This window comes from Sutcliffiella horikoshii (genome assembly GCF_019931755.1).
GTDB lineage: Bacteria > Bacillota > Bacilli > Bacillales > Bacillaceae_I > Sutcliffiella_A > Sutcliffiella_A horikoshii_E.
The window spans coordinates 1,780,716-1,896,058 of sequence record NZ_CP082918.1; the positions used below are offsets into that span (position 1 = coordinate 1,780,716).

Sequence of the window (115,343 nt, forward strand, 5' to 3'; positions counted from 1 at the left end):
TCTGTCTTCATGAATAAGTGGATGAATTCATTCGGGATGGATTTTCCACTTGAAGTGTGCTCAGACTATTATGGAATGATGATTGAAAAATTGCTTGTCAATGCCATCATTAATCCTTTGACGTCTATATTTGATGTTCGCAATGGGGAGCTGTTAACAAACCCTTATTATCAAAACTGCATGAAGCAGTTATATAATGAAATGAATTTTTTGGTCCATGTGGAGAAGAGGAAGCAAATGTGGGAACATATCTGCTCCATTTGCGAGAAAACAGCAAAAAACACCTCTTCTATGAGGCGTGATTTAAATGAAGGTAGAGAAACCGAAGTCGATGCCATATTGGGTTATCTAATGAACTTGGCTGAAAAACAAGGAAAATCAGTACCGTTAACAGAATTTATTTATAAAGCAGTCAAAGGGCTTCAAAACGACGCAAGCTGTTAATACCTCTTATGCAATTTCACCCTGCTTGTAAAATACAAAAAATAATCGAGTAAGTGAAATGAGGTATGTTGAAAATGTCGGGATTTTTAGCAGGAACTTTCGCTACAATCGTTACGCTTCCTATTTTTGCGCTGATTGTGTTTTATAATATTGCTAAGGCAGTAACAAGAAATAATAAAAAGTCCTTTCATTTGGCGATTGATGCATCTACGCTTTTCTTTATCCTGGCCGTACACTATATCATTATCATCATCTGGGAAACATCGCTTTTTTCGGTCATTTTAACTGTATTACTGATAATTGCGACAGTGATGGTTTTGACACATTATAAGATTAAAGAGGAAATTCAATTCAAAAGAGTGTTCAAAGGGTTTTGGCGCTTAAATTTCCTGCTGTTTTTTCTAGCCTATTTTTGTCTTGTGACATTTGGGATTATTAAACGGGTTTTTGATACATTTGCTTAAGCAATATTTTTTGAAACATTGGAAATCAATGCTATACTCATGGAGACATCAACATATATGAACGATTCAGAAAGGACGTACTTTATGAATGTAGTAGAATTAACGCTCCCTACTATTAATAAGTTTTCCTCCGCTTATTTATCACAAAAGGAGAGCATCCTTCCCTTTTTTACATACAATCCATTTTCTGTAGACACATATACACAGAGAAACGATCATTTAAAAAATAGAAGCTTCAGGAGAAGAGAGCTTGCTGCACATCTTCTTGAATTTAATCAAAGGTATCATGCAGATGCCCAAACCTTACATAGCATTGAAAAATTAAATGATAGCCAGTCGGTTGTTGTTATCAGTGGACAACAAGCAGGATTAATGACTGGCCCAATTTATACTATCTCTAAAATAGTCAGTACAATTAAACTTGCCCAAGAACAGGAACAAAAGCTTGGTATACCGGTGGTTCCTATTTTTTGGATAGCAGGAGAAGATCATGATTATCAAGAAATCAATCATGTGAATCTACCGAAAGATAACGAAATTGAAAAACATGCTTTTCATATGAAAGAAGCCGGCAAAAAAATGGTATCAGAGCTTCAATATGATAAAGAAAAGTTACACGCATGGTTACTTGAGATAATTAATTCCTATGGAGAAAGTCCTTATACAAAGAATTTAAAGGAAGAATTAGAGCATGCAATTGAGGTATCTACTACATTTGTGGATATGTTTGCAAGTTTGATTTCAAAACTCTTTAAAGGTACTGGACTTGTATTAGTTAATGCAGCAGACCCTTCCTTGCGTAAACTTGAAACCCCTTATATGCAACAAATATTAATGAAGCAAGGTCAAATTCGCAATGGAATGCTTCATTCACAAAAAGAACTCGAGGAGCAAGGGTTTGCTCCGATGCTGGAAATTGACTCAGAATCCATGAATATATTCTTTCACCAAAACGGTGAACGCGAGCTGTTATGTTGGGATAAAGCAAAACAGATTGCTTATATAAAGGATTCAAACCGTCAGTTTACATTAGAACAGTTAAATAAGTTGATGGAGGAACAACCTGAAAACTTCTCCAATAATGTTGTCACTAGACCGCTGATGCAGGAGTTTCTGTTCCCTACCCTTGCTTTTATAGGAGGTCCTGGAGAAATCAGTTACTGGGCTGAGCTCGGTCGATGTTTCCATTCAGTGGACCTTGAAATGCCGCCTGTTGTACCAAGAATATCTTTGACATTATTGGAACGGCACATTGATCGAACGTTACTTGAACTGGGTGAAAACATTGAAGAAGTGGTGGAAAAGGGACTAGAGGAAAAACGGAAAGCTTGGTTGTATAAGGAAGAACTTGAAACAATAGAAGCTACCTTAACGTCTTATCGTGAACAATATGCAAATGTTCATGATCAATTCCGACAAGTGGGTAATACTACCTTGCCGCATCATCGAAAGACATTCGAGAAGAATTGGAATCTGATTGATAAACAATTCACCTATATCCATCGCTTAATAGAGCGTTCAGCATATGAAAAACATGAAAATATGATGAACAAATATGAACGAGCCGAACTCGCGGTCTTGCCTAAAGGAATGCCGCAAGAGAGAGTATGGAACATCTACTATTTCCTTAATAAGTATGGTCTCGATTTCGTCCAAAGGCTATGTGAATTGCCATTGGAGCATAACGGAAAGCATAAAATAATAAAACTTTAAGAAAACAGCGGGAAAAATCCTGCTGTTTTTTTATATTCTTTTTCTGACAATCACAAATATAGAAGGGAGTCGTAAACGAACATATACTGAAGAATGGTAGCTTATTGTGTTTGTACGGAGTCAAAAAAAGCCAAGTTTGACCTAAATTCGTCCTTTTGTCAAAAAATGTTGTAAAAAGATGAAAAACGAAAAAAAAGTAGGCTTAAAGGATTTTCTTTTAGGGAAGAGAATAGTACAATAAAGTAAGTGGAGAGAAGTGGGGGATTGTGGGGGAAAGTAGAAGAAAGGTGGGAGAGCCAAATGTTCATGGGGGAATATAATCATACAATTGATGCAAAAGGGCGTATGATTGTGCCTGCGAAATTCCGTGATCATTTAGGTGAAACCTTTGTTCTTACCAGAGGCCTCGATAAATGCCTATTTGGCTATCCGCTCTCTGAATGGAAAACAGTTGAAGATAAACTGAAACAATTGCCACTTACTAAAAAGGATGCCCGTGCATTTACACGTTTCTTCTTTTCTGGTGCTTCTGAGTGTGAATTGGACAAGCAAGGTCGAGTGAACATTGCCACCCCACTTGTTCAGTATGCACAGCTGGAAAAGGAATGCGTTGTGATCGGAGTGTCTAATCGAATAGAAATCTGGAGCAAGGACAACTGGAACTCATTTGTGGAAGACTCGGAAGACTCCTTCGCAGAGATTGCAGAAAACCTCGTGGATTTTGACTTATAAAAGGGATTTCATTACATCGAATACTAAGAACAGCCTGGATAAAACAAGATGGTCGGTGAGAAAATACCGATAGAAAAGAAATTGCAGCACCTAAGAGGAAAACAGCTTAGAGCTAGAAAGGCGGTGGAAAATGTTTCACCACGTAACAGTACTACTCAACGAAGCAGTAGAAGGTCTTAACATTAAAGAGGATGGAACGTATGTTGATTGCACATTAGGAGGTGCAGGACACAGTTCCGAAATTGTAAAAAGGTTATCAGACAAAGGAAGACTGATCGCATTTGACCAAGATGACCATGCTCTAGAACATGCGAAAAATGTGTTACATAACTATCTGGACAGGGTCATTTTCATCAAAAGCAATTTCAAGCACTTAAAAGAAAAACTATTTGAGCAGGGAATCACCAAAGTGGATGGAGTGTTGTTCGACCTTGGCGTTTCATCTCCTCAATTGGACACTCCTGAAAGAGGTTTTAGTTACCATCACGAAGCACCTTTGGATATGCGAATGGACATGAACAGTCCGCTTAGTGCCTATGATGTGGTCAATGAGTGGCCATATGAGAAGCTTGTAAGGATATTCTTTCAATATGGAGAAGAGAAGTTTTCCAAACAAATAGCTAGAAAAATTGAGGAATACCGAAAGTCAAAGCCGATTGAAACGACACTGGAATTGGTGGAAATTATTAAAGATGGCATACCAGCTCCTGCTAGGAGAACTGGCGGGCATCCGGCTAAAAGGGTGTTCCAAGCAATAAGAATTGCAGTAAATGACGAGTTGGGTGTTTTTGAAGATGCTATTCATCAAGCAATTGATGTCTTGAAAGTCGGGGGTAGAGTTTCTGTTATTACCTTCCATTCACTTGAAGACAGAATGTGTAAAGTAGCATTTAAAGAAAAAAGTCAGCTGCCACAACTGCCGCCTGGACTTCCAATTATTCCAGAAGAATTTCAGCCGGTACTTAAACTCATCACAAGAAAGCCGATACTACCTAGTGAAGAGGAACTAGAAGCGAATAATCGTGCAAGATCGGCAAAACTAAGAATTGCAGAAAAAGCTAAAGACTAAATATAAAAAAATTGTAGACTAGGGGGAAAGAGAATGAGTAACTTAGCTCACAAAATCCAGAGGCAGCATGAAGAACGTATACAACAGTCGCCAAAAAGGCAATTGGTCGTAAAGAAACGTTCAAAAATCACTCTTGGGGAAAAAATACTTGCCTATATGTTTATCGGTATGCTGGCATTCGGTGCAGTTCACGTTATTACAAACCATGTGAATATCTATCATGTGAATAGCGAAATTCAAACGCTTGAAGGGTCCATTGAATCACAATTAAAGGAAAACCGTGAACTTGAACTTCGCGTAGCGGAAGAAAGCAGCTATGAAGTCATTCTTGAGAAAGCCAAAAACCTTGGTCTGACATTAAACGAAAACAATGTGAAGAACGTAGGGAACTAAATGAGTACCCATAACATCGTTCATAAAAAAAGAATTCACTTAGGAGCAGCAATTCTACTCGGATTATTTGCGTTGCTCTTTTTTCTATTGATTGGGCGATTTTTTTACCTTCAAGCAACCGGAGAAGCACATGGGCATAATTTATCAGCAGAGGCTAGCGAAAGGTATAACGTAAACAAGACAATAGATGCAACAAGGGGGTCCATTTTTGATAGAAGTGGCGACCCGATTGCAGAAGACACTCCTTCCTTCAACCTCGTTGCGGTGTTAGACGATTCATTGACAACAGATGAAAAGAAACCTCGTCATGTTGTTGATCCAGAAGAAACAGCTGCAAAATTGGCATCTGTCTTGGAAGTAGATCAGAGTGACATATTAGAAAAATTACAACTGGATCGTAAACAAGTTGAATTTGGAGCATTGGGGAGAGATCTTCCTTTATCAGTCAAACAAGAAATTGAAAAAATGAAACTGCCAGGGATTGGATTTGTAGAAGGGTCTAAACGCTACTATTTCAACGGCAAATTCTCCAGTCACGTGGTAGGTTTTGCAAGAGCAAATGATAAAGGTGTTGTTACTGGTGTAACAGGTCTTGAAAAAATGTTGGAAGATGAACTTAAAGAGCAAAATGGTTCATTGGCGGTAAAAACAGACAATAAAGGGATCAAGCTCTCTATGGACTCAGATGTATCCTATGTTCCTGCAATCAACGGGAAAAATGTGCATCTGACATTAGATAAGACAATACAGACATTTTTAGAAGAAGCAATGAACAATGTAGTGGAGGAATACGAACCAGAACGTATTATTGCAATTGTAGCGGATCCGAAGACAGGGGAAATACTTGCAATGGGATCCCGACCTACCTTCGATTTAAACACGAGAGAAGGCTTGACGGATAATTGGAATAACGATGCGATTTCTTATCGTTACGAGCCAGGTTCCACTATGAAAATCTTCTCTTTGGCCGCAGCCATTGAAGAAGGGGTTTACAATGGATCTGAACTCTATCAATCTGGTTCTTATAGTCTTCCAAAAGATCCTGTTCCTGTATACGACCATAACAGATCAGGGTGGGGAACTATATCCTTTGATGAAGGAGTACAGCGTTCATCCAACGTAGCTTTTGCATTGCTTGCAGATAAAATGGGTACGGATACGCTGTTGGAATACATCCATGCATTTGGGATGAATGAACCAACAGGCATAGACCTCCCAGATGAGACGACAAGTAACATCAACTATGATTATTACAGAGACCGTATCTCTACGGCATTTGGTCAAGGTTCGGCATTTACCCCAATTCAACAGATCCAAGCTGCAACCGCCATTGCAAATGGCGGGAAAATGATGCAGCCATATGTGGTGGACAAGATTGTTGATCCTAACACAAATGAGGTTGTGTTAGAAAATAAGCCGAAACAAAAAGGCACGCCTATTTCTGAAAAAACCGCTGACAAAGTACTAGAAGTACTAGAATCAGTGGTAAGCTCTGAAAACGGCACAGGACGTCCATACAGTATAGAAGGGTATAAAGTGGCGGCAAAAACAGGAACCGCACAAATCCCTGGACCAGGGGGCTACTTATCTGGTCATGGCGAATACATCTATTCCATTACAGGAATGGCTCCTGCCGATGATCCTGAGTTATTGATGTATGTTGCAGTAGAAAAGCCAAAGATTGCTCAACATGAAAACGGAGCAGGCCCAGTATCGGGAGTATTTAATTCAGTGATGCGTCGCAGTTTGCAATATTTGAGCATCCAACCTGATGAAAATCAACAAAACACTCCGAAGAAGAAAAGTGTCGGGATGAAAGTTCCAAATCTTGTCGGTGAAAATATTAAGGATGTATCTGCTGGCTCTAACGGCCCTGAATATGTGATTGTGGGTGAGGGATCAAAGGTATTGAAACAAACCCCTCAACCAGGCCGTGAAGTCATTGAAGGCGAAAGAGTTATTCTGTTAACGGAAAAATCCCCGGCACTCCCGGATATGACTGGATGGAGCCTGCGTGATGTTCGAAAGATATCCAATATACTCAAGCTTGAAACCGAGATTATTGGAAATGGATATGTACAAAAACAAAATATCATTCCTGGAACCCCGGTGGAACAGGGGAACAATCTAGTTGTGGAATTGGGTTCAAACAGACCTTTACCGCAAACGGATGAGCAGGAAGAAGAAGAAACGGAAGAATCAGGTTCTGAGGAAGATTCTGAGGATAGTTAATTTAAGAGCACTGTTAAAGGCAAAGACCTTTGTCAGTGCTTTTTTATGTAAAAATAATAAAGTACTGTTGATTTCCGTTCCAGGCGCTTCGCTTGCCTGCGGGCGGTCCGTGAGCCTCCTCGGCTTGCGCCTCCGGGGTCTCACCTGTCCCTTCCTCCCGCGGGCGTCTGCGCGCCTTCCACTCCAATCAACAAGATAACTTCATTCATCGAAGGTATATAAAAAGTCATCTAACCGAGTTAACTGAATAAGCATTAACGTTTCGTCTTCTATATTTCTAGCTGTGGATTGGAGCAAATGGCGAAGACTCCTGAGGGAGATAGCGTTAGCTTGAGACCCCTCAAGCGTTGCGAGGAGGCTCAAGCACCGCCCCTAGGAAAGCGAAGCCATTTGCGGAAAGGAACAGCGGCGATTAACGAAATAACTAAAATTAAAGAAATATTCTCGGTTTTATAACAATCTCAGGGTCATTTATTAAGAGCTTCTCTTGGGATTCCGTCCATTAGCATGTTCTATCCTCGTTCGTACAAGCATATATTACTACGAATATTAAAGGGGGTTCATAGGATATGCGGGTATCTCATGTGACGGTTCGGAGAAGGTTGACCATTGTGCTTCTTGTAGGAATTCTACTTTTCAGTATTATTGATTTACGCCTAGGATATGTTCAATTCGCATTGGGGAATATGCTGACAGACCGTGCAAAAGATTCTTGGAGCAGGAATATTCCCTTTGAACCAGAACGAGGAGAGATCCTTGATCGAAACGGGGTTCCATTGGCAACGAATATGAGTGCACCGACAGTTTTGGTTGTACCGAGGCAAATTAAAGATCCAAATGATACGGCTGAAAAACTTGCAGCTGTCTTAAATATGTCCAAAGAAAAGGTGTACAAGCTGGTAACGAAAAGCTCATCTATGGAAAGGATCAATCCAGAAGGAAGAAAAATCTCTCATGAGAAAGCGAAAGAGATAAGAGCGCTAGGGTTAAAAGGGGTATACATTGCAGAGGACTCAAAACGTCATTATCCTTTCGGTAGTTATCTTTCCCATGTATTAGGTTTTGCAGGAATTGATAACCAGGGCTTGATGGGGTTGGAACTATACTACGATGAACAATTAAAAGGAGAAAAAGGATACGTACAATTTTATTCGGATGCAAAGGGACGAAGAATGCCAGATATACCAGATGACTATGAAGCTCCCCAGGACGGATTAGATTTGAGGTTGACGATTGATTCAAAGGTTCAGACAATCATGGAAAGAGAGTTGGATCTTGCACAGGAATTGTATAACCCTGATGGAATCATTGCAATAGCAATGGACCCGAATACAGGAGAAATCTTAGCAATGTCAAGCAGGCCGGATTTTGATCCTGCTGAATTTCAAAATGTTGCGCCTGAGATTTATAACCGGAACCTGCCTGTATGGAGCACGTATGAGCCGGGATCAACGTTTAAAATTATCACACTGGCAGCCGCCTTGGAAGAAAATAAAGTCAACTTAAAAAATGATACGTTTAATGACAGCGGGGCAGCTATGGTAGATGGAGCACGGCTTCGTTGTTGGAAAAAAGGAGGACATGGCCACCAGACATTCCTTGAAGTGGTTCAAAATTCATGTAACCCAGGTTTTGTTGAGCTAGGCCAACGTTTAGGAACCGAAACATTATTTAATTATATAAAGTCTTTTGGCTTTGGTGAGAAGACAGGAATCGACTTGGCTGGAGAAGGAAAGGGGATTCTATTTAAACCTGAAAGGGTAGGTCCGGTAGAGCTTGCCACTACTGCCTTCGGACAAGGAGTATCGGTTACGCCTATTCAGCAGGTTGCGGCCGTTTCAGCAGCAGTGAACGGCGGGATACTGTACACTCCATTTATTGCGAAAGAGTTTGTAGACCCTATATCCGGAGAGATAGTTTCGAGAAAGACACCGGTGGAGAAGAGAAGGGTCATTTCTGAGGAAACATCTTCCCAGGTCCGTTACGCACTAGAAAGTGTAGTTGCCCAAGGGACTGGTCGTAATGCTTTTGTAGAGGGCTATCGAGTTGGCGGGAAAACGGGAACAGCCCAAAAAGTTAAAGATGGTCGTTACATGGAAAATAATCATATTGTATCTTTTATAGGTGTTGCACCTGCGGATGATCCTCAACTTGTTGTGTATCTTGCAGTCGATAATCCGAAAGGTACCGTACAGTTTGGTGGTGTAGTAGCAGCCCCGATAGTTGGGAATATAATGGAGGATAGCCTAAATGCTTTGGGAGTGGAAAAGAGAAAAGGACAAATCGAAAAAGAATTGCAATGGCCGGATGTGCCTCTTGTGGAAGTTCCTGATCTAAAAGGCATGACAAGAAAAGAGCTTCTCCAACAACTAGTTACTCTCAAACTTGATATTAGCGGGGATGGGGATACAGTAGTTCAGCAGGCGCCGGCTCCTGGTACAAAAGTGGAAGAAGGGTCGACCGTTAGGGTCTTCATGTCCGGGAAAAGCAAATCTGATGAAGAATAAAATGTAGCGGATTGGTTTAATTTCCCTAAATAGGATAGAATGGTGAATATGATAATTTAGAAGCAAATTGACGTTATCTTTCACCATCTATCCTTATAGTCTTTCATTCGGCATTTAGGTCTTTAAGTAAGCCAAAGGGGTTTGATTCGTATGAAACTTCAACAATTAATTCAATATCTTCACAGATATGAAGTATCCTCAAAGTATAACCCTGAGATATCTTCCATTGTCATGGATTCCCGTAAAGTCAATGAAGGGAGTTTATTTTTTTGTATCAAAGGGTACACGGTAGATGGGCATCAATTTGCTCAAGAGGCAGTGAATAAAGGGGCTGTCGCTATCATCTCAGAAAAGCCATTGGATGTTCCTGTCCCGGTCATCGTTGTTCCTGACACGATGAGGGCAATGGCTATCTTAGCGGATGTATTCTTCCAACAACCTACACATAAACTTCACTTGATAGGTGTTACCGGTACAAATGGAAAAACGACTACCACTCATATTATCGAATCCATTTTCCAACATCATCAGCGTAAGACTGGAATGATCGGCACCATTTATATGAAAATAGGAAACAAAACTTATCCTGTAAAAAACACCACTCCAGATGCATTAACATTACAAGAGTCATTTCACCAAATGGTTGAAAAGAAAGTAGACACTGTGGTGATGGAGGTTTCCTCCCATGCACTCCATATGGGAAGGGTGTATGGATGTGACTTTGATGTGGCGGTGTTTACCAATCTAACACAAGATCATCTCGATTATCATAAAACGATGGAAGAATATCGATATGCCAAGTCATTGTTATTCTCTTCTTTAGGAAATTCCTATAATCTTGCAAAGCCGAAATATGCTGTCTTGAATGCCGATGACCCTGCAAGTGATATTTATAAAAGAGCAACAGCTGCTCAAGTTATCACTTATGGAATAAACGAAACCAGCGACATCAGAGCGAAAAATGTGAAGACATCCGCTAAAGGCACCACTTTCGACCTCGTGTATGATAATAAAACCGTTCCTATCAATTTGAAATTGGTCGGACAATTCAGTGTGTACAATGTTCTTGCTGCAATAAGCGCAAGTTATGTGTCCAATATCCCCATGGAAACCATCATTCCAGTGGTTGAAAATATGAGCGGGGTGCCTGGACGTTTTGAAGCGATCGAAGCAGGGCAGGACTTTACAGTGATTGTCGATTACGCACATACTCCTGACAGCTTGGAAAATGTGTTAAAAACGACCAAACAACTTTCTCAAAACAACATCTATTGTATTGTAGGATGCGGAGGGGATAGAGATCGTTCAAAGCGTCCCTTGATGGCTGCAGTCGCAGTGAATTATGCGAGCAAAGCGATTTTTACATCCGATAATCCCCGCTCGGAGAATCCGCTTCAAATCTTTAAAGATATGGAAACGGGTGTAAAGGAGCGGCAATATGAAATTGTGGAAGATAGGCGAGCAGCCATTTTTAAAGCAATAGATCAAGCCAAATCCGGTGATGTGGTCCTTATTGCAGGCAAAGGTCATGAAACCTATCAGGTCATAGGTGATAAAGTGCTTGAATTTGATGATAGAAAAATTGCATTGGAAGCCATACAGTCAAAGCAAAGCTCATAGACTGTTAAGGTGTGTATGATTTTATGCAACAATTAGACCATTGCCTAAGGCTTACAATATCCCAGAAATTGAACAGAGGATAATCAAAAAGTGTTGTTTTAACAAGAAATATTAAAAAGATGAAAAAAAGTATTTTCATATCAACCAAAAACCGATAAAATTTACTTTTGGTATAAGATTCATCTTTTTAGAAATTTAAACTAAAAAACGGGTATTATCTGCCGGTTATCATAGGTGGATGATACCTCTAATCATGAGATTCAAGAGAGGAGGGAATAACGATGGAACAACAGGTTATTTTATTTGCTATCGTTATGTCTTTTTTAATTACTGTATTAGTATCACCAATATTTATTCCCTTCCTGCGTAGACTGAAATTCGGTCAAAGTATAAGAGAAGAAGGGCCGCAATCCCACCAAAAGAAAACAGGTACCCCGACAATGGGAGGAATTATGATACTCCTGTCCGTTGCGGTAACAACTCTAGTCATCACAGGCCAATTTGCAGAAACTTCCGTTGAAACATATTTGTTGCTTTTTGTGATGGTAGGGTATGGACTGTTAGGTTTCCTGGATGACTTTATCAAAGTAGTTCTCAAAAGAAACCTAGGGTTGACTTCCTTACAGAAGTTAATTGGACAGATTTTAATTGCAGTTATCTTCTATTTTGTTTTTGTACAATTTGAATTTTCCACTGCGGTCAGCATACCGGGAACAAGTATTTCTATTGAATTAGGATTCTTTTATGTTCTCTTTCTGATTTTTTGGCTAGTTGGATTTTCCAACGCTGTCAATCTGACTGATGGGCTGGATGGTCTTGTATCAGGAACTGCAGCTGTCGCATTTGGAGCATTTGCTATTCTTGCTTGGTATCAGTCACAATTTGAAGTGTCCATTTTCGCTGTTGCGGTTGTAGGTGCGTTACTAGGCTTTCTGGTATTTAACGCTCATCCTGCCAAAGTGTTCATGGGAGATACAGGTTCTTTAGCGCTTGGTGGTGCTATTGCCACTGTAGCGGTATTATTGAAATTAGAAATTCTGCTTATTATCATCGGTGGAGTTTTCGTTATGGAAACACTCTCCGTTATTATCCAAGTCATCTCTTTCAAAGCGACAGGAAGAAGGGTCTTTAAAATGAGTCCTCTTCATCATCACTATGAGCTTGTCGGTTGGTCAGAATGGCGCGTAGTTGTCACGTTCTGGACAGTCGGGCTGTTGTGTGCGCTGCTTGGAATTTATTTAGAGGTGTGGATCTAATATGAAGAAAATCAACCAATATGAAGGAAAAAGGGTTCTTGTACTAGGTTTAGCCAAGAGTGGTACTGCAACTGCAGATTTGTTACATAAGTTAGGGGCAAAGGTGATTGTCAATGACAGAAGTCCTTTAGAGGGGAACGAACAAGCTGAATATCTGCTTTCTAAAGGAATGGAAGTTGTTTGTGGTGGACATCCCACAAGTATCTTTGATCAAAAAATTGATGTTGTTTTCAAAAACCCGGGCATTCCCTATCATAACCCTTTGGTACAACTTGCGACTGAAAAAGGAATTCCCGTTCTTACCGAAGTAGAACTTGCTTATCAAATCAGTGAAGCACCGATTATCGGTATTACAGGATCTAATGGGAAAACCACTACCACTACGCTAATTGACGAAATGCTGGCTGCGGATGATAAATCCCCCCTAATAGCTGGTAACATCGGAAATGTATCGGTAGAAGTGGCTCAGCAAGCGACTGAGAAAGATATCATGGTTACGGAATTGTCATCGTTTCAATTGATGGGTACTGAGTTATTCAGACCGAAAATCTCAGTATTTCTGAATCTTTTTGAAGCCCATCTGGATTATCACGGAACCTTGGATGAGTATGGGAAAGCAAAAGCGAAAATCTTCTCCAACCAAACAAAAGAAGATTATGCAGTAGTCAATGCTGATGATGCCCAAGTGATGAAACTTGCTGAAGGAATTCAGTCGATCATTGTTCCATTCTCCACAAACGAAACAGTTGATGGTGCTTACTTAAAAGATAATTATGTATGCTTTAAAGAAGAGAAGATTATCTCTATAGACCAAATTGTGTTGCCTGGAAAACACAATTTGGAGAACATACTGGCAGCTGTGGCAGCTGTAAAACTTTCTGGAGTCAGTAATGAAGCGATTATAAAGGTGCTTACAAGCTTTTCAGGTGTAAAACATCGTTTGCAGTTCATTGGTGAGCTCGATGGCAGAAGGTTTTATAATGATTCAAAAGCAACCAATATTTTAGCTACTCAAAAAGCCCTTTCCGCATTTGAAAACAATGTAGTTTTGCTCGCAGGAGGGCTTGATCGCGGAAACGAGTTTGATGATCTCCTCCCGTACATGAGTAATGTCAAAGTGTTAGTAACTTTTGGTGAGACAGCGGAAAAATTAATGCGAACAGCTTCTGAAGCTGGAATAAAACAAATAAAACATGTCGATAATGTGGAAAAAGCCGTACCGGTGGCATATGAAATGTCTGAGAGCGGAGATGTCATTTTATTGTCCCCTGCTTGTGCAAGCTGGGATCAATATAAAACATTTGAGCAACGAGGAGACATTTTTATAGACGCCGTGCATAAGCTTAAATAAGGGCTTGGCCACATGTTCAAGAGGCTTTGTTCTGATAGCTTCCCCCTTAGTTGTTGGGAAGCATATGGACAGAGCCTTTTTCTGGCTATTGGCATGAACGTTTCGTTAACGTTAAGCCTCCATCTGCCCTAATTTTTGTAGTAGAGGTGTTTTCACGTTGGCAAATAAGCGATCAACTCCGGACATAATATTAATCTTAACCACACTGACACTGCTTGCAGTAGGTCTCATCATGGTTTACAGTGCAAGTGCGGTATGGGCTGATTACAAATTTCAAGATACATTCTTCTTCGCCAAAAGGCAGCTGCTATTTGCCGGACTGGGTGTAGTTGCGATGTTTTTTATCATGAATGTCGACTATTGGACATGGAGAACTTGGGCGAAATTAATTATTCTGGTGTGTTTTTTCTTACTTGTCATCGTTTTGATTCCTGGAATAGGGATGGAACGGAACGGATCTAGAAGCTGGATTGGAGTTGGAGCGTTCTCGGTTCAACCATCAGAGTTTATGAAAATAGCCATGATTGCATTTCTAGCAAAATACTTAAGTGAAAATCAAAAAAAGATTACCTCCTTCAAAAAAGGTCTGATTCCGAGTCTTTCTCTCGTATTCTTGGCCTTTGGAATGATTATGTTACAGCCTGATCTTGGAACAGGAACTGTAATGGTTGGTACGTGTATTGTCATGATCTACGTTGCAGGTGCCAGAATCAGTCACTTTGTTGGTTTAGGCCTTGTGGGTGTAGCAGGGTTTGTTGTACTGATTCTTTCAGCACCTTATCGGATAAAACGAATCACTTCCTTTTTAAATCCATGGGAAGATCCGTTAGGAAGCGGCTTCCAGATCATTCAGTCCTTATACGCAATTGGGCCAGGAGGATTGCTTGGACTCGGACTTGGTCAAAGCAGGCAGAAGTTTTTTTATCTGCCTGAACCACAGACAGATTTCATTTTTGCTATTTTGGCGGAGGAACTCGGGTTTATCGGAGGTACATTTGTCGTTCTACTTTTTGCATTGCTATTATGGAGGGGAATTAGGATTGCGCTAGGTGCCCCTGATTTGTACGGCAGCTTCTTGGCAGTAGGGATTATTGCTATGATTGCTATCCAGGTCATCATAAACGTAGGAGTAGTAACAGGACTAATGCCTGTAACCGGGATCACCCTCCCGTTCCTAAGTTATGGAGGCTCCTCACTGACCTTGATGTTGCTCGCCGTCGGTATCCTTCTGAACATAAGCAGATACGCGAAATACTAAAAAAAGCCGAAGCCAGCATTCCACTGGTTTCGGCTTTTGTGTTACATATCAGGACATAATATGACAAAAAATAAAAATTTGATTACAATAACTAATATTCGTTGCACATCTTTAACAAGGGATATACTATTAAAGTATTGTGCAACAATGTTTGCACAACTACATTTCATAACAAATACTTTCACCAAAGAAAAATATGTAGATGACAAATAATAACAGGTTTATAATCTAATAACATTAGGGTATGTAAACATAGTCCATTTTTAAATGAATTACATAATTGTCATGAACCAAACTTTAAACCTTCGATGTGATGGGCCGGTGTACCGATATAAACCGAAATGCATAGTATATTAATAATTAACTTTGGGCCTACATCACGATTTTAACGAAGGATTATCTTTCTACTTTAAAAGGTTATGAAAAATGTTATATGAACGTGGATTTAGGAGGATTTTATATGGATGCGTTAGTAAAGGAACTACAAGACAAAGAAGTGGGCAAGGTACTCCCTAATGAACCACTTGCAAATCATACGACCATGAAGATTGGCGGTCCAGCAGATGTACTGGTGGAGCCGAAAAGTTTAGAAAAACTTCAAGAAACAATGGTGACCATCAATAAATACAAGGTAAAATGGACGGCAATCGGCCGCGGTTCCAATCTATTGGTATCAGACCTTGGTATTGAAGGGGTCGTGATAAAACTTGGGAACGGAATGGATCACCTTGAATTGGAAGGTGATGAAGTGCATGTTGGAGGAGGGTACTCCTTAATCAAGCTAGTTACCATCATCAGTAAAAAAGGTTTGACAGGTCTTGAGTTTGCTGGAGGCATACCTGGTTCAGTAGGCGGCGCAGTTTATATGAATGCAGGCGCTCATGGTTCTGACATGTCTAAAGTATTAAAAAAGGCCCATATCTTGTTTGAAGATGGAAAGATGGAGTGGTTGACTGCAGATGAACTGAACTTCTCCTATCGAACATCGATTCTTCAAAAAGAGCGCCCGGGAATTTGCTTAGAGGCAGTTTTAAATGTAGAACAGGGTAATCGCGAAGAAGTAGTCGCACAGCTTCAAAAAAATAAAGATTATCGTCGTGATACTCAGCCGTTTTCTTACCCATGTGCCGGTAGTATCTTCCGGAATCCACTTCCGGATTATGCTGGACAGCTGATTGAAAAAGCCGGGCTAAAAGGACATAAAATTGGCGGCGCGAAAGTTTCTGATATGCATGCAAACTTTATCGTAAACGACGATGGCGCAAAAGCTCAGGATGTATTGGATCTAATTGAATACATCAAGAAAACGATCCTTGAGAAATACAATGTCCAATTAGAAACTGAAGTTGAAATTATAGGAAGAAAATAGTAGTTTTTTTCCGTTTTTTCACCCCACATATGATATAATTATGCTAGAAAATCATTGTAAATTACATGCGTAGCTTCATGGCGCGCGGTGGGGTGAAATTGTTTTTAATGGAAAAAGGGAAAGTAGTGACGCTAGAAGACCGTGTACCTAAAATCAAACAACAGAGAAAGCAAAAGGCTAACAGAAGATTAATCATATATCTTTCATTATTCTTCATTTTGTTGTTTTTGATCATTTACTCGCAATCTCCACTTAGTAAGGTTTCTGGCTTAACTGTAAGCGGTAATTTACATGTAACAGATGAGGAAGTCATAACATTAAGTGGTGTGACCAAAGAGACAAGTATCTGGCGTGTGAATGAAGAAAAAGCAGCTGAACTAATTCAGCAACACAAAGAAATTGCATCAGTGGAAGTTCAGAGGATCTTTCCAAACAGTGTGGAGATCACTATTGATGAATTTAAGCGGATAGCATATATATATGAAACTGGAAACTATTACCCTGTCATGGAAAATGGCAAAATGCTCTCTGTTTTGGATGATGAGGATTCTTTGCCTGATGATGCACCACTCATGCTGAATTGGAAGAATGGTGAAATGGTGGAGAATTTTATAGTCGAGTTAATAAAATTACCTGAATCCATTATCTATTCCATCTCAGAAATACATCATACACCAACCGATATCGATCCTTACCATATAACCATGTTTATGAATGACGGTTATGAAGTAAGTGCAACGATCAGAGATTTCTCGGACAAGATGGCCGCCTATCCTTCCATTGTGGAACAGTTGGATCCAGAAGTTAAAGGTGTCATTAACTTGGAAGTAGGTACATTCTTCAAGCCGTACGAAACAGGTGGAGAGGAAGAGGAAGAAACAGATGAAAGTGACAGGTAAACATGTTGTCTTGTCCTTTGTTTGTCTAGTCCTTGGTTTTATCGTCTCTTACTCGTTTCAACTTACAAACGAGGAAGAGGTCGTAGGTACAGACAGACAATGGCAACGTGATAGGGCAATTAGGGAAACCTTAATCAGGACAGAAGAAAGAAACCTGGAATTGCAAAATGAATTACAAGAAAAACAAGAAGCGATTCAATTCATAGAAGAAGAGCTTGCAGAAGGAGAACAGCTTTTATTCAACTTGGTGGAAGATGTGGAAAAGCTCCGCATGTTCAATGGAAATGTTAAAGTCCAGGGAGAAGGGGTGGAAGTGACGTTAGCAGATGCCTCTTATGTTCCTTCCGAGGAGAATATCAATAATTATATTGTTCATGAAAGTCATGTGTTTAAGGTAATGAATGAGCTGTTTATATCAGGTGCTGCAGCGATAGCAATAAACGGACAAAGAATTACTAAAGACTCCTATATCATTTGCAATGGTCCTGTTATAACCATTGATGGAAATCAATATCCTGCGCCGTTCGTCATAACTGCCATTGGAGACTCAGATGTGCTCATACCTGCACTCAGTATCCTTGGCGGGGTGAAAGATCAACTGGTTGCTGATAATATTACAGTGAAGATGCAAAAAAAAGATCAAGTAGTTCTTGACCCTGTTATTCAATAAGGCTGAATGCATGCTTTGTGGTGAGGTAAGGTGTTCAAGATGGACAAACGTAAATTTAGTTTTACCATTATTACAATTATCGTAGGATTGATGATTGCCATTCAATTTCAAACCGTACAGCAGCCCATTATTCGTGATACGCGTGATACATGGCAACTTAGAAGCGATTTGAATCGGGAGCAAGAAATACAATCACAAATTATCCAAGAAATAAGAAAGTATGACAAAATTCTTCAAGACTATTCCAAAGAACGTGATGAATCTAAAGAGGCTATCGTTCGGGAAACGTTGGAAGAGCTAAAAGTCGAAGCAGGGCTGACAGAAATGAAGGGACCGGGCATAAAGATGACAGTCAAACCATTGTTTGACGAGGATGTCCTAGGTAATATACAGGAAAACATATCTGCAGATCTCCTCAGGAGGTTTGTTAATGAATTGAATTCCTATGGAGTGGAAGAAATAAGTATTGCCAATCAGCGTATTGTTAGCAATACGATAATAAGAGAAATAAATGGCAGGACGAAGGTAAACAATGCGTGGATACCTAATGCAAACTTTGAAATCATCGTTATCACAAGTGACCCGACTAAGCTTTATAATCGCCTGCAAATATCCCGGGCAATGGATGAATTTGCGATAGAAAACCTATTGCTAGAAGTTTCCACACCCATTAATGAAGTAACCGTTCCGGCTTATGACGAGCAGATACGCGTTAAGCATATGGAACCGGTGAAAACCGGGAAGGAGGGGAACTGATCATGTGGCTTCCTCTTCTGGGCTTGATTGTGGGAATCGTATTGGGCCTCTATTCTGAGATACGGGTTCCTGATGAATATTCCAATTACTTATCAATTGCAGTTCTTGCTGCACTTGATACATTGTTCGGTGGAATTCGTGCCCATCTACAAAACAATTATGATGATAAAGTATTTGTATCCGGTTTTTTCTTTAATATCCTGCTTGCTGCAAGTTTAGCTTTTCTAGGCGTACATCTTGGTGTAGACTTATATTTAGCTGCAGTTTTTGCTTTTGGAGTAAGGCTATTTCAGAACATAGCAGTGATAAGAAGAATATTATTGTCAAAATGGTCGCTTTCTAAAGAAAAAAACGAAAAAAAATGATTTTAAAAAAGGGAAAACATCATATTTGTGGAATACTTTCTAATATAATATGTTTTTCAGGTGTTGTTCTTAACTAATTGGTTTTTTTAGGAGTAGAAGGAGGTGCCATAGAATGAACAGCAATGAAATATACGTCAGTTTGGACATCGGTACATCCAGTGTTAAAGTAATCATTGGAGAAATGGTGAATGATACTTTAAATATTATTGGAGTCGGTAATGTAAAATCAACAGGTTTAAGAAAAGGATCTATAGTAGACATAGATGAAACTGTTCATTCCATCAATAAGGCGGTTGAGCAGGCTGAGAGAATGGTAGGTATGCCAATTAATAGAGTGGTCGTTGGTGTCACCGGAAACCATGTACAGCTTCAGGACTGCCATGGAGTGGTAGCAGTTTCAAGTGAAAACAGGGAAATAGGGGACGAAGACATCGCCAGGGTTATAGATGCCGCTCAAGTCTTTTCCATCCCTCCAGAGAGAGAAATCATTGATTGTATTCCAAAACAATTCATCGTTGATGGATTGGATGAAATTAATGATCCACGTGGAATGCTTGGTGTTCGCTTAGAGATGGAAGGTACCCTTATTACCGGGTCAAAAACAGTCTTACATAACTTACTGCGTTGTGTAGAGAAAGCTGGATTGGAAATAACGGATATCTGCTTGCAGCCACTTGCTTCTGGTTCGATTGCATTGTCTAAGGATGAACGCAATCTTGGTGTGGCACTTGTAGACATTGGTGGAGGTTCAACTACCATTGCCGTATTTGAAGATGGATTCCTAAAGGCAACAAGTGTCCTACCTGTTGGCGGAGAGTACATCACTAAAGACATTTCCATAGGTTTACGTACTTCCACAGAAGACGCAGAAAAAATCAAACAAAAACATGGACATGCCTTTTACGACCATGCATCCGATGAAGAAGTATTCAGTGTACCGATTATCGGAAGTGATCAGCATCAACAATTCAGTCAACTTGAAATCTCTGATATTATTGAAGCAAGAATGGAAGAGATATTTGAGCTAGTACAACACGAGATTAAAAGATTAGGTGTCCGGGAGATTCCTGGGGGCTACGTATTAACTGGCGGTGTAGTAGCCATGCCAGGTGTCCTGGAATTGGCACAGTTGATACTGAACAATAATGTTAGGAAAGCTGTTCCGGACTATATAGGCGTAAGAGAGCCTCAATATACTACAGGAGTAGGTCTTATCCAATTTGCATACAAAAATGCAAAACTGCAAGGCAGAAAAATTGAAACTACATCAGCACCTAGCGAATACCCGGAAAAACGTAGTGGAAAACAAACTCAACAAAAAGTAAAGCAGGCAAAGCAACCAGTAAACGAAGAAGAAAAAGTAGGCAACAAAGTAAAAAAATTCTTCGGACTATTCTTTGAATAAGGTTTAAAGTCAAAGAAATGTAGTTATGGATAACATAGCTGTTGATTGGAGCACAGGGCGAAGACTCCTGAGGGAGATAGCGCTAGGTGGAGACCCCGCAGGCGAAGCCGAGGAGGCTCCAGCAGCGCCCCTAGGAAAGCGAAGCCCAGTGCGGAAATCAACAGCGGTGTTTAAGACAAAAAAGCTTTAGCTTGCAAGTACTTTCGAGAAATAGGAGGAACAGTCATGTTAGATTTTGATAACAGTATCGATCAATTAGCTACCATAAAAGTAATCGGAGTTGGTGGAGGCGGAAACAACGCTGTAAACCGTATGATAGAGCATGGTGTTCAAGGAGTAGAGTTCATCGCCGTTAACACGGATGCTCAAGCTCTTAACCTATCAAAAGCAGAAGTAAAAATGCAAATCGGAGGCAAACTTACTCGTGGACTTGGAGCAGGTGCAAATCCTGAAGTAGGGAAAAAAGCTGCCGAAGAGAGCAAAGAGCAATTAGAAGAAGTCCTTAAAGGCGCAGACATGGTATTCGTCACAGCTGGTATGGGCGGAGGTACCGGTACTGGTGCAGCTCCTGTAATCGCACAAATTGCGCGTGATCTTGGCGCATTGACTGTCGGTGTTGTAACAAGACCGTTTACTTTCGAAGGTCGTAAGCGTGCTACTCAAGCAGCTGGCGGTATCGCTTCCATGAAAGAAGGAGTAGATACGTTAATCGTCATCCCAAATGATCGTCTTCTTGAGATCGTTGACAAAAACACACCAATGTTAGAAGCGTTCCGTGAAGCAGATAACGTACTTCGCCAAGGTGTACAAGGTATCTCTGATTTGATTGCTACTCCAGGATTAATCAACCTTGACTTTGCTGACGTGAAAACAATCATGTCCAACAAAGGTTCTGCATTGATGGGGATTGGTGTTGCTACAGGTGAAAACCGTGCAGCAGAAGCAGCGAAAAAAGCTGTATCTTCTCCTCTACTTGAAACGTCTATCGACGGAGCTCAAGGTGTATTAATGAACATTACAGGTGGCACTAACCTAAGCTTGTATGAAGTACAAGAAGCTGCAGACATCGTAGCATCTGCTTCTGATCAAGAAGTGAACATGATTTTTGGTTCTGTAATCAATGAAAACCTTAAAGACGAAATCGTTGTAACGGTTATCGCGACAGGTTTCAGCGAAGCAGAAATTAACCATACAAAACAAGGTGCACGTCCAGTGTTCGGCGCTCAAAAAGCTCCAGCACAAAAGCCGCAACAACCGCAACGCGAAGCAAGACGTGAAGAGCCAGTTCATCAGCAACAAGAACAACAAGAGCCACGTCGTCAGCAACAACCACAGCAACAAGAAGAAACGTTGGATATCCCAACATTCTTACGTAACAGAAATCGCCGCCGCTAATCTAATTAGCTCCCGGCTTAAACCAAAAGCACCAAACCATTGCAAGTGAAAATGGTTTGGTGCTTTTTTTCTATCTAAGATATCCCCTCCGACAAATAAGCAAAAAAACCTTCAAAAAATGGTTTGGTGCATTTTTGTTGTTTAGGAAAATGTTGGCATAGTCGTCAAAGTATTTCTTAAATGTCTGGATGAAGACGTGAGGGACGAGGGAAATGGAGAAGGAAGGTCCTCATGGTCGTCATGAAGACATCAGTAACGAGGAAAAAGGAGAAGGGAGGTCTTCATCAACGCTATGAAGCCCTCAGTGACGAGTGAAAAGGAGAAGAGAGGTCCTCATCGCCGCTATGAAGACCTCAGTAATGAGGAAAAAGGAGAAGAGAAGTCCTCATCGCCGTCATGAAGCCCTCAGTGACGATAAAGCAGGGGAAGAGAGGTCCTCATTTGCGGAAAGGAACAGCGTTGGATTTACCAAACAACTAAACTCTTTACCATCTTTCCTACCTCTAAGTATCCCCTCCGACAAATAAGCAAAAAAACCTTCAAAAATTGTATTCTACCATCGGCAGGAACTGACAGACTTTCTAATAGTAGTGATTTATACTAGTTTCAAACATAAAAAGGTATAAATGAGGGACTAAACTTGACCGTATATTTAGATGCGATCTGGCTATTGAATTTCGGGTTTGATTTCCTGCTTTTAAAGATTACCGGTATCATCCTGAAACGGAAAATGGTGTCTTGGAGACTATTGCTTGGGGCATTTTTGGGTTCTTTAATTGTAGTACTCATGTTTACCCCACTACAGTCAATTGTTGCAAATCCATTCGTCAAAATGCTTTTCTCCCTCACGATTATACTCGCTGCATTCGGGTTCCAAAGACTCAGGGTTTTTATAGAAAACCTAATTGTCTTCTATGTTACTACCTTTTCAGTAGGTGGTGGGATGCTGGCCGTTCATTACGCGTTGCAAGTTGATCAGCGGTTTGCCAATGAGACTGTACAAAGCTTGACCACAGGACTTGGAGATCCTATTTCATGGATGTTCGTCCTCATCGGTTTTCCGGCCCTTTTATACTTATCAAAGAAACAATTCCATGCAGTAGAAACAAGAAAATTTAAATATGATCAATTGGCCACCATCTCTATTACCGTTGAAAAGGAAGTGATTTCGTTACCAGGTCTCTTAGACAGTGGAAACCAGCTATTAGATCCTATTACCAAAACCCCGGTCATGATTGTAGAGGTGGACTCTCTTCATGCATTTATCCCTCAAGAAATAATACAAGCTATGGATTCAATTGAACAAACACAAGGTTGGCCTACATTCTCAGAGGAAACGAAGTGGGTGGAGCGAATAAGGATCATCCCATATCGTGCAGTTGGAAAAAGTACCAGCTTGATGCTCGCAATAAAGCCGGATAAAGCCGTCATTCATCACGATGGCAAACAGTATGAAACAAGTAAATTTCTGCTGGGGCTAACAAAAACAAAACTCTCTTCCGAAGGTGATTATGTATGTATCCTCCATCCGAAAATGCTTCAGGGGGAAGTGGTTGAGCAGGTTTCATAGTGCTATGCCAAGAATCTAAAAAAGAATTAGAAAAGGGAGGAATTACTTTGGGGAAACTGAAGATTAAGGTCACTTATTTATGGTATAAATTATTAATTAAACTCGGATTGAAGACAGATGAAATTTATTATATTGGTGGAAGTGAAGCGCTCCCGCCGCCATTATCGAAAGAAGAAGAAGCTCACCTTCTCATCAAACTGCCTAATGGCGATCAAGCTGCAAGATCCATATTAATAGAACGAAACTTGAGACTTGTTGTGTACATCGCAAGAAAGTTCGAAAACACGGGCATAAATATTGAAGACTTAATCAGTATTGGAACCATTGGTCTTATTAAAGCTGTAAATACATTTAATCCTGAGAAAAAAATTAAGCTTGCAACGTATGCTTCCCGCTGTATCGAGAATGAAATTTTAATGTATCTTCGCAGAAACAATAAGGTGCGATCTGAAGTGTCGTTTGATGAACCATTGAATATTGACTGGGATGGCAATGAATTGTTGCTTTCAGATGTGCTTGGCACCGAAGAAGATATCATTACAAAAGATTTGGAAGCAAACGTAGATCGAAAACTTCTGCTTAAAGCCCTGGAGCAGCTAAATGATAGAGAAAAACAAATTATGGAACTACGCTTCGGCCTTATCGGCGGCGAAGAAAAAACGCAAAAAGATGTAGCAGATATGCTAGGAATTTCGCAATCATATATATCCCGTTTAGAAAAACGTATTATTAAAAGACTAAGAAAAGAATTTAATAAAATGGTGTAAAAATATTTTTTTAATAAATAATGCCAGCAGTGATAAGGATTGACATTATTTGTCAGAATAGATAGATTACTGCATATGCATATTTTTCCCTCCTGAGGAGATACTTAACTCTGAACAGCAACTCCTGTTAGGAGGGGAAAGAATGACACGTAATAAGGTAGAGATTTGTGGAGTAGACACCTCTAAACTTCCCGTTTTGAAAAATGAAGAAATGCGGAAGTTGTTTCGCGAAATGCAAAGTGGTGAGCTTTCTGCTCGTGAAAAGCTTGTGAATGGAAATTTAAGGCTTGTATTAAGTGTTATTCAACGGTTTAACAACCGTGGAGAATTTGTCGATGACTTATTTCAAGTTGGATGTATAGGATTGATGAAATCCATTGATAACTTTGATTTAGGCCAGAATGTTAAATTTTCTACATATGCAGTACCGATGATCATCGGGGAAATCAGACGTTATCTTCGTGACAATAACCCAATTAGAGTTTCGAGGTCGTTACGTGATATCGCCTATAAAGCACTGCAAGTGAGAGAAAGATTGATGAGTGAAACATCCAGAGAGCCAACAGCAGAAGAGATTTCAAAAGTTTTGGAAGTACCTCATGAAGAAATTGTTTTTGCCCTTGATGCAATCCAAGATCCTGTATCATTGTTTGAGCCAATCTACAATGATGGAGGAGACCCTATCTATGTTTTAGATCAGATCAGTGATGAAAAAAACAAAGATATTCAATGGATAGAAGAGATTGCGCTTAAAGAGGGAATGAGACGCCTGAATGACAGGGAAAAACTTATCTTGAGAAAACGTTTCTTTCAAGGAAAAACACAGATGGAAGTTGCTGATGAAATCGGAATTTCGCAAGCTCAAGTATCTCGCCTGGAAAAGGCGGCAATCAAGCAGATGAATAAAAATATTCAAAGCTAAGGCAGTAAAATATAAAATTAAAAGTTCCAGTGTCCAAATCAAAACGGATTACTGGTTCTTTTTTTTGGACAAGTATTTAACATTATATAAAACTTTTTTCTTTTCCTTCATGAAGACCGGTACACATATCATATAGTTAAGTATGATAGACAAAATGGGGGAATGAAAATGGTGAAAATATCTGATTTTCAAACGAAAGATGTTGTTAGTGTTTCGGATGGAAAAAAACTAGGCAATATTGGTGATATAGATATAAATTTAACAAATGGGAAAATTGAGGCGATCATTATTACCGGTGGCGGAAAAATGCTTGGTTTTTTCGGAAAAGATGAGGAAGTCGTTATCCCATGGCGTAACATCGTCAAAATTGGTGCAGATGTCATTCTTGTGCGCTATCAAACAAAGGTAGAGACCGCATATGAGGAATGATGCGCGAAAATTACTGTCGAAAGGGACAATATAATTCAAAGTTAGTAGAAAAATGTGGTACAATATGAAAGAATATGAGTGTAACAATAAAGAAGGTGTCATAAATGACGGAGCCATTTGTTCTGGAACAAGAACAAGCACTGTCCCTCCCTGCTTGGAAAGAGAAAGCTTCCAACCTAATTGTCGGATTTACGACGAAAAATGGAGGAGTCAGTGAAGGACAATTCAGTACATTGAATATGGGGTTGCATGTCAATGATTCAGATGAGGCTGTTTGTCAAAATAAAGAAGTTTTGGCAAGTCTTTTGAATATGCCTACAGAGAATTGGGTAGGATGCGACCAAACACATGAAGAGAAAATCTTAAAAGTAAACAAGGATGATAAAGGTAAAGGTGTATATTCTTACAGTACTGCTTTGGCAGGAACAGACGGCATTTATACAAATTGTGAAGATATTTTATTAACACTTTGTTTTGCTGATTGTGTGCCATTGTACTTTTATTCCAAGGAGCATTCTCTTGTTGGAATTGCTCATGCCGGCTGGAAAGGCACCGTGAAAAATATTGGCGGTCACATGATCAAACGATGGGTGGAGGATGGCGTTAACATTGAAACTATTCATGTAGCCATTGGACCTGCAATATCGGAAAAAGAATATATTGTGGATGATTATGTTGTCAATAGAGTAGAGGATGCACTTCCTGGTGTAGAAAAGGATAAATACATGAAAGAAGTTTCAAGCGGGCAGTATGCTCTTGACCTTAAAAAAGTAAATTGCGAACTTCTTTTGCAAGCTGGTGTGAATGAGAAAAACATTCTTTGCAGCTCTTTTTGTACAAGCTCTGATGAATCCTTATTCTTTTCCCATCGTCGGGATAAAGGGAAAACAGGAAGGATGATGAGTTTTATCGGTTTGAAAGGAGCAGATTTTTCATGAACCAACAATCAGTTGAATGGAATCTTTCTGAAATTCAGCAAAATATAAAAAATGCCTGTGGCCGTGCCAATCGTTCAGTAGAAGAGGTCAAAATTATTGCCGTAACAAAATATGTATCAACAGAGCGCGCTCAAGAGGCCATTAACTCAGGTGTAAAACATCTTGGCGAAAATCGGGATGATGGGTTTTTAAAGAAATGGGATGCGATTTCCAATAACGCAACGTGGCATTTCATCGGCACTTTACAATCTAAAAAAGTGAAAAATATCATTGATAAAGTGGATTATATTCACTCCTTGGACCGCAAGTCCCTAGCAGAAGAAATACATAAAAGGGCAGAAAAAATCGTTAAATGCTTTATTCAAGTAAACGTGTCAGGGGAAGATTCCAAGCATGGGCTGAAGCCGGAAGAAGTTCCGGGATTTGTAAAAACGCTCTCAGACTTCCATAACATTCAAATCGTCGGATTAATGACAATGGCTCCTTTTAATGAGGAAGAAGAAATGTTACGAAACTGCTTCCGCGGATTGAAGTCTCTGCAACAAGAAATTCAATCGATGAACCTTCCGTTTGCGCCATGTACAGAACTGTCCATGGGGATGTCCAATGACTACAAGATTGCCATCGAAGAAGGTGCAACATTCGTCCGAATCGGAAGTGCGCTTGTAGGAAACGAACAATAATTTGGAGGTGTGAGGTATGACGATAAAATCAAAATTCAAAAGTTTTTTTGCCTTAGATGATGAAGAATATGAGTACAAAGAATCGGAAGTATACGAAGAAGAAGAGGAAATGGTAGAGGAGCCGAGAAGAACAAGGTCCGGCACCACACAACCAGCTTCTAGACAAAACGTTGTCAGTCTGCAAAGTGTACAGAAGACATCCAAAGTGGTTCTCTATGAACCTAGATCCTATTCCGAAGCACAAGATGTTGCCGACCATTTAAAGAACCGACGCGCAATCATCGTCAACTTGCAGCGAATTGATATGGATCAAGCAAAAAGGATCGTAGATTTCCTAAGTGGCACCGTATACGCCATTGGTGGAGATATCCAGCGCATCGGACAGAATATTTTCCTATGCACTCCCGATAATGTGGATGTATCTGGGTCTATTTCAGAAATTATGCAGCAAGAACAGGAAGAATATACAGACAAGAGGTGGTAGAGGTACATGGTGGTATTTTTTAATTTACTCAACCAATTAGTTACTATTTATACGATAGCTTTAATAATCTATATTTTTATGTCTTGGTTTCCTGGAGCCAGGGAATCATCCTTTGGGAGAATTTTAGGCAGAATATGCGAGCCCTACCTAGACATGTTCCGCCGTATCATTCCGCCGCTTGGAATGATTGACATTTCTCCAATTGTCGCTATTTTCGTTTTGCGATATGCGGTATTAGGACTTGCAGCATTATTTAGAATGCTGGGCTTATATTAATACTAAAGCAGGGAATCTCGACTTTAACGGGTTTCCCTTCTTAACTTTTTGTAAGAGTAGAGTGATATGATGAGTATTTATCAACATTTTCGACAAGAAGAGCATGATTTTATTGATCAAGTATTGGAATGGAAGGATACCGTTATGGAACAGTATGCTTCCAAACTTACGGACTTCCTTGACCCCCGTGAGCAGGAAATTGTAAAGAGTGTTGTTGGCAATAATGAGGATGTAAAACTTGCTTTCCATGGTGGAGCGAATGGTGCCGAAAGAAAGCGCGCCCTCTTGTATCCTCCCTACCTCGAACCCACTGTAGAAGATTTCCAATTAAAAGCTTATGAACTTTCCTACCCCGAAAAGTTTGTGAAAATTGAACACCGCCAAGTGCTTGGATCCTTGATGGGAATCGGTCTAAAAAGAAGCAAATTTGGTGATATTTATTTTCATGATGCGACTATCCAAATGGTACTGAGCGCTGAAGTCAGTGCTTTTGTTGAGATGCAATTACAAGAAGTAGGGAAAGTGAAAGTGTCCTTGAATGAGATGCCTCTTGAGGGTTTAAAGTCTACCGAAACAAGCTGGGAGGAAGCTTCTACGACTGCTGCATCCCTACGATTGGATGTTATGATTGCGTCCATCTACAATCTTTCCAGACAAAAGGCGCAATTATTGATTGGTGCCAAGAAGGTGAAGATTAATTGGAAGCTTGTTGAACAGACAGCCTTTGAATGTCAGGAAGGGGACATCCTTTCTGTAAGGGGATTTGGTAGAAGTAAACTTGTTACTGTAGATGGGAAAACCAAGAAAGACAAATGGAGAATTATTGTAGGAAAACAAAAATAATTTTTTGTTCGGCAGGAAAACAAGAGAGCATGTCGAATAATGTTAAGTAACAGTAGAGATTTTAATGGAGGTGGCATCAATGCCCTTAACACCACTTGATATTCACAATAAAGAGTTTAACAAGGCTTTTCGCGGCTACGATGAAGATGAAGTAAATGAATTTCTTGACCAGGTAATCAAGGACTATGAAATGATTCTGCGTGAAAAGAAAGAGCATGAGGAAAAGGCCAAAGAATTGAATGACCGTTTGTCTCACTTTAACACGATTGAAGAAACATTAAATAAGTCCATTCTGGTGGCACAAGAATCCGCAGAGGATGTCAGAAGAAATGCCCAGAAAGAAGCAAAACTGATTATCAAGGAAGCGGAAAAAAATGCAGACCGTATCATCAATGAATCTTTATTAAAATCAAGAAAGCTGCAAGTGGAAATAGATGAATTGAAGAAGCAATCAAAAATCTTCCGCAACCGCTTCAAGATGCTTGTTGAAGCGCAGTTGGAGCTAATCGACAACGATGACTGGGAACACTTAATGGAATATGAAGAAAAAGATAAAGAATTAGAAGAAAGTGGAGTATAACCTTGACGATATAAGGTTATATTCAGTATAATAACGAAACAAATCAAAGTTTTTTCATACAATAAACAAATGCACTTATTTTTTATAAACATATTAAAGCGTCGATAGGGACAGTAGTTTCTCTTACCACTTATTATAGCGAACCGGGGTCGGTGAAAGCCCGGTATAAGAAGAGAAGTGAAAATCACCCTAGAGCACAGGACTGAACGCAGATTGCCTGTAAGTCTTGTCGTCACATTCACGTTACGAATGCTAAAGCGGACTGAAACTGCCATCAAGCAGCTACGTCAATTTAGGGTGGTACCACGGGAGATCCTCTCGTCCCTTTCATGGGATGAGGGGATTTTTTTATTTGTTTCTAAGTTTTAAAGATTTTCTAGCTGTTGATTGGAGCACAGGGCGAAGACTCCTGAGGGAGATAGCGCTAGGTGGAGACCCCGCAGGCTTGCCGAGGAGGCTCCAGCAGCGCCCCTAGGAAAGCGAAGCCCAGTGCGGAAATCAACAGCGGTGTATATCAGTACCTTTATTTTATGAAAAAACAAAAATGTGAAAGTTGGAGGAAAGACCATGGAATACAAAGATACGTTATTAATGCCTAAAACCGAATTCCCAATGCGCGGAAACCTACCAAACCGCGAACCACAACTACAACAAAAATGGGACGAAATGGACATCTACAAAAAAGTGCAAGAACGCACTAAAGATCGCCCGATGTACGTCTTACATGACGGACCTCCATACGCAAACGGAGACATCCATATGGGTCACGCACTCAACAAAGTACTAAAAGATTTCATCGTCCGCTACAAATCCATGAGCGGCTACCATGCGCCATATGTTCCTGGTTGGGATACACACGGTCTGCCAATCGAAACAGCACTAACAAAGAACAAAAAAGTAAAACGCAAAGAAATGTCCGTAGCAGACTTCCGTAAATTATGTGAAGAATATGCATATGACCAAGTTGATCGCCAACGTGAACAATTTATGCGCCTTGGTGTACGCGGTGACTGGTTCAATCCATATATCACACTAAAACCTGAATATGAAGCACAACAGATCAAAGTTTTTGGTGAAATGGCGAAAAACGGATTAATCTATAAAGGCTTGAAGCCGGTTTATTGGTCTCCTTCAAGTGAATCTGCACTTGCAGAAGCGGAAATCGAATATCAAGATAAGCGCTCTCCTTCTATCTATGTAGCCTTTAAGGTTGAAGACGGAAAAGGAGTGTTAGATGGTTCTGAAAGCTTCATCATCTGGACGACTACTCCTTGGACAATTCCTGCTAACCTTGGAATTGCCGTGCATGCAGATTTAGATTACAGTGTTGTCGAAGTAAATGGCAGCAAGTTCATCATTGCTGCAGAACTTTTTGAAACTGTATCTAAGACACTTGAGTGGGAAGATGCAAAAGTTGTGAAAACACTTAAAGGGGCAGAACTAGAGCATGTAGTTGCGAAACATCCTTTATATGACCGCACTTCTTTAGTAATGCTTGGTGATCATGTAACGACTGACGCAGGAACGGGCTGTGTTCATACTGCACCAGGTCACGGGGAAGACGACTTTATCATCGGAAAGAAATATGGTCTTGACGTATTGTGCCCGGTGGATGCAAAAGGAAATATGACAGAAGAAGCACCAGGGTTTGAAGGACTGTTCTATGACGAGGCAAACAAGCCAATCACAGAAAAACTTCAAGAAGCTGGCGCACTGTTAAAATTAAACTTTATCACACACTCCTATCCGCATGACTGGCGTACAAAAAAGCCGACGATTTTCCGTGCAACAGCACAATGGTTTGCTTCCATCGATAAAATCAGGGACCAATTGCTTGAGGCAGTAGCTGAAACAAAGTGGGTTCCAGCATGGGGAGAAACTCGTCTTTATAACATGGTACGTGACCGTGGAGACTGGTGTATTTCTCGTCAACGTGCATGGGGAGTACCAATTCCTGTGTTCTATGCAGAAAACGGCCAGGAAATCATCACAGACGAAACGATCGATCATGTATCTGCCCTGTTCAGAGAGCATGGATCTAACATCTGGTTTGAAAAAGAAGCAAAAGACTTGCTTCCAGAAGGATTCACACATGAAGGCAGTCCTAATGGTACTTTCTTCAAAGAGATGGACATCATGGATGTATGGTTTGATTCCGGTTCTTCCCATCAATCCGTTCTAGAGGAAAGAGACGACCTGCAACGTCCTGCTGACCTTTACCTTGAAGGTTCTGACCAATATCGCGGATGGTTCAACTCTTCCTTGACGACAAGTGTAGCTGTAACAGGAAAGGCTCCTTATAAAGGAATCTTGAGTCACGGTTTCGCACTTGATGGCGAAGGGCGCAAGATGAGTAAATCACTAGGTAACGTAGTTCTTCCATCTAAAGTAATGAACCAACTTGGTGCAGATATTCTTCGTTTATGGGTAGCTTCTGTTGATTATCAATCTGACGTGAGAGTGTCTGATAACATCTTAAAGCAAGTAGCTGAAGTGTACCGTAAAATCCGTAACACATTCCGCTTCCTGCTTGGTAACCTTGCTGACTTTGATCCAACCGTAAATGCTGTAGACGTGAAGGATCTTCGCGAAGTAGACCGCTACATGATGGTCAAACTGAACAACTTGATCACGAAAGTGAAAAAATCCTATGAAGATTACGAGTTTGCTGGCATCTATCATGCTGTTCACAACTTCTGCACAATTGAATTGAGTTCATTCTATCTTGACTTTGCTAAAGATATTCTTTATATCGAAGGAAAAGATCAACATGACCGCAGAGCAATCCAGACAGTTCTTTATGAGACATTGCTTGCACTTACAAAACTTGTGACACCAATTCTTCCTCATACAGCTGACGAAGTATGGTCACACATTGAGTTTGTAAAAGAAGAAAGTGTACAACTGGTTGATATGCCGGATGTATTGACTGTTGATGGTGCAGATGCGATTGAAGAAAAATGGGATAAGTTCATGGCACTTCGTGACGATGTGTTAAAAGCGCTGGAGGTTGCCCGTAACGAAAAAGTTATCGGTAAATCCCTTGCTGCAAAAATCACTCTATATCCGAATGCAGAAACGAAGGCATTGCTTGATTCCATCAAAGAAAATGTTCAGCAACTGTTTATCGTTTCCGGCTTGGAAGTTGCTGGTGTGAAAGAAGATGCTCCAGATAATGCTCACGTATTTGAAGGAGTAGCTATCGCTGTAACACCTGCTGAAGGCGAAACATGTGACCGCTGCTGGGTTGTCACACCGACAGTTGGAGAAGATGAAGATCACCCAACACTTTGCGTTCGCTGTGCATCTGTTGTTAAAGAAAATTACACGGCATAATATACGCTTGAAGAACGAAAAACCGTCGACTTTTTGTCGGCGGTTTTTTGATTGGTTAGGAAATCATAAAATAATCAAATGCTGGAATAGTCTTCAGAGTCTTATACGTTGGGATGAAGACCTCAGTGACGAAGAAAAAGGAGTAGAGAGGTCCTCATCCCCGTTATGAAGACCTCAGTGACGAAGAAAAAGGAAGAGAGAGGTCCTCATCACCAATAATAAGACCTTGTTGAAAATGAAATTTAATTTAAATGGTCATAGATGAAGCGAAAAGGCAAGATCCGACCAAGGCCTATATACCAAAGCTATGCGAAAGGCAAGAAGCGTCCCAAGAGATTTAAATCATATTTGGAACGTGGTTTTAGGTCAGGTTGGCTATTTTGTTCTGAAATTAGAAAGTATAAATTTCTGTAGATTTCCGTTACAGGCGCTTCGCTTGCCTGCGGGCGTCTGCGCGCCTTCCACTCCAATCAACAAGGTGACTTCATTTACTTAAGGACTTGAGAGGATTGATCTATTGGAGAGGACTGGAAAAGTACAAACATTTTGTTCTCTTAGTTTCTGGCTGTGGATTGGAGCAAATGGCGTAGACTCCAGCGGGGGAGTAACGGCAGGTTGAGACCCCGCAACGAATTGAGGAGGCTCAAGCGCCGTCCCGCGGAAAGCGAAGCCATTTGCGAAAAGGAACAGCAACGCTTTACCACTAACCAATGGTTTATATTAAAAAGGGTGGGTGTCTTGCCCGTTTTAATAGTTGGAACCAATCTGTCAATACTTCAGCTTTATTTACCACCCTCTATTTGCTATAATTCTAAAGTACATATAAAAACCTGGGGGTACGTGTTAAGATGTATTATCTTATTGCACTTGTAATTATCATTGTCGATCAACTAACAAAATGGTTGGTAGTAAGATATATGGAAATTGGAGAAAACATTCCGATCATACATAACTTTTTGTACTTATCTTCCCACCGCAACAGCGGTGCTGCATGGGGGATACTTGAAGGCCAGATGTACTTTTTTTACATTATTACAGTTGGTGTTGTTATTGGACTTATCGTATACCTGCAAAAGCTGCCAAAAGATCAGCCATGGATGAAACTTGCACTAAGCCTGATGCTTGGTGGCGCCATAGGGAACTTTATCGATCGTGTATTGCACCAAGAAGTAATTGACTTTATTAACACATTCATCTTCACCTACGATTTCCCTATTTTTAATGTGGCCGATTCTGCATTAGTAATAGGCGTTGGGATTATATTAATCTTAACGATACTTGAGGGCAAGAAAGAGAAGGAGTTATCAAAAAAATGACAGAAACAATGACGATTCAGATTGATGAATCACAGAAAAATGACCGTATCGACAAGGTACTTTCCACTCAAAATGAAGAGTGGTCCCGTTCACAGGTCCAACAATGGATTAAAGACGGACAAATACTTGTTAACGGCGAGAAAACGAAGCCAAATTATAAATGTAGTGTTGGTGACGATATTACGGTTACAATCCCGGAACCGGAGGCATTAGATGTCATGCCGGAAGAAATGGATCTTGATATTTACTATGAAGATGCGGACGTTATTGTGGTCAACAAACCTCGCGGAATGGTTGTTCACCCTGCTGTTGGCCATGCATCCGGTACGCTTGTGAATGGCCTAATGGCACATTGCAAAGATCTATCAGGTATCAATGGTGTATTAAGACCGGGAATTGTCCACCGCATTGACAAGGACACTTCAGGGTTATTAATGGTCGCAAAAAATGATTTTGCACATGAAAAGCTTGTTAATCAACTAGTGGCCAAGACGGTTACAAGAAAGTATCAAGCAATCGTTCACGGAGTTATTTCCCATGATGTAGGGACGGTAGACGCGCCAATCGGCCGTGACAAAAAAGATCGCCAAGCCATGACCGTGACAAATGAAAACAGCAGAAACGCTGTGACTCACTTCCGCGTAATTGAACGATTTAAAGATTTTACACACATTGAGTGCCAGCTTGAAACAGGACGCACGCACCAAATCCGTGTGCACATGAAATATATCGGTTATCCTTTGGCAGGTGACCCGAAATACGGTCCTAAGAAATCACTTGATATAGAGGGACAGGCACTACATGCGGGTATCCTTGGATTTATTCACCCCCGTACAGAAGAATACATGGAATTTGAGGCGCCTAATCCGCCAGAATTCGAGCGCGTTTTAAAACATTTAAAAAACCATTGACAGATTAATATTATTTTGAGATAATCATCTCAGTTGAATAAGACCTTTAAACGACAGTCCCGTGAGGCTGAGAAGGTAACGGCATATGCGAATGGAGAAGCTATAACTATAGCCATCCCTCTATTTTCGTGTACAAAAACCTCTCATCATACGGTGAGAGGTTTTTTGTTTCTCGTTACAAGTAAGGGCAGGAAAGGGTGAAAATAAATGGCAGAAAAAGCATTGATTTTAGACGAGCAGGCAATAAGAAGAGCGTTAACACGCATTGCTCATGAAATTATTGAACGCAATAAGGGTGTGGAAGACTCCGTTCTTGTAGGAATTAAAACAAGAGGAATTCACTTGGCTAAAAGATTGGCCGAGCGCATCAATCAAATAGAAGAAAAAGATATTGCGGTAGGAGAATTGGATATCACACTTTACAGAGATGACCTGACAACCAAAACGTCTGATAATGAACCACTTGTAAAAGGATCTGACATACCGGTGGACATCAATAATAAAAAAGTCATCCTCGTAGATGATGTCTTGTTCACAGGGAGAACTGTACGGGCGGGAATGGACGCACTGATGGATTTCGGCAGACCTTCACAAATCCAGCTTGCAGTCCTAGTAGACAGAGGTCATAGAGAATTACCAATAAGAGCGGATTTTGTAGGAAAAAACATCCCGACAGCAAGCAACGAAAAAATAGTTGTGGAACTATCTGAAATTGATAATAACGATCAAGTAAGCATACATGATAAATAAATAGACCCTTTTAATTGCAGTCCCGTGAGGCTGGCAAAGGGGTAAGGTGGTTTTAGAATCCGCTGCTGGCGGATCTTCCTGGAACCTCTCTACCTCTTTGTGCCATCACGCTGCACAAAGAGTTTTTTTATGGGGAAAAACGGGAGGTAAACTTTATGAGAGAGAAACCAGTTTTAGACATACACGAAGTACCAAGTAAACCAAAGTGGTTGATTTTGAGCCTGCAACACTTATTCGCCATGTTCGGCGCAACCATCCTCGTTCCGCTATTGGTAGGATTAAGTCCAGCAGTAGCATTAGTATCAAGCGGACTCGGGACACTCGCATACCTGCTCATTACCAAAGGTCAAATACCAGCATACCTTGGATCATCCTTTGCCTTCATCGTACCAATCGTTTTGGCTACTGAAATAGGGGGGCCTGGGGCTGCGATGATCGGAAGTTTTATGGCAGGACTAGCATACGGAATCGTTGCATTGTTAATCAAACAACTTGGCCATCAATGGATCATGAAACTCTTGCCGCCTGTGGTTGTAGGACCAATCATCATCGTTATCGGTTTAGGGTTGGCTGGAGTTGCAGTGGATATGGCCATGTACGAAAACCCGGGAGCACCGGAAGCGGAATTAATATACAGTGTGAAGCACTTCCTGGTTGCGATGGCCACTTTAGCCATCACCATCGGAGCAATCATCTTTTTAAAAGGGGTCTTCAGCCTGATCCCGATCCTGATCGGAATAGTTTCCGGATACTTGATTGCCTATTTTACAGGCCTGGTAGACTTAACCCCTGTCAAGGAAGCAAGCTGGATTCAAGTACCAGATTTCATCATTCCATTTGTCAGCTACACACCAAGCTTTAATGCATCCATCTTCTTCATCATGGTGCCGGTGGCTATCGTAACCTTGTCAGAGCATATCGGACATCAGATGGTGCTAAGTAAAGTTGTAGGAAGACCTTTTATCCAAAAACCGGGACTTCACCGCTCCATCCTTGGTGACGGAGTAGCTACGATGCTTGCATCACTACTAGGAGGACCTCCAAATACAACATACGGGGAAAACATCGGCGTACTTGCGATAACAAGAGTGTTCAGTGTGTTTGTAATCGGAGGTGCGGCAGTGATCGCCATCACATTCGGATTCGTCGGTAAAATCGCTGCATTGATTAGCACGGTACCAAGTGCCGTCATGGGGGGAGTAAGCATCCTGCTTTTCGGAATCATTGCATCAAGCGGATTAAGAATGCTGATTGATAACAAAGTAGACTTTAATATCAAAAGAAACTTGATCATCGCAGCTGTTATTACGGTCATCGGAATCGGTGGAGCGTTCATCAAGGTTGACAGTTTCCAAATCCCTGCGATGGCAATGGCCGCTATTATCGGAGTCGTCTTAAACCTTGTCTTGCCGCAGGATGAACAAGAAAAAACAGAACAAAAAAAATACGAAGAAAAACAAAATACAGTAGCTTAACCTTTTAAGAGAAGTCCAGAGAGGCTGAGAAGGGTGCAAGGCGAACACTTAGTGAACAAGGAAGATTCTGCAGTAGTATCCTCTTGTTTACCTAAGTATGAGCAAAACACCCTTCCGGCAAAATGGATAGGGTGTTTTTTTATGAAATGGGAGGGATGGAAATGAGACACTTACGAACGATGAGTGACTTGGCAAACGAGGAGATTATGGCACTGATTGAAGAAGCAATAGAATTTCAACAAGGAAAACAATGGACACCAGAAAAACAGACTTTTGTTGCCAACCTCTTCTACGAATCAAGTACAAGAACAAAATGCAGCTTTGAAGTGGCAGAAAGAAGGCTAGGTCTTCAAGTACTGCCATTTGAAGTCAGCACATCAAGCGTCAACAAAGGTGAAAGCTTGTACGATACAGCTAAAACTCTAGAGTCCCTCGGTGTAAGTGCACTTGTCATCCGACATCCTGAAGAGGAATATTTCAACCAGTTACATACAATCGGGGCAGCGATCATCAACGGAGGCGATGGTTGTGGCAATCATCCAACCCAATCGTTATTGGACCTGATGACAATTTTCCAAGAGTTTGAGCACTTTGGAAAATTAAAGATAACCATAATTGGCGATATCCGACATAGCCGGGTGGCAAGGTCTAACGCAGAAGTACTGGAGCGACTGGGTGCAAAGGTAAGATTTGTCGCACCTGATGAATGGAAGGATAACAGTTACCCAAAAGAGGCTTACATCACGATGGAAGACGCGATACAAACAAGTGATGTAGTGATGCTTCTGAGAATTCAGCATGAAAGGCATCACAGCGGCAAGACAGGATTGGATGCCTACCACCAAGAGTACGGTATGACAATCCAACGAGAAAAAGAAATGAAGCCGAACAGTATCATCATGCACCCGGCACCGATCAACCGTGGGGTGGAAATCGCTTCAGAGCTTGTGGAATGCGAGCGCTCAAGAATTTTCAAACAGATGGAAAACGGCTTATACATGAGAATGGCTGTACTGAAAAGAGCACTAACAAACAATGAAGGAGGAAAAGAGCATGACAACATTATTAAAGAATGGGAAATGGCTTAATTCTGAAGGTGAAATGGAAAAGGTGGATATCCTGATTGAGGGTAAGAACATCAAAAGAATCGCCTCCAACATTGATGATAAAGGAATAGAGGAAGTAATCGATCTTGAAGGGAATCTTGTATCCGCAGGATTCATCGATGTACATGTACACCTAAGGGAACCTGGCGGGGAAAAGAAAGAAACGATTGAAACAGGAACGATGGCTGCAGCAAAGGGAGGATTCACCACCATCTGCGCCATGCCTAATACAAGGCCGACACCTGATACGAAAGAACAGCTAGATTGGCTGACTACTAGAATCGAAGAAACAGCAAGTGTTCGTGTCCTTCCATATGCTTGCATCACAACAAGGCAGCTAGGTCAGGAGCTTACCAATTTTGCCGAGTTAAAAAAAGCGGGTGCATTCGCGTTTACAGACGACGGGGTTGGCGTGCAGGATGCCTCCAAAATGCTTGAAGCAATGAAACAAGCGGCGGCGCTTGATATGGCGATTGTTGCTCACTGTGAAGAAAATACACTGATAAACAAAGGAGCTGTCCATGAAGGGACGTTTTCCAAGGAACATGGTTTAAATGGAATTCCATCTGTATGTGAATCTGTTCATATCGCACGTGACATTTTGCTTGCGGAGGCTGCAGGCTGCCACTACCATGTCTGCCATATCAGTACAAAAGAATCCGTCAGGGTGGTAAGAGATGCAAAGCGAGCTGGAGTTAAGGTGACAGCCGAAGTCAGCCCACATCATCTTTTGTTATGTGAAGATGATATCCCGGGACTTGATCCGAATTTCAAAATGAACCCGCCATTAAGAGGAAAAGCAGACCAAGAAGCATTAATAGAGGGTTTGCTAGACGGAACCATTGATTTCATCGCGACAGATCATGCTCCGCATACAGCAGAGGAAAAAGCGGAAGGCATGGAAAAAGCACCATTTGGAATAGTAGGCCTGGAAACTGCCTTCCCATTACTCTATACAAACTTTGTAGAAACAGAGAAATTCACACTTAAACAATTATTAGATTGGCTGACTGTTAAGCCAGCAGAAGTCTTTAAACTGGAAAGTGGAAAACTAAAAGAAGGAGCTATTGCAGACCTTACCATCATCGATTTGAATAGCTTATCAACGGTCAATCCGGAGAGTTTCCTATCTAAAGGTAAAAACACTCCTTTCACAGGATGGGAATGCAAAGGATGGCCAGTAATGACAATAGTAGAAAGAAAACTAGTTTGGCAGAAAGGTAGTGTTCAAGTATGAATCGACAACTAATTTTAGAAGACGGCACTTTCTTTGTAGGAAAGGCGTTTGGCAGCTTAAAGGACTCTATTGGTGAAGTGGTTTTTAATACAGGAATGACAGGTTATCAAGAAATTTTATCAGATCCATCCTACTGCGGTCAGCTAGTTACTCTGACTTACCCTCTAGTTGGAAATTACGGAGTGAACAGAGATGACTTTGAATCCATACATCCTGCCATCCACGGTTTTATTGTAAAAGAGGTCAGTGATTATCCTTCAAACTTTCGAAATCAATGGACGCTGGATGAGTTTTTCAAAGCGAAAGACATTCCGGGAATAGCAGGTATTGATACGAGAAAACTGACAAGAATCATTCGTCAGCATGGGACATTAAAAGGAGCTCTATGCGGACTTGATGTAGATCGCGAAGAAGTGATTCAACAATTGAAAACGACGACGCTTGCAACCAACCAGGTACATCAAGTGTCCACGAAGACAGCCTACCCTAGTCCGGGTCGCGGTTACCGAGTAGTTCTTGTGGACTTTGGAATGAAGCATGGTATTTTACGAGAATTGAACAAACGCGGATGTGATGTGGTAGTGGTTCCTTACAACATCACTGCAGAAGAAATCATGCAGCTTAGCCCGGACGGTGTGATGCTGTCGAATGGCCCTGGAGATCCAAAAGACGTTCCAGAAGCCATCACGATGATTCAAGGTCTGCTCGGAAAAGTACCGGTATTCGGCATCTGCCTAGGACACCAGCTATTCGCCCTTGCATGCGGAGCGGACACCGAGAAAATGAAATTCGGCCATCGGGGTTCCAATCACCCGGTAAAAGATTTGAAAACTGGAAAAGTGGCATTAACATCCCAGAACCATGGCTACACCGTAACGGAAGAGTCATTAGGGAATACAAGTTTAGAAGTAACGCATATCGCCTTGAACGACGGTACGGTCGAAGGTGTCAAACATAAAGATTATCCGGTATTCACGGTCCAATATCACCCAGAAGCAAGTCCAGGACCAGAAGATGCGAACTATTTATTCGATCAATTCATGGAACTTATCAAGGAAGCAAAAAAGGAGGAGCTTGTATGCCAAAACGTCTAGACATCCAATCCATCTTAGTAATCGGGTCCGGTCCAATCGTGATCGGCCAGGCAGCAGAATTTGATTATGCAGGTACGCAAGCGTGTATTGCCCTTCGCGAAGAAGGATACCGCGTCATTCTAGTAAACTCCAATCCTGCAACCATCATGACAGATCAAGAGATGGCGGACAAAGTATACATGGAGCCATTAACGGTAGAATTTGTGAGCAGAATCATTCGCAAAGAACGACCTGATGCCATCCTTCCTACCCTAGGCGGGCAGACAGGATTGAATCTTGCTGTGGAATTGGCGGAAGCAGGCGTTCTGGAAGAGTGTAACGTTCAGATCCTTGGTACTAAGCTTTCTGCCATTCAAAAAGCAGAGGACCGCGACCTGTTCCGGACCTTAATGAATGAATTGGGAGAGCCGGTACCGCAAAGTGAAATCATCACAAATCTTGAAGAAGCTTATGAATTTGTAAATGAAGTAGGTTACCCGGTAATCGTTAGACCTGCTTATACGCTTGGCGGTACAGGTGGAGGAATTTGTTCCGACGAAGAAGAATTGATCGAAATTGTTACTAGCGGTTTGAAAAATAGCCCGGTAACACAATGCTTACTAGAAAAAAGTATCGCCGGGTTCAAGGAAATTGAATACGAAGTGATGCGTGACAGCAATGACAATGCAATTGTGGTCTGCAACATGGAAAACATAGACCCGGTGGGAGTACATACAGGAGACTCCATCGTAGTGGCACCAAGTCAAACACTGAGCGACAGGGAATACCAATTGTTGCGTAATGTATCCCTGAAAATCATCCGTGCCTTAGAGATTGAGGGTGGATGTAACGTACAGCTTGCGCTTGATCCACACAGTTTCAACTACTACATTATTGAAGTAAACCCAAGGGTAAGCCGATCATCTGCACTTGCTTCTAAGGCAACAGGTTATCCAATCGCGAAGCTTGCAGCGAAAATCGCGGTAGGCTTGACCTTAGATGAAATGATGAACCCTGTTACAGGAAAAACGTATGCATGCTTTGAGCCGGCACTTGACTATATCGTAACAAAAATCCCTAGGTTCCCATTTGATAAGTTCGAATCCGCCAACCGCCGACTTGGCACTCAAATGAAAGCAACCGGGGAAGTAATGGCAATCGGAAGAACGTTTGAGGAATCACTTCTTAAAGCGGTCCGTTCCTTGGAATCCAATATCTCCTACCTCGAGCTTGAAGGAAGCGAAGGGTTCTCAGATGAACTAGTGGAAAAACGTATCAGAAAAGCTGGAGATGAGAGGTTGTTCTATATCGCTGAAGCGATTAGAAGAGGAGTCACCATTCAGACCATCCATGACTGGTGCGAGATTGATCTGTTTTTCCTTCAAAAACTGCATAAAATTTTGGCGATGGAAGAGTTCATCACAAGCAACAATGGTTGCCTCTCCACGCTGATAGAAGCGAAAGAAATGGGCTTCAGTGACGAAACAATCGCCAAATTATGGTCTACAACCGAAAGAGACATCTATGAACTGCGTCTTCAAGAAACAATAGCACCTGTCTATAAAATGGTAGATACTTGCGCAGCTGAGTTTGAATCCAGCACCCCCTACTACTATGGAACGTATGAGGATGAGAACGAATCAGAAGTTACGGAAAAAGAAAGCATCGTCGTACTGGGTTCTGGTCCGATCCGAATCGGCCAAGGTGTTGAGTTCGACTATGCAACGGTCCATTCCGTTTGGGCAATAAAGGAAGCGGGTTATGAAGCAATTATCATCAACAACAATCCAGAAACAGTATCAACGGACTTTAGTATTTCTGACAAGCTTTATTTTGAACCATTAACGATTGAAGACGTCATGAATATCATCAATCTGGAAAAACCAAAAGGAGTTGTCGTGCAATTTGGCGGACAAACGGCAATCAACCTGGCAGCGGAATTAGAAGCAAGAGGAGTCAAGATTCTTGGTACTACCTTAGAAGATTTAGATCGTGCGGAAAACCGCGATAAATTCGAACAAACATTGAACACCCTTGAAATTCCACAACCTAAAGGGAAAACAGCCATCTCTATCTCTGAGGCTATCGAAATTGCCGAAGGAATTGGCTACCCGGTGCTTGTACGTCCATCCTATGTCCTGGGCGGTCGTGCGATGGAAATCGTCTATAAGTCTGACGAACTTTTACACTACATGAAAAATGCGGTGAAAATCAACCCTGAACATCCTGTACTGATTGATAAATACATGACAGGTAAAGAAATTGAAGTGGATGCGATCTCAGATGGAAAAGATGTATTCATCCCTGGGATCATGGAGCATATCGAACGCGCAGGTGTTCACTCAGGTGACTCGATCGCGGTTTATCCTCCGCAAACATTGAGTGCGGCCATCAAAGAGCAAATCATCGACTACACAACAAGGTTGGCGCAAGGCTTGAACATTATTGGACTACTGAACATTCAATTTGTCATCTACAAAGAGGAAGTTTATGTAATCGAAGTAAACCCAAGATCAAGCCGTACTGTCCCATTCTTAAGCAAAATAACCCATGTGCCGATGGCCAAGGTAGCAACCAAGATCATCTTAGGTGAAACACTGGCATCACAAGGATATGGTTCAGGACTTCAGCCGGAAACAAAAGGAGTCTTTGTGAAGGTACCGGTATTCTCTTTTGCAAAACTGCGGAATGTCGATATCACGCTTGGTCCAGAGATGAAGTCTACCGGGGAAGTGATGGGGAAAGATATCACCCTGGAAAAAGCACTATATAAAGGCCTGGTTGCTTCTGGGATTTCCATAAAAACTTACGGCTCTGTGTTGTTCACCATTGCCGACAAGGATAAAGAAGAAGCACTTCAACTCGCGAAAAGGTTCCACCGTATCGGATATAAACTTTTGGCAACAGCAGGAACTGCCGAGTTCTTTGGCGAGTCAGACATTCCGGTAACGGTTGTTAATAAAATCGGTGGAGAGTCACCGAACCTTATTGATGTCATCAGAAAAGGGCAAGCACAATTTGTAATCAACACACTGACTAAAGGCAAACAGCCTGCACGTGACGGATTCAGAATCCGCCGCGAATCAGTGGAAAATGGGATCCCTTGCCTGACTTCACTTGATACAGCAAAAGCAATCCTGAGAGTACTAGAATCGATGACATTCTCTATCGAATCGATTGAAACCTTGGAAAGCACAGAAAAAGAGGCGGTGTACAGCTAATGAAAAAAGCCTGGATGACCATCATCTCCCAAACTAACATTGCGCGTAATATCTATGAAATGACCTTAGAAGGAGAACTCGTCGATCTGATGAGTTCCCCTGGTCAGTTCGTTCATATCCGTGTGACAGAAGGGCTCGACACCCTTTTAAGGCGCCCAATCAGTATCTCTTGCATAGATAAAGAAAATAGACAATGTAAGATCACATACAGAGCTGAGGGAAAAGGAACGATGCTTTTAGCCATGAAACAGCCAGGTGACAAGCTGGACGTATTAGGGCCGCTCGGGAACGGTTTTACAGTGGAAGAATTACAAAGAGGCGATCATGCATTGATTGTAGGGGGAGGAATCGGTGTCCCTCCACTGCTAGAGTTAACCAAACAATTAAACCGCAGAGGAGTAAGTACCACCCACGTACTTGGCTTTCAATCAAAAGAAGACGTCTTTTACAAAAATGATTTTGCTTACTTTGGTGACACCTATGTGGCAACGGTTGATGGGACTTATGGTACAGAAGGCTTCGTTACAAATGTGTTGGAGGAGATTCAACCTCCTTTCATGACACTTTTTGCATGCGGACCAACACCGATGCTTGGCGCACTTGAAAACTTATTTCCCGATAAAAACGTCTACCTTTCTCTTGAAGAACGGATGGGGTGTGGAATCGGTGCTTGCTTCGCATGTGTCTGCCATCTTCAAAACGATCCAGAAGGATATTCATACAAAAAAGTTTGTACAGATGGCCCGGTATTCCGAGCAGGGGAGGTCGTACTATGAGTTGCATATCTATTAAATTGCCAGGACTAGACTTAAAGAATCCAATCATGCCGGCATCTGGGTGCTTTGGCTTCGGAAGAGAATTTGCCAAGCTTTATGACCTAAATGTTTTAGGAGCAATCATGATTAAAGCCACGACCGCAGAGCCTAGGTTCGGAAACCCAACTCCAAGGGTTGCGGAAACAAACGCCGGCATGCTGAATGCAATCGGGCTGCAAAACCCCGGGTTGGAAAAAGTCATGTCGGAAGAACTGCCATTTTTAGCAGATTACAATGTTCCTATCATCGCAAATGTTGCAGGATCTTTGATTGAGGACTATGTAAAGGTTGCAAAAGAAATCTCTGCGGCTCCGAATGTTCACGCTTTGGAGTTGAACATTTCCTGTCCCAACGTAAAAACGGGGGGAATCGCTTTTGGAACAGACCCGGCGGTAGCATTTGAAGTCACGAAGGCGGTAAAGGAAGTTTCCGAAGTTCCCGTATATGTAAAATTATCCCCAAATGTTGCAAACATTTCAGAGATTGCTGTGGCAATTGAAAAGGCTGGAGCAGATGGACTGACGATGATCAATACACTGCTTGGTATGAGAATTGATCTGAAAACTGGACGTCCAATATTGGCGAATGGTACAGGTGGATTATCCGGTCCGGCAATCAAGCCGGTAGCCATCCGTATGATTCATGAAGTTAGCCAAAAGGTATCCATCCCCATCATCGGCATGGGTGGAGTTCAGTCTGCTGAAGACGTCTTAGAGTACATTTTTGCAGGGGCAAGTGCCGTAGCAGTCGGAACCGCAAATTTTGTGGATCCTTTTGTATGTCCGACCATCATTGAAGAACTTCCTTATAAAATGCACGAATTAGGATTTGAGGATATTTCAGAGTGTATCGGAAGGAGCTGGAAGCAGCATGCAAAAATCGCTTATAGTCGCGCTTGATTTTCCTGGTAGAGAGGAAGTTTTGGGGTTTCTTTCTAATTTTGGAGATGAAAAGTTGTATGTGAAAGTCGGGATGGAGCTGTTTTACCAGGAAGGGCCACGGATTGTAGAGTATTTGGTTGCCGAGGGACATGATGTATTTCTTGATTTAAAGCTTCACGATATTCCACATACCGTTTATCAGGCCATGAAGGGGCTTGGCAAGCTTGGTGTCTCGATGACAAACCTACATGCTGCCGGCGGGAAAGAAATGATGAAGACAGGATTGGAAGGGTTGATGGAAGGCGCGGGTGGACGACGCCCAAACTTAATTGCTGTCACCCAGCTTACTAGTATGACGGAAGAACGTATGCAAGACGATCTCATGATTAGTGCTCCGCTTAATGAAGTAGTTCTGCACTATGCACGAAATGCGTATGAGAGTGGCTTGGATGGTGTTGTGTGTTCCTCATTAGAGGCAACTATGTTGCGGGATGCGTTGGGAGCAGAATTCAAAAAAGTTACGCCTGGGATCCGTTTGAAAGAGGACAGTGTGGATGACCAAAAACGCGTGGTAACTCCATTGGAGGCACGTAAGTTTGGCGCAACAGAAATCGTCGTAGGACGCAGTATCACACGTGCTGCTGACCCACGCAAGGCTTATGAAGCAATTTTACAACAATGGCAGGGAGTGGAAATAGGATGAACAATATTATGAATAGAACAGTAGCAGAAGATTTACTAGAAATCAAAGCAGTGTTTTTTCAACCGAACGATCCATTTACGTGGTCATCAGGAATAAAATCACCCATTTATTGTGACAACCGCTTAACTATTTCTTATCCTCGTGTCAGGAAGAACATCTCTGAATCTTTGTCCCGATTAATCGTTTCAAAATTCCCGGATGTGCAGGTGGTAGCAGGTACCGCAACTGCCGGCATCCCTCACGCCGCATTGGTGAGCAACGAACTGAACTTGCCGATGTGCTACGTTCGAAGCAAAGCAAAAGCGCATGGAAAAGGCAATCAGATTGAAGGAAGAGTGGAATCTGGCCAGAAGGTAGTTGTCGTGGAGGATTTGATTTCGACAGGCGGAAGCGCCATCGCAGCAGTTGACGCACTAAGAGAAGCTGGATGCGAAGTGCTTGGTGTGGTCGCGATCTTTACATACGGTCTGGAAGTTGCAGATGATAATTTATCTAATTACGAGATCGAAGCTCATGCATTATGTGATTATCAGACTTTAATGGATGTGGCAATCGAGAAGGACTACATTGGAGAAGGTGACCGTAAGAAGCTTTCAAAGTGGGTGGAGAACCCGACAAGCGAGACTTGGATGGAGTTTTAAGGATTTTTTTGGGAGAATCCCTTGGACCTGTGGTGGTCTGGGGGGTTTTTTGTGTTGGGTGTAGATTAGTGGACTAGTAAATTACCTATTTTAAAAATTAGGTAGCTGAGGATGAGCCAAAATGTAGAATATGAGAGTTTAGTGGTAGAAGGAAGGTTGGGAAATGTACAAGCGAATCCGGGAAATGTAGAAGGTCGCATGGAAAGTGGTAGAAGGTTAAGGTTTAACAGTAGAAGGTGGATTGTAGGGGGAGGTTTGACTTGGTGATAATGGAAATCCCAGTTGTCCCTAACGTGAGGTCCTGCTTCGTTACCAGAGGCTGAGTGGAGTCACCGATAGGGTGAAAGATTACCTACTTTTAAAATTAGGTAGCTGAAAAAGAGCAAAAATGTAGAATATGAGAGTTTAGTTGTAGAAGGACGGTTGGGAAATGTACAAGCGGATCCGGGAAATGTAGAAGGTCGCACTAAAAGTGGTAGAAGGTTCTGATTTAATGGTAGAACCCCACATAGAACTCCAATCATATGATTAAAAAACATCCCCCAAAAAAATACAACAAAATTCCTCATTATAGAAGGAACCTCACCAATAAATGTCGAAATATGTTACCAAACTAAAAATAGAAAGGTGTGGAAAATTGGTTAAACAAGGATATCGTCGTTCAATAATGCAGTGTAAGCTTGATGGCTTACATAGAAGGCTGTCACCTCAACATGAAAAATACCCTCAGATTGAAAGTGAATTAGGCAAAAGACGTTCTGGGGATTTTGGAGAAAACTCCATAGATTATTATTTGTCGCAATTAAGTGGAATTCAAGATTGTATAGTAGTAAAAGGGGCGAGACTACTTCTCAATAAGCATCACTTCCAAATGGATACTCTTCTACTGTTCCCTTCATTTTTCATTCTCCTAGAAACCAAACACTTAACAGGAACACTTCTTTTTGATCCTGATTACCAACAACTCATTCAGATTAAGAAGGAAGATATAAACCATGAAATTTCTAGGCAAGATCCAATCCTCCAAGTAAAAATGCAACATAATCAATTGAAGCGGTGGTTAGCCAACCACGATATAGAAGGGTACCCAGGTTATTGTTTTGTTGGTGTGACAAACCAAAACGCTATTGTAAAAGCTCTTTCCAACCCTACCCTAGTACAAGAATTCGTAGTTAGAAGCCCTGCCCTGACATTTAAAATCAACGACATTCTAGCCAAACAGCAGCATACCTGCTCCACCATTCATTCCCCACAAGAAATATCCTTAATGATAACCAACTACCATGCTCCAATAAACGTAAATATCCTAAATGATTTTAATATAGAGTCGTCAGAGATATTGACAGGAGTTGCTTGCCCTGATTGCAACAAATTGGCAATGGAAAAACACCTAAGAAAATGGAGCTGCCTTTATTGTAAACAACATTCAAAGGATGCTCACATTCAAACCCTGATTGATTATTCTTTTTTGTTTGGCACATCCATTACAATCCGAGAAGTATGCAGGATCTTACATATAAATAATGTACGTAGTGCAAGAAGAATGATGAAAGAGTTATCTCTAAAACGACTCGGAACAACTTACAATTCAAGATACTGCCTAAAAAGCCTCCTAAATCAACAAAACGCACCCCGAGATGAGGGTGCGTTTGTGAACTTCATACTATTAGATTAGTTTTTCGATTTCGCTGTCTTTTTTAAGATCTTCTACAAGAGTTTGTAGTTTCTTTTGTGATTCTTCTTGTTCAAGTTGACCGCGAATTTGGTCTTCCACTTCCGCAAGTTCTGGGAATTGGTTTTCAGGAGCTTCTTCGCCTTCAGGAGCTTCTGCCTGTTGAGCTTCATTTTGTTCTTTTGCTTGGTTGTAGTATTCTTTTATCTGCTCGTCCGTTACTTTTGTTTCAGGGAATTCTTTTTCCATGTATTTTTGAAGTGCCAATTCTTCAGAGATTTGCGCCTTTAGAGTTTCCATTGTTAATGGGCTTGCTTCAAGTGCCTCTTCGAATTTTTCTTCGCTTTCGTAATTTGCTTTAATGTCCTTGATGTAATCCTCAATCTCTTTTTCGCTTGTTTTATAGCCTTTGCTTTCTACTTCTTGAGAAAGGATTTTTTGATCGATCAATGCGTTTAAAGTTTGGTCTTTCATTGCCTCAGCGTCGCCGCCTTGACCGAACTGCATCATCATCATTTGAGTTTGTTGAAGCATCTCATTATATTCCTGGCCTTTAATTTCCTGTCCGTTGACTTTTGCCACAACTTTTTCAGGATCGACTTCTTCGACTTCAGGGGTTTGCTGTTCTTGTCCTTCTTGAGCTTCTTTGTTTTCATTACCTTCTTTAGAAGCATTGTTTTCATCAGAACCGCAGGCAGCTAATAGAACAGCTGTTAACATTGCTACTAGAAAAATCGTCAATTTCTTTTTCATGTTGTTACCCTCCATTTGAAAAAAACATTTAAAACTATTTTTCCATTTAAACATGGTTTTTATGAGGAAGCAAATAATTACCCTTGTTTTTGTAAAAATAAACCTAAATTGTGATTATATTTAAACAATTCGATATAAAAGCACCCGCTAACCAAGCAGGTGCTTTCGTTTATTTCCTCAAGCCAATAATCAGTTCCTCATCAGGTGTCACATAAACGGTCTGTTGTTGTTCGTAAATGACAAAACCTGGTTTGGAGCCGGATGGTTTTTTTACATGTCTTACTTTGGTGAAGTCAACCGGTACGGAACCTGAATGGCGAGCTTTACTGAAATAGGCCGCAATGGTAGCTGCTTCTTTGATTGTCTCTTCAGATGGCTCAACACTTCTAATGACAACATGAGAACCTGGGATGTCTTTTGTATGAAGCCATACGTCGTCCCTGCGTGCAACACGGTTGGTCAGGTGATCATTTTGTTTGTTGTTTTTTCCGACTAGAATCTCGGTGCCGTCACTTGCTTGGTAGGTTTCAAGAACAGGCTTTTGAGGTTTCACTTTTTTACGCTTTTGCTTCATCCGCAAATAGCCTTCTTCCATCAGTTCCTCTCGGATTTCTTGGATATCTTTTGGAGAAGCGGTTTCTACCTGTTGGTTCAGCATCTCAAAATATTGAATTTCCGCTTTTGCTTTTTCAATTTGTTCCTGAACGATAGCCAGCGAGTTTTTAGCTTTTTGATATTTGTTAAAGTAACGCTGTGCATTACTAGATGGAGAACGCTGCGGATCAAGTGCGATAGTGATGGTTCCGGCGTTCTCATCGTAATAATTCACCACGGTTACTTCTGTGTCTCCTCTTGATATCTGATAGAGGTTGGCGGTCAGAAGTTCGCCGTATAATTGGAATTTTTCTGCGTCTCGTGCATCATCTAAAGTTTTTTCTAGTTTTATAATCTTCTTTTCATTTTTTTGTATTTCATTAGTGATAAATCGCTCCAGGTCATTTGCTTGCTGTTTGACTCTGTCTCTTGATGCTTTACCGAAGTAGAAGCGATCAAGGGTTTCGCTCAGTGTGGAGAAAGATTTGCTTTCTCCATTAATGTGTTGCAAATCAAGTAAGTAGAAGACCTCTTTGTTTCCATCCGTAATGATTTGGGGGGAGAGATCTCCGGCTTTTATTTTTTCAACTAAGTCTATGAAGCTTTTTGGCAGGCTGTCCCTATTGGCAAGGCCGGCACGATGAACAGCTTCTTTTGCAAATAAGGGGGAAATACCTGCAAAAGTATTTACTAACTGTTTATCAAGTCTTCCACCGATATAATCGAGTTTCCTTTGTACCGTTTCTTCGGTAGCTTCTAGTGGATTAAGTTTATCCTGTGCGGGAGGAAGCACATAAGTCTGTCCCGGTGTCAGGCTGCGATGTCGGTTTTGAGCCATCGGGACATGTTTGATGCTATCAAGAATCATCTGTTTTTCTTTATCCACAAAGATGATATTGGAGTGGCGTCCCATAATTTCTACTATAAGCTGCTTATAGGAAACATCCCCGATTTCATTCCGTGCTTTCACATCAAAAACGATGATTCGGTCCATATCAATTTGGTGGATCTGTGTAATGATACTGCCCTCTAAATGCTTTCTAAGAAGCATGCAAAACATCGGCGGCTCCGATGGGTTTTCATAGGATTCCTCTGTCAGGTGCATTCTTGCATAGCTTGGATGCGCACTGATCAGGAGTTTATGGTTGGTTCTTCCTGAACGGATGGTTAGAATAAGCTCGTTTTTATAAGGCTGATAAATCTTTGTGATTCTCCCGCTTTCTAGCTTATCCTTCAACTCTGCTGTCATTGCGTATGTAAAAATACCGTCAAAACTCATATATGTAAACTTCCCTTCTTGTTCCAAAACTAAATATTTCTCTTTCATCATTATATCTTAACAATCTCGATAACACCCAAAAAGTATATCATTTTTTTGGACGAGTCCGAATAGACTTTCTTAGATAGATTTTGTGCAAAGGTTGTGAGGTGGAACAGATGAAATGGCATGAAATGAGAGCAGAAGAAGTCGAAGAACAGATCAATTCTGATTTTGAAGCGGGTTTGAGTGAAACAGAAGCAAAAAATCGTCTGTTGCAGTACGGGACGAATGAACTTCAGGAGGCGGAGAGACCGAACGCCTTTTTAGTGTTTTTAGAGCAGTTCAAAGATTTTATGGTGGTGGTGTTGCTTGCTGCAACATTGATATCCGGTTTGCTTGGGGAATACATCGATGCTGTTGCCATTATTGCCATTGTGATCATCAATGCATTTTTAGGTTTTTTTCAGGAGCGAAAAGCAGAAAAGTCCTTACAGGCATTAAAAGAACTCTCGGCACCACAAGTAACGGTGCTTAGAGAAAAAGAATGGCGGAAAGTGGCCTCTAAGGAAATCGTAGTAGGGGATATTATCAAATTTGGCAGTGGAGACCGTATCGGGGCGGATCTTCGAATTGTACAGGCCAGTTCACTAGAAATAGAAGAGTCTGCTTTGACAGGGGAATCCGTTCCAGCTGTGAAAAGTGATAGACCTGTTCATGGCTCGGATATTTCCATTGGTGATCAGGAAAACATGGCCTTTATGGGGACGCTTGTGACTCGTGGTACAGGAGTGGGTGTCGTAGTTGCAACTGGTATGAATACCGCAATGGGACAAATTGCCGACCTGCTACAGACTGCAGAGACAACCATCACCCCGCTGCAGAGAAAATTGGAGCAGCTTGGGAAGATTCTGATTACCGTTGCTTTGATACTGACAATGCTAGTGGTCTTGGTTGGAGTCCTGCAAGGCCACAGTCTTTATGAAATGTTTTTAGCGGGTGTGTCTTTGGCTGTTGCAGCCATTCCAGAAGGTTTGCCGGCTATTGTGACCGTTGCACTTTCGCTTGGAGTTCAGCGAATGATCAAAAAGAAATCCATTGTCAGAAAGCTTCCTGCAGTAGAAACGCTAGGGTGTGCTTCTGTTATTTGTTCCGACAAGACGGGGACGCTGACACAAAACAAAATGACCGTTACACATGTTTGGTCTGGAGGTTCCACCTGGAATGTAACCGGTAATGGCTATGAACCTAAAGGGGAATTTCTGACAGATGGAGCAAATAGCGCAAGTAAGAATAAACCACTTCACCAACTGCTGACATTTGGTCTTCTATGTAACCACGCCAACATCATCCAGAAAAAAAACCAATACATCCTTGATGGGGATCCGACAGAAGGGGCACTGGCTGTTGCAGCCATGAAGGCGGGATTTACTCGTGAAGGTTTACTGAATGAGTTTCAAATTGTAAAAGAGTATCCGTTTGACTCGGAGAGAAAGATGATGAGTGTGGTAGTGAAAGATAAGCAAGGAAAGCTTTTTGTCATCACGAAAGGTGCTCCGGATGTCATCACGAATGTGAGTGACTCTTTATTATGGGAAGGAAAGCGGGAGCTGTTTTCTTCCAAATATGAAGAGATTGTAGCAGGCATGGTCCATAAACTGGCATCGCAGGCTTTAAGGAATATCGCGGTGGCTTTTAAACCGATCTCGAATTTTCATGATGGCATGCAGGAGAATGAGATAGAAAAAGAACTTGTCTTTATCGGAATTCAAGGGATGATTGATCCGCCAAGACCGGAAGTAAAACAGGCGGTCCGTGAATGTAAAGAAGCAGGGATCAGGACAGTGATGATCACAGGGGATCACATTGTCACGGCCAAAGCGATAGCAGCGGAAATCGGCATCCTTCCAATGGGAGGAAAGGTGCTTGAAGGAAAAACGCTTCAAAAGATGAGCCAGGAAGATCTAGAAGACATGGTGGATGACGTGTATGTGTTTGCAAGAGTATCTCCGCAGCACAAACTTTCCATTGTAAAAGCACTGCAGAAAAAAGGCCATATTGTCGCCATGACAGGAGACGGAGTGAATGATGCCCCTGCGATTAAAGCTTCTGACATCGGTATTGCGATGGGTATTACCGGAACAGATGTTGCGAAGGAAGCAAGTTCACTTGTTCTATTGGACGACAATTTCGCCACCATTAAATCTGCCATTAAAGAAGGCCGGAATATATACGAGAACATAAGGAAATTCATCCGATATCTATTGGCTTCAAATGTGGGAGAAATCCTTGTGATGCTGTTCGCGATGTTATTAGCCTTGCCGCTGCCGCTTGTCCCGATCCAGATCTTGTGGGTAAACCTAGTAACAGACGGTTTGCCTGCTATGGCGCTTGGTCTTGATCAGGCGGAAGGGGATGTCATGAAGCGTAAGCCGAGGCATCCAAAGGAAGGCGTGTTTGCTAGAGGACTTTGGTGGAAAATTGTCTCTCGCGGTTTCCTCATTGGAATTGCCACCTTGCTTGCATTCATCATTGTATACAAACAACACCCGGACAATCTTATTTATGCGCAAACAGTAGCATTTGCAACACTTGTCATGGCTCAGCTTATACATGTGTTTGATTGCCGAAGTGACCGATCGATTTTCCATCGTAATCCGTTTCAAAACATGTACCTTGTCGGAGCAGTTATCTCAAGTATCATTTTGATGCTGATTGTAATCTATTATCCACCATTACAAGGAATTTTCCATACAGTGGCACTTGCACCGAAAGAGTGGTTATTGATTATGGGAATGGCATCTTTACCAACCTTTTTGTTGGTGGGTACCCTTTTCACGGGAAAAGCAAAAAAGAATATGGTATAATTTATTAAAGGTAGTAGAGGTGTACTCTATTGCCTTTTCTTCTTTTCCTGCCATCAATGAAGCTGCCTCTTAAATTTCTGTAAAAATAGCTTTCAAATTAGGGGAAACAATGCTAATATAGTGGTTGCTTAGCATCAAGAATGGCCAGTTTTCCGGCTCTTTTTTCTATACTTAAGAACGGAAGTGAGTATAATATGGTGAAAAGTATGACAGGCTTTGGCCGGGCAGAAGCAAAACAAGGTTCCTATCAGATTCTTGTCGAGATGAAATCTGTCAACCATCGCTTTTGTGAGATTAATATCCGGATGCCTAAGCAGTTCCTAGCAATGGAAGAGAAAATGAAAAAAGTCGTTAACTCTTTTTTGCAAAGAGGAAGAATAGAAATGTTCATTACGATTGAGGGCCAAGACATACATGATAAGCATTTGAATGTGGATTGGGAGCTTCTTTCGGCATACATAGATTCTATACATAAGGTGAAAGATAGATACCAAATTTCCGGTTCCATTGAGATTAATGATATACTTAAACTAGAAAATGTGTTTACAATCACGGAAACACAAACAGGGATGGAAGCAATAGAAGAATTGTTGCTAGAACAAGTCCATTCAGCGTCTAAGCAATTGGTTGCCATGCGAACGGCTGAAGGCGATCAGCTGAAAAAGGATATTATCACCCATCTAACCTTTATCGAAACTATGTCGGAGCAACTTTCAAAACTCGGTCCGACCGTTGTGGAAGCGTATAGGTTGCGTTTGGAGAAAAAACTGAAGGAATATTTAGGTTCCCAGATTGATGAACAACGTATACTGGCAGAAGCCGCTATTTTTGCTGATAAGGCTGACATTAATGAAGAGTTAAAAAGAATTAACAGCCACCTTGGTCAATTCAACCAATCCTTGCAATCTACAGATCCTGTAGGCAGGAAGCTTGATTTTCTCGTTCAGGAATTGAACAGGGAAGTGAATACCATCGGATCCAAGGCTAACGACGCAAATATCGCAAATCTGGTAGTAGAGATGAAAGCTTGCCTGGAAAAAATTAAAGAACAGGTGCAAAACATTGAATAATCGTTGATTACTAACCTGTGAACACGGTTAGAATAGAGTTTGTAACTAGAGGTGGGAACCATGAGCATAAAGTTGATTAATATTGGTTTTGGTAATATCGTATCAGCAAATCGTATCATATCTATTGTTAGTCCTGAATCTGCTCCGATCAAACGGATCATCCAAGATGCAAGGGATCAGGGTATGTTAATAGATGCAACTTATGGAAGACGTACAAGAGCAGTACTAATAATGGATAGCGATCATGTTATCTTATCGGCGGTGCAACCTGAAACAGTGGCACAGCGCTTGGTAAATAAAGATGATATGTCTGATGAAGGGTAGGTATTTTTAAATATAATGAGAGATAGAGGATTATTGATTGTCCTTTCCGGGCCTTCTGGTGTTGGAAAAGGGACAGTAAGAAAAGCGTTATTTTCAAAAGAAGATGTCAGTTTGCATTATTCCATTTCCATGACGACACGTAACCCGCGTGAGGGGGAAGTGGACGGAACGGATTACTTCTTCAAGTCCAGAGAAGTATTTGAACAGTTAATTGAAGAAGATAAATTTATCGAATGGGCAGAGTATGTTGGGAATTACTACGGTACTCCTGTTGACTATGTAGAACAATGTTTATCAGAAGGAAAAGATGTCTTCCTTGAAATTGAAGTACAAGGTGCCATTCAAGTTAAAAGCAAATTCCCTGAAGGTGTGTTCATCTTCTTGATGCCGCCAAGCCTTTCTGAACTTAAGAACCGAATCACAACAAGAGGAACAGAGACGGAAGACTTAATCAACAACCGCATGACAGTTGCCAAAGAAGAAATCGAAATGATGGACGCTTATGATTATGTGGTGGAAAATGATCAAGTGGACCTTGCTTGCGACAGAATTAAAGCGATTGTACAGGCGGAACATTGTAAACGTACAAGATTGCGTGAAAAATATAAGCAAATGCTGGAGGCTGAATAATATGCTATACCCATCTATCGATTCACTAATGCAAAAATTGGATTCAAAATATACACTTGTAACCGTGTCTGCACGACGCGCTCGTGAACTACAACAAGTAAACGACCAAATGATCGAAAAAACGGTTTCCTACAAATTTGTTGGAAAAGCCCTTGAAGAGATTGATGCAGGCTTATTATCTGCCAAGACAATCAAAACTGCTGAAAGAAGCGAAGGCATCCTAAATCACAAGTAAAGATAACAACCTAGAAATAGGTTGTTATTTTTTTAATGAGGCAAGTGCCTCAAGGTTAGGGAGAATTAACGGGGTAAAGTGGATTTTCAAGTACATGACGGGGGTTGTGAAATGAAAAATAAAAAAATCCTATTATGTGTCACAGGCGGAATAGCTGTATATAAAGCGGTCGCTTTAACAAGTAAGCTAATCCAGCAAGGTGCCGAAGTGAAGGTAATCATGAGCCAGTCTGCCTGCAAATTTGTTACACCATTGTCTTTTCAAGCTTTATCAAGAAATGAAGTGTTTACTGATACATTCGAAGAAAAGAACCCTGCCGTTATTTCTCATATTGATCTTGCAGACTGGGCAGATGTGGTGCTGGTTGCACCGGCAACCGCAAATGTAATTGGAAAGCTTGCGAACGGGTTGGCGGATGATATGATCACGACAACTTTATTGGCAAGTACGGCCCCGGTATGGATCGCACCTGCTATGAATGTACATATGTATGACCATCCTGCGGTAAAACAAAATATGGAGAGGCTTGTTTCTTACGGATATCGTTTCATCGAACCTGGAGAAGGTTTTTTGGCATGTGGCTATGTAGGAAAAGGTAGATTAGAAGAACCTGAAACGATCGTGGAAGGACTCAGACGATTTTTCCAGAAGCAAGATGAGACGACGCTAAAGGGGAAATCGGTACTTGTAACCGCAGGACCTACTGTTGAAAAAGTGGATCCGGTACGTTTTTTCACCAACCGTTCAACAGGCAAGATGGGGTATGCCATTGCTGAAGCGGCCGCTAACTTAGGTGCGGATGTTATTTTGGTATCAGGCCCGACAAATCTTCCTGATCCACCGAAAGTACAAACAATTCGAGTGGAATCTGCTGAAGAAATGTTTCATGCAGTTATTAAACACTATGAAAAAACAGATGTTGTCATTAAATCAGCTGCCGTTGCCGACTACCGTCCTAAATTTGTGTCAGATATGAAGATGAAAAAGCAGGACGGAGACAGTGTTTTGGAGCTAGAGCGGACAAAGGACATCCTTGAGACTCTAGGAGAAAGAAAAGAGCATCAGGTGCTCGTTGGATTTGCAGCCGAAACGAATAATGTGGAAGAATACGCCAAAGGTAAGCTGACAAAGAAAAATCTAGATTACGTTGTTGCAAACAACGTGACAGTTTCGGGAGCGGGATTTGGCACGGATACGAACCTGGTAACCATCTATAAAAAAGATGGTACAAGCATTTCTCTTCCGATGATGTCAAAACAAGATGTGGCCAATGCACTTCTAGAGGAAGTCGCAACAGCTCTTGAGGGAAAACAATGACCTATTATGCTAGTGTGATCGTTGATGTTCCAGCCAAACAAACGGACAGAGCTTTTGATTATGAGATTCCGGCAAAATGGCATGGATTCATACAACCCGGTATGAGGGTGAATGTACCTTTTGGCCCTAGGCAGATTCAAGGGTTTGTAGTGGATGTGAAAGACAATACCACCGTACCAAAGACACGTCCTATTACTTCACTGATTGATATCCAGCCAATCCTTACACAAGAGCTTATGCAACTGGCAGATTGGCTTAGAGATCATACGCTGTGTTTTACCATTTCTGCCTACCAAGCAATGTTACCGGCTGCTTTAAAGGCGAAATATGAAAAATGGCTAATTGCCAGAGACTTTGTGGGGGTCCCTTTAGAACTACAACCTTTCTTTCATGCATCAAACCGCGTCAAGTTTGAAGAGATGGCAGGGACAAGTCACTTTAAAACAATCAAACATCTAATAGAAGAGGACGTACTGGAAGTTTATTATGAAGTAAAAGATAAACTTTCCAAGAAAACGAGAAAAGTAATTGAGTTACAGGGGTCTAAAGAGGCCCTATTAGAAGCAAAAGAGAAAATTTCTGCTCGTGCTGCTGCACAACATAAACTGTTGGACTTTTTTTTGGAAACCAATAATGAAAAGATGGATAAAAAAACATTGTTAGAAGAATTGCAGATTGGGACTAGCGCAATTGGGGCTTTAGTCAAACTGGGGATCTTAAAAGAAAGTGATGAAGAAATATATCGGGATCCATATGAAAACAGGGAATTTGAAAAGTCTCAAGCTCTTTCATTAACCTACCAGCAACAAGAAGCCATCATTCCCATTCTAAATTCGATTGAACAACATACGCATGAAGCGTATGTAATGTTCGGGGTAACAGGTAGCGGGAAGACGGAAGTGTATATGCAGGCAGTAGATGCAGTTCTAAAGCAAGGAAAAGAAGCGATTGTCCTTGTTCCGGAGATTGCCTTGACTCCACAAATGGTCAACCGCTTTAAGTCTAGGTTTGGTTCAGATGTGGCTGTTATGCATAGCGGTCTTGGAATGGGAGAGAAATACGATGAATGGAGAAAGATACACCGAAAAGAAGTCAAGGTTGTAGTAGGCGCCAGATCCGCTATCTTTGCTCCTTTTGAGAACGTAGGTATTATCATCATTGATGAGGAACATGAAACAAGCTATAAACAAGAGGACACCCCGCGTTATCATGCCCGCGATATTGCTTTAGAAAGGGGCAGATATCACCAATGCCCTGTTGTTCTTGGCAGTGCCACCCCCACACTTGAAACCTTCGCCCGAGCATCCAAAGGGGTGTATAAGCTACTGACGATGGACAAAAGAATGAGTGAACAAGGAATGCCGGCAGTGGAAATTGTCGACATGAGAGAAGAATTGCGAGAAGGCAACAGGTCCATGTTTTCGAGAAGTCTTCTTGAAAAGCTCCAAGACAGACTGGAAAGAGGCGAACAATCTGTTTTATTTTTGAATAAAAGGGGTTATTCTTCTTTTGTAATGTGTCGAGACTGTGGATATGTGGTGGAATGTCCTCACTGTGACATTTCATTAACCTACCATCGAAGCAGCAACCAAATGAAATGTCATTATTGCGGATACGAGGAACCTGTCCGCTCAACTTGTCCATCCTGTGAAAGTGAACATTTTCGTTTCTTTGGCACAGGCACCCAAAAGGTCGAGGAAGAATTGACAAAGCTACTTCCACACGCAAGGGTCATAAGGATGGATGTTGATACGACGAGCAGGAAGGGGTCCCATGAGAAACTTCTGCAACAATTTGGGGACAGGAAAGCAGATATTCTGCTTGGCACGCAGATGATTGCCAAGGGCCTTGATTTTCCGTATGTGACGCTTGTCGGGGTATTGACGGCGGATACGATGCTTAATGTTCCAGATTTCCGCTCTTCCGAAAAGACCTTCCAGCTACTCACACAAGTAAGTGGAAGGGCAGGCAGGCATGAATTAGCCGGTGAAGTGGTGGTTCAGACATACAGCCCGGAACATTACAGTGTGGAGCTTGCCGGGACGCATAATTACCTGGAATTCTACCAAAAAGAAATGCAAATAAGAAAGCTGCATCAATATCCGCCATTTTACTTTCTGGCGCTTGTTACCGTGACACATCAGGAATTAACCAAAGTGGTCACCGTCACAGAAAAAATTACCCATTTCTTAAACATGCAATTATCAGATGAGGCTGTTATACTTGGACCGGTTGCTTCTCCTATAGCGAGAATAAAAGACCGCTACAGATATCAATGCATCATTAAATATAAACGAGAACCAAACTTGCACGCAGCACTGAAAACCGTAATAGAAAAATACCAAACACAAATGGATCAAGAGAAATTAGCTGTTCATATTGATCTAAATCCTTATATGCTTATGTAATTGATGGAGGAATTAAGATTGACTATTTTAGATATAGTGAAGTACCCAGCCCCGGTGCTGGAGCAAAACTGCGAGGCGGTTACCCTTTTTGATAAAAGGCTAGTTCGACTCCTGAACAATATGTATGATACGATGCTCGAAGCAGACGGGGTCGGACTTGCAGCACCGCAGGTTGGAATAGCAAAAAGAATCGCTATTGTAGATATTGATGATAAACACGGAAAGATAGAACTGATCAACCCTGAAATTGTGGAAGAAGAAGGAGAGCAGGTCGGACCTGAAGGCTGTTTAAGCTTTCCTGACTTGTATGGAGAAGTAAAGCGCTCCGATTATGTGAAGGTACGCGCTCAAAACCGTAAAGGGAAATGGTATGAGCTGGAGGCGCGAGGATTTCTTGCCCGTGCTATCCAACATGAGATCGACCATTTAAACGGTGTATTGTTCACATCTAAAGTGTTAAGATATTTTGAACCAGACGAGTTGGAAGTAGAAGGGTGATAGAGATGAAGAAGAAAATTGTATTTATGGGGACACCGGATTTTGCTGTACCTGTTTTGCAACAAATTATCCAAGATGGATATGAAGTAATCGCAGTGGTAACCCAGCCTGACCGTCCAAAAGGCAGAAAAAAAGTGTTAACCCCGCCACCTGTTAAAGTAGAGGCGGAAAAACACCAAATCCCTGTTTACCAACCGGAAAAGATTAAAGAAGCGGCAGAGTATGAGAAAATTATTTCGTTAAAGCCGGATTTGATCGTAACTGCAGCATTTGGGCAAATTTTACCTAAACCATTGCTTGATGCACCGAAATTCGGCTGTATCAATGTCCATGCTTCCTTGCTTCCAAAGTTGCGAGGCGGCGCACCAATTCACTACTCCATCATACAGGGGCATGAGAAAACCGGTGTAACCATTATGTATATGGTAGAAAAATTGGATGCCGGTGATATGTTAACACAGGTAGAAGTGAAAATTGAAGAGTGTGACCATGTCGGTACCTTGCATGATAAATTAAGTGTTGCCGGATCTAAGCTGCTCTCTGAAACCCTTCCGCAACTTTTTGATGAAAAGCTGCAAGCAGAAGTCCAAAACCATGAAGAAGCAACATTTGCATCCAACATCAAGCGCGAACAGGAGAAGATTGACTGGACGATGGATGGAGAGCAAATCTATAACCATATTCGCGGTTTGCATCCATGGCCTGTTGCATATACAACCATGGAAGGGCAAGTGATGAAAGTTTGGTGGGGAGAGAAAACCCAAACTGATAAAGATGCTGTACCTGGGACCATCATTGGGATGGCGGATGATGGCTTCATCGTCAAAACAGGCAATTCAACAGGGATTAAAATAACAGATTTGCAGCTGGCTGGTAAGAAGAGAATGACTGGAACGCAATATTTAAACGGCGCAGGAGCTTCTTTATCAGAAGGCACAAAGCTAGGAGACTAAAATGAAAAATGTAAGAGAACTTGCTTTAGAGGCATTGTTAAATGTGGAAAAAAAGCAAGCCTACAGTAACTTATTGTTAAACAACTACCTGGATTCAGGTAAGTTATCCAAAAAAGATGCCGGACTATTTACAGAAATCGTTTACGGTACCATACAACGAACCATCACCCTGGACTATTACTTGGCTTCTTATATAGAAAAACAAAAAAAGCTGCAGGATTGGGTAAAAGTCTTGTTAAAGATGACTTTGTATCAAATGTTGTATTTAGACAAGGTTCCTGCACGTGCAGCTATTTTTGAAGCGGTAGAAATTGCCAAGAAAAGAGGGCACAAAGGTGTTGCATCTGTTGTCAATGGCGTGTTAAGGTCCATACAGCGTAATGGTGTGCCTGACCTTGAAAAGATGGAGAATGATGTCGAGCGCATTTCCATTTCTACTAGCCATCCAAAGTGGTTGGTGGAAAAATGGATCGAACAATACGGCGTGCATGATACGGAAAGAATGTGTGAAATGAACCTTGTTCCTCCACATCAATCAGCCAGAGCAAATACAGCCAAGGCGGAAGTGGAAGAAGTCTTGCAAATGCTCACCACACAAGGGTTTAGTGTGGAAAAAGGGGATCTTGCAGAAGAAAGCATTGTCTCTTTAAAAGGAAATATGGCCTACTCCAATGCATATAAAAATGGCTATATGACTATACAGGACGAGAGTTCCATGCTTGTAGCGCGAACACTTGGGGTAGAGAAAGACGACTACGTCTACGATTGTTGTGCAGCTCCTGGAGGGAAAACAACACATATTGCCGAATTATTAAAGGGAAGTGGTAAAGTCATTTCAACAGACCTCCACGAGCACAAGGTAAAACTCATTAAAGATCAAGCAGAGCGCCTTCAGCTTTCCAACATTGAAGCACAGGCACTCGACAGCAGAAAGGCGCAAGAAATTTTCAAGCAGGAACAATTTGATAAAATCCTGGTAGACGCACCATGCTCAGGTTTTGGCGTTATCCGCAGGAAGCCAGATCTGAAATATACGAAGTCCATGCAGGACATCAAGCAATTAGCTTCCATTCAATTGGCTATACTAAAGGAAGTGGCACCTCTTGTAAAAAAAGGTGGAACTTTGGTATATAGTACATGTACAATTGATAAAGAAGAAAATGCTGATGTAGTACAAGCATTTCTAGAAGCAAACAAAGAGTTCGAAATAGATTTCAACATTAAAGAATTACTGCCAGAAAAGGTAAACAGCTATGTTAAAGAAGGTATGCTCCAACTATTGCCTCACTATTTTGGTACGGATGGATTTTTTATTGTTAGACTAAAAAGGCAGGTGTAAAAGATGGAACATAATACAAAAGAACAACTCAAACAAGAAGAAGCAACGCGTAAACCGTCCATCTATTCTCTACAATTGCATGAATTGGAAGAATGGTTACTAAGTATCGGAGAGAAAAAATTCAGAACGACACAGATCTTTGAATGGCTCTATCAAAAGCGTGTGACATCCTTTGAAGAAATGTCCAATCTCTCTAAAAGCTTAAGAGATAAGCTAGAAGAAACATATGCACTTACGACATTAAAGACAATTGTTCAACAAACATCTTCTGATGGAACGATGAAATTCCTCTTTGAACTGCATGATGGATATTCCATTGAGACGGTTCTAATGAAGCATGAATATGGAAATTCTGTTTGTGTAACAACACAAGTAGGGTGCCGAATCGGTTGTACATTCTGTGCTTCTACTCTTGGAGGGTTAAAACGTAACCTCGAAGCAGGAGAAATAGTTGCCCAAGTGGTGAAGGTTCAACAGGCTCTTGATGAAATGGATGAACGTGTCAGCCACGTGGTTATCATGGGGATTGGGGAACCATTCGATAACTTCGATGAAATGCTCGACTTCTTGAAAATTATCAACCATGACAAAGCGCTGAATATCGGTGCACGTCATATCACTGTTTCTACAAGTGGAATCATCCCTAAGATTTATAAATTTGCAGATGAAAATCTGCAAATTAACTTTGCCGTTTCCCTGCATGCACCAAACACAGAAATTCGTTCAAGACTGATGCCTATTAATAGAGCATATAAACTTCCTGAACTAATGGAATCGATCCGTTATTACATTAATAAAACGGGACGTCGAGTGAGTTTTGAGTATGGCTTGTTCGGTGGGGTTAATGACCAGGTAGAACATGCTGAGGAATTGGCACAGCTGCTTAAAGGCATGAAATGTCACGTGAATTTAATTCCGGTCAATTACGTCCCAGAGCGTGACTATGTAAGAACGCCAAAAGAACAAATTAATTTGTTTGAAAAAACGTTGAAAAATCTTGGTGTCAATGTAACAGTTCGTCGTGAGCAAGGCCACGACATCGATGCTGCATGCGGACAGCTGCGTGCGAAGGAGCGGAAAGAAGAGACGAGGTGACAATGGTTAATGGTCTTTTTAACAGATAGAGGGAGAGTTCGTTCACATAATGAAGACAATGGGGGAATTTTTGTTAATAAAGACGGCACAAAGCTTGCAGTGGTTTGTGACGGAATGGGGGGCCATCAAGCAGGTGAAGTGGCAAGCGAAAGAGCAGTAAGCCACATAAAGGAAGTGTGGGAAGAGACAACCAGCATCTCTTCCCCTGAACCTGCTGAAATCTGGTTGAAGACGTTCATTCTTCAAGCAAATCAAACACTTTTTGACCATGCAAATTCTCATGAGGAATGCAATGGGATGGGTACTACGATAGTTGCTGCCATTATTGGCGATAGTTTTGTAACCGTTGCACATGTTGGTGACAGCAGGATTTATCTTGTTTCAGAGGAAAGTGCCAAGCAATTAACAGAAGATCATACATTTGTTAATGAACTTGTTAAAACTGGGCAGATATCAAAGGAAGATGCAGAGCATCATCCTAGAAAAAATGTTATACTACAGGCTTTAGGGACAGAAAAAACAGTGAAAATAGATATAAAAACCATTACATATGATGACCCAGGATATATTCTCCTTTGTTCAGACGGCTTGAGTGATAAAGTGAAAGACCGGGAGCTAGTTGAGGTTTTAAACAACGGGAACCATGCTTTGTCTGAAAAAGCAGAGGAATTAATAAGACGCGCCAACCATTACGGTGGGGAAGATAATATCACGGTTGCCATCTTGGAATTATCTGTCTCCGAAGCTGGGAGTGGGTGAAATAGGTGTTAATAGGTAAAAGATTAAATGATCGCTACAAAATTATGGAAGTCATTGGTGGCGGTGGAATGGCGAATGTTTACCTTGCCCATGACATGATTTTGGATCGTGATGTAGCAGTAAAAGTATTACGGTTAGATTTTGCAAATGATGAAGAATTTATTCGCCGCTTTAGAAGAGAGGCGCAATCTGCAACAAGCTTGGACCATCCGAATATAGTAAGCATTTATGATATCGGGGAAGAAGATGATATTTATTATATCGTGATGGAGCATGTATCAGGAAAAACATTAAAACAGTACATTCAACAATATGCACCTGTGGAACAATACAATGCAGTGGAGATCATGAACCAGCTGACATCAGCTATTTCTCATGCCCATGAAAACGGTATAATCCACCGGGATATAAAACCGCAAAATATATTGATTGATGATTACGGTACCGTGAAAGTGACGGATTTCGGCATTGCCATGGCCTTGAGTTCTACAACGATCACTCAAACCAATTCCCTTTTAGGTTCTGTTCATTATTTATCGCCTGAACAGGCCAGAGGAAGTTTGGCCACGAAGAAATCAGATGTCTATGCACTTGGTATTGTTATGTTTGAATTGTTAACCGGGAGATTGCCGTTTTCAGGGGAGTCTGCTGTTTCCATTGCTTTAAAGCATTTACAATCACAAACGCCATCTCCAAAGCGTTGGAATCCTACTTTACCTCAAAGTATGGAGAATGTTGTTTTAAAAGCGATGGCAAAGGATCCGTTACACCGGTATGCCTCTGTAGATGAAATGCAGACAGATGTCATGACGGCGCTTGAACCAAGCCGTATGAATGAACCTAAATTTTATATACCTGATGACGATGAAGAGGCAACAAAGGCAATTCCAATTATAAAGGGCAGCTTAAACAATCTTACCAATGAAGATGAGACTAGAATTCGCCCGCCAGAAAATAAACCTGTCAGTGAAAAGGTAGAGCAAGCACCTCCACCTAAAAAGAAGAAAAAGAAAAAGTGGGTTGTCGCGTTGTTAATCCTATTGTTCCTGCTTGTTGGAGGAGGCGTAGCTGCTTTTACAATTTTACCATCCATGCTTCTTCCTAAGGATGTAACGGTTCCGGATGTAACCGGTAAGGAATATGACGACGCAGTCAAAGAACTGATAGATTTAGGTTTTGTATTGGAAGAACCAAAAGAGGAACCTAGTGATGAGATAGAAGAGGGAAGAGTGACGAGAACTTTCCCTGAAGCAGGAGAAGTAGTAAAAGAAGGCAAAGCAATTACCATTTTCCAGAGCTTAGGCAAAGAAAAAGTCGAAATATCTGATTACTCAGGACTTCCTGTCAATGAAGCAATTAATAGGATACAAGCAGCCAACTATGACGACCATGATATTGAAGAAATTCACTCTGATGATGTCCCGGAAGGTGAGGTCATAAGACAAGAACCTGAACCTGGGGAAAGTGTTGTTCCGGAAGAAACAGTAGTAAAACTTATTGTATCTTTGGGTCCAAGTCCTATTGTACTGGATGATTATCAAGGATCATCCATTGAGTTTGCTCAACGAAATCTTGCTAACTTAGGATTAGAACCAGAAGTTACGAGAGAGTATAATGATTCTGTTTCTGAGGGGAATATTATTAAACAGGAGCCTGCACCGGATTCTCAAGTGAAAAAAGGTGATACCATTCAACTTATCGTTTCAGATGGGCCACAGCCCGGAGATAAGACAGTGGATATTCCATTAGAAGTAAAATATGATCCTGAAGAAGAAGGCGCAGAGCAGACAGTTGAATTATATTTAGAAGACCTTAATAACACCATGGAAGGTGAACCAAAGGAAACCTTCATTATTACAGAGGACTTAATCACCAGTTTCACGGTAACAATCGCTTATAAGCAACAGGCCAAATACAAAATTGTTGTAGATGGGAAAGAAGTAGAAACTAAAACCATCAACTATGATGATATCGAGTAATTATTAAGGAGTGAGTGTATGCCAGAAGGCAAGATTGTCAAAGCATTGAGTGGCTTTTACTATGTTTTGACAGCGGATGGCGAAATTACCCAATGCAGAGGAAGAGGGGTTTTCCGTAAAAATAAGATAACACCTCTTGTTGGGGACTCCGTTGTATTTCAAGCGGAAAACGACCAAGAAGGTTACATTATGGAGGTATTTCCTCGCAAAAACGAGCTTGTAAGGCCGCCAATAGCTAACATTGATCAAGCAATACTTGTGTTTTCTGCGATGGAGCCTGAATTCAGTACTGTCCTTTTGGATCGGTTCCTTGTCCTGATTGAATCCAAAGGAGTTAGTCCATTGATATGTATCTCTAAGATGGACCTTCTTGATGAAGACGCAAAACTGATCAAGTTTGCCGATTATTATCGTTCAATAGGGTACGAAGTGCTGCTGACTTCCACGATGGAACCGGAGCAGCTTAAAGAAATACTGCCATACTTGAAGGATAAGACATCGGTAATTGCGGGACAATCAGGAGTTGGAAAATCATCTCTTTTAAACGTGTTACGCCCTGAATTAGAACTGAAAACAGATAACATTTCCTCCCATTTAGGACGAGGAAAGCACACAACAAGGCATGTGGAGTTAATGGAAATCAACCACGGTTTTGTTGCGGACACACCAGGTTTTAGTTCATTAGAGTTCCTTGAAATGGAAGCGGAAGACGTAAAAGAATGTTTTCCTGAATTCGTAGAAAAAAGCCATGACTGTAAGTATCGTGGATGTACTCACTTGAAAGAACCAAAATGTGCGGTAAAAGAAGCAGTTGAAAACGAAGAAATTGCTTCCTACCGTTATAAACACTATGTTTCTTTTGTAGAAGAAATAAAAGACAGAAAGCCGAGGTACTAAAATATGATAAAAATCGCCCCTTCCATTCTAAGTGCGGATTTTGCTAACTTAGGAAAAGACATTCTAGATGTGGAACAAGGAGGAGCAGACTATATTCATATTGATGTCATGGATGGACATTTTGTGCCCAACATCACCATTGGACCATTAATCGTGGAAGCGGTTCGCCCCATCACAAAATTGCCCTTAGATGTGCATTTGATGATTGAAAACCCTGATGCCTATATTGCGGATTTTGCAAAAGCGGGTGCCGATATCATTTCTGTTCACGTGGAAGCATGTCGTCATCTTCACCGCACCATCCAGCATATTAAATCGCAAGGTGTAAAAGCTGGGGTAGTTATCAATCCTGCAACACCTGTTGAGAGCATCATCCCTATTTTGAATGATGTGGACTTGGTGCTGTTGATGACAGTCAACCCTGGATTTGGAGGACAGGCATTCATCCAAGATGTATTGCCGAAAATCAAGCAGTTGGCTTCCTTGGTGAAAGAAAGAGGATTGTCCATTGATATTGAGGTGGATGGTGGAGTGAATCCTGAGACAGCTAAACTATGTGTAGAAGCAGGTGCAAACGTATTGGTTGCCGGATCTGCCATCTACAACAAAGAAGATCGCAAACAGGCAATCTCCTCCATCAGAAGCAACTTGTCATAATTTTGCTTTTGTGCGGAAAGCTATTGGTAAATGGTGAGGGAGGGATTTCTGAGATGAATATTTCAAAGGATGACCAGGCAATACTTGAACAAGCGTTGCATTCCGCATTGGCCAACAGCACCGACTATAGCGAAATTGACATGTATGAACAGCTGCTAAAGAAATTTTCTGCAGTGGAAGTGGAAAATAAACTACTGGACGGATTCCGTTTTGACTATGACGACTCCTCCAGCACGTAAAAAGTCTTCGTACAGAAGGCTTTTTTACGTTAAAAAAGATTAAGGGGAGAGGTAAATTGATTATACATATTGTTGCAGGTGGACCGACAGAGCGTATCCCCAATCTGCATGATTGGCAAGCAGAAGATGTGATTTGGGTGGGTGTGGATAGAGGGGTTGCTTACCTATTACAACAAAATATAAAACCATTTAAAGCATTCGGGGACTTTGATTCCATTACAAACCAAGAGCTTCATGACATAAAAGCACAACTTCCTCATGCAGAAGTCTTTCCCAGCGAAAAAGACGAGACAGATACAGAACTCGCAGTAAACTGGGCGCTTGAACAAAATCCAGCACTCATCAGAATTTTTGGAGGAACGGGTGGAAGGCTGGATCACTTTTTAGGGAATATACAGCTTCTTTTAAAAGGGCTTGAAAAAGGGGCATTAATTGAGATACACGATATTCAAAATCAACTTTTGGCCCATAGGGAAGGTACATACTCTATCAATAAAGATGAGGCTTTGCCATTTATCTCATTTATGCCCATCACGCCTGATGTAAAAGGCATCACGCTTAAGGGATTTAAATATCCTTTAGAAAAAAAGCATATTCGCTTCGGAGACACACTATGTATTAGTAATGAACTTGAAGTGGAAAGTGGTACTTTTTCATTTGATGAAGGCATATTAATGGTGATAAGGAGCCGTGATTATCATCCATTATCTTAAGACGGTCCCAGCGATCCGCTAATTTGCAACCTGATTTAATAAAAAGGTAAAAGTTCGGAGGAGGGAATGTAATGAAATTTTATACAATCAAACTACCTAGGTTCTTGGGGGGAATAATCCGGGCTATGCTTGGGTCGTTTAAAAAGGAGTAAGGCACCTCGAAAGGGTGCTTTTTTTATAAATGCAAAATAATATACAATAACATCATTATGTAAACCATTATATATAACCAAAGTAAAAAGCGACAGGGATCTTCTCCCTGTCGCTTCTTTATGTGCGCAAAATTAATTAATTAAACGCGCTCAACTTTACCTGATTTTAAAGCTCTTGCAGAAACGTATACACGCTTTGGCTTACCATCTACTAAGATGCGAACTTTTTGAAGGTTTGCACCCCAAGTACGACGAGTAGAGTTCATTGCGTGAGAACGTGCGTTTCCAGAACCAGTCTTTTTGCCTGTAATTACACATTTACGTGCCATGTTCAATTCCCTCCTAACTACAAAGAAACATCATTCAATATTTTCATTAGTAATAAGAAAGTACCTTCTTATTATTGCGAGAAGAACCATACATAAGGTCTACGTCCAAAGAAGTACCCTTCTGCATCGTTTTTCTTTACCAAAATAATCTCTTGAAAATACTTATATAATTTAACATACTACCCCACACTTTGCAATAGTTCTAAGGAAAGCTTTCAAGAAAAAAACCTTGACATACATGTTTTTAGCATTCAGTATAATAATAGTATTATTAGAATAGTACCCGCCTGCTTTTAAATTGAACGTTTTTATAGTAAAATAGCGTGTAGACAAGGTGAAAAATCCAATTGAAGGGGGAACCTTTATGTCCATCGAACTAAAAACATCCTATGGTCAAATAGATATTTCTAACGATGTAGTTGCTACTATCGCTGGTGGAGCTGCAGTTGATTGTTACGGAATAGTAGGCATGGCCTCTAAAAGCCAATTGAAAGATGGGTTATCCGAAATACTTAGAAAAGAGAATTTCACAAAAGGTGTCATCGTGCGCCAAGAAGAAGATCAGTTACATATCGATATGTACATCATCGTAAGCTACGGGACAAAGATTTCCGAAGTGGCTCACAACGTACAAACGAAAGTGAAATATACCTTGAATCAAATGCTCGGTCTTTCCGTTGATTCTTTAAATATTTATGTACAGGGAGTTCGAGTTACGAACCCGTAATAAGGAGGAAATTTTAGTGTCAGTAAAAGTTCTAAATGGGAAACGTTTTGCACAAATGGTTATCCAAGGTGCAAATCATTTATCAAACAACGCCAAAACAGTAGATGCGTTGAACGTTTTTCCGGTTCCGGATGGAGATACGGGAACAAATATGAATCTTTCCATTACCTCAGGAGCAAAAGAAGTAAAAGGTAATGTTTCTGAGCATATCGGAAAGGTTGGTTCTGCTCTGGCTAAAGGCCTACTTATGGGTGCAAGAGGTAACTCAGGGGTTATTTTATCCCAATTATTCCGAGGATTCTCTAAGCATATTGAAGCTAAAGAAACAATTACAAGCAAAGACTTTGCACAAGCTTTGGAAGCAGGAGTTCAAACAGCTTACAAGGCTGTTATGAAACCTGTGGAAGGAACCATTCTTACTGTAGCGAAAGATGCTGCTAAGAAGGCTGTTGCTGTTGCGAAAAACGAAGAAGACATCATTGTATTGATGGAAGAAACGTTAAAAGAAGCAAATGCTTCCCTTAAACGCACACCGGACCTTCTTCCTGTGTTAAAAGAAGTAGGAGTAGTGGACAGCGGCGGACAAGGTTTAGTTTATATTTATGAAGGATTCCTTGCAGAGCTTAAAGGGCAAAGAATTGAGGACATCGTTCCTACTACAACCATGAACGAACTTGTAAACGCAGAACACCATAAAAGTGTTCACTCTGCAATAAATACAGAAGATATCGAGTTTGGCTACTGTACAGAGTTCATGGTTAAGTTTGAAGAGGAAAAAGTAAAAACTAGTCCTTTTACAGAAGAAAACTTCCGTAACGACCTGTCCGAATATGGGGATTCTCTTTTAGTTATTGCTGATGAGGAACTCGTTAAAGTTCATATTCATGCTGAACAACCTGGCGATGTGTTGACTTATGCTCAAAAATACGGAAGCCTGATTAACATGAAGATTGAAAATATGAGAGAACAGCACAGTAACCTTCTTTTTGAAGAAGATGCTTATCCTGCGCCAAAACCTGAAGTGAATAAAAAGCGCGAGAAATTTGGGATCATCACTGTAGCAATGGGTGAAGGGATTGCCGAGCTATTCAAGAGTATCGGTGCAAAAGCTGTCATTGAAGGCGGTCAGACGATGAACCCGAGTACAGAGGATATCCTAAAAGCAATCGATGAAGTGAACGCTGACAACGTAATCATCTTGCCAAATAACAGCAACATTATCATGGCTGCTAAACAGGCTGCAGAAGTTGCGGAGCAAAATGTAGCGGTTGTTGAAAGTAAAACAGTTCCTCAAGGGATGGCAGCAATTCTTGCCTTCAACCCGACAGGAGAGCTTGCTGACAACGAAGCGACAATGAAAGAAGCTCTAGGTTCTGTGAAAACAGGACAAATCACATTTGCTGTCAGAGATACAAACATCGATGGAGTGGAAATCCAAAAAGATGATTTCATGGGAATAGCTGACGGTAAAATCGTCCTTACTAACAAAGACAAAAAATCAGCTGCAAAGGAACTTCTTACATCCATGATGGACGAAGACTCCGAAATCCTTACTGTCATCTACGGTGAAGATGTATCAGAAGAAGATGTAGAGGAACTTGTCAGCGATTTAGAAGAATCCTATCCTGACGTGGAAGTAGAGGTCCATAACGGAAAACAGCCACTATATTCCTTTATCTTTTCGATCGAGTAGGCTAATATAATATTTGAAAACAAAAGAAGGGGTAACACCCTTCTTTTGTATGTGAACAAATAAGAAAAAGTTTCTGGGGTATGTAACAGTAAACCGACACAGGGGAGTGGGCAGGCATGAAATATAAAAGTGTATTTGATATTATTGGCCCCATCATGATAGGACCATCAAGTTCCCATACAGCTGGAGCCGCTAGAATTGGGCGTGTGGCAAGAAGCCTATTCGGCAGGCAGCCAAAGTGGGCGAACATTTCGTTTTACGGTTCTTTTGCTAAAACATATAAAGGACACGGTACAGATGTAGCGGTTGTCGGGGGGTTACTAGATTTTGATACTTATGATGAAAGAATCAAAACCTCCCTTCAAATTGCAGATTCTTTAGGAGTTGCCATTTCATTTCATGAAGAAGATGCCATAACAGACCACCCGAATACCGCAAAAGTGGTGATCGGTGATGACGATGGTGAATTAGAGCTTGTCGGCATTTCGATAGGCGGAGGAAAAATTGAAATTACTGAACTGAATGGGTTTGTTTTAAAACTTTCAGGAAATCATCCGGCATTGCTTGTCGTGCATGATGACCGTTACGGTGCGATAGCGGGAGTTGCTAATGTATTAGCGAAGTTTGCCATAAACATCGGCCATATGGAAGTTTCCCGCAAGGAAAAAGGACAAAAAGCCTTAATGACCATTGAAGTAGATCAGAATATCGATGATGCGGTGATTCAGGAACTAACAGCACTGCCTAACATCACGCAAGTTACAAAAATTGTGGACTAACTTTTGGAATAATAATGATAGCGCTTTCATCTGATGTATAGCTCTTAAGGGGGAAAAATCATGTTTCGTAATGTTGCAGAACTGATTGAGATAGCACAAAGCAGTAACAAGAAAATTTCAGAGATAATGATTGAACAGGAAATGGAATTTACGGGCAGGACCCGTGAGGAAATTTTCGAACAGATGGACAAAAACCTTACCATCATGGAACAGGCTGTAGAGAGAGGGCTTGAAGGTGTAAGATCTGTTTCTGGGTTGACGGGCGGCGATGCGGTGCTTCTTCAAAAGTATATTGAAAAAGGGAACTTCCTTACAGGTAAGAATATTTTAGATGCAGTAAGTAAAGCGGTTGCGACAAATGAAGTAAATGCTGCCATGGGTACAATTTGCGCCACTCCGACAGCTGGTTCTGCCGGGGTAGTTCCAGGAACGCTTTTTGCCGTAAAAAATGTGCTTAACCCAACGAGAGAAGAAATGATCAACTTTTTATTCACGTCAGGTGCTTTCGGGTTTGTTGTTGCCAATAATGCCTCTATCTCCGGTGCTGCTGGTGGATGTCAGGCTGAGGTTGGTTCTGCTTCCGGGATGGCAGCAGCTGCTATTGTGGAAATGGCTGGCGGAACTCCAGATCAATGTGCACAAGCAATGGCCATTACGCTTAAAAACATGTTAGGATTAGTATGTGACCCTGTTGCAGGACTTGTGGAAGTACCATGCGTGAAGCGTAATGCAATGGGTGCAGCAAATGCAATGGTCGCAGCAGACATGGCACTTGCAGGGATTACTAGCACGATCCCGTGTGATGAAGTAATTGACGCAATGTACAAGATTGGACAGACGATGCCTACTGCACTTAAAGAAACTGCACAAGGAGGGTTGGCGGCAACACCAACTGGTCGTGAATTAGAAGCGAAAATATTTGGTGTTCCCTTACAAAAAGGTGACTAATTTATCTGAAACCACAGTAACAACCTTAAAGGGCATTGGGGAAGAAACCGCAAACTCCCTTCATGCAATGGGAATTTTCTCAGTAGAAGATCTGCTGATGCATTTCCCGTACAGATATGAAGATTATCGGCTTAGAGATATATCAGAAGTAAAACATGAAGAGAAAATAACGGTAGAAGGGAAGGTTCATGGAGAGCCTTCTCTTATGTATTTTGGCAAAAAGAAATCAAGACTTACTTTCCGTTTTTTTGTTGGACGGTTTTTAGTCAAGGCCGTTTGTTTCAACCGGCCATATTACAAAAACAAACTTTCCATCAACGATACCATCACCATTACTGGAAAATGGGATCAGCATCGTCAAACGATCACTGTCATGGAGATTCACTTTGGTCCATTCATGAAAGAAAGTGAAGTGGAACCTGTATATTCGGTTAAGGGGAATATCACCGTTAAGCAGATGCGTAAGTTTATTGGAAACGCGCTGCAAACATATGGAACCGAGTTGGAAAGTGCACTTCCTGTCTCTCTTTTACAAAAATACAAGCTGCCTTCAAAAGGTGATTCAGTAAGAGCGCTACATAACCCAGTCAATCAAGAAACGTTGAAACATGCTAGGCGCTATTTTGTGTACGAGGAATTTTTACTTTTTCAGCTAAAGATCCAGGCTTTAAGAAAATATAAGCGTGAGCAAACAGAAGGAATCGTGCATGAATTTTCTAAAAGTAAGCTGGAACAATTCATCTCCACACTTCCATTTCCACTGACAGGTGCACAAAACAGGGTGTTGGGAGAAATCTTAGGTGATATGACATCACCATACCGGATGAATCGCTTGTTGCAAGGGGATGTAGGTTCAGGTAAAACGGTGGTGGCGGCAATATCTTTATATGGTGCACATCTTTCTGGCTACCAGGGAGCATTAATGGTGCCAACAGAAATACTTGCTGAACAACATGCCCAATCGTTAACAAGCCTGTTTAGTGAAACGTCGGTCAACATTGAATTGTTAACAAGTTCGGTAAAAGGCAAGCGACGCAGGGAGCTCTTGGAAAGATTGGTTAATGGTGAAATCGATATTCTTGTCGGTACACATGCTTTAATACAAGAAGAAGTGAACTTCAAAAGACTCGGCCTTGTCATAACAGATGAGCAGCATCGTTTTGGAGTCGAACAACGAAGGGTCCTCCGTGAAAAAGGATCAAATCCAGATGTACTGTTTATGACGGCGACGCCAATTCCGAGGACGCTAGCCATTACAGCTTTTGGGGAGATGGATGTTTCCGTTATCGATGAAATGCCAGCCGGTCGAAAAGCAATAGAGACCTATTGGGCCAAACATCAAATGATTGACAGGGTATTGGGGTTTGTCGAAAAGGAACTTCAAAAAGGCAGGCAAGCATATGTTATCTGCCCGCTTATAGAAGAATCGGAAAAGCTAGACGTGCAAAATGCGATAGATGTACATGATATGCTTACGCATTACTACCGCGGGAATTGGAAAATTGGGTTAATGCATGGCAGATTGAGTTCGGATGAAAAAGAAAAAGTCATGGAAGCGTTCAGCGAAAATGAAGTGCAGCTCCTTGTTTCCACAACCGTTGTAGAAGTCGGGGTGAATGTCCCAAATGCAACCATGATGGTGATCTATGACGCAGAGCGCTTTGGCCTTTCGCAACTCCATCAACTTCGAGGCCGTGTGGGACGTGGGAGTGAACAATCCTACTGTATACTACTTGCAGATCCCAAATCGGAAGTCGGAAATGAGCGGATGAAAATCATGACAGAAACGAACGACGGTTTTGTGCTTTCAGAAAAGGACCTGGAACTGCGGGGCCCTGGTGATTTCTTTGGCAGAAAACAAAGCGGTGTACCGGAATTTAAAGTTGCTGACATGGTCCATGATTACAGAGCCCTCGAGGTAGCGAGGCAGGATGCTCATGATCTTCTCTATTCAGATAGTTTTTGGGTGGACGAGGAATATAAAGGGTTAAGAGAAATGATCGAAAACTCAGGGATTTTAGACGGTGACAAGTTAGATTAGTAGAGGCAGTGTGAAGCCGTTTAGCTGGCTTTCTCTGCCTTTTTGTACAAAGATAAGAAATTATAAAAATCGGTTGATTTCCGTTCCAGGCGCTTCGCTTGCCTGCGGGCGGTCCGGGAGCCTCCTCGGCTTCGCCTGCGGGGTCTCCCCTGTCCCTTCCTCCCGCGGGCGTCTGCGCGCCTTCCACTCCAATCAACAAGAAGGCTTCATTCATTTAAGGGTTAATGAAAGTCATCTAACTGAGTTAATTGTAAAAGCACTAACCTTTCGTTCACGTAAGTTCCAGCTGTGGATTGGAGCAAATGGCGAAGACTCCAGCGGGGGAGTAACGGTAGCTTGAGACCCCGCAACGAAGTGAGGAGGCTCAAGCACCGTCCCGCGGAAAGCGAAGCCATTTGCGGAAAGGAACAGCGGTGCATAATTAAGCAACAAAAAAAGGACCGGGCTGTTTTTGCCGGTTTTTCTAACCATATCAGCAAATTTTGTCTTGCAATATGCTTTTTATGTATATATACTACTATTAGTACCTAGTCATAATAGTTCGGATGGTGTGTAATATATGAGACGAAACAAAAAGGAGCGCCAGTTATCTTTAAAGGATAAGATACAGGAAAACCCTTTTATAACAGATGAAGAACTTGCAGATTTTTTTCAAGTCAGCATCCAAACAGTCCGCTTGGATCGTCTGGAATTAAATATCCCTGAATTAAGGGAGAGAATTAAGAATGTTGCTGCAAGGACGCTTGAGAAAGAAGTGAAATCCCTGCCTCTTGATGAAGTTATCGGTGAAATTATCGATCTTCAATTAGATGAGAGTGCGATTTCCATCTTTGATGTTCAAAGTGAGCATGTTTTTAAACGGAATCAAATTACACGGGGGCATCACTTGTTTGCACAAGCAAATTCTTTGGCAGTTGCCGTCATCAATGATGAACTGGCGTTAACTGCAAAAGCTACCATTCGATTTACACGACCTGTAAAATTGGGCGAAAGAATTGTGGCAAAAGCCTTCGTTAGTAAAGTGGATAAAGAAAAAGGTAGAACAACTGTAGAAGTGAAAAGCTCCGTCGGAAGTGAGAAAGTTTTCCATGGTGAGTTTGAAATGTTCCGCTCTACAAGTTCTTGATTAAAGGCAGGTTATGATGATGAGAATTGCCATTGATGCAATGGGTGGCGATCATGCACCAAAGTCTATTGTAGAAGGTGTCATGAAAGCTGTTGAGAAATATAATGATGTTACTTTTACCCTTGTTGGGGATGAAAATAAAATACGATCATACTTAACAGATGAAAAACAAATAACGATTTTACATACAGAAGAGGTTATATCAGGAGATGAGGAACCGGTTCGGGCAGTACGCCGTAAAAAGAACGCCTCCATGGTCCTGATGGCCAAAGAAGTGAAAGAGGGACGAGCAGATGCCTGCATTTCAGCAGGTAACACTGGTGCATTGATGACAGCAGGGCTATTGATTGTAGGCCGCATTAAAGGAATTGAACGACCTGCGCTATCACCGACATTACCAACCGGTGACGGTAAAGGATTCGTCATGATGGATGTAGGTGCAAATGCAGATGCGAAACCAGAACATCTATTTCAATATGCTCTCATGGGGTCCATCTATGCAGAAAAGGTTCGTGGTGTAGAAGCTCCTCGGGTAGGTTTACTGAATGTAGGAACAGAAGATAAAAAAGGAAACGAACTGACCAAAGCTGCTTTTGAATACATCAAAGAATCCAATGCGGTCCATTTCATCGGAAATGTAGAGGCAAGGGACCTTTTAAATGGAGTAGCAGATGTTGTGGTGACAGACGGGTTTACCGGAAACATCACGCTAAAAGCAATTGAAGGAACAGCTCTTTCTGTTTTTGATATGTTAAAAGAGGCGCTGACAAGTGACTTGAAAAGTAAGCTTGCAGCTGCCGTGTTGAAACCAAAACTAAAAACAATCAAAAACAAAATGGATTACTCTGAATACGGCGGGGCGGCTTTATTTGGCCTGAAGGCACCAGTCGTCAAGGCTCATGGGTCTTCTGATGACAATGCTGTGTTCAATGCAATCCGTCAAACACGTGAAATGCTTGAAAAAGATATGGTTGGTACCATTGCTCGCACCATTGAGAAAATGGAGTTTGTGACTACACAAGAGAACGGGGGAGAATAATGGGGAAGGTTGCATTTGTTTTTCCAGGACAAGGTTCGCAAATAGTTGGGATGGCTCACGAATTAGCCAGTGAATATAAAGAAGTTCAAGCGGTGATTGATCAAGCAGACGAGAAATTAGGCTATAAACTTTCTTCCTTGATGTTTGAAGGGCCTCAAGAAGAACTTACACTGACATACAATGCCCAACCTGCGCTCCTGACTTCAAGTATTGCTATATTGCAACTGCTTAAACAAGCAGGCATTACTGCGGATTATACGGCTGGACATAGCCTTGGCGAATATTCTGCTCTTGTAGCGACAGACGCCATCAGCTTTGAAGATGCTGTCTATACTGTCCATATGCGCGGAAAATACATGGAAGAAGCAGTTCCAGCTGGAGTTGGTTCCATGGCGGCAGTGCTTGGCCTTGAAGAAGGTTTATTAAAAGAAGCTTGTGAAGAGGCATCGGTGGAAGCCGGATCTGTGCAACTTGCAAACTTGAATTGTCCCGGTCAGATTGTCATATCAGGATCGGCACAAGGTGTGTCGCTGGCATCTGAAAAGGCGAAGGAAAAAGGTGCTAAAAGAGTGATCCCTCTCGTAGTTAGCGGGCCATTCCATTCCAGTTTGATGAAACCGGCAGCATCCAAGCTTGAAGATACATTAGCATCCATTTCCATCAATGATTCAACTGTCCCTGTCATAGCAAATGTGGATGCGAATGAAATGAAAAGCGCTTCTGAAATCCCTGTGAAGCTAGTGGAGCAGCTATATTCTCCTGTTCGTTGGGAACAATCAGTAGAGAAGTTGATAGACCTTGGGGTCGATACGTTTATTGAAGTTGGGCCGGGTAAAGTATTATCAGGGCTTATCAAAAAAGTGAATCGCAGAGCAACTACCATTCCAGTATACGATAAGGAAACGCTGCAAAAAGCGATAGATCACTTTAAAGGGGAGGAATCTACAAATGCTTAAAGGTAAAACAGCCGTTGTAACAGGGGCGTCCCGCGGAATTGGACGTGCCGTTGCACTTGAACTAGCAGAACAAGGTGCAAATGTAGTGGTTAACTATTCAGGAAGCGAAGCAAAAGCTTATGAAGTAGTGGAAGCTATTAAAGAAATGGGGAGCGAGGCTATCGCTGTACGTTGTAATGTCGGGAACATGGAAGACGTACAAGCTATGATGAAAGAAGCGCTCACTCAGTTCGGTACCATTGATATTCTTGTCAATAACGCCGGTATCACCCGCGATAACCTTCTAATGCGAATGAAGGAAGATGAGTGGGATGATGTAATCAACATCAACCTTAAAGGTGTATTTAATGCGACAAAAGCAGTTACACGTCAAATGATGAAACAACGATCCGGAAGAATCATAAACATTGCGTCCATCGTCGGTGTGATGGGAAATGCAGGACAAGCAAACTATGTAGCGGCAAAAGCAGGTGTCATTGGCCTTACAAAATCAACGGCACGCGAATTAGCTTCCCGCCATATCACAGTCAATGCAATTGCCCCAGGATTCATCACAACGGATATGACGGATAAACTAACAGAAGATGTTAAAACGGAAATGCTCAAGCAGATCCCTCTAGCAAGATTTGGAGAAGCAAAAGACATTGCTTCTGTAGTATCTTTCCTAGCATCCGAAAAAAGTGCCTACATCACCGGCCAAACCCTCCACGTAGACGGCGGAATGGTGATGTAACGTAACAAGGATTTACCCTGATGACTGGAGTGCAAGGTGTGAGACTCCAGCGGGGGAGTAACGGTTGGTTGAGACCCCGCAGGCGAAGCCGAGGAGGCTCAAGCACCGTCCCGCGGAAAGCGAACACCTGGAACGGAAGTCATCAGGAGTGTGTATGCAATAAACACTAGTTTTTTAAAGTTAAATTCACTATAATACTTGAGGGGAGGTGAAAGTTATGGCAGATGTATTAGAGCGTGTAACAAAGATCATTGTTGATCGTTTAGGTGTAGACGAGTCCGAGGTGAACCTTGACTCCAAATTCAAAGACGATTTGGGTGCTGACTCTCTTGATGTAGTTGAACTAGTAATGGAACTTGAAGACGAGTTTGATATGGAAATTTCAGACGACGAAGCAGAAAACATTACAACAGTTGCCGATGCGGTAAACTACATAAAAGCAAACGCTTAATCTTTCTTGATTGTCCCACTAAGGTGGGACTTTTTGTTTTTATGGGCATAATAAACCTTGAAATTCAGGATAAAAATACCTTTTAGCGATAAAAGATTCCGGAATATACATAATTTCAAGCAAGTTGCTATTTGTATCCTCTAAATAATTTGTTAAAATAGTAATGTTATACAACTTTCATCATCAAAAAAGAAGAACGTTGCCATCTTAGTGAAAGAAGATTGTATGTTGGAGGCTCCTTTACATGACCAGAAACAGAAGTAGAATAAATGAAATGAAAAACGAAGCGACAAAAAAGAACTTTGTTATGCTTCAAGAAAAACTAGGAGTTAAGTTTCATAATGAGAAACTTTTATATCAAGCTTTCACCCATTCATCCTATGTGAATGAGCATCGCAGAAAGCCTTACGAGGACAATGAGCGTTTGGAATTTTTGGGTGACGCTGTTTTAGAGTTGACCATTTCTCAATTTTTATATAAAAAATATCCAATGATGAGTGAAGGTCAATTAACAAAACTAAGAGCGTCTATTGTATGTGAACCTTCTTTGGTTTCATTCGCCAATGATCTTTCGTTCGGACAATATGTACTGCTTGGTAAAGGAGAAGAAATAACAGGCGGAAGAGCAAGACCAGCATTGCTTGCCGATGTTTTTGAGGCATTTATCGGCGCATTGTATCTGGACCTTGGCCTGGAGACTGTTTTCGAGTTCCTTGAAAAGTATGTGTATCCAAAAATTAATGAAGGTGCTTTTTCTCATGTGATGGATTTCAAAAGTCAGCTGCAAGAGATGATACAACGAAACGCACTAGGAGTAATTGAGTATGAAGTGCTAGAAGAAAAAGGACCGGCCCACAACCGTGAGTTTGTGTCTAAGGTCTCTTTGAATAAAGAAGAGATGGGGATTGGAGTCGGCCGTTCCAAAAAAGAAGCAGAACAACATGCCGCTCAGTTTGCTCTCCAGAAACTAAAAAAAGTCAGAAAATGAAGGTAGGCGATTCTCTGGTGTCTCAATATACCTTGAAGGATCGCTTACTTTTCTGTTACATAAGGCCCTAATGTTAAGAAACTAAACGAGGTGAGGAATATGTACCTCAAACGATTGGAAGTAGTAGGATTTAAGTCGTTTGCTGAAAAAATATCCGTTGATTTCGTACCAGGTGTAACAGCCGTTGTAGGTCCGAATGGAAGCGGAAAAAGTAATATTATCGATGCCATCAGATGGGTGCTGGGGGAACAATCAGCCAAATCCCTACGCGGTTCCAAAATGGAAGATATCATTTTTGCCGGCAGTGATAGCAGAAGAGCATTAAATATGGCAGAGGTTACACTTACCCTTGATAACAGTAATCGCATCTTGCCGATTGATTATATGGAAGTGAGCGTTACAAGAAGGGCGCTAAGATCCGGTGACAGTGAATTCCTGATAAATAAACAAACTTGCAGATTAAAAGACATTGTAGACCTTTTCATGGATTCCGGTCTTGGAAAGGAAGCCTTTTCCATCATCAGTCAAGGAAAAGTGGAAGAAATACTGAGCAGTAAATCAGAAGAGCGTCGAAGTATATTTGAAGAAGCGGCTGGCGTGCTTAAATACAAATCCAGAAAAAAGAAAGCGGAAAGTAAACTTATGGATACCCAAGAGAATCTTAACCGGGTATCAGATATTTTACACGAGCTGGAAGGGCAAGTGGAGCCGTTAAAAATACAAGCATCCATTGCCAAAGATTATCTGGAGAAAAAAGAAGAGCTTGAACAAATAGAAGTAGGCGTGACGGTGCACGAAATAGAAGAGCTTCATCAAAAATGGGAACAAAATTCTCTGGAAGTAAAAAACAGCACCGAAAAAGAGCTTGTCCTATCATCTGAATTGAGCCAAAAAGAAGCGACACTTGAAAAGTATAAGGACCAAGTGGCTGCTTTGGATGAATCCATTGATTCCTTGCAACAAGCCCTTTTAGTGGCGAGTTCAGAACTGGAGAAACTTGAAGGTAGAAAAGAAGTTCTGAAGGAACGTAAAAAGAACGCTACGACAAACCGTGCCCAATTAGAAAGTTCCTCGGTGGAGCTTGCTGAATTTATTGATGTTCAAAAGAAAAGATTGGAAAGCGAAAAACACCTTTTGGATACCCTTCGTCAAGAATTGGTATTAACAGAGCAGCAACTCAAGGAAAAACAGGTGATAAATGAACAGTTTGACCAAAATATCGAAGGTAAAATTGATGCCTTAAAAAGTGACTATATTGAACTTCTAAACAAACAGGCATCCATTCGCAACGAAATTTCTTATCTGGAGCAACAAGAAAAGCAAGAAGGCATGAAAGTAACCCGTCTGGATGAGGGGAACAGGAAATATGTCGATCTTAGGGCTAATACGCATCAAAAGAAAGAAAAAGTTCTAACTGACCATAAACAGGTACAGGAAGAGTTGAATCAAACTGTTGACCACTACAGAGCAGAGCAAACTAATCTGGAACAATTTAAACAGTCCTACCAGAAAAAAGAAACAACCTTGTATCAAGCATACCAATTCTTACAGCAAACACGTGCGCGAAAAGAAATGCTTGAAACCATGCAGGGGGATTTTACAGGATTCTTTCAAGGTGTTAAAGAAATTCTGAAAGCCAGGGATGAAAATAGGCTTACTGGAATTAAAGGGGCTGTTGCAGAACTCATCCAAGTAAATCAGGATGTGGAGACGGCAATCGAGATTGCCCTAGGAAGTGCGACCCAGCATATTGTTGTGGATAATGAGCAAAATGCGAGAAACTCCATCCAATATCTGAAAAAGAACGGGTTTGGCCGCGCGACGTTCCTGCCAATGACGGTCATGAAACCTAGGACATTATCAGACTATCAAGTGAATCAGATCAGTCAACATGAAGCTTTTGTAGGAATTGCCGCTTCTCTTGTGGAATACGACCAAGCTTATGAAAATATCGTCAATAACCTTTTGGGCACAATTGTCATTGCAAAAGACCTAAAAGGAGCCAATGCTTTGGCAGGAATCCTTCAGCACCGTTACCGCATCGTGACATTAGAAGGGGATGTAGTAAACCCCGGTGGTTCCATGACAGGCGGAGCCGTTAAACAAAAATCTAATTCTCTCTTAAGTCGAGGGCGTGAACTTGATTCTATTTCAGCTAAACTAGAAGAGATGGAAAATAAGACGGCCCTGCTTGAAGACCAGGTCAAGACACTTAAGAAGAAAATAGAAGAGAAAGAGTCTCAAGTTATAGAATTAAAGGGAACCGGTGAGGAACTAAGGTATAAGGAACAGCAGGTTGCAAGCCTTCTTCGGGAAGTGGAACTTGAAGAGAAAAATGTCAATGAACATTTGAGTTTATATGACTATGAAAAGCAACAGCTCACCATTTCCATGCAGGATGCTGTCAACAAAAAAGCAAAGCTGGATGCTGAGCTGAAGACGGTGGGAATGCAGGTTGCCGCTTTAGACAAAGAGATTGCGGAGCTCAATTCCTTAAGGTTGGAGCAACATGCAAACAAAGAGACCGTACAGAATGAACTGACACAACTTAAAGTTGATTATGCGAGTAAAAAAGAAAAGCTTACTAATCAATCAGAAAAAGTGGATACTATTGAAACAGACCTTGAACAAGCCACCGAAAGATTGACCGACATTAAAGAAGACCTATCTCTTTTACAAAGTGAAATGAATGATAATTCTTCAGGCGAACAAAAATTGGAAGTGGCTGCGGCTGAAAAGTTGCAAGATAAAAATACCACTATGAAGCTAATAGCAGAACGTCGTGCAGAAAGGCTTTCTTACCACGAAAAGGTGGAACAAGAAGAGCTTGAACTGAAAGACCTAAAAAGACAGTATAAACAACTTACTGAAGTTCTGAAGGCGGAAGAAGTGAAAATGAACCGTCTGGATGTGGAATTAGATAATAGACTTCACCATTTAAGGGAAGAGTATATGCTGTCCTTTGAAGCGGCAAAAGCAGATTATCCACTTGAGATGGAGATAGAAGAAGCGCGTAAGAAGTTGAAGCTGATCAAGCTTGCCATCGAGGAACTTGGCACAGTCAATATCGCTGCAATTGAGGAATATGATCGTGTAAGCGAGCGATACACATTCCTGAAGGAACAAAAGGACGATCTTCAAGAAGCAAAAGACACCTTGTTCCAAGTTATCGGTGAGATGGATGAGGAAATGAAAAAGCGCTTTGAAACAACCTTCACGAATATCCGTGCACATTTTCACGATGTGTTCCGCTCTTTATTTGGAGGGGGAAGGGCAGATCTTGTGTTAACAGATCCGTCAGACATGCTGAATACGGGCGTAGATATTGTGGCACAACCGCCTGGTAAAAAACTGCAGAATCTCGGCCTTTTATCAGGAGGAGAAAGAGCGTTAACGGCAATAGCCCTGCTGTTCTCCATACTTAAGGTAAGACCTGTTCCGTTCTGCATCCTCGATGAAGTAGAAGCGGCGCTTGATGAAGCAAACGTCCACCGTTTTGCCCAATATTTAAAACAGTTCAGTGAAGAAACCCAATTCATTGTCATCACCCACCGTAAGGGAACGATGGAATTCAGTGATGTCCTCTACGGGGTTACGATGCAAGAATCCGGCGTCTCTAAATTGGTCTCTGTCCGGTTAGAAGAATCCAAAGAACTTGTTAAATAGAGAGGAAGAGAATGAGAAAATGAGTTTCTTTAAAAAATTAAAAGAAAAGCTTACCACCCAAACAGATTCCGTAACGGAAAAATTCAGAGAAGGATTAACGAAAACTCGTGATTCCTTCTCTGGCAAAGTTAATGATCTTGTCGCTCGCTATCGCAAAGTCGATGAAGATTTCTTCGAAGAATTGGAGGAAATCTTAATCGGGGCGGATGTTGGCGTTAACACCGTGATGGAATTGATTGACGAGCTTAGAATGGAAGTAAAACGACGCAACATCCAAGATCCGCGCGAGGTTCAAAGTGTCATTTCTGAAAAGTTAGTGGAGATCTATCAATCCGGAGATGACGTGTCCCCGACCATCAATTTTCAACAAGACGGCTTAACGGTTGTTCTGGTTGTGGGTGTAAACGGAGTAGGGAAAACAACTTCTATAGGAAAAATAGCTAAGAAATTGAAGCAAGAGGGGAAGAGTGTTCTTCTTGCAGCAGGAGATACATTCCGTGCCGGTGCTATCGAGCAGCTTGAAGTATGGGGCGAGCGTGTAGGAGTGGATGTGATCAAGCAATCAGCGGGTTCAGATCCTGCAGCTGTTATGTATGATGCCCTTCAATCAGCTAAAGCTCGTAAAGTTGACGTACTTCTTTGTGATACAGCTGGTCGACTTCAAAACAAGGTTAATTTAATGAAGGAACTTGAAAAGGTGAAGCGTGTCATTGAGCGTGAGGTTCCAGGTGCACCGCATGAAGTCCTGCTTGTATTAGATGCAACGACTGGCCAGAATGCATTAAGCCAGGCGAAGATCTTTTCTGAAGCAACGAATGTCACGGGAATCGTTTTGACAAAGCTTGACGGCACCGCAAAAGGCGGAATCGTTTTGGCTATCCGAAATGAAATGAAGATTCCGGTCAAGTTTGTTGGTTTAGGAGAAAAAGCAGAAGACTTACAGGAATTTAATGCCGAGCAATATGTGTACGGATTATTTGCAGATATGATGGAAAAAGAAGAAGCACAAGAAAGCTAAAAAACGATATTACCTTTGGTCGCCCCTCTATCTTAAAGGGCGGCTTTTTTTAATAGTTAAGAAAGTATGTGAAACTGTTGATTTCCGTTCCAGGCGCTTCGCTTGCCTGCGGGCGGTGCGTGTCCGTGAGCCTCCTCATGCTTCGCCTTCCGGGGTCTCACCTGTCCCTTCCTCCTGCGGGCGTCTGCGCGCCTTCCACTCCAATCAACAAGAGACTTCGCTTAACTAAGGTTAATGAAAAACTATCTAATAGAGTTATCAGAAAGAGCATCAATGTTTCTTAACTTAATTTCTAGCTGTGGATTGGAGCAAATGGCGGAGACTCCAGCGGGGGAGTAACGGTAGCTTGAGACCCCACTACGAAGTGAGGAGGCTCCAGCACCGTCCCGCGGAAAGCGAAGCCATTTGCGGAAAGGAACAGCGGAGGTCAACCAACCAACTGAAGTTTAAAAGTATAAAAGAACCTAAGGTTTTTTACCTTATTTTTCATATCCTCGCTTTTTTATCAGGTCAAGAAAAAAACTTGACATTCCACATCTCAACCTGTAAACTAAGCTATTGTAAAGGCATTTCACTTAACAAGGGAGAGTGAAGAGGATGCTTGAAAAAACAACGAGAATGAACTATCTTTATGATTTCTATCAGTCGTTGTTAACACCAAAGCAACGAAGCTATATGTCTTTGTATTACTTAGATGATCACTCCCTTGGTGAGATAGCAGAGGAATATAACATAAGTCGTCAAGCAGTGTATGATAACATAAAACGTACAGAACAGATGCTTGAGCAATATGAAGAAAAGCTTTTGTTATTTCAAAAGTTTCAAGAGCGGCAGTCGCTTTTGCAGCAGATGAAGGATGAAGTCGAAAAAGCGGAAGCTCCGTTAAACGGCAAGTCTCTTTTAGCGCTGATCGAGTCGCTTGAGAAATTAGATTAGGGGGCGGCATACATGGCATTTGAAGGTTTAGCCGACCGTTTGCAAAATACGATACAGAAGATCCGTGGAAAAGGAAAAGTAAGCGAACAAGACGTTAAAGAAATGATGCGTGAAGTTCGACTGGCTCTACTGGAAGCGGATGTTAACTTCAAAGTAGTGAAAGACTTTGTAAAACGCGTGAATGAACGTGCAGTTGGACAAGAAGTCATGAAAAGTCTTACACCCGGTCAGCAAGTAATTAAAGTGGTAAAAGAAGAACTCACCGCACTTATGGGCGGAGAGCAAAGTAAAATCGCTGTGAGCAGCCGACCGCCGACCGTCATCATGATGGTAGGGCTACAAGGTGCTGGTAAAACGACGACAACCGGAAAGCTTGCAAACCTATTGCGCAAAAAGCACAATAGAAAGCCGCTTCTAGTTGCAGCGGATATTTACCGACCGGCAGCTATTAAACAGCTTGAAACACTTGGAAAACAACTCAGCATGCCTGTTTTCTCATTAGGAGATCAGGTAAGTCCCGTTGAAATCGCAAAGCAGGCCATCCAAAAGGCGAAAGATGAGCACCATGATTATGTGCTGATCGATACCGCAGGACGTCTGCATGTGGATGAAACATTAATGGACGAATTAAAGCAGGTTAAAGAAATTTCCAATCCGGATGAGATCTTCCTTGTTGTGGATGCAATGACAGGACAAGACGCTGTAAATGTAGCGCAAAGCTTCAATGAACAGCTTGGCTTGACTGGCGTTGTCTTAACAAAACTTGATGGAGATACTCGAGGTGGAGCTGCATTATCCGTAAAGGCGGTAACCAATACCCCGATCAAGTATATTGGTATGGGAGAAAAATTGGATGCCATCGAGCCTTTTCACCCTGAACGTATGGCCTCTCGTATTTTAGGTATGGGAGATGTGCTGACACTTATTGAGAAAGCACAGTCGAATGTGGACGAAGAGAAAGCCAAGGAGCTTGAACAGAAGCTGCGTACGATGAACTTTACGTTTGATGATTTCCTGGAACAGCTTGGCCAAGTGAGAAACATGGGTCCTCTTGATGAAATCCTGGGAATGATACCTGGAGCCAACAAGATGAAAGGCTTAAAAAATGTCCAGGTGGATGAAAAGCAGATTGGTCACGTTGAGGCAATCATTCAATCCATGACCAAAGCGGAGAAAGATAATCCAGATCTGATCAATGCAAGCCGCAAAAAGCGGATAGCAAAAGGTAGCGGACGACCTATTCAGGAAGTAAACCGTCTACTTAAACAATTTGAAGAGATGAAGAAAATGATGAAACAGATGACAAGCATGCAAAAAGGAAAAGGCAAAAAAGGCGGCTTCAAATTTCCTTTCATGTAAGCATCCACAGCATTTTTTCTCTTAATAAATAAAGTGACAAGAAAAAACACTTTACAAACAAGTAACTACTTGTTATCATACTATCTTGTGTGAAATATTTTCGGAGGTGCTATATTAAATGGCAGTAAAAATTCGTTTAAAACGTATGGGTTCTAAAAAATCCCCATTCTATCGTATTGTAGTAGCAGATTCTCGTTCTCCTCGTGATGGACGTTTCATTGAAACAGTTGGAACTTACAACCCTGTAATTCAACCAGCTGAAGTAAAAATCAATGAAGAACTAGCTCTTAAATGGTTACAAGATGGCGCGAAGCCTTCTGATACAGTTCGTAACCTTTTCTCTAACGAAGGTATTATGGAAAAATTCCACAATGCCAAATTAGGTAAGTAAGAGGCAAAATGACAAAACTAATCCAAACAATTGTGACGTCGTTGGTAGATCATCCAGAAAATGTAGTGGTTACGGAAAAAGAAACAGGTAATGTTCTTACGTATCAACTTACTGTACATCAAGATGATTTAGGGAAAGTGATTGGCAAGCAGGGGAGAATTGCAAAAGCAATCCGAACAGTTTTGTTCGCTGCTGCTTCTCACGAGAATAAACGAGTGCAATTAGAGATTATGGAGTAGGGGGAGGCTTTAGGGCTTCCCCTTTTCTTATGGTTGAAGAATGATAATAACAATTAACAAAAAGATTTAAGTGTTCCCTTTAAAGGGTACGCTATGATACATAAAACAGTTAAGTGCTGCGCGTGGAGGTGCATGAAATGTCAAAATGGTTCAACGTAGGGAAACTTGTTAATACCCACGGGATAAAAGGTGAGGTGCGTGTTGTTTCCAGGACGGATTTTCCTGATGAGCGTTATAAAAAGGGAAATCTACTCTACTTATTCTTGCCAAACGAAAAGGAACCTGTAGAAGTTAAGGTAGCATCCAGAAGGGTACATAAATCCTTCGACCTTCTCACATTTGAAGGGTTCCATAATGTAAACGAAGTGGAAAAGTTCAAAGGTGCGATTGTTAAGGTTCCTGAAGATCAACTAGGCGAACTGGAAGAAGGGGAATATTACTTCCACGAAATCGTTGGCTGCAAGGTCATCCTCCAGGAAACGATGGAGGAGATAGGTACGGTTAAGGAAGTACTGACACCGGGAGCAAACGATGTTTGGGTGATTAAGGCAAAGAAAGGGAAGGACATCTTAATCCCTTATATTGATCAAGTAGTAAAGAAAGTGGATGTGAAAGAGAAGACAATCATCATAGAGCCATTAGAAGGGCTGTTTTAATATGAAGATTGACATTCTTTCCATTTTTCCTGAAATGTTTACAGGTGTCCTCGGAGCTTCCATACTGAACAAAGCTGCGGAGAAAGGTGCCGTTCAATACAGTGTGACCGATTTCAGAGAATTTGCGGACAACAAACATAAGACAGTCGATGACTATCCTTATGGAGGCGGAGCTGGAATGGTGCTCAAGGCCCAGCCGATCTTTGATGCCGTATCATCTCTTGCAGAGGCTAACCAAACTGTCAAAAAGCCGAGAGTTATTCTGATGTGTCCACAAGGAGAGCGGTACACGCAAAAAAAAGCAGAAGAACTGGCGCAAGAAGAGCACCTGATCTTCATTTGCGGTCATTATGAAGGTTATGACGAACGAATTAGAGAACATGTTGTTACAGATGAGATTTCCATTGGCGACTATGTTCTTACTGGCGGGGAACTTGCTTCAATGGTCATTGTAGACAGTGTGGTCCGGTTACTTCCGGATGTATTAGGAAAAGCTGCTTCCCATGAACAGGACAGTTTCAGTACCGGGATGCTTGAACACCCCCATTATACAAGGCCGGCTGATTTCCGCGGTATGAAAGTGCCGGATGTACTTCTCTCAGGAAATCATGCACATATTGAAGAATGGCGGACAAAAGAGTCTATCAGAAGAACTTGGAACAGAAGACCTGACTTGTTTGATGACTATCCATTAACAGATCAGCAGCAAGTATGGCTTAATGAAATTAAAAAAGAGGATAAGGCGTATTGATTTTATTTTTCTAATATGCTATTATACTCTTTGTGACTTAGCTATCGCTATGTCTAAAAACGATGTTCCGCTGCATCAAATAAGTATGGTATGAGCATCTGTGGAAAAGGAGCAGAAAACTATGCAAAAATTAATCCAAGATATTACTCAAGAGCAGTTGAAAACTGATCTTCCTTCTTTCCGTCCTGGTGACACTGTACGTGTTAACGTTAAGGTTGTAGAGGGAACGCGTGAGCGTATTCAGGTGTATGAAGGAGTAGTAATCAAACGTCGTGGCGGCGGAATCAGCGAAACTTTCACAGTTCGTAAGATCTCTTACGGTGTTGGAGTTGAGCGTGCATTCCCACTACACTCCCCTAAAATTGAGGGAATTGATGTAGTTCGTCGTGGTAAAGTACGTCGTGCGAAACTTTACTACCTACGTGCATTACGTGGTAAAAAAGCGCGTATCAAAGAGATTCGATAATCAAAGGGGGAGCTTGGAGACAAGCTCTCTTTTTTTACTAAAAAAATGGCTGCGCAATATCTATAGTTTTGTATAAACAAAAACAAGGTATATAATTGAAGTAGAATTACATATAAATTCTCATTTATATAAGAGAACATAATGAAAACGGCGGAGGAACAGATATGGCACGTTCTAAAAATGAGCTTTGGGAATGGGTAAAGGCCTTAGCTATCGCAGTAATTCTTGCAGCAGCAATACGTTATTTCTTTTTTGCACCGATTGTGGTAGATGGTGATTCCATGATGCCCACTCTGCATAATCAGGATAGGATGATTGTCAACAAGATTGGATATCAAATTGGGGAACCGGAACGATTTGACATCGTGGTGTTTCATGCAACAGAAGACAAGGACTATATCAAGCGTGTCATCGGCTTGCCTGGCGACGAAGTGGAATATCGGGATGATGTCCTGTATATCAACGGAGTAGCATATGAAGAGCCGTATTTGGACAGCTATAAGGCTCAGTATCCTGATGGACCATTAACGGAAGATTTCACATTGGAAGAAAAGACAGGCCTTAAAAAAGTGCCAAAAGGTCATCTATTTGTAATGGGAGATAACCGCAGATTCAGTAAGGATGGCCGTCATATCGGAACAGTGCCGCAAGAAGAAGTATTAGGCAAAACCAATATCGTCTACTGGCCGCTATCAGACTTAAGGATGGTAAAATAAAATAGTTTTTTGCAAGGACTTCAGGAGGCAATTCTCATGACAATACAGTGGTTTCCCGGGCATATGGCGAAAGCCCGCAGACAAGTAACAGAAAAACTTAAATTGATTGATATCGTCTATGAATTGGTAGATGCGCGAATCCCCGTTTCATCACGAAACCCAATGATCGACGAAATCATTTCCAATAAGCCAAGAATCATCCTGCTTAACAAAGCAGATATGGCAGATGCCAAGATAACACGTGAATGGCTCGACTATTTCAATCTTCCAGGTTCATCGACAAAAGCCATTGCCATCGACTCTCAAACTGGCAAAGGAATTCAACAGATTGCAACATTATCAAAAGAGCTGTTAAAAGAGAAGTTTGATAAAATGCAATCCCGCGGAATCAGACCAAGAGCAATCAGAGCGTTGATTGTTGGTATTCCCAATGTTGGAAAATCAACGCTGATTAACAGGCTGGCGAAGAAGAATATCGCTCAAACAGGAGACAGGCCTGGTGTTACAAAGGCTCAGCAATGGGTAAAAGTCGGCAAAGAATTAGAACTGCTTGATACGCCTGGAATTCTCTGGCCGAAATTTGAGGATCAGGAGGTCGGCTACCGCTTAGCTACCACTGGTGCTATTAAAGATACCATTATCAATCTGCAGGATATTGCAGTATTTGCTTTAAGATTTTTAACCGACGCTTACCCTGAAAGATTGAAGGAGCGTTACGGTCTTGAGGAAATACCAGAGGATATTGTCGAACTTTTTGATGCAATAGGCTCTAAACGCGGCTGTAAAATGAGCGGTGGACATATCGATTATGATAAGACTGCGGAATTGGTTATTCGTGAAATACGATCAGAGAAGCTTGGGAAAATCAGTTTAGAAAGACCAGAAAAACTCTAGAAAAAGGCTGTCATCCGTGCAGCCTTTTTCTTTTGGAAAAATGGAGTGGAAAATGTGGCAAAGTTGTCGATAAAAGAAATAGAACAAATATTAGCCGAAACAGAAAATGAGCAAGATCCTTTCCTCCTGTCTATAAAGAGTGATGAACGGAAAGGTGTACAGGTGCTTTTAAGTAGATGGGAAAAGCGGCAACAGGAGAAACAGAAGCTTATAGATCAGTTTATAGAAATGCAAAAATATGAACGTGCTCATTGGGAGAAGGGGTCCCGGTATATTGCCGGAATAGATGAAGTTGGTCGGGGTCCTTTGGCCGGACCGGTCGTTGCAGCTGCGGTGATTTTGCCCGAAGATTTTCAGTTGTACGGACTTACAGACTCAAAAAAACTCAGCCCGCAAAAACGTGAGCTCTTTTATGATTATATAAAAAAGAATGCCCTTAGTTACGGAATAGGAATAGTCATGCCGAGCGATATAGATAAGGTAAATATATACGAAGCAACCAAGCTTGCCATGATGGAAGCTGTGAAAAACCTTTCCCTCACACCTGATCATCTCCTGATTGATGCGATGAAACTAGATGTAGATATAGCACAAACATCCATCATAAAGGGGGATGCCACTAGTATTTCCATCGCAGCAGCATCCGTGTTGGCTAAAGAGACAAGGGATGCATATATGAAGAACCTTGCTGGTGAATTTCCACAGTACGGCTTTGACAAAAATATGGGATATGGAACCCGAGAGCATCTAATCGCTTTAGAAGAAGTAGGGGTGACCCGAGAACATCGTCGATCATTCTCACCAGTAAAGGAAATGGTTGACTAAAAGGAGTTAGCTATGAACATTTCACAGTTAGGTGCTGGAATCGGAAAAGCCCAAAACCAAACGACACCTTTTCCTGCCGCTTCACAAACAGCGCAGGAAAGCACTCAGGCACTTGTAACCCAAATAGGGGGTAAGGTGCCTTCAACCTCTTTAAAAGAAGTAACAGAGGCAATAGACAGCCTTTCCCCATTACAAAAAGATAAAGCTATGGAACTGGTTAAAGTATTAGTGCAGCGAAATGGACTTTCTAACCTACCTGAGAAGCTTCAAATGATGGTCACCAGTTTTTCGGATAAGGAAACGACTCTACAAAATCTTGCCAAAGTGGAAACTTATCTTGAGAAAGCAAATCTTCCAACACCAGTTCAGGAAAAACTCATAGATGTCATTCGAAACATGCAACTTCCACAAACTCTTAACACCAAAACAGAGGCATTGCATTTTATTAAACAAATACTTCCCTTACTTGGATTGAATTTCGAACATGACCTAAGCAACTTTATTCGACAGGGCCAGCCTTTATCAGAGGCCAAGTTAGAACAGCTGAAGCCATTACTCTTGAATTATATGAACCAGGCAACAACTCCTGAAGAGAAAGCTTCCATCGGTCAGCTCATTTCCAAATTAACGAGTTTTCAACTATTAACAAGAGAAGAAGGCAACCTGCATCATGTTTTTTTACCGATTCCTGTTAACATGGAGAATGAATCAAAAGAATGGTATGTGCATATAAGCTCCAAAAAAAAGAACGAGGAACTTGATCCCGAATATTGCCGTGTCGTTCTATTGCTAGATCTACCTTTATTTTCTTCCGTAATGGTGGACGTACTCGTTCAAAAGAAAGTGATCAGCATTTCCTTCCAACATTCTTATCCTGCACTAGAATCACGGGTGCAAAAAAGCGCACTTCTTCTTAAGCGGAAGCTTGCTGATACAGGCTATACATTAAGCAATGTGAAAACAGAATGCAAGGAACTAAAAACAACTCCTGGGATGCCTTTGGATTATCTAAAGGCCATATTGGCGCCGCCACAGGAAGGGGTGGACATCCGAATATGACTAAAGACATCATAAAAAGAAAAAAAGCAGTTGCCATAAAGTATGAACAAAATAAAAGTGTTGCACCTGTTGTACAGGCAAAGGGTACTGGACTCATCGCTGAAAACATTCTTGAGGAAGCCAAAAAGCATAATATCCCCATACAGGAGGATCAGGCATTATTGGAAATCCTGATGGAATTAGAATTAAATGAAACAATACCTGAAGAGTTATATGAAGTGGTAGCCGAAGTCTTGGCCTATGTGTACAACCTTCATAAAGAAGAGAAAAAGAATGTGAAAAACACCACGTGAAGGTTTTTTAACATAATGAAAATAGATTGAATAATCTGTCAAATTACACACCTTATTGCGAATTGGCTTCTTTTTATCGACAAAATAGGATGTCAATCTATTAATTTTTTGAAAATAGTATAATATTTTTGCAGAAAGGTAGACATTTGATGGCGCATTTAATAAAATGAAAGCGCAGTCTATTTTTAAATAATGTTCTGTTATACATAAGATTGGAGGATGGGAAATGAATATCCATGAATATCAAGGAAAAGAGATCCTCAGAAAATACGGGGTGGCTGTTCCAAATGGCCGTGTAGCGTTCACTGTTGAAGAAGCAGTAGAAGCTGCAAAAGAACTGGGAACAGAAGTTTGTGTAGTGAAGGCGCAAATTCACGCTGGTGGCCGCGGTAAAGCGGGCGGAGTGAAAGTTGCCAAAAACTTGGATGAAGTTCGTGAATATGCGGGTGAAATCCTAGGCAAAACGTTAATAACTCATCAAACAGGTCCAGAAGGTAAGGAAGTAAAACGCTTACTTATCGAAGAGGGATGCGACATCAAGAAAGAGTACTATATCGGACTTGTATTAGACCGTGCAACTTCCCGAGTTGTACTAATGGCATCTGAAGAAGGCGGAACAGAAATTGAAGAAGTGGCAGAGCAAACGCCAGAAAAAATCTTCAAAGAAGTGGTTGATCCTGTTGTAGGATTAACAGGTTTCCAAGCTCGTCGCATTGCATTCAACATCAACATTCCAAAAGAGTTGGTTGGACAAGCGGTTAAATTCATGATGAGCCTTTATACAGCTTTCGTGGAGAAAGACTGCTCCATCGCAGAAATCAATCCACTTGTGGTGACGGGTGACGCGAAGGTTATGGCATTGGATGCAAAGCTTAACTTCGACTCCAATGCACTATACCGCCACAAGGACATTTTAGAATACCGTGATTTGGAAGAAGAAGATGCAAAAGAAATCGAAGCTTCCAAATACGATCTAAGCTACATTTCACTTGATGGAAATATCGGATGTATGGTAAATGGTGCCGGCCTTGCTATGGCGACTATGGATATTATCAAACATTATGGTGGAGACCCTGCTAACTTCCTGGACGTTGGGGGCGGAGCAACTGCTGAGAAAGTAACTGAAGCTTTCAAGATTATCCTTTCTGATGATAATGTAAAAGGAATTTTCGTTAACATTTTCGGTGGAATCATGAAGTGTGACATCATCGCTACAGGTGTTGTGGAAGCAGCGAAACAAGTAGGACTTGAAGTTCCTCTAGTAGTGCGTTTGGAAGGTACAAACGTAGACTTAGGTAAACAAATCTTACGTGAATCTGGCTTAAACATCGTAGCAGCAGAATCCATGGCTGATGGTGCACAAAAAATCGTAGCGCAAGTAGGATAAGAAAGGCAGGGGACATTCATGAGTGTATTTATTAATAAAGATACAAAAGTAATCGTACAAGGTATTACTGGTTCCACAGCGTTGTTCCATACAAAGCAAATGCTTGAGTATGGCACACAAATCGTTGGTGGTGTTACACCAGGTAAAGGCGGCACTGAAGTTGAAGGTGTACCTGTATTCAATACAGTAGAAGAAGCTGTCAAGGCTACTGGTGCAAATGCATCTGTCATCTATGTACCGGCTCCATTTGCTGCAGATGCAATCATGGAAGCGGTAGATGCAGAGCTTGACTTGGCTATTTGTATTACAGAGCATATTCCTGTACTTGATATGGTAAAAGTGAAGCGTTATATGGAAGGGAAAAAGACTCGTCTTGTTGGTCCTAACTGCCCTGGCGTTATCACTCCTGGTGAGTGCAAGATCGGAATCATGCCTGGCTATATCCACACAAAAGGCCATGTTGGAGTTGTTTCCCGTTCTGGTACATTAACGTACGAAGCGGTTCACCAATTATCTCAAGAAGGCATCGGTCAATCTACAGCAGTAGGTATCGGTGGAGACCCGGTTAACGGAACTGATTTCATTGATGTATTAAAAGCATTCAATGAAGATGAAGATACGTATGCAGTTATCATGATCGGTGAAATCGGCGGAACAGCTGAAGAAGAAGCTGCTCTTTGGGTAAAAGAGAACATGACTAAACCTGTTGTCGGCTTCATCGGCGGCCGTACTGCACCTCCTGGTAAGCGTATGGGTCACGCAGGAGCAATCATCTCCGGCGGTAAAGGTACTGCAGATGAGAAGATCCGTGTGATGAATGAGTGTGGCATTGAAGTTGCTGATACTCCATCTGTTATGGGTGAAACGCTTATCAAAGTTATTAAAGAGCAAGGCATTTACGATAAATGTAAAACTCACTAATATTAATATCGGAAAAGGGATAGTCGAGTCAGGCTATCCCCGTTTCCGTTTCTAATGAAAGAGGTGTATTGCGTATATGCAAATGGAAAAAAGAAGATTGATAACACTGCATCATTGTCCAGGTCTCACCTTAAAGACACTCCAAAACCTACTAATGAAAGATCCCACGCTTGAACGTCTATACACCATGAACCCTTCTGATATTGCTTCCTATTTCACCACTACTCAAAAGCAAGCACAGTCCATTTATCACCATATCCGCCACAATAATGTCTCCCAGCTTCTCTCTATTTATAAAGAGCAAAGCATAGAACCATTAACCATTTGGGATAAAGGTTATCCTGCCTTACTAAAAGAAATATACGACCCCCCAGTTGTCCTATATGCAAAAGGGAATCGGGAACTGTTCAATACCAGGATGCTTGGAATAGTCGGTGCCAGATTGATGTCTTCTTATGGTAATCACGCTTTAAATAAGTTGATTCCTCCGCTACTAAAAGAAGAATTTACAATTGTTAGCGGATTGGCAAAAGGGGTGGACATTTCTGCTCATCAATTAGCAATGGAAAGGGGAGGAAACACTATCGCTGTTTTAGGAAGTGGTTTATTTCATATCTATCCAAAAGAACACCAATCTTTTGCCGAGGAAATTGCCTCTCACCATCTTCTCCTCTCAGAATATCCTCCTTACACACCCCCAACAAGATGGAGTTTCCCACAGAGAAATCGTATTATCAGCGGTTTAAGTGAAGGAGTAATCATTATTGAAGCGAAAGAGAAAAGCGGGTCCCTCATTACTGCAGATCAAGCGATGGATCAAGGAAGAGAGGTGTTTGCTGTTCCAGGTTCCATACTTTCTGAAACCTCTAAAGGAACAAATGCGCTTATCCAACAGGGAGCAAAACTTGTGAGCAGTCATCATGATATATTAGAAGAATTGAGTAGCCGTGAAATGGTAAAAATAAAAAAATAGTAAAAGAGATTACAATTAAGTGACAAAAAATTAACTATTTTTGAGAGAATTTTCGTTTTTCACTTTACAAATCAATATATGTCTATATTATTATAGGGTACAATGATATTAAAAATTGTACCCTTTTCCCTTTATAAGATAGACTATTCTAATGAGAAAAGTTTGCAGAGGCAAGTATATAAAGAAGATTCTGTGTCTACATATAATACATAAGGATAACCGGGATGTTTAATGAAGGTAAAACTAGGAAATTACATAAATTATTGAAAAGCCCTGTTTGACAAACGGTTACATAATATTTGATAATGGTGAAGATTTATAATAATAGACAAAACAAAAATGAAAATAGAAGCTAAAAACTTTGAGAAAACTCATCATCTTAATGTTTTTTCTGAGAATTTACCCTCTTGAGGAGGATTATTGAATGGCAGATTATTTAGTGATTGTGGAATCACCAGCAAAAGCGAAGACAATTGAACGATATTTAGGAAAAAAATATAAAGTGAAAGCCTCCATGGGGCATGTTAGAGACTTACCTAAAAGTCAAATGGGTGTTAATGTCGACCATGAATTTGAGCCTAAATATATTACTATCAGAGGGAAAGGTCCCGTCCTGAAGGAATTAAAAACAGCTGCTAAAAAAGCGAAGAAAATTTTTCTCGCGGCTGACCCGGATCGCGAAGGGGAAGCGATCGCATGGCATCTTGCTCACAGTCTCGATATTGATATCACATCTGATTGTCGGGTTGTTTTTAATGAAATAACAAAAGATGCAATTAAGGAATCATTCAAACATCCAAGACCTATCAACCTTGATGTAGTGGACGCTCAACAGGCAAGAAGGATCTTAGATCGACTTGTGGGCTACAATATTAGCCCTTTATTATGGAAGAAAGTGAAAAAGGGATTAAGTGCAGGTCGCGTTCAATCTGTTGCTGTACGGTTAGTCATTGAACGAGAGCAAGAGATAAATGCTTTTGAACCGGAAGAGTACTGGTCCATAAAAAGCAGCTTCCTGACAAGTAAATCAAAAGAATTTGAAGCAAGCTTCTATGGCGTAGACGGAAAGAAGACAGAGCTTAAATCTGAAGCGGATGTCAATGAGGTTCTTGGAAGACTTGAGGGCAACTCTTTTGAAATTAAGAGTGTAACCAAAAAGGAACGTAAACGTAATCCAGCCCTTCCTTTCATCACATCTTCCTTGCAACAGGAAGCTGCGCGTAAACTTAACTTCCGTGCAAAGAAAACGATGATGATGGCACAGCAGCTCTATGAGGGCATTGAGCTTGGAAAAGAAGGTACGGTCGGTCTTATCACCTATATGCGTACGGATTCAACCCGTATTTCAGAAACCGCAAAAAAAGAAGCGGTGGAATATATTGAAAAGACATATGGCAAACAATTTGTTTCTACTGAAGAAAGAAAAGAAACAAAAAAGAGCAATGCACAGGATGCCCATGAAGCGATTCGTCCAACTTCTACCATGAAGGACCCTCAGTCGATTAAAGAGTATTTATCACGAGATCAATTCCGTTTGTATAAATTGATTTGGGAGCGTTTTGTTGCAAGTCAAATGGCACCTGCCATTTTGGATACGGTCAGTGTGGACTTAACGCAAAATGATGTTCAATTCCGTGCGACAGGATCCACAGTCAAGTTCGCAGGCTTCATGAAAGTATATGTGGAAGGTAATGACGATCAACAGGAAGAAAAAGAGAACCTGTTGCCTCCTTTAGAGAAAGGTGATACCGTCTTCTCCAAAGATATCGATCAAAAGCAACATTTCACACAACCTCCACCAAGGTACACAGAGGCAAGACTGGTACGTACCCTTGAAGAGTTGGGAATAGGTAGACCGTCAACATATGCACCTACATTGGATACTATCCAGAAAAGGGGGTATGTAGCGCTTGATAATAAACGTTTTGTTCCTACTGAGCTTGGACAGATTGTCATCCAATTGATACTGGAATTCTTCCCGGAGATCATTAATGTCGAGTTTACTGCGGATCTTGAAACGAACTTGGATAATGTGGAAGATGGAAAAGTAAATTGGGTCAATATCATTGACGGTTTTTATCATGAATTTGCCAAGCGTTTAGAAAAAGCGGAAGCGGAAATGCAAGAAATTGAAATTAAAGATGAGCCCGCAGGTGAGGATTGTGAACTTTGTGGTCACGAAATGGTCTTTAAGATGGGAAGATACGGAAAGTTCATGGCGTGCTCCAATTTCCCTGACTGCCGCAATACAAAACCTATCGTAAAAGATATCGGGGTCCCATGTCCTAAATGTGAAAAAGGGAATATTGTGGAAAGAAAAAGTAAAAAGAAACGAATTTTCTATGGCTGTGACCAATACCCTACCTGTGAATTCCTATCATGGGATAAGCCTATTGCCAGAAAATGTCCAAAGTGTGAATCTTTACTGGTCGAGAAAAAGCTTAAAAAAGGTGTACAGGTTCAGTGCGTAGAGTGCGATTATAAAGAAGAACCACAAGGATAAGCTTAAAGTAAAGAGGGGACTGACACTTGAGTGGTTGGGTCAGCCCTTTTTCCTTTGTAAAAAAAATAGTGAATGCAGCAATAATTTTACAACGTTTTTGGAGGTATCAGTTATGATAAACACGGTAGTTAATGTAATTGGAGCGGGCCTTGCCGGCAGTGAAGCAGCATGGCAGCTTGCAAATAGAGGGATTCAAGTGCATCTATATGAAATGCGCCCAGTCAAACAAACTCCTGCCCATCATACAGATAAATTCGCAGAGCTTGTTTGCTCCAATTCCTTACGCGCGAACAACTTGACAAATGCAGTTGGAGTGCTAAAAGAAGAGATGAGAATGCTTGACTCCGTCATTATCCGTTCAGCAGATGACTGTGCGGTTCCTGCGGGTGGTGCTCTTGCAGTGGACAGACATGAATTTGCGGCTAAAGTTACGGAAAGAGTAAAAGAACATCCTAATGTGACCGTATTTAATGAAGAAATGGAACAGATCCCGGAAGGACCGACTATCATTTCAACTGGACCGCTAACGTCCAAAGCCCTTTCAGACCAGCTTCGCTCCTTAACAGGCGAAGAGTATCTATACTTCTACGATGCTGCAGCTCCAATCATTGAAAAAGACAGCATCAACATGGATATTGTTTATCTAAAATCGCGTTATGATAAAGGGGAAGCCGCCTACTTGAATTGCCCGATGACTGAAGAGCAGTTCAACCGTTTCTATGATGCTTTGGTGGAAGCGGAAACCGTTCCATTAAAGGAATTTGAAAAGGAGATTTTCTTTGAAGGGTGTATGCCGATCGAAGTCATGGCAAACCGCGGTAAGAAAACGATGCTTTTTGGACCTTTAAAGCCGGTTGGCTTAGAGGATCCTAAAACAGACAAACGCCCTTATGCAGTCGTGCAACTTCGTCAGGATGATGCGGCAGGCACTTTGTATAATATTGTTGGTTTTCAGACACATTTAAAATGGGGCCCGCAAAAAGAAGTGATCCGACTAATTCCTGGTTTGGAAAATGCAGAGATCGTACGATATGGTGTCATGCACCGCAATACCTTTATCAATTCTCCTAACCTGTTGAAACCAACCTATCAATTCAAAGAAAGAGATGATCTTTTCTTTGCCGGTCAAATGACAGGGGTGGAAGGTTATGTGGAATCTGCAGCGTCAGGGCTAATAGCCGGGATGAATGCAGCACGCCTCGTTCTTGGAGAGGAACCGTTGGTGTTCCCTAAAGAAACCGCGATTGGAAGTATGGCACATTATATTACTTCTACAAACGCGAAAAACTTCCAACCGATGAATGCAAACTTTGGGCTATTCCCAGAGCTTCCGAAAAAGATTAAAAATAAACAAGAGCGTAATGAAGCGCATGCTAGGAGAGCGCTGGAAACAATTCAGAATTTTGTAAAAAATTAATCAAATTAATTGCAAGGGCTACTAAATTGTGATAATATTTAGTAGCCCTTGTGAGGTGATAAATATGCAAAATGTTAACGTTCCATTAATTTCTTTTCTAGAATATTTACAAATTGAAAAAAATTACTCAAAATATACTATTGTATTTTATCAGAAGGATATTGAAGATTTTTTTGATTTTATGAAAGAGGAAGCCATTTCAAGCATTAATGAAGTCACTCATACAGAAGCACGTATGTATTTAACCAGGCTGCATCAAAAGAAATACGCACGAAAATCGGTTGCAAGAAAAACATCAAGCTTACGCAGCTTCTATAAGTTTCTACTGCGGGAGGAAAAAGTGGAGCAAAACCCTTTTACCAGTGTTTCCTTGCCAAAACAGGAAAAGCGACTTCCACAGTTCCTCTACAGTGAAGAGCTTGATAAGTTGTTTGCTGTATCAGATCTGGAAACACCATTAGGTCAGAGGAATCAAGCCATTTTGGAATTGCTCTATGCAACTGGCATCCGAATTAGTGAATGTTGTCACATTCAAATACAAGATATTGACTTTCAAGTCGGTACCATCCTTGTCACTGGAAAAGGGAATAAACAGCGTTATATCCCGTTTGGAAGTTTTGCACAAGATGCAATAAAGACCTATTTGGAAGACGGCCGCAAGTCACTGCTTGAAAAGCAAAAAACACCTAATTCCACCAAGCATCTTTTTCTTAATTTCCGTGGAGGTGCTCTAACCCCACGCGGTGTAAGGCTAATACTTAATGACATGGTACAACAGGCATGTTCAACCTTACATATTAGTCCACATATGCTCAGGCATACTTTTGCCACGCATATGTTAAATGAAGGAGCAGACCTTCGTGTTGTGCAAGAATTGCTCGGACATGCCAGTTTATCATCCACCCAAATCTATACACATGTGACAAAAGAACATTTACAAAAGACGTATAATCAATTTCATCCTCGTGCATGAGGAACGAATGGAGGATCTTTTCATGTCATCATTTCATGCTACCACGATATTTGCAGTCCAACATAAAGGACAATGCGCAATGTCTGGTGACGGTCAGGTTACCTTTGGAAACGCAGTTGTCATGAAGCATACAGCACGAAAAGTGCGCAAGCTTTTTAACGGAAGGATCCTTGCAGGTTTTGCCGGATCTGTGGCAGATGCATTTACCTTGTTCGAGATGTTTGAGGCAAAGCTTGAGGAATATAACGGCAATATCCAACGCTCAGCAGTTGAGCTTGCCAAAGAATGGCGTAGCGATAAAGTGTTGAGAAAGTTGGAAGCCATGTTGATTGTAATGGATGAGTCGAGCATGTTGTTAGTTTCCGGAACGGGTGAAGTCATTGAACCTGATGACGGAATACTTGCGATTGGTTCAGGCGGGAACTATGCACTTTCTGCAGGCCGTGCTTTAAAACGATATGCCGGTGAGCATATGACAGCACGTGAGATAGCAAAGGCCTCCTTGGAAACTGCAGGAGAAATTTGCGTGTACACTAATGACAATATCATTGTAGAAGAACTATAGAAAAGGCGGTTGTGGACATGAGTACAAAATTGACCCCTAGGCAAATAGTAGATATGCTCGATCAATATATTGTAGGTCAAACAAATGCGAAAAAGGCTGTTGCGGTTGCACTGAGAAACAGATATAGAAGAAGTCTCCTCAAAGGCAGTCTTCGTGATGAAGTAGTCCCTAAAAACATCCTGATGATCGGTCCGACTGGTGTCGGAAAAACTGAAATAGCCCGCAGAATTGCCAAACTTGTAGGTGCACCATTTATCAAAGTAGAAGCAACGAAGTTTACAGAAGTTGGCTATGTAGGCCGTGATGTTGAATCGATGGTACGTGATTTGGTGGAAACATCCGTCCGTCTTGTAAAAGAAGAAAAGATGGCGAGTGTGAAAGAAAAAGCCTTGGAAAATGCAAACAAACGCTTGGTGGAACTTCTTGTTCCCGGCAAGCAAAAAAACGCGTCCTATAAAAATCCGCTTGAAATGTTTTTTGGAGGAAATGCTAACTCCAATGACACGGATGAGCAGGAAAAGCAAGAAGAAGTATCTATCAAAGAACAAAGAAGAAGAATGGCCCATCAACTTGCCTTGGGAGAACTCGAAGACCGTTATGTAACGGTGGAAGTGGAAGAACAGCAAGGGTCCATGTTTGACATGTTGCAAGGCTCGGGTATGGAACAAATGGGCATGAACATGCAAGATGCCCTAAGCAATCTTATGCCAAAGAAAAAAAAGAAAAGAAAGCTGACTGTCCGTGAGGCAAGACCAGTACTTGCACATGAAGAAGCGCAAAAACTGATTGATATGGATGAAGTGACACAAGAAGCTGTAAATCGGGCAGAACAAAATGGAATCATCTTCATAGATGAAATCGATAAAATCGCTAAAAAGAACAGCGGTTCTTCTGCAGATGTATCCCGTGAAGGAGTTCAGCGTGATATACTCCCTATCGTGGAAGGATCAACGGTCGTAACAAAATACGGCCAAGTAAAGACAGATCACGTTCTATTCATTTCGGCAGGTGCCTTCCATATCGCCAAGCCGTCTGATCTCATACCGGAATTGCAAGGTCGTTTTCCGATTCGTGTGGAATTGACCAAACTTTCAATAGATGACTTTGTAAGAATTTTAGTGGAACCAGATAATGCATTACTTAAACAATATACGGCATTATTGGAAACGGAAGGTATAAAAGTCGAATTTTCTGACGATGCTATTCGTAAACTAGCTGAAGTAGCGTTTCAGGTGAACCAGGATACCGATAATATCGGTGCTCGACGTCTTCACACTATTCTAGAAAAGCTGTTGGAGGACCTGTCATTTGAAGCACCTGATATCAATTTAGAGAAAATCGTCATCACACCAAAATATGTGGACGAAAAACTAGGTAATATCGTAAAAAATAAAGATTTAAGCCAATTTATCTTATAGAAGTAGATTTTTAGGAGGAAATAAAAATGCCATTATTACAAAAAACAAGAACAATCAATGCCATGCTGCAAAGAGCAGCAGGAAAACCAGTTAACTTTAAGGAAATGTCGGAAACACTTTGCAATGTTATTGAAGCAAATGTTTTCGTATTATCCCGCCGTGGAAAGCTGTTAGGCTATTCCATCAACCAACAGATTGAAAACGAGCGTATGATCAAAATGCTTGAAGATCGTCAATTCCCTGAAGAATATACAAAGAACCTGTTCAATATCTCTGAAACATCCTCTAACCTGGATGTGGATAGTGAATATACAGCTTTCCCTGTTGAGAACAAGGAATTGTTCAAATCAGGTTTAACGACAATCGTTCCTATTATCGGTGGGGGAGAGCGTCTTGGAACACTGATTCTTGCTCGTCTTCAAGAGCCATTCTCTGATGATGATTTAATCTTGGCTGAGTACGGTGCGACAGTTGTAGGTATGGAGATTCTTCGTGAAAAAGCAGAAGAAATTGAAGAAGAAGCAAGAAGCAAGGCTGTTGTTCAAATGGCAATCAGCTCCCTTTCTTACAGTGAGCTTGAAGCGATCGAGCATATCTTCGAAGAGCTTGATGGAAAAGAAGGTCTTCTTGTTGCAAGTAAAATTGCCGACAGAGTGGGAATCACTCGTTCTGTAATTGTTAACGCACTAAGAAAATTAGAAAGTGCCGGTGTTATCGAATCCCGTTCCCTGGGTATGAAAGGTACTTACATTAAAGTGCTTAACGACAAGTTCCTAATGGAGCTTTCTAAACTAAAATCACATTAATGATAAATATAAAAATGGGTCTGACTCTTATCTGCAAAACGCAGAAGAGTCAGACCCTTTTTATTTATGTTGTTAGAGACTTTCTTATCCTAAAATAGTAATAGGTCTTTGTGCCCAAACAAGAAAATGAGTCAAATTGACGATTTTTTTTAACAATTGACACATAGACATATCGGTTACCTTAATTTACAATAAAAGCATACATATTTCGACAAAAATATATAATTCGTAACAAAAGATATATTTATGGGGGTACTAATGAAGATTTTTTCGACATCAATCCAAGCATTGGAAAAAGGTATACAGTATTCAGGTGCAAAACATAAAGCAATTTCGCATAATATCGCAAACGTTGATACACCAAACTTTAAACGAAAAGAAATAAAGCCAACATTTGGTGAGACTTACCAAAGGGCACTTGAAGCCAATAAAACAGATAACAGACATAGAGAATTTTCCGGAAGCTCGAATAAAGCTTTTAAAATGGATAACACATCTTATTCCTACTCACATAATGGCAATAATGTCGACATAGATAAAGAAATGTCAGATTTGGCTGAAAATCAAATATATTATTACACATTGATTGATCAAATGAGCGGGAAGTTCCAATCCCTTCAAAACGTCATTAAAGGAGGGAGAGCATAATGTCCATGTTTAAAAGCATGAACATCTCGAGCTCAGCCCTTACCGCACAGAGGCTCAGAATGGATGTTATATCATCAAATATGGCAAACGTCGACTCAACCCGCGGGGAATACCGTAACGGGCAGTGGGAACCGTACAGAAGGAAGCTGGTAGAAACCGCTCCAAAGGAAAACAGTTTCCAATCCTATTTACAAAAAGCCTCTGGAAATGGTTTTGGAAGTGGAGTGAAGGTAACAAGGATCAAAGAAGATGATGCTCCTTTCCGGTTAATGTTCGACCCAGAGCACCCGGACGCAAATGAAGATGGATATGTTCAGCTGCCGAATGTCGATCCTTTAAAAGAAATGGTCGACCTTATGAGTGCATCTAGGTCGTATGAAGCGAATGTGACAGTATTTAATGCTTCAAAAGGTATTATGATGAAAACGCTAGAGCTTGGTAAATAAGTGGAGGTCATATAGATGATTACTAAAATAGCTAATTCTAATCAGATGTTTCAGAATCTAAATAGTGTTCAGAAAACAAGTGGGGATGTGCATCAACAATTTTCCACCTATTTAAAAGATGCTCTGAACGAAGTGAACAATGCACAAGTTGCATCAAATCAAATTACTACTAAGTTAGTCAATAATGAGGGAGTAGAGCTTCATGACGTACTGATTGCTCAGCAAAAAGCAAGTGTAGCCATGTCGCTTACGATGGAAGTGAGAAACAAAGGCGTCGAAGCATATCAGGAAATTATGAGAATGCAAGTCTAGCCTAATAGGTAAAGGGTTAAGTAAATCCGCTCCACTTGATACATAAATAACTTTTGTCACTCAAGCGTGACTGTGATCTTACAGATAGAAAAAATGCGGTTATTTACTGCATAACTTTGCTGCAAGATAATAACCGGGGGAATTGACGTAATGAAAGAGAGATTACAAGACATAAAGACAAAAACTTTTTCCTTTTGGACTAATAGAACGAAAGCTCAAAAGACAGCAATGCTCAGTACAGTGATCGTATCTATTTTTGCAATAGCTGCGATGGTGTACTTTCTAACCAAGACAGACATGGCTCCTCTATACAAAGATTTGACCGTACAAGAAACAGGTCAAATTAAGGAAGTGTTAGATGGAAGAGGGATCCAATCACAGATTACAAATAACGGTACCGCTATCTTGGTTCCTCAACAATCGGTAGATTCATTGAAAGTGGAATTGGCTGCAGAGGGCCTTCCGAAAAGTGGAAGCATCGATTATGGTTTTTTTGGAGAAAGATCAGGATTTGGAATGACAGATAATGAGTTCCGAATAATGAAACTGGATGCCATGCAAACAGAACTTGCAAATCTGGTTAAAAGTATTGAAGGTGTGAAAGATGCTCAGGTCATGCTCAGTCTTCCTGAAGAAGGGGTGTTTGTAAGAGAATCGACACAAGAGGCATCAGCTTCCATCGTCATAGAAAACGATCCTGGGTATCAGTTTGACCAGAATCATGTTAATGCGTTGTATCATCTTGTATCAAAGAGTATTCCTAACTTAGCTACAGATAATATCGTCATAATGAACCAAAACTTTGAGTATTTTGATTTGAAAAATAACCAAAATTCCGGAAATACCTTTAATGCAACCACGCAACTAGAGCTGAAGAAGGAAATTGAAAGAGACATCCAAAGACAAGTCCAGCAGATGTTAGGAATGATGATGGGCTACAACAAAGTAATAGTTTCCGTAACCACTGACATTGATTTCACTCAGGAAGCAAGAGAAGAGAATACCGTAACACCAGTTGATCCTGAAAATATGGAAGGGATCGCAGTAAGCGTTGAACGAATTACTGAGAGTTATACAGGTAGTGAAGATGTTGCAGGTGGAGTTCCGGGGACTGGAGAAGCAGATATTCCCGCTTATGTAGCCGGAGGAGGAACTGGCAGTGGTGACTATGAAAGAATGGAAGAAAGAATTAATAATGAAGTTAATAGAATCAGATCTGAAATTGTAGAAAGTCCTTATAAAGTAAGAGATTTAGGCATCCAAGTTATGGTCGAGCCACCTGTCGCTGATGATCCGTTATCAATGCAGGAAAATACGATTGATGATATTAGACAAATATTAAGTACGATTGTCCGTACAACCATTGATAAAAATATGTTAGGGGAAGACCCTGAACTAGCTAACATTGATGAGAAAATCGTTGTTTCCGTTCAAGAGTTCAATGGAAAAGTGGAAATGGAAGAATCAACTGAATCTGCTATTCCAACATGGGTATATATCGCTGCTGGAATCCTTTTAGCTGTCATCCTCTTGTTATTGTTCCTACTATTCAAACGTAGTGGAAAAGAGGAAGAGGAAGAAGTAATGGTTACAGAAGAGGAAACCGTTCAATTCCAAGTGCCTGATATAAACAATGAAAAAGAGTCAGAAAGTTCAGCTCGTCGTAAACAACTAGAAAAAATGGCAAAAGAAAAGCCGGACGAATTTGCGAAACTTTTACGTTCATGGTTGTCGGAATAGAAGGGAAGGGAGACGAATATGGCAAAAGCAACGCAGGCAAAATCCTTTTCAAATAAGCAAAAGGCAGCCATCTTATTGATCTCGCTTGGTCCGGATGTTTCGGCTTCCGTTTACAAGCACTTATCAGAAGAAGAAATCGAGAAATTAACACTTGAAATCAGTGGCGTTCGTACAGTCGATTCTCATATCAAGGAGGATATTCTGGAGGAGTTTCACCAGATCGCCCTTGCTCAAGATTATATCTCTCAAGGCGGAATTGGATACGCCAAAACCGTTTTAGAGAAAGCTTTGGGGAAAGACCAGGCAACAGCCATAATCACTAGGCTTACCTCTTCATTGCAAGTTAAGCCATTTGACTTTGCAAGAAAAGCGGATGCTTCACAAATTCTAAATTTTATTCAAAACGAACACCCACAAACGATTGCACTTGTCTTATCCTACTTGGAACCGACCAAGTCCGGTCAAATATTATCAGAGTTACCGCAAGAATTACAGGCGGATATTGCAAAGAGGATTGCAGTCATGGACAGTACCTCACCTGAGATCATTAATGAGGTAGAGCAAATCCTGGAACGAAAGCTTTCTACTACCGTTACTCGGGATTATACAAACACAGGCGGAATAGATTCTGTGGTCGAAGTGTTAAATCAGGTGGACAGAAGTACAGAAAGAACCATCCTTGACTCCTTGGAAATTCAAGACCCGGAATTGGCAGAAGAAATCAAGAAACGCATGTTTGTATTTGAAGACATTGTGACGCTCGATAATATGGCAATTCAGCGAGTGATTCGTGACGTGGAAAATGAAGATATGATGCTTGCACTGAAGGTTGCGAGTGAAGAGGTCAAAGAGATTGTATTTAAGAATATGTCTAAACGAATGGTAGAAACCATGAAAGACGATATGGAATACATGGGCCCTGTTCGCTTGAAGGATGTGGAAGAGTCTCAATCTAGAATCGTAGGAATCATTAGAAAGCTTGAAGAAGCAGGAGAAATTGTCATTGCTCGTGGCGGAGGAGATGACATCATTGTCTAAGTTAATAAAATCTTTTTCTCTAAAAGAAGGATATTCAGAATCTATTTCTATAAAAGTTGCTCCCATTTTCAACAAGAAACAAACGGATGCGAAAAAAGAAACAGTACTTGGTCATAGTATAGAATCCATTAATCATGCCATTGAAAAGGCAAATCGTGAGGCCGCCGATATTATAGAACGAGCATCCTTAGAAAGACAAAAAGCTGCAAAGGCGATTGAGGAAGATAAGAAAGCCTGGGAGTCAGAGAAAGAGTCTTGGATGAAAAATGCATATGATGAAGGTCATCATCAAGGATATCAAGCAGGTGAAAAGCAGGCGCAAGCATCATATGAAGAGAAACTTAACGAAGCTAACCAAATGATTGAGCTTGCCAAATTACATTATAATGAAAAACTTGACAGTTCAGTGGAGTCCATCGTCCTGCTTAGTGTAAAAGTGGCGGAAAAGATTATTGGGTCTTCCTTGGATTCAGATCCTTCTACTTTTACGCAGTTGGTTCAAACAGCTCTTAAAGAAGTAAAAGAAAAAGAAGAAATAAAAATTTATGTAAGTCCTAATCAATACCCAACTCTTATGATGAATAAACAGGTTTTGCAAAATATCATCAATAGCCAGTTTGAACTTATTATCTATCCTGACGGGGAGTTAGAAGACAACGGCTGCTGGATTGATTCAACTGCAGGCAGAATCGATGTTTCTATAGATACTCAATTGAAGGAAATGAAAGAACATCTTTTACAACTTGTAAGAGCGGAGTTGTAACCATGTTGACAATTGAACAATTACTGCAAGAAATTGACACAATGAATCCGTACAGACGCTATGGAAAAGTAAAAAGGGTTATAGGACTTATGATTGAGTCTAAGGGGCCAGAAAGCTCCATCGGGGATGTATGCAATATCATCATTAATAAAAAGAAAAAAAGAATCGTACAAGCAGAGGTTGTCGGCTTCAGAGATGATCACGTTATCTTAATGCCATTTACAGATATCCAGGATATTGGACCAGGTTGTATGGTGGAGGCGACAAATAACCCTTTAGAAATTAGAATCGGTGAAGAGTTAAGGGGTAAGGTACTTGATGCATTGGGCAAACCGCTGGATCAAGAGGAGGAATTACCTGTCGGCTTAGGTAAGTACCCTACAGACCAAGCACCACCAAATCCTATGACGCGACCATCTATTGCAGAAGAGTTGGAAGTGGGAGTGAAAGTCATTGACGGCCTGCTTACAGTTGGCAAAGGGCAGAGGGTCGGAATCTTTGCAGGTAGCGGAGTCGGGAAAAGTACACTTCTTGGGATGATTGCACGAAACACCCATGCAGATATTAATGTGATAGCACTTATAGGTGAACGAGGCAGAGAGGTTCGAGATTTCTTGGAACGTGACCTTGGTCCTGAAGGATTAAAACGATCCATCGTTATTGTTGCAACATCCGATCAACCGGCTCTAATGCGGATAAAAGGGGCATATACAGCAACGGCGATTTCGGAGTATTTCCGAGATATGGGCTATAATGTCATGCTCATGATGGATTCAGTGACAAGGGTGGCAATGGCGCAAAGAGAGGTTGGCTTGGCAGTGGGAGAACCGCCAACGACCAAAGGGTATACTCCTAGCGTATTTTCCATGCTCCCTAAGTTGTTGGAAAGAACCGGCACTAACCAACATGGGTCCATCACTGCCTTCTATACAGTGCTAGTGGATGGGGATGACATGAATGAGCCAATAGCTGATACAGTTCGCGGGATACTTGACGGTCATTTTGTTTTAGATAGAGATCTTGCAAATAAAGGGCAATACCCGGCAATTAACGTGTTAAAAAGTGTCAGTCGAGTCATGAACCATATCGTTGATACTGAACATAAAAGAGCTGCGGAATCCTTGAGGGAAAAGCTTTCGAAATATTACCAAGCAGAAGACCTTATCAACATTGGGGCTTATAAGCGCGGAAGCTCCAGAGAAATTGATGATGCCATTCAATCCTACCCGGCCATCATAAACTATTTAAAACAAGAAGTAGATGATAGCTGGAAGTTTGCTGATACAAAGAAAGAACTAACAAACTTAATGAAGTAGGTGGTAGGCATGACTGTTAGAAGAGGCCGTTTAGAAAAGCTGTTGGTGGTGAAAAAAGCCGAAAAAGATCAGGCAAGTTCAGAGTATCAAACGGCAATTTCACAGTTTGAAACAGAAGGCCAAACCTTATATGAATTATTAAAGAAGAAAGAGCAATTAGATGAAGTTTTGCAAGTTAGTCTCCAAAATGGAATACCAATAGAAACACTTAAACAGCAGCAATTTTTCATGGGGAACTTGGAAAAAAACTTGCTTCACCAACAAAAAAAAGTAAGCCATGCGAGAGCGTTCATGAATTTGAAAGAAGAAAAACTAAAAGAACAATCGGTTGAATGTAAAAAATATGAAGTGTTGGATAACAAAGAAAAACTTTATTGGAAGCAGAATGATCTTAAAGTGGAGGCAACATTTATAGACGAACTCTCCATTCTTCAATATTCGCAACACACGAATAGGTGAATAAAAAATGAAAAAAGAAAAACAAACAGAAGAAGTAGAAGAAAAATATACATTCTTGCAAAAGCTTTTGTACTTGTTTATCATTCCGCTTCTTTTCACTCTTGTCATTGTACTGGGCTATCTGACGTATGAAGGGAAAAATGTATTTGAAGTTGCCCAATCTTTTCTCCCTGCCAACGAAGAAATGATTACAAATGAAGAAAAAAAAGAGGAAGAAGATGAAGCGTCATCTTCCAAACAAAATGAGAGTACAAATTCACAAGAAATCATTCTTTTAGAAAGGCAAGTTAGTGAAAAGGAAAGGGAGATCACTAAGCTTGTTGCAAGTCTAGAAGAGGCGAATAGTAAAATAGAAGATTTAGAGAAACAACAACAAGAAATAAAATCCTCAACCAAAGAGTTGGCCAAGCTATATGAAGGAATGTCCACCAAAAAGGCTGCTCAAATCATGATGGAATTGGATGAAGAGATGGCACTCCTGATCTTAAATGAATTAAGCACTTCCAAAACTGCTTCAATATTAGGACAGATAGAGCCAGAACAGGCAGCTAGATTTACGGAACTACTAGCCGATAATGAATAGGTTTTTAGAAAGGAATGAAAGAAGTGAACTTTTTTGTAACAGGTGAAGCTTCTGCTTCCGTCGGTACAAGCAAGAAAATGTCTTTAGACGGAGTGAAAAAGTCAGAGCAACTAACCGAAAATGAGTCGGGCAGTTTCCGTTCTATCTTGTCTGAAAGTCTCCTTTCTGCCATGTTGTCACTTTCTCAGCCTAATAGTGAGATGGCAGAAGAAGAAAATGTTGCGGTGGAGAAATTAATGGAAGAATTCGATGACATCATGACATTGCAGCTTACCATGCTTAATGAACTTCAAGAATGGCAAAACATGCAGACAGATTCATCTGACAATAAAGAGCTCCCAGAAGAATACTTCCATTTATTAGAGGATGTGATGGCGATGATATCCCTCCTCTCAAACCTAGACGGCAACATGCAAGGGAAGGTCGATAAGCAGTTGATACAACCATTCACTCAGCTATCAGAAAGAGTGATGATGTTTATGAAAAGTTATATTACGACAGTGGATGAAAAGGTAGATTTGCAACAACCAACGACAAAAGAACAGTCAAACATTAAAGATCTTTTAAAGGCTATAGATATCAAGATTGGAAAGGTAGAACAGTTAGTAAGAGCAACGCAACTTCCCAATCAATCATCAACATCTGATTCGCCTTCAACAAAAACCGCTTTTGTGCCAAATAATGAAACGTTTCTACAAAACGGTCCCGTTACGATGAATTTGTTGCAACAACCAAAACAAACGACGATTCAATGGGTAGTGGATACTACTACAAATGAGGTTGCGCGAGAACAATTGATGCAAAAGCTTGAAGGTATCCTGTCTAAAACAACTACAAGGCTAGTTAACGGTAATCAGTCCATGACCATCAGGTTGGCTCCCGATCATCTTGGAACATTACATATAAAATTGCAGGAAACGCAAAACGGCTTAGTCACTAAACTTGTTGTCCATTCCAAGTCCGCTGCATCGCTTCTTGAAAGCGGTATTGCCAATTTGAAACAGACTCTTGCTCAGGCGAATGCGAATGTGGATAAGATTGAAATTGTGTTTTTAGATCAAGAGCAAAAGTTCACACAACAGCATAAAGGAACAAATGAAGAAAATGCTCAAGCAAAGCAATCCTTTAAGCAGGACAAGCAACAAGACGATTCAGATCAATCTTTTGAAGATGTCCTTTTAGAAGAGTTAGAAATAATAATCCCTGAAGGTGAGAGAACATGACAAATACAATTTCATCTGATCTTTACATTCAGAACCGTCCGGTGGAATCATCTAATCAGAACAATGTGATGGGAAAGGACGACTTTCTGCGTCTCCTAATTGCCCAATTACAAAATCAGGATCCATTAAATCCGATGGAAGACAGAGAATTCATTGCCCAAATGGCAAATTTCTCTTCTCTTGAACAAATGGCGAACTTGAATAAGAGCATGGAAGGATTTATAGACACCCAGAATAAAATGAACGTACTCTCCCTGCAACAGTATCTAGGCTCAGAACTTACGTGGCAACACACGTATATGGTGGAAGACGAACCATTTGTCGAAATGAAGAACGGCACGGTCACAAGTATCTCCATGCAAGATGGAAAGGCGAGACTTATCATGGACGATGGAAGTGACATCACTGTAGAGCAAATTACAAAGGTGAATCAGTCTGGAGAGATTTCTCAAGGTGGAAATGCCTCCCTACTATCAGCAAGTCACCTTATTGGAAAGAAAGTTTCCATCACTTTAGGGGAAGAATCCTTTGAAAACGTCTTGGTTAACTCCGTACTTACCAAGGATGGAAAAATTCATCTCACAGTTACAGATGAACGCCTGTCAGATAAAAAGATACCGTTAGAAGCCATCCGCCAAATTACACAATAAATAGTGGTAGAACAGAAAGCAAAATAAGGGGGAAAAAAGAATGTTACGTTCCATGTATTCAAGTATCGGAGCACTAAGAAACTTTCAAACTAAATTAGATGTGATTGGTAACAATATTGCAAATGTCAATACGTATGGTTTTAAAAAAGGAAGAGCGACTTTTCAAGAGATGATGGTCCAACAACTGTCAGGTGCAAGCGGACCAGCAGCAGGTAAAGGTGGAGTTAATGCGAAGCAAATCGGTCTAGGATCTATGATTAGTTCGATTGATACCATCCAAACTCAAGGGTCTCTGCAAACTACTGCAAGACCACTTGATTTAGCCTTATCCGGAGATGGATTCTTCGCAGTAGCCTCCATTGCAGATGTTACAAGAGTGAATGTTGATAGTGACACCAACTATGGTGATAACAAGATATTAGGTGGTGCCATTAATAATGCGGTAGCCATGAACTACACAAGATCAGGTAACTTCTACCTTGATAATAACGGATACATCGTGAACTCAAATGGAATGTACATGATTGGAGAAACAGGGGAAAAGAGAATTCCAAATGACCAAATCATGGAAGCGTCCAACGCTGCCTTGAATTCTGGTGAAATATTCTTCGATGAATACAGAGACTTCAGAAATGACACCAACAAATTCCTTGACCTTGCCATGAAGTTCTTGGAGGCTCAACGGACTTTTGAGGATGCTGAGAAAGCAAATCTGGAATCAGGCGGAAATGATCCTCAACTTGCGGCAGCTGCGACAGCAGCAGAAACAGCAAGGAATAATGCAGCAACCCAATTTAATGATTTCAATACAGATATTTATGTGAATCAAAGAACGGCATTCACGACTTCAGCCCAAAAC

The 115,343-nt window shown here is 41.2% G+C and carries 110 protein-coding genes and 1 other annotated feature (2 of these 111 cut by a window edge); of the genes, 107 read left to right on the plus strand and 3 right to left on the minus strand.

Going from position 1 to position 115,343, the window contains the following annotated elements; translation table 11 throughout:
- The 43 genes from K7887_RS09110 to K7887_RS09320 form a co-directional block, all read left to right on the plus strand.
- On the plus strand, positions 1-444 hold the final stretch of the coding sequence (locus K7887_RS09110; RefSeq protein ID WP_223493245.1) for a 2-dehydropantoate 2-reductase. Its footprint begins 474 nt before the window's first position; 444 of the gene's 918 nt are visible here — the last part of the coding sequence; its start codon lies beyond the left edge, outside the window; the stop codon is at positions 442-444.
- A gap of 74 nt (positions 445-518) precedes the next feature.
- Positions 519-908 (plus strand): DUF3397 domain-containing protein, encoded by a 390-nt coding sequence (locus K7887_RS09115; protein WP_223493246.1) that lies wholly within the window; start codon positions 519-521, stop codon positions 906-908.
- A gap of 57 nt (positions 909-965) precedes the next feature.
- The gene (gene bshC / locus K7887_RS09120) at positions 966-2,621 is read left to right on the plus strand and encodes a bacillithiol biosynthesis cysteine-adding enzyme BshC (RefSeq protein ID WP_223493247.1); all 1,656 of its coding nucleotides are present in this window, start codon (positions 966-968) and stop codon (positions 2,619-2,621) included.
- A 300-nt stretch (positions 2,622-2,921) separates the two neighbouring features.
- Complete coding sequence (mraZ, locus tag K7887_RS09125) at positions 2,922-3,353, plus strand: division/cell wall cluster transcriptional repressor MraZ (protein ID WP_223493248.1); 432 nt, start codon at positions 2,922-2,924, stop codon at positions 3,351-3,353.
- A gap of 130 nt (positions 3,354-3,483) precedes the next feature.
- Entirely contained in the window at positions 3,484-4,422 is a 939-nt protein-coding gene (gene rsmH, locus K7887_RS09130; protein WP_223493249.1) for a 16S rRNA (cytosine(1402)-N(4))-methyltransferase RsmH, read from the plus strand.
- Between the two features lie 33 nt (positions 4,423-4,455).
- Positions 4,456-4,815 carry a cell division protein FtsL gene (gene ftsL / locus K7887_RS09135; RefSeq protein ID WP_223493250.1) on the plus strand — a complete coding sequence of 120 codons (360 nt, stop codon included), beginning with the start codon at positions 4,456-4,458 and terminating at the stop codon, positions 4,813-4,815.
- Positions 4,816-7,047 carry a penicillin-binding protein gene (locus K7887_RS09140; protein WP_223493251.1) on the plus strand — a complete coding sequence of 744 codons (2,232 nt, stop codon included), beginning with the start codon at positions 4,816-4,818 and terminating at the stop codon, positions 7,045-7,047. It abuts the gene before it with no gap.
- A gap of 569 nt (positions 7,048-7,616) precedes the next feature.
- Positions 7,617-9,554, plus strand: a complete 1,938-nt coding sequence (locus K7887_RS09145) for a stage V sporulation protein D (protein WP_223493252.1) — start codon at positions 7,617-7,619, stop codon at positions 9,552-9,554.
- Between the two features lie 150 nt (positions 9,555-9,704).
- Positions 9,705-11,174: a UDP-N-acetylmuramoyl-L-alanyl-D-glutamate--2,6-diaminopimelate ligase gene (locus tag K7887_RS09150; protein ID WP_223493253.1), complete on the plus strand. Its 1,470-nt coding sequence runs from the start codon at positions 9,705-9,707 to the stop codon at positions 11,172-11,174.
- Positions 11,175-11,455: 281 nt separating this feature from the next.
- Positions 11,456-12,430 (plus strand): phospho-N-acetylmuramoyl-pentapeptide-transferase, encoded by a 975-nt coding sequence (gene mraY, locus K7887_RS09155; RefSeq protein ID WP_223493254.1) that lies wholly within the window; start codon positions 11,456-11,458, stop codon positions 12,428-12,430.
- Position 12,431: 1 nt separating this feature from the next.
- Positions 12,432-13,781, plus strand: a complete 1,350-nt coding sequence (gene murD, locus K7887_RS09160) for a UDP-N-acetylmuramoyl-L-alanine--D-glutamate ligase (protein WP_223493255.1) — start codon at positions 12,432-12,434, stop codon at positions 13,779-13,781.
- A gap of 157 nt (positions 13,782-13,938) precedes the next feature.
- Complete coding sequence (gene spoVE / locus K7887_RS09165) at positions 13,939-15,039, plus strand: stage V sporulation protein E (RefSeq protein WP_223493256.1); 1,101 nt, start codon at positions 13,939-13,941, stop codon at positions 15,037-15,039.
- 460 nt (positions 15,040-15,499) lie between these two features.
- Complete coding sequence (gene murB / locus K7887_RS09170) at positions 15,500-16,408, plus strand: UDP-N-acetylmuramate dehydrogenase (RefSeq protein ID WP_223493257.1); 909 nt, start codon at positions 15,500-15,502, stop codon at positions 16,406-16,408.
- Positions 16,409-16,515: 107 nt separating this feature from the next.
- A complete protein-coding gene (locus tag K7887_RS09175) occupies positions 16,516-17,307 on the plus strand; it encodes a cell division protein FtsQ/DivIB (protein WP_223493258.1) in 792 nt (263 codons plus the stop codon).
- On the plus strand, positions 17,291-17,977 hold the full coding sequence (locus K7887_RS09180; protein WP_223493259.1) for a DUF881 domain-containing protein: 687 nt from the start codon (positions 17,291-17,293) through the stop codon (positions 17,975-17,977). The genes K7887_RS09175 and K7887_RS09180 overlap by 17 nt, the downstream gene beginning before the upstream one ends.
- 39 nt (positions 17,978-18,016) lie before the next feature.
- Positions 18,017-18,733 carry a DUF881 domain-containing protein gene (locus tag K7887_RS09185; protein WP_223493260.1) on the plus strand — a complete coding sequence of 239 codons (717 nt, stop codon included), beginning with the start codon at positions 18,017-18,019 and terminating at the stop codon, positions 18,731-18,733.
- A gap of 2 nt (positions 18,734-18,735) precedes the next feature.
- Positions 18,736-19,098, plus strand: a complete 363-nt coding sequence (locus K7887_RS09190) for a small basic family protein (protein ID WP_010193065.1) — start codon at positions 18,736-18,738, stop codon at positions 19,096-19,098.
- A gap of 112 nt (positions 19,099-19,210) precedes the next feature.
- On the plus strand, positions 19,211-20,503 hold the full coding sequence (ftsA, locus tag K7887_RS09195; protein WP_223493261.1) for a cell division protein FtsA: 1,293 nt from the start codon (positions 19,211-19,213) through the stop codon (positions 20,501-20,503).
- A 225-nt stretch (positions 20,504-20,728) separates the two neighbouring features.
- Complete coding sequence (gene ftsZ, locus K7887_RS09200; protein WP_223493262.1) at positions 20,729-21,898, plus strand: cell division protein FtsZ; 1,170 nt, start codon at positions 20,729-20,731, stop codon at positions 21,896-21,898.
- A 640-nt stretch (positions 21,899-22,538) separates the two neighbouring features.
- Positions 22,539-23,468 carry a sigma-E processing peptidase SpoIIGA gene (spoIIGA, locus tag K7887_RS09205; protein ID WP_223493263.1) on the plus strand — a complete coding sequence of 310 codons (930 nt, stop codon included), beginning with the start codon at positions 22,539-22,541 and terminating at the stop codon, positions 23,466-23,468.
- A gap of 47 nt (positions 23,469-23,515) precedes the next feature.
- Positions 23,516-24,235, plus strand: a complete 720-nt coding sequence (gene sigE / locus K7887_RS09210; protein ID WP_010193070.1) for an RNA polymerase sporulation sigma factor SigE — start codon at positions 23,516-23,518, stop codon at positions 24,233-24,235.
- Between the two features lie 142 nt (positions 24,236-24,377).
- Positions 24,378-25,157, plus strand: a complete 780-nt coding sequence (sigG, locus tag K7887_RS09215; RefSeq protein WP_060665819.1) for an RNA polymerase sporulation sigma factor SigG — start codon at positions 24,378-24,380, stop codon at positions 25,155-25,157.
- A 168-nt stretch (positions 25,158-25,325) separates the two neighbouring features.
- Positions 25,326-25,586, plus strand: a complete 261-nt coding sequence (locus tag K7887_RS09220; protein ID WP_223493264.1) for a YlmC/YmxH family sporulation protein — start codon at positions 25,326-25,328, stop codon at positions 25,584-25,586.
- A gap of 104 nt (positions 25,587-25,690) precedes the next feature.
- Positions 25,691-26,524, plus strand: coding sequence for a peptidoglycan editing factor PgeF (pgeF, locus tag K7887_RS09225; RefSeq protein ID WP_223493265.1), 834 nt, complete (start codon positions 25,691-25,693; stop codon positions 26,522-26,524).
- Complete coding sequence (locus tag K7887_RS09230) at positions 26,521-27,207, plus strand: YggS family pyridoxal phosphate-dependent enzyme (protein ID WP_223493266.1); 687 nt, start codon at positions 26,521-26,523, stop codon at positions 27,205-27,207. The genes pgeF and K7887_RS09230 overlap by 4 nt, the downstream gene beginning before the upstream one ends.
- 16 nt (positions 27,208-27,223) lie before the next feature.
- Positions 27,224-27,691 (plus strand): cell division protein SepF, encoded by a 468-nt coding sequence (locus K7887_RS09235; protein ID WP_223493267.1) that lies wholly within the window; start codon positions 27,224-27,226, stop codon positions 27,689-27,691.
- Between the two features lie 6 nt (positions 27,692-27,697).
- A complete protein-coding gene (locus K7887_RS09240; protein WP_223493268.1) occupies positions 27,698-27,967 on the plus strand; it encodes a YggT family protein in 270 nt (89 codons plus the stop codon).
- Between the two features lie 69 nt (positions 27,968-28,036).
- Positions 28,037-28,810, plus strand: coding sequence for a YlmH family RNA-binding protein (locus tag K7887_RS09245; protein ID WP_223493616.1), 774 nt, complete (start codon positions 28,037-28,039; stop codon positions 28,808-28,810).
- 79 nt (positions 28,811-28,889) lie between these two features.
- Entirely contained in the window at positions 28,890-29,390 is a 501-nt protein-coding gene (locus K7887_RS09250) for a DivIVA domain-containing protein (protein ID WP_010193078.1), read from the plus strand.
- Positions 29,391-29,482: 92 nt separating this feature from the next.
- Positions 29,483-29,719: a binding site (T-box leader), on the plus strand.
- A gap of 238 nt (positions 29,720-29,957) precedes the next feature.
- Positions 29,958-32,726, plus strand: a complete 2,769-nt coding sequence (ileS, locus tag K7887_RS09255; RefSeq protein ID WP_223493269.1) for an isoleucine--tRNA ligase — start codon at positions 29,958-29,960, stop codon at positions 32,724-32,726.
- An 848-nt stretch (positions 32,727-33,574) separates the two neighbouring features.
- The gene (gene lspA, locus K7887_RS09260; protein WP_223493270.1) at positions 33,575-34,042 is read left to right on the plus strand and encodes a signal peptidase II; all 468 of its coding nucleotides are present in this window, start codon (positions 33,575-33,577) and stop codon (positions 34,040-34,042) included.
- Positions 34,039-34,953: an RluA family pseudouridine synthase gene (locus tag K7887_RS09265; RefSeq protein WP_223493271.1), complete on the plus strand. Its 915-nt coding sequence runs from the start codon at positions 34,039-34,041 to the stop codon at positions 34,951-34,953. Before lspA ends, K7887_RS09265 begins: the two co-directional genes overlap by 4 nt.
- Before the next feature lie 207 nt (positions 34,954-35,160).
- Complete coding sequence (gene pyrR / locus K7887_RS09270; protein ID WP_148965053.1) at positions 35,161-35,703, plus strand: bifunctional pyr operon transcriptional regulator/uracil phosphoribosyltransferase PyrR; 543 nt, start codon at positions 35,161-35,163, stop codon at positions 35,701-35,703.
- A gap of 155 nt (positions 35,704-35,858) precedes the next feature.
- Positions 35,859-37,178, plus strand: a complete 1,320-nt coding sequence (locus K7887_RS09275) for a solute carrier family 23 protein (RefSeq protein WP_223493272.1) — start codon at positions 35,859-35,861, stop codon at positions 37,176-37,178.
- Between the two features lie 161 nt (positions 37,179-37,339).
- On the plus strand, positions 37,340-38,266 hold the full coding sequence (locus K7887_RS09280) for an aspartate carbamoyltransferase catalytic subunit (RefSeq protein ID WP_223493273.1): 927 nt from the start codon (positions 37,340-37,342) through the stop codon (positions 38,264-38,266).
- A complete protein-coding gene (locus K7887_RS09285) occupies positions 38,232-39,521 on the plus strand; it encodes a dihydroorotase (protein WP_223493274.1) in 1,290 nt (429 codons plus the stop codon). Before K7887_RS09280 ends, K7887_RS09285 begins: the two co-directional genes overlap by 35 nt.
- Entirely contained in the window at positions 39,518-40,615 is a 1,098-nt protein-coding gene (locus K7887_RS09290) for a carbamoyl phosphate synthase small subunit (RefSeq protein ID WP_223493275.1), read from the plus strand. Before K7887_RS09285 ends, K7887_RS09290 begins: the two co-directional genes overlap by 4 nt.
- Complete coding sequence (carB, locus tag K7887_RS09295) at positions 40,600-43,815, plus strand: carbamoyl-phosphate synthase large subunit (protein WP_223493276.1); 3,216 nt, start codon at positions 40,600-40,602, stop codon at positions 43,813-43,815. Before K7887_RS09290 ends, carB begins: the two co-directional genes overlap by 16 nt.
- Positions 43,815-44,591 (plus strand): dihydroorotate dehydrogenase electron transfer subunit, encoded by a 777-nt coding sequence (locus tag K7887_RS09300; protein ID WP_223493277.1) that lies wholly within the window; start codon positions 43,815-43,817, stop codon positions 44,589-44,591. The genes carB and K7887_RS09300 overlap by 1 nt, the downstream gene beginning before the upstream one ends.
- On the plus strand, positions 44,588-45,529 hold the full coding sequence (locus tag K7887_RS09305; protein WP_223493278.1) for a dihydroorotate dehydrogenase: 942 nt from the start codon (positions 44,588-44,590) through the stop codon (positions 45,527-45,529). The genes K7887_RS09300 and K7887_RS09305 overlap by 4 nt, the downstream gene beginning before the upstream one ends.
- Positions 45,501-46,214: an orotidine-5'-phosphate decarboxylase gene (gene pyrF / locus K7887_RS09310; protein WP_223493279.1), complete on the plus strand. Its 714-nt coding sequence runs from the start codon at positions 45,501-45,503 to the stop codon at positions 46,212-46,214. Before K7887_RS09305 ends, pyrF begins: the two co-directional genes overlap by 29 nt.
- Positions 46,215-46,222: 8 nt before the next feature.
- A complete protein-coding gene (gene pyrE / locus K7887_RS09315; RefSeq protein ID WP_223493280.1) occupies positions 46,223-46,855 on the plus strand; it encodes an orotate phosphoribosyltransferase in 633 nt (210 codons plus the stop codon).
- Between the two features lie 637 nt (positions 46,856-47,492).
- Positions 47,493-48,530 carry a nuclease-related domain-containing protein gene (locus tag K7887_RS09320; RefSeq protein WP_223493281.1) on the plus strand — a complete coding sequence of 346 codons (1,038 nt, stop codon included), beginning with the start codon at positions 47,493-47,495 and terminating at the stop codon, positions 48,528-48,530.
- On the opposite strand, the gene K7887_RS09325 is transcribed toward K7887_RS09320, so the two are convergent.
- On the minus strand, positions 48,522-49,280 hold the full coding sequence (locus K7887_RS09325; RefSeq protein ID WP_223493282.1) for a SurA N-terminal domain-containing protein: 759 nt from the start codon (positions 49,278-49,280) through the stop codon (positions 48,522-48,524). The two genes, K7887_RS09320 and K7887_RS09325, sit on opposite strands and share 9 nt — an antisense overlap.
- 169 nt (positions 49,281-49,449) lie before the next feature.
- Positions 49,450-51,153 (minus strand): Rqc2 family fibronectin-binding protein, encoded by a 1,704-nt coding sequence (locus K7887_RS09330; protein ID WP_223493617.1) that lies wholly within the window; start codon positions 51,151-51,153, stop codon positions 49,450-49,452.
- Positions 51,154-51,311: 158 nt separating this feature from the next.
- Here K7887_RS09330 and K7887_RS09335 point away from each other — a divergent pair, with 158 nt between their 5' ends.
- From K7887_RS09335 to spoVM, 18 genes are all read left to right on the plus strand, one after another.
- Complete coding sequence (locus tag K7887_RS09335; RefSeq protein WP_223493283.1) at positions 51,312-53,999, plus strand: calcium-translocating P-type ATPase, SERCA-type; 2,688 nt, start codon at positions 51,312-51,314, stop codon at positions 53,997-53,999.
- 194 nt (positions 54,000-54,193) lie between these two features.
- Positions 54,194-55,069, plus strand: a complete 876-nt coding sequence (locus K7887_RS09340; RefSeq protein ID WP_223493284.1) for a YicC/YloC family endoribonuclease — start codon at positions 54,194-54,196, stop codon at positions 55,067-55,069.
- A 60-nt stretch (positions 55,070-55,129) separates the two neighbouring features.
- Positions 55,130-55,393, plus strand: coding sequence for an extracellular matrix/biofilm regulator RemA (remA, locus tag K7887_RS09345; protein WP_010193107.1), 264 nt, complete (start codon positions 55,130-55,132; stop codon positions 55,391-55,393).
- A gap of 15 nt (positions 55,394-55,408) precedes the next feature.
- Complete coding sequence (gene gmk / locus K7887_RS09350; protein ID WP_223493285.1) at positions 55,409-56,023, plus strand: guanylate kinase; 615 nt, start codon at positions 55,409-55,411, stop codon at positions 56,021-56,023.
- 1 nt (position 56,024) lies between these two features.
- On the plus strand, positions 56,025-56,258 hold the full coding sequence (gene rpoZ / locus K7887_RS09355; RefSeq protein WP_010193109.1) for a DNA-directed RNA polymerase subunit omega: 234 nt from the start codon (positions 56,025-56,027) through the stop codon (positions 56,256-56,258).
- Between the two features lie 111 nt (positions 56,259-56,369).
- Positions 56,370-57,575: a bifunctional phosphopantothenoylcysteine decarboxylase/phosphopantothenate--cysteine ligase CoaBC gene (gene coaBC, locus K7887_RS09360; protein WP_223493286.1), complete on the plus strand. Its 1,206-nt coding sequence runs from the start codon at positions 56,370-56,372 to the stop codon at positions 57,573-57,575.
- Positions 57,572-59,983, plus strand: a complete 2,412-nt coding sequence (gene priA, locus K7887_RS09365; RefSeq protein WP_223493287.1) for a primosomal protein N' — start codon at positions 57,572-57,574, stop codon at positions 59,981-59,983. Before coaBC ends, priA begins: the two co-directional genes overlap by 4 nt.
- An 18-nt stretch (positions 59,984-60,001) precedes the next feature.
- The gene (gene def, locus K7887_RS09370; protein ID WP_223493288.1) at positions 60,002-60,481 is read left to right on the plus strand and encodes a peptide deformylase; all 480 of its coding nucleotides are present in this window, start codon (positions 60,002-60,004) and stop codon (positions 60,479-60,481) included.
- A 5-nt stretch (positions 60,482-60,486) separates the two neighbouring features.
- Complete coding sequence (fmt, locus tag K7887_RS09375) at positions 60,487-61,434, plus strand: methionyl-tRNA formyltransferase (RefSeq protein WP_223493289.1); 948 nt, start codon at positions 60,487-60,489, stop codon at positions 61,432-61,434.
- A 1-nt stretch (position 61,435) separates the two neighbouring features.
- Positions 61,436-62,773, plus strand: coding sequence for a 16S rRNA (cytosine(967)-C(5))-methyltransferase RsmB (rsmB, locus tag K7887_RS09380; protein ID WP_223493290.1), 1,338 nt, complete (start codon positions 61,436-61,438; stop codon positions 62,771-62,773).
- A 3-nt stretch (positions 62,774-62,776) separates the two neighbouring features.
- Complete coding sequence (gene rlmN, locus K7887_RS09385) at positions 62,777-63,868, plus strand: dual-specificity RNA methyltransferase RlmN (RefSeq protein WP_223493291.1); 1,092 nt, start codon at positions 62,777-62,779, stop codon at positions 63,866-63,868.
- A gap of 9 nt (positions 63,869-63,877) precedes the next feature.
- Positions 63,878-64,627: a Stp1/IreP family PP2C-type Ser/Thr phosphatase gene (locus K7887_RS09390; protein ID WP_223493292.1), complete on the plus strand. Its 750-nt coding sequence runs from the start codon at positions 63,878-63,880 to the stop codon at positions 64,625-64,627.
- A 5-nt stretch (positions 64,628-64,632) separates the two neighbouring features.
- On the plus strand, positions 64,633-66,606 hold the full coding sequence (pknB, locus tag K7887_RS09395) for a Stk1 family PASTA domain-containing Ser/Thr kinase (RefSeq protein WP_223493293.1): 1,974 nt from the start codon (positions 64,633-64,635) through the stop codon (positions 66,604-66,606).
- Positions 66,607-66,624: 18 nt separating this feature from the next.
- On the plus strand, positions 66,625-67,503 hold the full coding sequence (gene rsgA, locus K7887_RS09400; protein ID WP_223493294.1) for a ribosome small subunit-dependent GTPase A: 879 nt from the start codon (positions 66,625-66,627) through the stop codon (positions 67,501-67,503).
- Positions 67,504-67,506: 3 nt separating this feature from the next.
- Positions 67,507-68,160 carry a ribulose-phosphate 3-epimerase gene (gene rpe / locus K7887_RS09405; RefSeq protein WP_223493295.1) on the plus strand — a complete coding sequence of 218 codons (654 nt, stop codon included), beginning with the start codon at positions 67,507-67,509 and terminating at the stop codon, positions 68,158-68,160.
- A gap of 53 nt (positions 68,161-68,213) precedes the next feature.
- The gene (locus K7887_RS09410; RefSeq protein ID WP_223493296.1) at positions 68,214-68,399 is read left to right on the plus strand and encodes a hypothetical protein; all 186 of its coding nucleotides are present in this window, start codon (positions 68,214-68,216) and stop codon (positions 68,397-68,399) included.
- Between the two features lie 56 nt (positions 68,400-68,455).
- The gene (locus K7887_RS09415) at positions 68,456-69,112 is read left to right on the plus strand and encodes a thiamine diphosphokinase (RefSeq protein ID WP_223493297.1); all 657 of its coding nucleotides are present in this window, start codon (positions 68,456-68,458) and stop codon (positions 69,110-69,112) included.
- Between the two features lie 71 nt (positions 69,113-69,183).
- Positions 69,184-69,264, plus strand: coding sequence for a stage V sporulation protein SpoVM (gene spoVM / locus K7887_RS09420; RefSeq protein WP_060665857.1), 81 nt, complete (start codon positions 69,184-69,186; stop codon positions 69,262-69,264).
- A gap of 140 nt (positions 69,265-69,404) precedes the next feature.
- On the opposite strand, the gene rpmB is transcribed toward spoVM, so the two are convergent.
- Entirely contained in the window at positions 69,405-69,593 is a 189-nt protein-coding gene (gene rpmB, locus K7887_RS09425; RefSeq protein ID WP_010193132.1) for a 50S ribosomal protein L28, read from the minus strand.
- Between the two features lie 364 nt (positions 69,594-69,957).
- Between rpmB and K7887_RS09430 the strand changes: the two genes are divergently transcribed.
- The 46 genes from K7887_RS09430 to K7887_RS09655 form a co-directional block, all read left to right on the plus strand.
- Positions 69,958-70,320 carry an Asp23/Gls24 family envelope stress response protein gene (locus K7887_RS09430; RefSeq protein WP_010193134.1) on the plus strand — a complete coding sequence of 121 codons (363 nt, stop codon included), beginning with the start codon at positions 69,958-69,960 and terminating at the stop codon, positions 70,318-70,320.
- Between the two features lie 16 nt (positions 70,321-70,336).
- Positions 70,337-72,013: a DAK2 domain-containing protein gene (locus K7887_RS09435; RefSeq protein ID WP_223493298.1), complete on the plus strand. Its 1,677-nt coding sequence runs from the start codon at positions 70,337-70,339 to the stop codon at positions 72,011-72,013.
- A 116-nt stretch (positions 72,014-72,129) separates the two neighbouring features.
- Positions 72,130-72,792, plus strand: coding sequence for an L-serine ammonia-lyase, iron-sulfur-dependent subunit beta (sdaAB, locus tag K7887_RS09440; RefSeq protein WP_223493299.1), 663 nt, complete (start codon positions 72,130-72,132; stop codon positions 72,790-72,792).
- A gap of 60 nt (positions 72,793-72,852) precedes the next feature.
- The gene (gene sdaAA, locus K7887_RS09445) at positions 72,853-73,740 is read left to right on the plus strand and encodes an L-serine ammonia-lyase, iron-sulfur-dependent, subunit alpha (RefSeq protein WP_148986544.1); all 888 of its coding nucleotides are present in this window, start codon (positions 72,853-72,855) and stop codon (positions 73,738-73,740) included.
- Positions 73,733-75,781 (plus strand): ATP-dependent DNA helicase RecG, encoded by a 2,049-nt coding sequence (recG, locus tag K7887_RS09450; protein WP_223493300.1) that lies wholly within the window; start codon positions 73,733-73,735, stop codon positions 75,779-75,781. Before sdaAA ends, recG begins: the two co-directional genes overlap by 8 nt.
- A gap of 559 nt (positions 75,782-76,340) precedes the next feature.
- Positions 76,341-76,907, plus strand: a complete 567-nt coding sequence (gene fapR, locus K7887_RS09455) for a transcription factor FapR (RefSeq protein WP_010193141.1) — start codon at positions 76,341-76,343, stop codon at positions 76,905-76,907.
- Positions 76,908-76,926: 19 nt separating this feature from the next.
- A complete protein-coding gene (plsX, locus tag K7887_RS09460; RefSeq protein ID WP_223493618.1) occupies positions 76,927-77,946 on the plus strand; it encodes a phosphate acyltransferase PlsX in 1,020 nt (339 codons plus the stop codon).
- On the plus strand, positions 77,946-78,902 hold the full coding sequence (fabD, locus tag K7887_RS09465) for an ACP S-malonyltransferase (RefSeq protein ID WP_223493301.1): 957 nt from the start codon (positions 77,946-77,948) through the stop codon (positions 78,900-78,902). Before plsX ends, fabD begins: the two co-directional genes overlap by 1 nt.
- The gene (gene fabG / locus K7887_RS09470) at positions 78,895-79,635 is read left to right on the plus strand and encodes a 3-oxoacyl-[acyl-carrier-protein] reductase (RefSeq protein ID WP_223493302.1); all 741 of its coding nucleotides are present in this window, start codon (positions 78,895-78,897) and stop codon (positions 79,633-79,635) included. Before fabD ends, fabG begins: the two co-directional genes overlap by 8 nt.
- A gap of 217 nt (positions 79,636-79,852) precedes the next feature.
- On the plus strand, positions 79,853-80,086 hold the full coding sequence (gene acpP, locus K7887_RS09475) for an acyl carrier protein (RefSeq protein WP_010193151.1): 234 nt from the start codon (positions 79,853-79,855) through the stop codon (positions 80,084-80,086).
- 274 nt (positions 80,087-80,360) lie between these two features.
- Positions 80,361-81,074, plus strand: a complete 714-nt coding sequence (gene rnc / locus K7887_RS09480) for a ribonuclease III (protein ID WP_223493619.1) — start codon at positions 80,361-80,363, stop codon at positions 81,072-81,074.
- Positions 81,075-81,173: 99 nt separating this feature from the next.
- Positions 81,174-84,740, plus strand: coding sequence for a chromosome segregation protein SMC (smc, locus tag K7887_RS09485; protein ID WP_223493303.1), 3,567 nt, complete (start codon positions 81,174-81,176; stop codon positions 84,738-84,740).
- Positions 84,741-84,759: 19 nt separating this feature from the next.
- Positions 84,760-85,758 (plus strand): signal recognition particle-docking protein FtsY, encoded by a 999-nt coding sequence (gene ftsY / locus K7887_RS09490; RefSeq protein ID WP_223493304.1) that lies wholly within the window; start codon positions 84,760-84,762, stop codon positions 85,756-85,758.
- 597 nt (positions 85,759-86,355) lie between these two features.
- Positions 86,356-86,694, plus strand: a complete 339-nt coding sequence (locus K7887_RS09495) for a putative DNA-binding protein (protein WP_223493305.1) — start codon at positions 86,356-86,358, stop codon at positions 86,692-86,694.
- Positions 86,695-86,706: 12 nt separating this feature from the next.
- The gene (ffh, locus tag K7887_RS09500) at positions 86,707-88,053 is read left to right on the plus strand and encodes a signal recognition particle protein (RefSeq protein ID WP_168863809.1); all 1,347 of its coding nucleotides are present in this window, start codon (positions 86,707-86,709) and stop codon (positions 88,051-88,053) included.
- 118 nt (positions 88,054-88,171) lie between these two features.
- Positions 88,172-88,444: a 30S ribosomal protein S16 gene (gene rpsP / locus K7887_RS09505; RefSeq protein ID WP_223493306.1), complete on the plus strand. Its 273-nt coding sequence runs from the start codon at positions 88,172-88,174 to the stop codon at positions 88,442-88,444.
- An 8-nt stretch (positions 88,445-88,452) separates the two neighbouring features.
- Entirely contained in the window at positions 88,453-88,683 is a 231-nt protein-coding gene (locus tag K7887_RS09510) for a KH domain-containing protein (RefSeq protein ID WP_223493307.1), read from the plus strand.
- 137 nt (positions 88,684-88,820) lie between these two features.
- Positions 88,821-89,339, plus strand: a complete 519-nt coding sequence (gene rimM, locus K7887_RS09515; protein WP_148986533.1) for a ribosome maturation factor RimM — start codon at positions 88,821-88,823, stop codon at positions 89,337-89,339.
- A gap of 1 nt (position 89,340) precedes the next feature.
- Positions 89,341-90,090 (plus strand): tRNA (guanosine(37)-N1)-methyltransferase TrmD, encoded by a 750-nt coding sequence (gene trmD / locus K7887_RS09520; RefSeq protein ID WP_223493308.1) that lies wholly within the window; start codon positions 89,341-89,343, stop codon positions 90,088-90,090.
- Positions 90,091-90,211: 121 nt separating this feature from the next.
- Positions 90,212-90,556, plus strand: coding sequence for a 50S ribosomal protein L19 (gene rplS / locus K7887_RS09525; RefSeq protein WP_010193413.1), 345 nt, complete (start codon positions 90,212-90,214; stop codon positions 90,554-90,556).
- A gap of 164 nt (positions 90,557-90,720) precedes the next feature.
- Positions 90,721-91,272, plus strand: a complete 552-nt coding sequence (gene lepB, locus K7887_RS09530; protein WP_223493309.1) for a signal peptidase I — start codon at positions 90,721-90,723, stop codon at positions 91,270-91,272.
- Between the two features lie 36 nt (positions 91,273-91,308).
- Entirely contained in the window at positions 91,309-92,166 is an 858-nt protein-coding gene (gene ylqF / locus K7887_RS09535; RefSeq protein WP_223493310.1) for a ribosome biogenesis GTPase YlqF, read from the plus strand.
- A 54-nt stretch (positions 92,167-92,220) separates the two neighbouring features.
- Positions 92,221-92,991 (plus strand): ribonuclease HII, encoded by a 771-nt coding sequence (locus tag K7887_RS09540; protein ID WP_223493311.1) that lies wholly within the window; start codon positions 92,221-92,223, stop codon positions 92,989-92,991.
- Positions 92,992-93,003: 12 nt separating this feature from the next.
- Positions 93,004-94,050 (plus strand): hypothetical protein, encoded by a 1,047-nt coding sequence (locus tag K7887_RS09545; RefSeq protein ID WP_223493312.1) that lies wholly within the window; start codon positions 93,004-93,006, stop codon positions 94,048-94,050.
- Positions 94,047-94,343: an EscU/YscU/HrcU family type III secretion system export apparatus switch protein gene (locus K7887_RS09550; RefSeq protein WP_223493313.1), complete on the plus strand. Its 297-nt coding sequence runs from the start codon at positions 94,047-94,049 to the stop codon at positions 94,341-94,343. The genes K7887_RS09545 and K7887_RS09550 overlap by 4 nt, the downstream gene beginning before the upstream one ends.
- A 226-nt stretch (positions 94,344-94,569) precedes the next feature.
- Positions 94,570-95,730: an ADP-forming succinate--CoA ligase subunit beta gene (gene sucC / locus K7887_RS09555; protein WP_010193405.1), complete on the plus strand. Its 1,161-nt coding sequence runs from the start codon at positions 94,570-94,572 to the stop codon at positions 95,728-95,730.
- 18 nt (positions 95,731-95,748) lie between these two features.
- Complete coding sequence (gene sucD / locus K7887_RS09560) at positions 95,749-96,651, plus strand: succinate--CoA ligase subunit alpha (RefSeq protein ID WP_148978855.1); 903 nt, start codon at positions 95,749-95,751, stop codon at positions 96,649-96,651.
- A 76-nt stretch (positions 96,652-96,727) separates the two neighbouring features.
- Positions 96,728-97,624, plus strand: coding sequence for a DNA-processing protein DprA (gene dprA, locus K7887_RS09565; RefSeq protein WP_223493314.1), 897 nt, complete (start codon positions 96,728-96,730; stop codon positions 97,622-97,624).
- Between the two features lie 424 nt (positions 97,625-98,048).
- Positions 98,049-100,127, plus strand: coding sequence for a type I DNA topoisomerase (gene topA / locus K7887_RS09570; protein WP_223493315.1), 2,079 nt, complete (start codon positions 98,049-98,051; stop codon positions 100,125-100,127).
- Between the two features lie 115 nt (positions 100,128-100,242).
- Entirely contained in the window at positions 100,243-101,544 is a 1,302-nt protein-coding gene (gene trmFO / locus K7887_RS09575; RefSeq protein ID WP_223493620.1) for an FADH(2)-oxidizing methylenetetrahydrofolate--tRNA-(uracil(54)-C(5))-methyltransferase TrmFO, read from the plus strand.
- Positions 101,545-101,608: 64 nt separating this feature from the next.
- On the plus strand, positions 101,609-102,517 hold the full coding sequence (gene xerC, locus K7887_RS09580) for a tyrosine recombinase XerC (RefSeq protein ID WP_223493316.1): 909 nt from the start codon (positions 101,609-101,611) through the stop codon (positions 102,515-102,517).
- A gap of 22 nt (positions 102,518-102,539) precedes the next feature.
- Positions 102,540-103,082 carry an ATP-dependent protease subunit HslV gene (gene hslV, locus K7887_RS09585; RefSeq protein WP_010193398.1) on the plus strand — a complete coding sequence of 181 codons (543 nt, stop codon included), beginning with the start codon at positions 102,540-102,542 and terminating at the stop codon, positions 103,080-103,082.
- A gap of 17 nt (positions 103,083-103,099) precedes the next feature.
- The gene (gene hslU / locus K7887_RS09590) at positions 103,100-104,500 is read left to right on the plus strand and encodes an ATP-dependent protease ATPase subunit HslU (protein ID WP_223493317.1); all 1,401 of its coding nucleotides are present in this window, start codon (positions 103,100-103,102) and stop codon (positions 104,498-104,500) included.
- A 26-nt stretch (positions 104,501-104,526) separates the two neighbouring features.
- A complete protein-coding gene (gene codY / locus K7887_RS09595) occupies positions 104,527-105,306 on the plus strand; it encodes a GTP-sensing pleiotropic transcriptional regulator CodY (RefSeq protein ID WP_223493318.1) in 780 nt (259 codons plus the stop codon).
- A 258-nt stretch (positions 105,307-105,564) separates the two neighbouring features.
- Positions 105,565-105,954: a flagellar basal body rod protein FlgB gene (flgB, locus tag K7887_RS09600; protein WP_223493319.1), complete on the plus strand. Its 390-nt coding sequence runs from the start codon at positions 105,565-105,567 to the stop codon at positions 105,952-105,954.
- Positions 105,954-106,400 (plus strand): flagellar basal body rod protein FlgC, encoded by a 447-nt coding sequence (flgC, locus tag K7887_RS09605; protein ID WP_223493320.1) that lies wholly within the window; start codon positions 105,954-105,956, stop codon positions 106,398-106,400. The genes flgB and flgC overlap by 1 nt, the downstream gene beginning before the upstream one ends.
- Before the next feature lie 45 nt (positions 106,401-106,445).
- Entirely contained in the window at positions 106,446-106,712 is a 267-nt protein-coding gene (gene fliE, locus K7887_RS09610; protein WP_392396809.1) for a flagellar hook-basal body complex protein FliE, read from the plus strand.
- Positions 106,713-106,862: 150 nt separating this feature from the next.
- Complete coding sequence (gene fliF, locus K7887_RS09615; protein WP_223493321.1) at positions 106,863-108,452, plus strand: flagellar basal-body MS-ring/collar protein FliF; 1,590 nt, start codon at positions 106,863-106,865, stop codon at positions 108,450-108,452.
- Positions 108,453-108,470: 18 nt separating this feature from the next.
- On the plus strand, positions 108,471-109,490 hold the full coding sequence (gene fliG, locus K7887_RS09620) for a flagellar motor switch protein FliG (protein WP_223493322.1): 1,020 nt from the start codon (positions 108,471-108,473) through the stop codon (positions 109,488-109,490).
- Positions 109,483-110,253, plus strand: coding sequence for a flagellar assembly protein FliH (gene fliH / locus K7887_RS09625; RefSeq protein WP_223493323.1), 771 nt, complete (start codon positions 109,483-109,485; stop codon positions 110,251-110,253). The genes fliG and fliH overlap by 8 nt, the downstream gene beginning before the upstream one ends.
- Before the next feature lie 2 nt (positions 110,254-110,255).
- Positions 110,256-111,569, plus strand: coding sequence for a flagellar protein export ATPase FliI (gene fliI / locus K7887_RS09630; RefSeq protein ID WP_399209557.1), 1,314 nt, complete (start codon positions 110,256-110,258; stop codon positions 111,567-111,569).
- 9 nt (positions 111,570-111,578) lie between these two features.
- Positions 111,579-112,028 (plus strand): flagellar export protein FliJ, encoded by a 450-nt coding sequence (gene fliJ, locus K7887_RS09635; protein ID WP_223493324.1) that lies wholly within the window; start codon positions 111,579-111,581, stop codon positions 112,026-112,028.
- Positions 112,029-112,035: 7 nt separating this feature from the next.
- The gene (locus tag K7887_RS09640) at positions 112,036-112,611 is read left to right on the plus strand and encodes a MotE family protein (protein ID WP_223493325.1); all 576 of its coding nucleotides are present in this window, start codon (positions 112,036-112,038) and stop codon (positions 112,609-112,611) included.
- 14 nt (positions 112,612-112,625) lie between these two features.
- Positions 112,626-113,834 carry a flagellar hook-length control protein FliK gene (locus tag K7887_RS09645; RefSeq protein ID WP_223493326.1) on the plus strand — a complete coding sequence of 403 codons (1,209 nt, stop codon included), beginning with the start codon at positions 112,626-112,628 and terminating at the stop codon, positions 113,832-113,834.
- Entirely contained in the window at positions 113,831-114,484 is a 654-nt protein-coding gene (gene flgD, locus K7887_RS09650) for a flagellar hook assembly protein FlgD (RefSeq protein WP_223493327.1), read from the plus strand. The genes K7887_RS09645 and flgD overlap by 4 nt, the downstream gene beginning before the upstream one ends.
- 40 nt (positions 114,485-114,524) lie before the next feature.
- Positions 114,525-115,343: the 5' portion of a flagellar hook-basal body complex protein gene (locus tag K7887_RS09655; RefSeq protein WP_223493328.1), read on the plus strand. 663 nt of this gene lie beyond the right edge of the window; 819 of the gene's 1,482 nt are visible here — the first part of the coding sequence; the start codon lies at positions 114,525-114,527; its stop codon lies off the right edge, out of view.

Coding starts and splice junctions, on each gene's coding strand:
- K7887_RS09115 (WP_223493246.1), top strand. CDS start 519: ATGTCGGGATTTTTAGCAGGAACTTTCGCTACAATCGTTACGCTTCCT.
- bshC (WP_223493247.1), top strand. CDS start 966: ATGAACGATTCAGAAAGGACGTACTTTATGAATGTAGTAGAATTAACG.
- mraZ (WP_223493248.1), top strand. CDS start 2,922: ATGTTCATGGGGGAATATAATCATACAATTGATGCAAAAGGGCGTATG.
- rsmH (WP_223493249.1), top strand. CDS start 3,484: ATGTTTCACCACGTAACAGTACTACTCAACGAAGCAGTAGAAGGTCTT.
- ftsL (WP_223493250.1), top strand. CDS start 4,456: ATGAGTAACTTAGCTCACAAAATCCAGAGGCAGCATGAAGAACGTATA.
- K7887_RS09140 (WP_223493251.1), top strand. CDS start 4,816: ATGAGTACCCATAACATCGTTCATAAAAAAAGAATTCACTTAGGAGCA.
- K7887_RS09145 (WP_223493252.1), top strand. CDS start 7,617: ATGCGGGTATCTCATGTGACGGTTCGGAGAAGGTTGACCATTGTGCTT.
- K7887_RS09150 (WP_223493253.1), top strand. CDS start 9,705: ATGAAACTTCAACAATTAATTCAATATCTTCACAGATATGAAGTATCC.
- mraY (WP_223493254.1), top strand. CDS start 11,456: ATGGAACAACAGGTTATTTTATTTGCTATCGTTATGTCTTTTTTAATT.
- murD (WP_223493255.1), top strand. CDS start 12,432: ATGAAGAAAATCAACCAATATGAAGGAAAAAGGGTTCTTGTACTAGGT.
- murB (WP_223493257.1), top strand. CDS start 15,500: ATGGATGCGTTAGTAAAGGAACTACAAGACAAAGAAGTGGGCAAGGTA.
- K7887_RS09175 (WP_223493258.1), top strand. CDS start 16,516: ATGGAAAAAGGGAAAGTAGTGACGCTAGAAGACCGTGTACCTAAAATC.
- K7887_RS09180 (WP_223493259.1), top strand. CDS start 17,291: ATGAAAGTGACAGGTAAACATGTTGTCTTGTCCTTTGTTTGTCTAGTC.
- K7887_RS09185 (WP_223493260.1), top strand. CDS start 18,017: ATGGACAAACGTAAATTTAGTTTTACCATTATTACAATTATCGTAGGA.
- K7887_RS09190 (WP_010193065.1), top strand. CDS start 18,736: ATGTGGCTTCCTCTTCTGGGCTTGATTGTGGGAATCGTATTGGGCCTC.
- ftsA (WP_223493261.1), top strand. CDS start 19,211: ATGAACAGCAATGAAATATACGTCAGTTTGGACATCGGTACATCCAGT.
- ftsZ (WP_223493262.1), top strand. CDS start 20,729: ATGTTAGATTTTGATAACAGTATCGATCAATTAGCTACCATAAAAGTA.
- sigG (WP_060665819.1), top strand. CDS start 24,378: ATGACACGTAATAAGGTAGAGATTTGTGGAGTAGACACCTCTAAACTT.
- K7887_RS09220 (WP_223493264.1), top strand. CDS start 25,326: ATGGTGAAAATATCTGATTTTCAAACGAAAGATGTTGTTAGTGTTTCG.
- pgeF (WP_223493265.1), top strand. CDS start 25,691: ATGACGGAGCCATTTGTTCTGGAACAAGAACAAGCACTGTCCCTCCCT.
- K7887_RS09230 (WP_223493266.1), top strand. CDS start 26,521: ATGAACCAACAATCAGTTGAATGGAATCTTTCTGAAATTCAGCAAAAT.
- K7887_RS09235 (WP_223493267.1), top strand. CDS start 27,224: ATGACGATAAAATCAAAATTCAAAAGTTTTTTTGCCTTAGATGATGAA.
- K7887_RS09240 (WP_223493268.1), top strand. CDS start 27,698: ATGGTGGTATTTTTTAATTTACTCAACCAATTAGTTACTATTTATACG.
- K7887_RS09245 (WP_223493616.1), top strand. CDS start 28,037: ATGAGTATTTATCAACATTTTCGACAAGAAGAGCATGATTTTATTGAT.
- K7887_RS09250 (WP_010193078.1), top strand. CDS start 28,890: ATGCCCTTAACACCACTTGATATTCACAATAAAGAGTTTAACAAGGCT.
- ileS (WP_223493269.1), top strand. CDS start 29,958: ATGGAATACAAAGATACGTTATTAATGCCTAAAACCGAATTCCCAATG.
- lspA (WP_223493270.1), top strand. CDS start 33,575: ATGTATTATCTTATTGCACTTGTAATTATCATTGTCGATCAACTAACA.
- K7887_RS09265 (WP_223493271.1), top strand. CDS start 34,039: ATGACAGAAACAATGACGATTCAGATTGATGAATCACAGAAAAATGAC.
- pyrR (WP_148965053.1), top strand. CDS start 35,161: ATGGCAGAAAAAGCATTGATTTTAGACGAGCAGGCAATAAGAAGAGCG.
- K7887_RS09275 (WP_223493272.1), top strand. CDS start 35,859: ATGAGAGAGAAACCAGTTTTAGACATACACGAAGTACCAAGTAAACCA.
- K7887_RS09280 (WP_223493273.1), top strand. CDS start 37,340: ATGAGACACTTACGAACGATGAGTGACTTGGCAAACGAGGAGATTATG.
- K7887_RS09285 (WP_223493274.1), top strand. CDS start 38,232: ATGACAACATTATTAAAGAATGGGAAATGGCTTAATTCTGAAGGTGAA.
- K7887_RS09290 (WP_223493275.1), top strand. CDS start 39,518: ATGAATCGACAACTAATTTTAGAAGACGGCACTTTCTTTGTAGGAAAG.
- carB (WP_223493276.1), top strand. CDS start 40,600: ATGCCAAAACGTCTAGACATCCAATCCATCTTAGTAATCGGGTCCGGT.
- K7887_RS09300 (WP_223493277.1), top strand. CDS start 43,815: ATGAAAAAAGCCTGGATGACCATCATCTCCCAAACTAACATTGCGCGT.
- K7887_RS09305 (WP_223493278.1), top strand. CDS start 44,588: ATGAGTTGCATATCTATTAAATTGCCAGGACTAGACTTAAAGAATCCA.
- pyrF (WP_223493279.1), top strand. CDS start 45,501: ATGCAAAAATCGCTTATAGTCGCGCTTGATTTTCCTGGTAGAGAGGAA.
- pyrE (WP_223493280.1), top strand. CDS start 46,223: ATGAATAGAACAGTAGCAGAAGATTTACTAGAAATCAAAGCAGTGTTT.
- K7887_RS09325 (WP_223493282.1), bottom strand. CDS start 49,280: ATGAAAAAGAAATTGACGATTTTTCTAGTAGCAATGTTAACAGCTGTT.
- K7887_RS09330 (WP_223493617.1), bottom strand. CDS start 51,153: ATGAGTTTTGACGGTATTTTTACATACGCAATGACAGCAGAGTTGAAG.
- K7887_RS09335 (WP_223493283.1), top strand. CDS start 51,312: ATGAAATGGCATGAAATGAGAGCAGAAGAAGTCGAAGAACAGATCAAT.
- K7887_RS09340 (WP_223493284.1), top strand. CDS start 54,194: ATGGTGAAAAGTATGACAGGCTTTGGCCGGGCAGAAGCAAAACAAGGT.
- remA (WP_010193107.1), top strand. CDS start 55,130: ATGAGCATAAAGTTGATTAATATTGGTTTTGGTAATATCGTATCAGCA.
- gmk (WP_223493285.1), top strand. CDS start 55,409: ATGAGAGATAGAGGATTATTGATTGTCCTTTCCGGGCCTTCTGGTGTT.
- rpoZ (WP_010193109.1), top strand. CDS start 56,025: ATGCTATACCCATCTATCGATTCACTAATGCAAAAATTGGATTCAAAA.
- coaBC (WP_223493286.1), top strand. CDS start 56,370: ATGAAAAATAAAAAAATCCTATTATGTGTCACAGGCGGAATAGCTGTA.
- priA (WP_223493287.1), top strand. CDS start 57,572: ATGACCTATTATGCTAGTGTGATCGTTGATGTTCCAGCCAAACAAACG.
- fmt (WP_223493289.1), top strand. CDS start 60,487: ATGAAGAAGAAAATTGTATTTATGGGGACACCGGATTTTGCTGTACCT.
- rsmB (WP_223493290.1), top strand. CDS start 61,436: ATGAAAAATGTAAGAGAACTTGCTTTAGAGGCATTGTTAAATGTGGAA.
- rlmN (WP_223493291.1), top strand. CDS start 62,777: ATGGAACATAATACAAAAGAACAACTCAAACAAGAAGAAGCAACGCGT.
- K7887_RS09390 (WP_223493292.1), top strand. CDS start 63,878: ATGGTCTTTTTAACAGATAGAGGGAGAGTTCGTTCACATAATGAAGAC.
- rsgA (WP_223493294.1), top strand. CDS start 66,625: ATGCCAGAAGGCAAGATTGTCAAAGCATTGAGTGGCTTTTACTATGTT.
- rpe (WP_223493295.1), top strand. CDS start 67,507: ATGATAAAAATCGCCCCTTCCATTCTAAGTGCGGATTTTGCTAACTTA.
- K7887_RS09410 (WP_223493296.1), top strand. CDS start 68,214: ATGAATATTTCAAAGGATGACCAGGCAATACTTGAACAAGCGTTGCAT.
- spoVM (WP_060665857.1), top strand. CDS start 69,184: ATGAAATTTTATACAATCAAACTACCTAGGTTCTTGGGGGGAATAATC.
- rpmB (WP_010193132.1), bottom strand. CDS start 69,593: ATGGCACGTAAATGTGTAATTACAGGCAAAAAGACTGGTTCTGGAAAC.
- K7887_RS09430 (WP_010193134.1), top strand. CDS start 69,958: ATGTCCATCGAACTAAAAACATCCTATGGTCAAATAGATATTTCTAAC.
- sdaAB (WP_223493299.1), top strand. CDS start 72,130: ATGAAATATAAAAGTGTATTTGATATTATTGGCCCCATCATGATAGGA.
- sdaAA (WP_148986544.1), top strand. CDS start 72,853: ATGTTTCGTAATGTTGCAGAACTGATTGAGATAGCACAAAGCAGTAAC.
- fapR (WP_010193141.1), top strand. CDS start 76,341: ATGAGACGAAACAAAAAGGAGCGCCAGTTATCTTTAAAGGATAAGATA.
- plsX (WP_223493618.1), top strand. CDS start 76,927: ATGAGAATTGCCATTGATGCAATGGGTGGCGATCATGCACCAAAGTCT.
- fabD (WP_223493301.1), top strand. CDS start 77,946: ATGGGGAAGGTTGCATTTGTTTTTCCAGGACAAGGTTCGCAAATAGTT.
- fabG (WP_223493302.1), top strand. CDS start 78,895: ATGCTTAAAGGTAAAACAGCCGTTGTAACAGGGGCGTCCCGCGGAATT.
- acpP (WP_010193151.1), top strand. CDS start 79,853: ATGGCAGATGTATTAGAGCGTGTAACAAAGATCATTGTTGATCGTTTA.
- rnc (WP_223493619.1), top strand. CDS start 80,361: ATGAAAAACGAAGCGACAAAAAAGAACTTTGTTATGCTTCAAGAAAAA.
- smc (WP_223493303.1), top strand. CDS start 81,174: ATGTACCTCAAACGATTGGAAGTAGTAGGATTTAAGTCGTTTGCTGAA.
- ftsY (WP_223493304.1), top strand. CDS start 84,760: ATGAGTTTCTTTAAAAAATTAAAAGAAAAGCTTACCACCCAAACAGAT.
- K7887_RS09495 (WP_223493305.1), top strand. CDS start 86,356: ATGCTTGAAAAAACAACGAGAATGAACTATCTTTATGATTTCTATCAG.
- ffh (WP_168863809.1), top strand. CDS start 86,707: ATGGCATTTGAAGGTTTAGCCGACCGTTTGCAAAATACGATACAGAAG.
- rpsP (WP_223493306.1), top strand. CDS start 88,172: ATGGCAGTAAAAATTCGTTTAAAACGTATGGGTTCTAAAAAATCCCCA.
- K7887_RS09510 (WP_223493307.1), top strand. CDS start 88,453: ATGACAAAACTAATCCAAACAATTGTGACGTCGTTGGTAGATCATCCA.
- rimM (WP_148986533.1), top strand. CDS start 88,821: ATGTCAAAATGGTTCAACGTAGGGAAACTTGTTAATACCCACGGGATA.
- trmD (WP_223493308.1), top strand. CDS start 89,341: ATGAAGATTGACATTCTTTCCATTTTTCCTGAAATGTTTACAGGTGTC.
- rplS (WP_010193413.1), top strand. CDS start 90,212: ATGCAAAAATTAATCCAAGATATTACTCAAGAGCAGTTGAAAACTGAT.
- lepB (WP_223493309.1), top strand. CDS start 90,721: ATGGCACGTTCTAAAAATGAGCTTTGGGAATGGGTAAAGGCCTTAGCT.
- ylqF (WP_223493310.1), top strand. CDS start 91,309: ATGACAATACAGTGGTTTCCCGGGCATATGGCGAAAGCCCGCAGACAA.
- K7887_RS09545 (WP_223493312.1), top strand. CDS start 93,004: ATGAACATTTCACAGTTAGGTGCTGGAATCGGAAAAGCCCAAAACCAA.
- K7887_RS09550 (WP_223493313.1), top strand. CDS start 94,047: ATGACTAAAGACATCATAAAAAGAAAAAAAGCAGTTGCCATAAAGTAT.
- sucC (WP_010193405.1), top strand. CDS start 94,570: ATGAATATCCATGAATATCAAGGAAAAGAGATCCTCAGAAAATACGGG.
- sucD (WP_148978855.1), top strand. CDS start 95,749: ATGAGTGTATTTATTAATAAAGATACAAAAGTAATCGTACAAGGTATT.
- dprA (WP_223493314.1), top strand. CDS start 96,728: ATGCAAATGGAAAAAAGAAGATTGATAACACTGCATCATTGTCCAGGT.
- topA (WP_223493315.1), top strand. CDS start 98,049: ATGGCAGATTATTTAGTGATTGTGGAATCACCAGCAAAAGCGAAGACA.
- xerC (WP_223493316.1), top strand. CDS start 101,609: ATGCAAAATGTTAACGTTCCATTAATTTCTTTTCTAGAATATTTACAA.
- hslV (WP_010193398.1), top strand. CDS start 102,540: ATGTCATCATTTCATGCTACCACGATATTTGCAGTCCAACATAAAGGA.
- hslU (WP_223493317.1), top strand. CDS start 103,100: ATGAGTACAAAATTGACCCCTAGGCAAATAGTAGATATGCTCGATCAA.
- codY (WP_223493318.1), top strand. CDS start 104,527: ATGCCATTATTACAAAAAACAAGAACAATCAATGCCATGCTGCAAAGA.
- flgB (WP_223493319.1), top strand. CDS start 105,565: ATGAAGATTTTTTCGACATCAATCCAAGCATTGGAAAAAGGTATACAG.
- flgC (WP_223493320.1), top strand. CDS start 105,954: ATGTCCATGTTTAAAAGCATGAACATCTCGAGCTCAGCCCTTACCGCA.
- fliE (WP_392396809.1), top strand. CDS start 106,446: ATGTTTCAGAATCTAAATAGTGTTCAGAAAACAAGTGGGGATGTGCAT.
- fliF (WP_223493321.1), top strand. CDS start 106,863: ATGAAAGAGAGATTACAAGACATAAAGACAAAAACTTTTTCCTTTTGG.
- fliG (WP_223493322.1), top strand. CDS start 108,471: ATGGCAAAAGCAACGCAGGCAAAATCCTTTTCAAATAAGCAAAAGGCA.
- fliI (WP_399209557.1), top strand. CDS start 110,256: ATGTTGACAATTGAACAATTACTGCAAGAAATTGACACAATGAATCCG.
- fliJ (WP_223493324.1), top strand. CDS start 111,579: ATGACTGTTAGAAGAGGCCGTTTAGAAAAGCTGTTGGTGGTGAAAAAA.
- K7887_RS09640 (WP_223493325.1), top strand. CDS start 112,036: ATGAAAAAAGAAAAACAAACAGAAGAAGTAGAAGAAAAATATACATTC.
- K7887_RS09645 (WP_223493326.1), top strand. CDS start 112,626: ATGAAAGAAGTGAACTTTTTTGTAACAGGTGAAGCTTCTGCTTCCGTC.
- flgD (WP_223493327.1), top strand. CDS start 113,831: ATGACAAATACAATTTCATCTGATCTTTACATTCAGAACCGTCCGGTG.